Here is a 98308-nt window from a genome sequence, read left to right on the forward strand (position 1 = left end):
AAGAAAAAGGTCTATCAGGAAAACAAAAAGCAGCACTCCTATTAATTTCTTTAGGACCAGAGGTATCAGCTGCTGTATATAAACATTTAAATGAAGAGGAAATAGAAAAACTAACATTAGAAATTTCTAGTGTAAAAAAAGTTGAACCAGAGATTAAAGAAGAAATAATAGAAGAATTTCATAATATAGCACTTGCTCAAGATTATATTTCTCAAGGCGGAATTGGCTATGCTAAAACGGTATTAGAAAAGGCGCTCGGAAATGATCAGGCACAAGCAATTATTAATCGTTTAACGTCATCTTTACAAGTAAGACCTTTTGATTTTGCACGTAGAACAGATCCTGCTCAAATATTTAATTTTATACAAAATGAGCATCCACAAACAATTGCTTTAATCTTGTCTTATCTTGAACCGCAGCAGGCGGGAGTTATTTTATCATCTCTTCCTCAAGAAGTTCAAGCAGATATTGCTAAACGTATAGCTACTATGGATTCAACTTCACCAGAAGTAATTAGTGAAATTGAATCTGTATTAGAGAGAAAATTGTCATCAACGGTTACGCAAGACTATACAGAGACTGGTGGCGTAGATGCTGTCGTAGAAGTACTGAATGGTGTAGATCGTCAAACTGAAAAAACAATTCTCGATGCACTCGAAATACAAGATCCAGAACTTGCGGAAGAAATCAAAAAGCGCATGTTTGTTTTCGAAGATATTGTTACACTCGACAACCGTTCTATCCAACGTGTTATTCGGGATTGCGAAAACGAGGATTTACTTTTAGCGATGAAAGTTTCAAGCGAAGAAGTAAAAGAAATCATTTTCAAGAATATGTCACAACGTATGGCCGAGTCATTTAAAGAAGAAATGGAAGTAATCGGACCTGTTCGTTTGAGAGATGTAGAGGAAGCCCAATCACGTATTGTAGGAATTACACGCCGATTAGAAGACGCTGGTGAAATTATTATTGCTCGTGGTGGAGGGGATGACGTAATTGTCTAAGATTTTCCGTTTTGAAGATTCGAAGGCTTATAAAGAAAATTTCCGCACCATTGAAATACAAGAATTATTCAGTACACATGAAAATGTAGAGGAAGATATAACTTTAGAACATGTTTTTGAAGAGCGTAATAAACTTTTGAGTGAGGCGCATCAAGAAATACAAAGCCAAAAAGAGGCATTTGTACAACAATGCTTTCAAAAAAATCAAGCGTTAGATGAAGAAAAACAAAAATGGCAGCAAGAAAAATTAGAATTGCAACAGCAAGCGTATGATGAAGGGTTTCAGCAAGGTCTTGAAGAAGGCCGTTTGAAGGCAGAAGCTAATATGGCTGAAGATATTAAATTGGCCAATAATACAATTATTCAATCTAAACTAAACGCAGAGCAATATTTGCAAGAACAAGAAGAAGTCATTCTTGAAATTGCTATTCGCTCTGCTGAAAAAATATTAGGAATAGCCTTGCAAGAAAATCCTGAACGTTTTATCGATATAGTTCGAAAAGGATTAAAAGAAGCAAGAGAGATGAAAGAGATTAAATTATATGTCTCTCCACTATATTACAGGCTCGTTTCAGAGCATCGTGAAGAGTTAAGTGAAATGTTTCCTATAGGTGTTCCTTTTATGATCTTTGTCAATGAAGAAATTGGTGATACAGATTGTTATATTGAAACAAATCATGGAAGAATCATCGTTAGCATAGACCAACAGCTAAATGAGTTAAGACTAAAACTTGGAGAAATTTTAGAAAGCGTGGATTGAGGACAATGAAAGCAGCAGAGTTATTAGAGCACATATCTTCAGTTCAAACGTTCAAAAAGTTTGGACGAGTAACAAGAGTAGTTGGTTTAATGATTGAATCCCAAGGACCAGATAGCTCTATAGGAGATGTATGCAAAATTCATGTCAATACGGTCAAACATGGTCACCAGGAAATTCTTGCTGAAGTAGTTGGGTTTAAAGATGAGATTGTTGTGCTAATGCCTTATACATCTCTTCGTGAAATTTCAATAGGGTGCTTAGTAGAAGGAACAGGCGTACCGTTAGAAGTAAAGGTAGGTACTGAACTAATTGGAAAAGTACTTGATTCAATGGGATATCCGATAGATGGTAGTAGTTTACCAAAAGGATTAACTACAGTTCAAACAGAGGAAGATCCGCCTAATCCTCTTACAAGACCACCGATAGATGAAATACTTGAGGTTGGGGTAAAAGCAATTGATGGAATGCTAACAGTTGGAAAGGGTCAGCGTGTAGGGATTTTCGCAGGTTCTGGTGTAGGAAAATCAACGCTACTAGGTATGATTGCAAGAAATACAGTTGCAGACTTAAATGTTATCGCTCTTATTGGTGAACGTGGACGGGAAGTTCGTGAATTTATCGAGAGAGATTTAGGAGAAGAAGGGTTAAAAAGGTCCATTGTTGTAGCTGCTACATCAGACCAACCAGCATTAATGCGCATTAAAGGGGCATTTACTGCAACAGCAATTGCTGAGTACTTCCGAAATCGGGGACTAAACGTTATGTTAATGATGGATTCTGTCACCCGTGTTGCTATGGCTCAACGTGAAATTGGCCTTGCAACTGGTGAACCACCAGCTCAAAAAGGGTATACACCATCGGTATTTGGTATATTGCCAAAGCTTCTAGAAAGAACGGGTACAAATGAAAAAGGCTCGATTACTGCTTTTTATACTGTACTTGTCGACGGTGATGATATGAACGAACCGATTGCAGATACCGTACGTGGAATTTTAGATGGACATATTGTTTTAGATAGAACATTAGCAAATAAGGGACAGTACCCAGCGATCAATATCTTAAAAAGTGTGAGCCGATTGATGAATCATATCGCAACACCTGAACATGTAAAGGCTGCTGAGTATTTAAGAGAACTCTATTTTACATATGAGAAATCAGAGGATTTGATTAATATAGGGGCTTATAAGAAGGGGACATCAAAAGAAATCGATGAAGCCATATATTATGAGCCACTCATTACATCTTATTTAAAACAAGGATATATGGATAAAGTTAGCATGGAAGATAGCGTTGCAGAATTAGTGAAATTATCGACTGGCGGTGTTAAATAGATGCAGGCTTATCAATATCGTTTTGATAAAGTAATGACAGTAAAACAACAAGAAAAAGACCAAAATGAAATGGCCTATAAGGATGCAACAAAGTCATTTGAGGATATAGCTACTAAACTGTATAAACTTCTAAAAAAAAAGGAAGATTTAATCGATTTCCAAGAGAAGAAACTAGCAAAAGGATCAACAATCAATGAAATCCATCATTATTCAAATTTTTTAAGCAGTGTCGAAAAATCAATAGATGAAACACAGCAAAAAGTAATTCAAGCCCGTTCAAAAATGGAATGGCATAAAGAGAAGCTAATAGAAAAATCATTAGAATGTCGTAAATATGAAAAGATGAAAGAAAAAGATTATCAATCATATCGCAAAGAACAAGATCGATTAGAAATGATTGAATTAGACGAACTTTCATCTATAGCATATTACAACAAAGAAATTAGGTGAGAACATGGCAACAACAAAACCTAGAAAAAAGGGAAGAAAGCCAAAATTACAAGTTGAAGAAGTAGTTGAAGAAAAGAAACCGAGTTTAATCCAGAAAATTTTCTTTTGGGTAATAATACCATTGCTTTTCATATCTGCTGTTCTCCTGATTGCTGCAGAAGTTACTGGTACGAATGTTTTTGAAAAAGCTAAACAAATTACTGGTGCTTCAACGTCAACTGAAAAAACAAACGATATAAAAAAAGTAAACTCTAATAACGAAAAGCAAATAGCTGATTTAAAAGCACAACTTCAAGAAAAAGAAGCTGAAATAGCTAAATTGCAAGGGGAAGTAGAGGATTCCAAGAGTGCAAATGCTAAAACAAAAATTGAAAAGCATCGATTAGAAGTACAAATCAAAAAGCTTGAAAAAGGCAAAGATGATACAAAAAAAGAATTTAGTGATATTGTCAAAACATATGAAAATATGGCACCAAAAGCTTCCGCACCAGTCATAACAAATATGAAAGATGCAGAAGCTATGAAAATTTTATCAAGTTTAAAACCAGCAACATTAGCGGCAATTCTTGAAAAAATGCCTTCAGACAAAGCGGCACATTATACAGAATTACTTTCTAAAAATAATTAATCAATAATTAATACTTTAAATTGAAAGGGGGTGAAAATGTGAATATAGAATCGTTAAAAGTATCAAAAACTATGGATAGTCATTCTACTTCCTATAAAGCAGCCTCTCATGATAAAAATTTTTCAAAAATACTATCAAAGGCTAATAATTCAATTGCTAAACAAGAACAAAATGCCTCTCAAAATAATATTTCTGATAAGATGACTGCAAAAAAACAAAATGTAGAAAAAGTTGAACCACAAGAAATACAAACGGACAAAAGCGTAGAAGATACTGAAGACAGTAAGGAATCAAAAGAAACATCAAGTAGATTTAGATTTAATTATTCAAATGGTTTAGAAGGTTTACTCGGTTCCGTTTCAAAACTTGTTGACAATTCTGAGCAAGAACAAACGACTCCTATCGATGATTTATCTTCCATATTAAATGCATCATCATTAGAGCAACTAGGCGATGCTTTAGGATTAGATTTAAAAGAAGCGGATTATTTGGAAGGAACATCATTAGACAATATTCTCCAAGCTTTAGGAATTGACCAGAATGACCTGCAACAAGCGATTCAACAGCTAACAGGAGACAATCATTCAACTGCTGAAGATATTTGGAGTATGTTAGCGAATATTGATCAAAATAATCTAACTTTTAAGCAAAATCTGCTATCTACTATTAATGGAGATTCAAATGCTAAGATTTCTAAGCAACAAGCGACACAAGTTTTACAAGTCTTAAAGCTTATAGAACTTACAGCACCTAAAACAGACTTAATGTTGAAGCAAGAATATCAAATCTTCCAACTTAAAGAGATGCTATCACAGCTATCAACTAAGGTAGAACAATCTCTATCTAACGAAGAGACGAATCTAGTAAAATACGATAAAGTTCAACAACTAAATGTTAATCTACTAGATACCGATTCAAAAGTAGTAGATACCAATACAAAAGAAAGTATTAGCGCAATTCAAACAATAAATAAAGAAAACACAACAACTGTTGCAATAACTCCTACGAATAAAGCAACTACAACAAGTATTACAATAAGTCTACCGACAAATAAAGCTTCACAAGCTGAGGCTTTTGTAAAAGAATTTCAAGCAATCATGAATCGTAGTCAATTTTCAAATAATGCTGCAGGTACGAAGTTATTAATTAAACTTTATCCAGAGAATTTGGGATCTGTCCGGGTTGAACTCATCCAAAAAGATGGAGTAATGAGCGCACGTTTCTTAGCATCGACGAATATTGGAAAACAAATGCTTGAAAGTCAACTTCAACAGTTAAAACAAGGATTAGTTAACCAAAATATTCAATTAGATCGAATTGATGTTGCACAAGCATTAACTGAAACAAACAGAGCTGATAAAGAACATCAGCACCAATTCCAACAAGCTTTTAAGCAGCATTCAGAAGAACAAGAAAAAAAACAAAAAGATAATGATGATGATGACTCAAGTTTCAACGATATCTTAATGGATTTGGAGGTTTAAATAATGGCTGAAACAACTGCAACAAATTCGGCGACTTCTAATACAATATCGTCGGATTATTATTTAGCAAATAAAACCACTGACAAAAAAACAGGCAAAAGCTCTTTGGATAAGGATGCGTTCTTACAATTACTTGTAACTCAATTGCAAAACCAAGATCCAACTAGTCCAATGGATGATAAAGAATTTATTTCTCAAATGGCACAATTCTCTTCACTCGAGCAAATGCAAAATGTTGCTAAATCTATAGATTCATTATCCCAAATAGCTAAGCAATCACAACTTATGCAATATAATAGCTTTATCGGAAAAAATATCACTTGGCATGAAGCAAGCGATAAAAAAGATGAAAAAGGTAATGCAATTATCAATACAGGTAATGGTATTGTAAGTAAAATAGCTTTTTCTGGAGATAGTGTGAAAATCACACTTGAAGATGGAAAAACACTGGATCCAGCAAATATCTCTGAAGTAGTTGGTTCTAACGAAAATTTAAATAATTATCCGAATTTTGTAAACTCGAGTAGTTCTTCAAACTCACTAGTTGAAGCAAGCTTATTAATTGGAAAAAATGTGTCTTACAAATCTGACACTGAAACATCAGAAACGACTGCTAGTGTAAAATCTGCTAAAAAGTCGTCAGATGGTAACATTCTTTTTGTACTGTCAAATGGTAAGGAAGTAAAAGCAAATCAATTATCCTCTATTTCTGAATAATAGGGAGGATGACCGGGATGTCAACAGTTAACTATATTCAACACCAGTTTCCGTTTCATGCAAAAAATAACCCAAAGACTTTGAATTTAAAACAAATAACAACTCCAACGTTTAGTGAGTTATTAGCAGAGCAACGGGAAAAACAATTGAGAGTTAGTAAACATGCAACTAATCGACTTCAAGAGCGCAATATACATATCGATGATGGACAATGGGAAAAAATCACCAACAAAGTATTTGAAGCAAAAGCCAAAGGCGTCAACGATTCACTTGTATTGACAGGGAATGCAGCTCTTATAATTAGTGCAAAAAACGCAACAGTTATTACAGCAATGGATCGTCAAGAAGCTCAAGATCAATTATTTACAAATATTGATGGAACAATCGTATTAGCATAGGCAGGACCTTTTAAGGGTGCCTAGTACTACTGAATGATTGATGTAGTACACTCTATAATTGAAGGGAGAATAATCATTTTATGTTACGTTCTATGTATTCTGGAATTAGTGGACTTCGCAATTTCCAAACAAAATTAGATGTAATTGGTAATAATATTTCAAACGTTAACACTTTTGGCTTCAAAAAAGGTCGCGTAGTCTTCAAAGATTTAATCTCACAAACAACACAAGGTGCAACAGCCCCTAGTGGTACTATTGGTGGTGTAAACCCAAAACAGATTGGACTTGGTTCACAACTTGCAGCTATTGACACCATTCATGATGCTGGTTCAACACAAACAACAAACCGGACACTAGACTGTGCGATTACCGGAGATGGTTATTTTATTGTAACAAATGGGACAGAGAATTTTTATACAAGAGCTGGAAATTTCTATTTAGATAGTAATGGAACTCTTGTTACATCTGATGGCATGAAAGTTGCAATTGGAGAAGGAGAAGGAGAAGCAAATGAAGTTACAATACCGGATACAGCTACACAGTTAACGATTGGGCAAGATGGTACAGTTTCTTATTTAGAAGGAACCCAGTTAACTCCAGTTGGTAAAATTCAAATTGCTCGTTTTTCTAATCCCGGCGGTTTGACAAAAGTAGGTGGCAACTATTATCAACCATCCAATAACTCTGGTCAACCTGTACCAGGCAATCCTGGTGATACAGAGAAAGGATTAGGAAAAGTTCAATCCGGCTTCCTAGAAATGTCCAATGTTGACTTATCCGAAGAATTTACAGAAATGATTGTTGCACAACGCGGGTTCCAAGCAAACTCTCGTATTATTACAACTTCTGATGAAATTCTTCAAGAATTAGTTAATCTAAAACGTTAAATAAAATAATTTATTGATATGGAAGGGGGCTGGGCCGGCTCTTGATACCCGGCCCTTATATCCTATGATTGCTCTAACGAAACTAAACAAAAAACCGTTCTCATTAAATGCTTTATACATAGAATCGGTCGAGGAGTTTCCTGATACGACAATCACGTTAACGACCGGGCGAAAGTATGTTGTGTTAGAAACGAAAGATGAAGTTCAAAAAAAAATAATTGAATTTTATCGCAGTGTGCAACTCCTATCAAACCCGTACTTAAGAGGTGAAGAAGATGAAGAATAACAAGTTATTAACTATTATGTTAATCATTTTGGTTTCTATTACACTCATTGGTGTTGTAGCAGTAGTTGTTGTAACCCAGTTAAATAAAGGTACAGCAGCTGAAGTTCAGAATATAGATGACATTGTTGAGTCTTCAGTTGACATTGAAGAAATAACAACGAATATAGCTGGCGACAACTATATTAAGATTGCACTTAAAATCCAAACAACAAGTAAAGACTCAGCAGAAGAGTTGAAAAAACGGGATTTCCAAGTTAAAAGTATCTTAATAGAACAATTGTCAGAGATGTCAAAGAAAGATCTTGATGGCACTAAAGGTAAGGAAATGCTTGCGAATACATTAAAAACAAAAATTAATGAGCTAATGCAACAGGGTGAAGTTCAGCAAGTATACTTCACTTCGTACATTATTCAATAATATGTATTTAAAATCATAAATGGAGGTGGGCAAATGGCAGGAGATGTGTTATCACAATCCGAAATTGATGCGCTTTTATCGGCGTTATCAACCGGGGAAATGACAGCAGATGACATCAAGAAAGAAGAGGAGTCAAAAAAAGTTAAGGTCTATGACTTCAAACGTGCCCTCCGCTTCTCGAAAGATCAGATTCGAAGTTTAACCCGAATACACGAAAACTTTGCACGCTTATTAACGACTTTTTTCTCTGCCCAGCTAAGAACATATGTGCAAATTACAGTCGCATCAGTCGATCAAATACCATTTGAAGAGTTCATACGGTCAATCCCCAATATGACTTTAATCAATGTATTTGAGGTTCCACCTTTAGATGGAAACATTTTAATGGAAATCAACCCTAACATTGCGTATTCAATGTTAGATAGATTAATGGGAGGTACAGGGGCTAGTCATAGTAACGTTGATAATCTTACAGAAATAGAAACAAAGATTATGACTAATCTATTTGAGCGTTCATTTGATAATTTAAGAGAGGCCTGGGCGAACATTGCGGACATAGATCCAATATTAACGGAACTTGAAGTTAATCCGCAATTTTTACAAATGATTTCACCCAATGAAACAGTAGTTGTTATATCTTTTAATTCAATCATTGGTGAAACAAGTGGTATGATTAATATTTGTATTCCTCATGTTGTATTAGAACCAATCGTACCAAATCTCTCTGTTCGCTATTGGATGCAATCCAACAAAAAAGAAGTATCACCAGAGCAAGCAGCAATTATTGAAAGACGAGTGAAACAGTCTGATTTGGAAGTTATTGCTGAACTAGGAAATACTGAAATTAGTATTGAAGATTTCCTTTTGATGCAAGTTGGTGATGTTGTACAACTCAATCAAAAAATTAGTCAACCGTTAATTTTGAATGTAGGCGGTATCCCTAAATTTACTGTTCAACCGGGTAAGTTGAAAAAAAGTATGGCTGTACAAGTATTAGAGTCTTTGAAAGGAGGAGACGATGATGAGTGATGATATGTTATCACAAGAAGAAATTGAAGCCCTGTTAAGAGGCGAATCTATCGATACAGATGATGAAACGTCTTCTCAGGAAAATAGTTTTAATGTGAGTGATTATTTAGATTCAATGTCTCAAGATGCATTAGGTGAGATTGGAAATATCTCTTTCGGAAGTTCTGCAACTGCACTATCTTCCCTACTAGGACAAAAAGTTGAAATTACAACACCAACAATTAGTATGATTAATCGAAATAAATTGGAAGAAGAATTTCCACATCCATATGTAGCGATTCAAGTTGAATATACAACTGGTTTGATGGGCACCAATTTACTTGTCATCAAACAAGCTGATGCAGCAATTATCGCTGATTTAATGCTAGGTGGAGATGGTCAAACACCTTCAGAAGATTTAGGAGAAATTCATTTAAGCGCTGTTCAAGAAGCTATGAACCAAATGATGGGTTCAGCAGCCACATCCATGTCAACGATCTTTAACAAGAAAGTGGATATTTCTCCACCAACAATCGATCTAATGAATATTTCTCAAAATGAAGGAACAGAAAATATTCCATCAGATGAATTACTTGTAAAAGTTTCATTCCGATTAAAGATTGGTAATTTAATCGATTCAAATATTATGCAATTGTTGCCATTAGAATTTAGTAAGACTTTGGTTCATCAATTAATGAATCCTGAACAAGAAGAAGTAGCCGTAACAGCAACTGCTGTTCAAGAAGAACCATCAGTTCAACAACAGGTTATGCCTAATGCACCACAAATGCAAAAGCCAGTTCAAGCTGAACAAGTATCAACTCAACCAGTTTATGAACAACCAGTCGTCAATATGCAACAACGTGCACCTCAACAACCTGTAAATGTTCAACAAGCACAATTTACAAGCTTCGAAAATACAAGTTTAAAACAATCAGAAGCTAGAAATTTAGATATGCTACTTGACATACCCTTACAAGTTACTGTTGAATTAGGACGTACGAAGCGTTCCGTTAAAGAAATTTTAGAGTTAGCAAGTGGTTCGATTATTGAACTAGATAAATTAGCTGGAGAGCCAGTAGATATACTAGTTAATAGTAGACTAATAGCTAAGGGCGAAGTTGTTGTAATTGATGAGAACTTCGGTGTTCGCATTACAGACATCTTAAGTAAGGCGGATCGACTTAATAATCTTAAATAGTAATTCATTTTGGAGGAGTTAATCATGGCAAAACGTATTTTAATAGTAGACGATGCAGCATTCATGCGCATGATGATCAAAGATATTTTGACTAAAAACGGATTTGAAGTAGTAGGTGAAGCTAGTGACGGTGCACAAGCAGTTGAAAAGTATGGGGAATTAAAACCTGATCTTGTAACGATGGATATTACCATGCCAGAAATGGATGGTATTGCAGCCTTAAAAGAAATTAAACAAAAAGATCCAGGTGCCATTATTATTATGTGTTCAGCAATGGGACAACAAGCAATGGTTATTGATGCAATTCAAGCTGGTGCGAAGGACTTTATCGTAAAACCGTTCCAAGCTGATAGAGTTATTGAAGCTATTCAAAAAGCGTTAGGTTAATAGAATGTTTTATAGAACAATATTGAAGTTGATGTTGTTTGCATCATTTTTTACTATTTATTCATACCAACCAATTCAACAGGATAATGTTGTTTATGCGGAGTCCAATAATTCTGTTAATGATTGTTATAAGAATCCTAAAGAATGTAAGGATGATACGTCAGCTGTCGATCCAAAAGATCAATCGACAGCTGTCGGTTTGTCTGCCTGGGATTACATCAAAATGGTATTGGCACTAATTTTTGTAATCGCATTACTTTATGGCGTTCTTAAATTTGTAAATAGTCGCAACAACAAATATCAACAAAGTCAGTTAATGCAAAATTTAGGCGGAATTTCGCTTGGCCAACAAAAGTCAGTCCAACTACTAAAAATAGGAGATTCATTGTACCTTGTTGGCGTAGGTGATGATGTGAATATTTTAAAAGAAGTTACTGATCAAGAAGAGAAAGCTCAGTTGTTAAATTTATACAATGAAAAGCAAGAGCTTACAGCACAAGTACCATACATTGCAGAAATGGTGTCAAAATTTAAAAGAAAACAAACTGAATCAGAAATTGATTCATCAAACAAAGATTTTAATGAAGAGTTTCAACAAAGATTAACAGAAATTCAACAGGATCGTCGAAAGGAATTAGAAGAATGGAAGCAGAAGGAGAGGGAAAATAAATGAGTGATTTTGTTAATTACTTCTCCAATAGCAATCCAGCAAATGTCTCCACAACTGTTAAATTGATGTTGATGCTAACTGTCTTATCGTTAGCACCAAGTATTTTAATCTTGATGACATGTTTTACTAGAATTGTCATTGTCTTGTCCTTTGTACGTACGGCATTGGCAACACAACAAATGCCGCCAAACCAAGTAATCGTCGGTTTAGCTTTGTTTTTGACATTTTTCATCATGGCACCTACATTTCAAGATGTAAATAAAAATGCATTACAACCATTATTCGACGAAAAAATAACACTGGATGAAGCCTACTCAAAAGCTAGTAAACCATTTAAAAAATATATGAGTAAGCATACAAGACAAAAAGATTTAGATTTATTTCTAAAGTATTCTGGGGCAAAAGAACGTCCAAAGACAATTGAGAAAATCCCTCTTACAACAATGGTACCTGCATTTACGATTAGTGAATTGAAAACGGCGTTCCAAATGGGCTTTATGATTTTTATACCGTTTTTAGTAATTGATATGATTGTTGCAAGTGTCCTTATGTCGATGGGGATGATGATGTTACCACCAGTAATGGTTTCTTTACCATTCAAAATATTATTATTTATATTAGTAGATGGTTGGTATCTTGTTGTGAAATCACTATTAGAAAGCTTTTAGGGGATGAAAAGTTATGACAGCAGAAACAGTCATTAAAGTTGCAGAAGAAGCGATTAAAGTAATACTACTAACATCAGGTCCATTATTACTTGTTGCATTAGTAACTGGTCTTTTAGTTAGTATTTTTCAAGCGACTACACAAATTCAAGAACAAACGCTTGCTTTTGTACCTAAAATTATTGCAGTACTAATTGCTATTATCTTTTTTGGCCCTTGGATGCTTACGAAAATGACTTCATATACAAAAGATATATTTGAAAATTTAGGACGTTTTATAGGGTGAGCAAATGGAAGAATTAGTCCCGAAATTAACCATCTTTCTTCTTATTCTTGTTAGAATCTCTGCGTTTTTTGTTACTGTTCCTTTTTTCTCTTATAAAACGATTCCAACGAAAGTTAGAATTACATTGGCAGTGGTTTTATCGTGGATGATGTATTATACGTTGGATGTAAAACCATTTGATATTGATGGAGAATACATATTGTTAATCTTGAAAGAGGCAGTTGTAGGTATTTCTATAGGTCTTATTGGATATTTGATAATGTCTGCTATTCAAATTGCAGGTGGTTTTATCGATTTCCAAATGGGTTTCGCAATCGCGAATGTAATTGATCCGCAAACAGGAGCACAAAGTCCATTAATGGGTCAATTCTTTAACACATTAGCTCTTCTTGTTTTAATCGGCACAGATGGACATCATTTACTATTAGATGGAATTTTTTATAGTTATCAATATATTCCAATGGATCATGTATGGCCTGCTTTTGGTTCTAGTGATTTACCTAGATTTATCCTTAAAACTTTTGGAACTCTTTTTGGAATTGCATTTCAAATGTCTGTTCCAATTGTAGCTACACTTTTTTTAGTAGATATAGCATTGGGTATAACAGCACGTACAGTTCCACAATTGAATATATTTGTCGTTGGTTTTCCTGTGAAAATAGGCGTAAGCTTTATCGTGCTAATTGTAATGATGGGCGTTATGGTTGCGGTAATGCAAAAGCTTTTCAATTTTATGATGATTAGTATGCGAGATTTTATGGTGCTTTTAGGTGGTGGATAAGATGCAATTGCTCGAACTAGACTTGCAATTTTTTGCAGGAGAAAAGACAGAAAAAGCAACACCTAAAAAAAGACAAGATGCACGTAAAAAAGGGCAAGTATTAAAAAGTCAGGATGTAACAAGTGCGTTAGTTTTGCTTTCAGTTTTTTTATTTTTAATGATAGCAGGAACTTCTATGCGAGATGGGATAATGTCCTTTTTTAATGAGACCTTTTCAAAATATATGCTAATCGATACTTTATCAATCAAGCTAGTTGTGAAAATATACAAAGACGTTTTATCTGAAATGTCAGTAATTATATTACCAATCATGGCAATTGCAATGATTGCAGGAATTGCAGGGAACTTTCTACAATTCGGTTTTTTGTTTTCTACAGAACCTTTAAAATTCGATTTAACTAAACTTGATCCGATTAAAGGGATTAAGAGAATGTTTTCTGTAAAATCGTTAATTGAACTATTAAAGTCTATTTTGAAGATTACGTTAATAGGTTCTGTCACAACAGCTATATTGTGGAAGAATATTGATGATGTTTTAAGTTTGTCATTTAAAACACCAGGGGCAACCCTTATAACTGTATCGAAGCTAACAGTTTTTATGGGAATAGCTGCATCTGTTGTCTTATTAATAATAGCGGTACTCGATTATTTTTATCAAAAATTTGAGTACGAAAAAAACTTGAAAATGTCAAAGCAGGATATTAAAGATGAATATAAGAATTCCGAAGGGGATCCGCTTATTAAATCTAAGATTAAACAACGACAACGTGAAATGGCTATGCGTCGTATGATGCAAGAAGTTCCTCAAGCGGATGTTGTTATTACAAACCCAACTCATTATGCGATTGCATTAAAATATGATGAAGAAACGATGGATGCGCCTAAAGTTGTTGCAAAAGGTACAGATTTCGTCGCTCAGAAAATTAAATTTATTGCAAAAGAAAATGAAGTGGTGATGGTAGAAAATAGACCATTAGCCCGGGCGATGTACGATCAGGTTGAGATTGGACAACATATTCCTGATGAATTTTTTAAAGCTGTAGCTGAAGTCTTAGCATATGTATATCGTGTTAAAAGAAAAATATAAAGATCTAATTCGGGGGGACAAACATGAAGTTTCGCGACATAGGAGTATTAGCTGCAGTAATTATGGTTGTTGCAATGCTTATCATCCCTTTACCACCATGGTTGATAAGCTTTTTAATCATTATCAATATTACGCTAGCACTACTTGTATTGTTAACAGCGATGAATATGAAAGAAGCACTAGAATTTTCAATTTTCCCATCCCTCTTATTATTATTAACCTTGTTCCGTTTAGGTTTAAACGTATCGACTACTCGAGCAATCTTAAGTGATGGAGATGCGGGTAATGTCGTTGAAACATTTGGTACCTTCGTAGTAGGGGGTAACGTAATTGTAGGTTTAGTGGTATTCGTAATATTAATCATTATTCAATTTATTGTTATCACAAAAGGTGCTGAACGTGTATCAGAAGTTGCTGCACGTTTTACATTAGATGCAATGCCAGGGAAACAAATGGCAATTGATGCCGACTTAAACGCGGGTCTTATATCTGAGACGGAAGCTAGGCATCGACGAGAAAAAGTAGGTAATGAGGCTGATTTCTACGGTTCAATGGATGGTGCCACAAAATTTGTAAAAGGTGATGCCATTGCTGCAATTATTATTGTACTAATCAATTTAATCGTAGGACTAATCATAGGAATTGTGCAAAAAGGTATGGATTTTTCTGATGCTGTTCATTTGTTTACGACATTGACTATCGGTGACGGTCTTGTATCGCAGGTTCCTGCATTACTTATTTCGACTGCAACAGGTATTGTCGTAACTCGAGCTGCTTCAGAAGGTAATTTAAGTACAGATATTACAGGTCAGTTATTTGCTAATCCAACATTAATATACATAGCGGCTGGAACTATATTTATCCTTGGAATTGTAACCCCTATTAAGATTATCTATACGATTCCTGTTGCAGCAGTATTAGCAATTGTGGCGTATCGTATCAGTCATGCCGCAAAAGAAGATATAGAAGAACTTGAACAAATAGAAGAGGTTGAAACAACGGATAATCTAAAAAGTCCAGAAAATGTTGTTAACTTATTGAACGTAGATCCAATAGAATTTGAATTTGGATATGGTTTAATTCCATTAGTCGATGCAACTCAAGGTGGGGACTTACTTGACAGGGTTGTGATGATTCGCCGTCAATTAGCACTTGAACTAGGAATCGTGATTCCAGTTGTTCGAATTCGAGATAATATTCAACTTCAACCAAATGAATATCGTATTAAGATTAAGGGAAACGAATTAGCTCATGGAGAATTATTACTTGATCATTATTTAGCAATGAGTCCTGGCGATGACGACTCTATAGAAGGTATTGATACAGTAGAACCATCGTTCGGTTTACCAGCTAAATGGATTACAGAACAAGTTAAAGAAGAAGCTGAAATGTTGGGCTATACAGTAGTTGATCCGCCTAGTGTTGTGTCAACTCATTTAACCGAAGTTATTCGGGCAAATGCGTCTGAACTATTGGGTCGTCAAGAAACAAAACAACTGATCGATCACTTAAGAGAAACAGCACCAATATTAGTGGATGAATTAACACCAACACCGCTATCAATTGGTGAAATTCAAAAAGTTTTGGCAAAATTATTGAAAGAAAATGTTTCAGTGAAAAATTTATCGGTTATTTTTGAAACATTAGCAGATTATTCTAAACTAACGTCTGATGTGGATGTATTAACAGAATATGTTCGTCAATCACTTGCACGTCAAATTACTGCACAATATGCTGGTGGACAAACAGAACTAAAAGTACTAACTGTTTCAGCAAAAGTGGAGAAAATTATTGCTGATAGTATTCAACAAACTGATCATGGTAATTATTTAGCAATGGAACCAAATGATTCTCAAACTATTTTAGAGTCAATCGCACAAGAGGTTGAACGTATTGCACTATTTGAACAATCACCTGTTATCTTATGCTCACCAGCAGTTCGAATGTATTTACGACAATTGACGGAAAGATACTTCCCTCAAATTCCAATTCTTTCGTATAATGAACTTGAATCGTCTATTGAAATTCAAAGTGTTGGAGTGGTGAACGTTTAATGAAAATGAAAAAATATATAGCATCTTCAATGGCTACTGCGATGAAAAAGGTACAAGCCGATTTAGGTGATGATGCGATTATCGCAAGTTCAAAAGTTGTATACTCTAAAGGTTTTTTAGGAATGTTTAAAAAGAAAAGTTTTGAGGTAATAGCAGGTGTTGAACGTGCGGATAGAAACGAAATGTTATACCCTTCTAAACCGATTCAAAAACCTATAATGTTAGATTCAAAAGTTCCAGAAGACAAAACAAATGAGATTAAACAAGAACTAGCAGATTTAAAGAAAATGATGCAATCTATGAAACATCAATCAGCAAGTGTACAATATCCGGATGAATTATCAACTGTTATAGAGAAATTAGAGTATCAGGAGATAGATCCCGAGCTCATCACTAAGATAAGTGATGAGCTCTTTACGGTTGTGAAAAATAGTAAACACAATTTAACTGAACAAGAAGTGCAAGAGTTGGCAAAAAAACAAATTTCGTATTTGTTAAAGGACTTACCATTTGGAGGAATCTCTTATCAAAAGAAATATATAAATATATTAGGTCCCACTGGTGTTGGTAAAACTACGACAATTGCAAAAATGGCAGCACATGCTGTATTGAAAGAGAAAAAGAAAATAGGCTTTATCACTACAGATACATATCGTATTGCTGCAATTGAGCAACTCAAAACATATGCGAACTTACTACAAGCTCCAGTAGAAATTGTTTATAGCAGAGCAGATTACGAAATGGCCTTACTGAAATTTAAAAATCTAGATTTAGTATTTATTGATACAGCCGGCAGAAATTATAAAGAAGTGAAATATATAAGAGATTTGGAACAAATAATTGATATTGAAAAAAATGTCGAAAATTATTTAGTTTTATCTACAACAGCAAAAGAACGTGATATGGCAACAATAATTGAACAATTCTTAGCATTTTCAGTTGAAAAATTAATATTTACAAAGTTAGATGAAACAAATACTATTGGCTCAATAGTCAATTTAATGGTTAAATATAAGAAGGGACTTGCTTACTATACAAATGGTCAAGAAGTACCGGAAGATATTGAAGAAGGGTCTGTGAAAAATGTTATAGATTTACTTTTTCAAGGAGATAACAAATGAGAGACCAAGCTGAATCGTTACGTATGAAAATGCAACAAAGTAAAAGTGTAGGAAAGTCGATAGCCGTAGTAAGTGGAAAAGGTGGTGTAGGAAAAAGTAATTTCACTACTAATTTCGCTATTACTTTAGTTAACTGTGGTAAAAAGGTCATTATAGTTGATATGGATATAGGAATGGGAAATATCCATATTCTATTAGGTAAAGGAACACGTAGTAGTTTAAAAGATTATTTGCAAGGAGACGTCACATTAGAGCAAGTTATCTATGAAGGAACTAATGATTTACATTATATATCTGGAGGGACTGGTCTTGCAGGATTGTTAGATTGGTCCGAATTAATGTTTGATCGATTGTTGACAGCATTTGAAAATTTACAAGCTAGTTATGATTATATTTTGTTTGATATGGGAGCAGGGGCTACGAATTGGTCACTTGATTTATTAGTTGCTGTAGAAGATATTATTGTTGTTTCTACAACTGAACCAACATCAATTACAGATGCTTATTCTATGATGAAATATATCCATTACAAAGATAGAGAAAAAAATTTCTATTTATTATGTAATAGGGTTTTAACAAGTGAAGAAGGTACCGATACATTGAATAGATTAAAAAAAACAATGTTTCGATTCTTATCAAAAGATGTCTTTGTGTTAGGCTCATTGCCTGAGGATAAGTTAGTTCGTCAAGCTGTTAAAAAACAAGTTCCTTTTTCTATCTTATATCCAAATGCCCAAATTACAAAGATGTTGAAAAAGATAACATTTAGATATATGCAAGGTAACATTAGTGAAGTTGTAATCGGAAATTCATCCAATAAGTTTATTTCAAAATTAAAGAGTATTTTTTCGAAAGGAAGTGATTAGTTGTCAGTCGACCAACAAAAGAGACTTTTAATAGTTGATGATTCAGCGTTTATGAGGAAAATGATTTCAGAGTTTTTTGTAGACCATCCCTATATTCGAGTTGTCGGTACAGCACGAAATGGAAAAGATGCTATTAAAAAAATTCAATTGTTGCAACCAGATGTTGTTACGATGGATGTAGAAATGCCAGAGATGAATGGTCTTGAGGCATTAAAAGTCATTATGAAGGAATGTCCAGTTCCTGTTGTCATGCTATCAAGTACAACAAAGAGTGGAGCTCAAATAACCTTAGAAGCAATGGCAAGTGGTGCAGTCGATTTTATTGCAAAGCCAAGTGGTCCGATTTCTTTAGACATCGAAACGATTCAAGATGAAATTACTCGAATTGTGGAAAACGCAGTAACTGTACACGTCTCAAAACTAAGACATGCAGAACATAGTGTTGAGTTAAAGACAACTAAATCTAAGAGTCTAGTAGAAAAAATACCAACTCATACAACTACGGAAATATTTCATAAAGAGCACCATTCAAAAGTAGTTAATAAAAAATCTGAAGTAAGTTGGAACTCACACTCAAAGAAAATGGTTCTGATTGGAACTTCTACTGGTGGACCTAGAGCATTACAAGAAGTGATTACTCGATTGCCAGAAGATATATCAGCACCTATATTGATCGTTCAGCATATGCCGGCAGGTTTTACTAAATCTTTAGCGAATCGTTTAGATCATTTGTCCAAGATTACCGTTAAAGAGGCTGAGCAAGGTGATTTATTGCAAGATGGTGTGGCGTATATCGCACCAGGTGGCTACCATTTGCGCATCCGCAAAATAGGTATGTCATATGGCATAGAACTGGATAATCTTGAACCACCACGTGGAGGTCATAGGCCGTCTGTAGATGTTATGTTTGAAGATAATAGTAATTATAATGATTTTGATAAAATTGCTGTTATTATGACAGGCATGGGATCTGATGGGACAAAAGGATTACAAGCTTTAAAAAATAAAGGTAATGTCATTGCTGTTGCAGAATCAGCCAATACAAGTGTTGTTTATGGTATGCCTAAATCTGCTGTTGCAACAGGATTAGTTGATGAAGTAGTAGATGTTGATGATATTGCGACTATTATAATGAGATATTTGCCTTAGGGGGGATCATTAAATGGATACAAACCAATATTTAGATATTTTTTTAGATGAAAGTAAAGAACATCTTCAATCTTGTAACGAAAATTTACTAGCATTGGAACAAAGCCCGCAAGACTTAGCAATTGTCAATGAAATATTCCGTAATGCGCATACCTTAAAAGGTATGTCAGCAACAATGGGGTTCGAAGATTTAGCAGATTTAACACATAAGATGGAAAACGTTTTGGATGCTATTCGAAATGAAAAAATTACGGTAGACTCAAATATTTTAGATGTTGTCTTCGAATCAGTCGATCATTTAGAAGCGATGATTGATGATATTGCAAACGGTGGAGACGGTAAACGAGATGTATCAGCAACTGTAGCTAAGTTAAAACGAATTGAAAATGGTGAAGCAATTGGGTCTGATACTGATAAAAATGAATCAGAAAAAGTTCCAACAGTTGAAGAGGTATTAACAACCGACTCCATGAAGTTTGATGAGTTTGAGTTAACCGTTATTCAACAATCCCATGAACAAGGCTTTAATACTTATGAAATTGCTATACAACTTCGTGATGATTGCTTATTAAAAGCTGCACGCGTATACATGGTATTTGATATTTTAGAAAAATTAGGGGATGTTATAAAATCATCGCCAACCGTTGAACAGTTAGAAGAAGAACAATTTGATAGTGAATTTTCCGTAGCGGTAGTTACTAAAGAAACTTCTGAAGATATACAAAAAAAATTGTTGAAAGTATCTGAAGTTGAGGATGTAAAAATTCAAGCTTTAGATTATCAATCACTTGTCCATCAAGAATTAGCTTCAACTGCTACTGAAGAAAAAGTTACTCAACCCGTAGAACCTAAAAATACAAAACCAGTAGCGACAAAGGCAAAACCAAAGAAAACTCCTGAAAAGAGAGCTACTCATGCAAGTAGTAAAACAATTCGTGTCAATATTGAACGATTAGATATTTTGATGAATCTATTTGAAGAGCTTGTTATAGATCGCGGACGTCTACAATCAATTGCTTCAGAATTGAATCATAGTGAATTAAATGAAACAGTGGAAAGAATGTCTCGAGTATCAGGTGATTTACAAAATATTATTTTGACAATGAGGATGGTTCCAGTAGAAACGGTATTTAATCGTTTCCCTAAAATGGTTCGTCAGTTAACTCGTGATTTACATAAAAAAGTCAATTTACAGATAATTGGTGCAGAAACAGAATTAGATCGTACTGTAATTGATGAATTAGGAGATCCACTTGTACACCTTATTCGTAATGCTTTAGATCATGGTATTGAAAGTCCTGAAGTACGTAAGGCTGCTGGAAAACCAGAAGAAGGTAAAGTAGAATTACGTGCTTACCATAGTGGTAATCATGTGTTTATCGAACTAGAAGATGATGGTGCAGGAGTTAATCGTGAAAAAGTATTAGAAAAAGCCCTTTCTAAAGGGATTGTCACACCAGAAGTAGCCGAAACAATGACAGATAAACAAGTAAATGAGTTAATCATGGCATCTGGTTTCTCAACAGCAGACGTAATTTCGGATATATCTGGACGAGGTGTAGGCCTTGATGTTGTAAAATCTACTATTGAATCTTTAGGTGGTAACATCACAATTGAATCTACAGAAGGAAAAGGATCATTGTTCTCTGTTCAATTACCGCTAACATTATCTATTATTTCTGTTATGTTGGTTGAAATTGAAAAAGAAATCTATGCAATCCCACTATCTTCAATTATCGAAACATCTATCATCCGTAATTCAGATATTATGAATGCACATAACCAAAAAGTAATTGATTTCCGTGGTAAAGTGGTTCCACTTGTCTTCTTAGAAGAAATATTTGAAGTAACACGTACTGAACCTGCTGATGATGAATTCCATTCTGTAGTTTTGGTTCGAAAAGGAGAAAAAATGGCCGGCTTAGTAGTCGATTCATTTATTGGACAACAAGAAATTGTTTTGAAATCTCTAGGAAACTATTTGACAAATGTATTTGCTATTTCAGGTGCAACTATCCTTGGAAATGGCGAAGTTGCATTGATCATAGACTGTAATTCACTTATTAAATAATATATCTTTTTAGAAAGAGGTGTTACTAATGGAAACTACACTTGATGTGGAAAGTGTAAAAGTAATTATATTTCAATTAGGGGATAAAGAATATGCGATTCCTGTTAGTCAAGTTCAAGGAATCGAAAAAACGATGCATATTACGCGAGTACCGAAGACACCAAGATATGTTAAGGGCGTTATCAACTTACGAGGAGTCGTTACGCCAATTATTGACCTTCGGGATCGTTTTAATGTGAAATCATCAGTGGAAGATGACAATACACGCATTATCATTATTACACTGGATGATATGGAAGTAGGATTTATCGTAGATGCTGCGAACGATGTAATGGATATTCCGACATCTTCTATTGAACCTCAACCTGAAGTAGTGGGATCTTATGAAGAAGAATTTATATCAGGTGTTGCGAAAGTAGAAAAAAGACTGCTCATTTTATTAAATTTAGAAAAAGTTCTAAATACCTTAAAATAAGGATTGGTAAAGCAAATGCCATTTTATAATAGGATTACGTCTTTACATTTAGATGTTTTAAAGGAAATCGGCAATATAGGGGCTGCACATGCTGCTACAGCCCTTTCTGGATTGCTAAATACGAAAATTGACATGCGAGTTCCAAAAGTACAAATGGTGTCATTTGATGAGATGATGGAATTTGCTGGAGGGGCAGAAAGTGTAGTAGCAGGAATTTATCTACGAATTGAAGGAGATGCCAAGGGGGGAATGTTTTTTATTCTTCCTGTAGAGCAAGCAAATCATTTTATTCGTAAATTGACCCATGATGATTTATTTGATTTTAAAAAGGAAAATGTTTCAGAATTGGGTTTATCAGCTATGCAGGAGCTTGGAAACATATTATCAGGTTCTTATTTATCTGCATTATCAGATTTTACGGGACTAAAAATTTATCCGACTCCACCTGCTTTAGCTGTTGATATGTTTGGAGCAATTATTAGTTTTGGACTTGTTGAAGTTTCGCAAATTGGTGATCATGTAATAGTAATTGATACGACAATCTATGAAGAACATATGGGCGACTTAGAAACGGTAAGAGGGCATTTTTTCTTACTCCCAGATCCAGATTCATTTGAAACCATTTTTAAAGCTTTAGGTGTCTCTTAAAATGCTAATAAGTGATACTCAAGTAGTAAAAGTAGGAATTGCCCAAATGGCTATTGCAATATCACCAAATTCAATTAGAACTTCAGGTTTAGGATCATGTGTAGGTGTCGTTATTTATGATGAATCAAAGAAAATGGCTGGTTTAGTTCATGTTATGCTTCCAGAGTCAAAATTAGGTCGTGGAGATTCGATAAATGAAGCAAAGTTTGCCGATACAGGAATACCTGCTATGGTGAATCAACTGAAACAAAAAGGGGCCCAATTATATAAATTGAAAGCAAAAATTGCTGGAGGGGCCCAAATGTTCCAATTTGCCTCTAATAGTGACTCTATGCGAATTGGGCCTAGAAATGTGGAAGCAGTTAAACAACAATTAAAAAGTCTATCAATACCAATCGTTTCAGAGGATGTTGGTGGAAGTAGTGGTAGAACAATAGAGTTTGACACTACGACTTCTATTTTACATATACGTACAGTAAACCAAGGAGTGAAAGAAATCTAATGGTAGGCTCATATTTATACAATTGTTGGGCAGCAGTTATTGCTTTTACAATCTATTTTTTTATGACGTTCCAATCATTAAATACACCAACAAGTATTATTGTTAAATCGTTTGTTGTTGCGATTGTTGTATTTTTTGTAACATATTTGGTTCGATTTATCATTGCATTTGTTATGAAGAATCCTTCAGAAGAATTGGAGCAAGAACAAGGAACCGATGAAAATGAGAATGCGCAATCTAAAAGTGATACTGCTGAGGAAATAGAGAAAGAAAAAACTGCTGAGAAAATTACTGAAGATCAAGCGGAAAAATTAGCGAAATCTGTCAAAACAATGTTGGGAAATGACGAATAATTTCGAAAGGGAGCTGAATTTAGCTCCCTTTATTAATAGTGATTTGATATAATTAATTTGAATTAGAAAATACAACGAGGAGGTCTCGATGATGCAACCAACTTCAAAAGAAGAACAACAGCTTTGGCAAAGATGGGTAGCTGAACGTGATCCTCGTGCGGGAGATTTGTTAATAAAAAAATATACGCCACTCGTCTCTTATCACGTTCAACGCATTAGTACAGGTTTACCCAAAAATGTATCTAGAGATGAATTGACAAGCCTTGGCATGATGGGATTATTTGATGCACTTAACAAATTTGATCTATCGAGAGATCTAAAGTTTGATACATATGCTTCTTTTCGTGTTCGAGGCGCAATAATCGATGGACTTCGAAAGGAAGATTGGCTACCTCGCTCTGCTAGAGAAAAAGCCAAAAAATTAGAATCGCAAATTGAAATGTTAGAACAACAATTACAACGTCATGTTACACCAGAAGAAGTTGCAAAGGCATTAGACGTAGATACAGATGATATTTATCAAACTATGCAAGAACATTTTATGTCTAACGTTCTATCAATGGATGAATATTCTTCGGAACAAGATGATTCAGAGGGAAAATCTTTTGTCATCAGAGACGATCAAATTCGGACGCCAGAACAGGAAGTTGTACAAGCTGAATTATTAGAAGATTTAGTTGAATGTATAAAAGATTTAAACGAAAAAGAACAGCAGGTGCTAAGTTTATTTTATACAGAGGAGTTAACGTTAACTGAAATTGGAGAACTATTAAATTTGTCTACATCTCGAATTTCTCAAATCCATTCAAAGGCACTTTTTAAATTAAGAAATCTATTGTCAGCAGAAATGGAGAATGTATAGTTTTAACGTGAGCATCCATATAACCGTGTAAGCTAGTAAAGCACTTTGAAAGCAGTAAAGTCCGAAGTCGATTTCACAGGAGGCAAATTTATGAGCTTAAAAGGTGTGGAATTGCAAATAGCCTTACCAAAAACTTTTGAGGCAGGAAAATTAGCAGAACAACAACAACAAAATGTGAATGCCGGTCAGGAATTCGCTAATAATGCGTTACAAAAACAACTAGAGAAAAACAGAACAACTGTTTTGAAATCTGATAAATCTGCTCAAATAAGCGAAGAAGATCCCTCAAATAAAAAAGAAAATGACAATCAGCATGAACATAAGAAAGAACAGAAATCTTCTCCGCTTGAGCAGGCACAACACCCTTTTAAAGGACATTTTGTCGATTTTAGCGGATAGGAGTTATCATGGTAGCAACGATATTATTATTTTTATTTATAGGACAAGTATTAAGCTTTTATTTCATCATTTTATTGTATACTAAACTATCTAAATTGAAGGATGTAGAAAAAAGTCAATCTAGATTGAAAGACGAAATGGACAATGCTATAGGGGTTTATTTAGCAGAAATGCGTGATGAAAATGACCGCTTAATTAAAGAACTAACAATGATGAATAAAAAATACGAAAAAGAAGAAAATGTAAACGATGGTAAAGAACATAAAGACTATATAAAAACAACTTTTAATATGCCTCGAAATATGGTAGCTAAAGCTTATCAAAATAGTCCTAATTCAACGGTAGCAGCTACTACTACAGAAAATGAACCTGCTGCTGATAAAGAGAAAACAAATTCCACTACAGCATCATTGACAGTAGAACAGCAAATTCAAGAATTATATCGTAATGGTAAAGATATTGAAGAAATTGCTAAATTAATGCAAAAAGGAAAGACTGAAATTGAATTATTATTAAAATTTCAGCATTAAAGTAGTTGCAGAGGACAAGGCGTTGTGATATATTATCAAATGGTGTTACATTACACACGTATTCTGATGCAAGGAGAAGGTGCTCTTAGTTGAGTTGCTCCTACAGATGACGAATGCGGAGGACAAAAAACCATATCAGGAGGAAATACAAATGTCAGTAATTTCAATGAAACAATTACTAGAAGCTGGTGTACATTTCGGTCACCAAACTCGCCGTTGGAACCCAAAAATGAAAAAATACATTTTTGTTGAACGTAACGGTATCTACATTATCGATTTACAAAAAACAGTTAAAAAATTAGAAGAAGCTTACGACTTCATGCGTCAAGTTGGCGAAGATGGTGGTAAAGTTCTTTTCGTTGGTACTAAAAAACAAGCTCAAGAAGCTATTCAAGAAGAAGCAGAACGCTCAGGTAACTACTTCATCAACCAACGTTGGTTAGGTGGTACTCTTACAAACTTCGGTACAATTCAAAAACGTGTTGCACGTATGAAAGAAATCGAAAAAATGGAAGAAGACGGAACTTTTGAAGTTCTACCTAAAAAAGAAGTTGTTCAACTTAAAAAACAACACGAACGTCTTGTTAAATTCTTAGGCGGTATCCGTGACATGCATGATCTACCAGACGTAATGTTTGTTGTAGACCCTCGCAAAGAACGTATTGCAGTAGCAGAAGCTCGCAAACTTAACATTCCATTAGTAGCAATGGTTGATACAAACTGTGACCCAGATGAAATCGACTACGTTATTCCATCAAATGACGATGCTATTCGTGCTGTAAAATTAATAACTTCTAAAATGGCAGATGCTTTAATCGAATCTAAACAAGGTGAAGAAGAAGCAACAGTTCCAGCTGAAGAGGTTGCAGCTGAGTAATTTCTGATTAGAAACAGGTGATAAGCGGCTAAACCCTCTTATCACCTTTTTTTGAGAATAATTAATTTCATATAGTATTTAAAGGAGGAACTATCAATGGCAGTAACTGCAAAAATGGTTAAAGAATTACGTGAAAAAACTGGTGCTGGTATGATGGATTGTAAAAAAGCATTAGTAAAAACTGATGGAGATATGGAAGCAGCAGTAGATTTCCTACGTGAAAAAGGTTTAGCTGCAGCTGGTAAAAAAGCTGACCGTATCGCAGCAGAAGGTACAACATTCATCGAAGTGAAAGGTAATGACGCAGTACTTTTAGAAGTAAATGCTGAAACTGACTTCGTTGCTAAAAACGAAGGTTTCCAAACTTTAGTTAAAGAATTAGCAGATCACCTATTAGCTTCAAAACCAGCTACATTAGAAGAAGCTTTAGAATCTAAAATGGACAATGGTGCGAAGGTTTCTGAACATATTTCTTCAGCAATCGCAACAATTGGTGAAAAAATCACTCTTCGTCGTTTTACTGTAGCTTCAAAAACTGATGCTGATGCATTTGGTTCTTACCTTCACATGGGTGGACGTATTGGTGTACTAGCTGTAGTTGAAGGTACTACTGATGAAGAAGTTGCTAAAGATGTTGCAATGCACATCGCAGCTTTAAACCCTAAATATATCGCTCACGATCAAGTTTCTGAAGAAGAAGTTGCTCACGAACGTAAAGTTTTAACTGAACAAGCATTAAACGAAGGCAAACCAGAAAACATTGTTGCTAAAATGGTTGAAGGTCGTCTACGTAAATACTTCGAAGAAATTTGTGTTCTTGACCAAGCATTTGTTAAAAACCCAGATCAAAAAGTTGGCGACTATGTTAAAGCAGCAGGCGCTAAACTTACTTCATTCGTACGTTATGAAGTAGGCGAAGGTATTGAAAAACGTGAAGATAACTTTGCTGAAGAAGTTATGAGCCAAGTTAAAGGTAAATAATAGAGATTTATTGAATATTTATATATAAAATGTAGGGAGCACAACTTTTCGTGTTCCCTCTTTTTAAAGAAAAAAGCATGATGGAGGTTCCAATGAGTATGCCACAGTACAAAAGAGTAGTCATTAAGCTGAGTGGAGAAGCACTTGCTGGAGAAGAAGGCTTTGGCTTATCACCTAAAATTGTAAAATCAGTAGCAGAACAAGTTAAAGAAGTTGTTGACCTAGGAGTTGAAGTAGCGCTAGTTGTCGGCGGTGGTAACATTTGGAGAGGTAAAATTGGTGCTGAAATGGGTATGGAACGCGCTAACGCGGACTATATGGGCATGTTAGCAACAGTGATGAATGCATTAGCTCTTCAAGATTCACTTGAAAATTTAGGTGTACCAACTCGTGTTCAATCATCAATCGTTATGACACAAGTTGCTGAACCTTATATTCGAAGAAAAGCAGTACGTCATCTTGAGAAAAAACGTGTTGTAATCTTCGCAGCTGGTACAGGTAACCCATACTTCTCTACAGATACAACAGCAGCTTTACGTGCAGCTGAAATCAATGCAGATGTCATATTAATGGCTAAAAATAACGTAGATGGCGTATACTCTGCAGATCCTAAAACTAATGCAGATGCAGTAAAATATGATAATCTAACATACTTAGAAGTAATTCAACAAGGATTACAGGTTATGGATTCAACAGCATCCACATTATGTATGGATAATGATATTCCATTAATCGTATTCTCAATTACAGAAAACGGTAATATTAAACGCGCCGTATTAGGCGAAACTATCGGAACAGTAGTTAGGAGGAATTCATAATGTCACAAGAAATTATGAAAAAAGCTGAAGAAAAAATGACGAAAGCAATTCAAGCATTTACTCGCGCATTAGCATCTATTCGTGCTGGCCGAGCAAATGCATCATTACTAGATCATGTTAGTGTCGATTACTATGGCGCACCAACACCAATCAATCAATTGGCTGGTATCTCTATTCCAGAAGCTCGTCTTTTAGTAATCCAACCATACGACAAAACAATTTTAGGCGATATTGAAAAAGCATTACTTAAATCAGATATCGGTATTACACCAACAAATGATGGTAATGTTATTCGCTTAACTATTCCTGCACTAACTGAAGAACGTCGTAAAGAACTTGTTAAGCAAGTGAAAAAAGAAGCAGAAGAAGCAAAAGTTGTTGTACGTAATGTACGTCGCGATACTAATGATGAATATAAAAAATTAGAAAAAGCTGGCGAAATTACAGAAGACGATTTACGTGGATTTTCAGATGATATCCAAAAACTAACTGACGCTAATATTGTTAAACTTGATCAAATTGCAAAAGAAAAAGAAAACGAAATTATGTCTGTTTAATTTTTAGATAGTACATTGAAAAGACTTTCTGTATAGAAAGTTGTCCGATTATTCGACTACTAAAGGTAAAATGTCTTGGTGAAAGAGTTGATTGGACCATACTATTTAAAGCCTGAAATTAATTGCGATTAGTCGTAATTATTTTTTAGAACCTTGTGTTTTGTAAGACGTCCTATAACTACAGGGACGTCTTTTTTATTAAGAATAAGGAAAAAAGTTCTTCTTTTTGATATGATATTAGGGAGTATATGTTCCGATTTGTTAGTTAGTGGAGGATTCTAAATGTTAGATAAACTCGGATGGAGAAAATCAGATAAACTAGACCAATCAGTGCAAAAACAAATTGAAAAAATTGGTAAACAACAAGTGCCCAACCATATTGCAATTATTATGGATGGTAACGGACGTTGGGCAAAGCAACGTGCCCTTCCGCGATTTGTCGGTCATAGGGAAGGTATGCATAATATCCGCCGAATTACAATTGCTGCAAATGCAATTGGGATAAAGGCCATTACACTTTATGCTTTTTCGACAGAGAATTGGAAGCGACCATCTACTGAGGTAGAATTTTTGATGCGTTTACCGGAAGAGTTTTTGGCAGACTTTTTACCAGAGCTGATGGAATTGAATATTCGTGTCGAAATGATTGGTGAAATGGATGGCTTACCTCAAAGTACAAGCCGTGCAGTTCAAAATGCAATTGAAAAGACCAAAGATAATTCAGGAATGGTGTTGAATTTTGCCTTTAATTACGGAAGTCGCCGAGAGATGGTACTTGCTGTGCAACAGATTGCTGAAATGGTTCAAGATGGATTGCTAGAACCGACTGCAATAACAGAAGAAACAATTTCAGAAAAACTAATGACTTCAAAAATTGGAGACCCAGATTTGCTTATCCGCACAAGTGGCGAATTTCGATTAAGTAATTTCTTATTATGGCAGCTTGCTTATACAGAGTTTTGGTTTACGAATGTACACTGGCCAGAGTTTAAAGCTGAACAATTATATGAGGCAGTAATCGATTATCAAAAGCGCAATCGCCGATTTGGGGGATTGAAAGGAGAATAAGAAAGAGTGAAACAGCGTATCATTACGGCAGTTATTGCCGCTGCACTGTTTATTCCATTCGTTATCTATGGACAATTACCATTTACCATTTTGATATATGCAATGGCAGCAGTAGGGTTATTTGAAGTGTTGAAAATGAGAGGGATTTCGTTATTTTCGGTGCCAGGAATCATTTCATTATTATCATTATTTATAATATTAATGCCGAATAGTTGGTCAGAACAGATTCAGGATATTACGAAATATTCTAGAATTGAGTATCTATTTATATGTGCAATATTATTGCTTATATATACTGTTTTAGTGAAAAATAAATTTACATTTGATGATGTAGGTTTCTTATTAGCAAGTGCTCTATATGTAGGGATTGGTTTTCACTTCTTTATCGCTACAAGAGAGGAAGGCTTAGCGTATGTTGTATACGCTTTAGTGATAGTATGGACAACCGATTCAGGAGCATATTTCATTGGTCGAAAACTAGGGAGAAATAAATTGTGGCCCGAAATTTCACCTAAAAAGACGATTGAAGGATTTGTTGGAGGAATTGTAGTTGCATTAATCTCAGCAATTATATTCCAATGGATTGCTAATTTGGATATATCATGGATTGCTTTAATTGTAGTATCAATTGTGGCTTCAATATTTGGACAATTAGGCGATTTAGTAGAATCAGCTATTAAACGTCATTATGGTGTAAAAGATTCTGGAAAAATACTTCCAGGTCATGGTGGGATATTAGATCGTTTTGATAGTCTATTATTTGTATTACCATTACTTTACTTTTTGCACTTTATTGGATAAGGGAGATCTTTTAAATGAAATTAATTAGCTTACTTGGAGCAACAGGCTCTATTGGCTTACAAACATTAGATATTGTTAGAGACCACTCAGATGAGTTTGCAATCGTAGCATTTGCAGCTGGTAAAAATATCGAAAGAACAAAGGAAATTATTCGAGAATTGAAACCTAAGTTAGTATCTGTGCAATTAGAAGAAGATGCACATAATCTATCTAAAGAGTTCCCACAAATCGATTTTACTTTTGGTTCTAAGGGATTAGTGGATGTAGCTACTTTTAGCGAGTCAAATGTTTTGTTAAATGCAGTTCTAGGAAGTATTGGTCTTGAAGCAACATTAGCAGCGATTCGTAAAAAGAAAGCTATTGCCATTGCAAATAAAGAAACTCTTGTGACTGCTGGACATTTAGTCATGAGTGAAGCAAAAAAATACGGAGCACCGATTTTACCAGTTGATAGTGAACATTCAGCTCTTTGGCAATCAATGCAAGGTGAAAATCGTAAATCCATATCTCGTTTAATCTTAACTGCTTCAGGTGGTAGTTTCCGCGACAAAACACGTGAAGATTTAAAAAATGTCACCATTAAAGAAGCATTAAATCATCCAAACTGGTCTATGGGTGCTAAAATTACCATTGACTCTGCAACTTTGATGAATAAAGGGTTAGAAGTCATTGAGGCAGCAGTATTATATGATATGCCTTATGATAAAATAGATGTTTTAATCCATAGAGAAAGCATTATTCACTCTATGGTTGAATATCATGATACAAGTATAATGGCTCAACTAGGAACGCCGGATATGCGTACACCTATTCAATATGCACTTAGCTATCCTGAAAGATTACCACGATCTACTGCGGAAAGATTAGATTTAGCAAAAATAGGCCAATTACATTTTGAACATGTAGATTTAAAACGTTTCCGTTGTTTAGATTTTGCTTATCATGCAGGAAGAATGGGTGGTACAATTTTAACGGTGATGAATGCAGCAAATGAAGCTGCAGTCGGTGCTTTTTTGCAAGAAAAAATTAAATTCCTTGAAATTGAGGACATTATCGAAAAAATGATGAACGATCACGTCAATATTCAGCACCCAGATTTAGAAACTATTTTGCATGTTGATAAAGAAACGAGAAAAACAGTCCAAAGCATGCTAAAATAGCAGTAGTGTCATTTTATAATGCTTGAGAAGGTGGGGTTACATGCAATCTATCATTGCATTTATCGTAGTATTCGGTTCCATCGTATTTTTCCATGAACTAGGTCACTTCATCTTTGCAAAACGTTCAGGTATATTAGTGAGAGAATTTGCTATTGGTATGGGTCCTAAAATATTAGGGATTAACAAAGGCGAAACACTATATACGATACGTTTATTGCCATTGGGAGGCTATGTTCGCATGGCAGGAGACGATGCTGATGTGGTTGAGCTTCAACCCGGGTATCGAATCGGAATGTTGTTAAACAATCAAAACGAAGTTACAAAAATTGTTTTAAATCAAAATAAGCAATTACCTGATATGCTTTTTTTAGAAGTAGAAAAGGCAGACCTTCAGAAAGATTTATGGATTGAAGGATATGACGAGGATGAAAAACTTGTCCGTTACAGCATAGCTCGCAATGCAGTTATTGAAGAGAATGGTAGTGAATTAATAATTGCGCCATATGACAGACAGTTTAATTCGAAATCTGTTGGAAAACGCGCAATGACTATTTTTGCAGGTCCATTATTTAACTTTATCCTTTCAATCATTGTGTTTATCGTCATAGCTTTCATGACTGGAGTACCAACATATGAACCGGTTATTGCGGGAGTTGTAAAAGATAGTCCTGCATCAACTGCTGGATTAGCAAAAGGCGATTTAGTAACTGCAATCAATGGTAAATCGATTGAAACATGGCAGGAACTATCAGATGCTATTCAAAAAAATCCTGAAAAAGAGTTAACACTGAACATTAACCGAGATGGTGATAGTGATACTGTAAAAGTAACGCCAACAAAGAAGAAAATTGATGGACAAACTATAGGACAAATTGGTGTTCAATATCAAAGTCCCGTTGAAAAAAGTCCATTGAAGGCTATCTCATTTGGTTTTACCGAAACATATAATTGGATTATTAAAATCTTTACAATTCTTGGTGCTTTAATCACTGGCGGATTTACAATTGATGCATTATCTGGTCCTGTTGGTATTTATAAGGCAACTGAAGAAGTTGCAAAATACGGTGTGATCAATATTATGAATTGGGCGGCAGTATTAAGTATTAACTTAGGAATAATGAATCTATTACCATTACCAGCATTGGATGGTGGTCGATTATTATTCTTTGGATTCGAGGCTGTTCGTGGTAAACCAGTTGATCGCCAAAAAGAAGGAATGGTTCATTTTGTTGGAATTGTCCTTTTAATGCTTCTCATGATTGCAGTAACATGGAATGATATCCAACGTTTCTTCTTTTAATCTAAAAAATTTAATATAGCTCAAAGTGAGGTTTTTATAATGAAACAAAGCAAAACATTTATCCCTACTTTGCGCGAAGTACCTGCTGATGCAGACGTTAAGTCTCATCAGCTCTTATTACGTGCAGGTTTTATCCGTCAAAATACAAGTGGTGTATATTCATACTTACCTCTAGGTATAAAAGTGTTACAAAAAATAGAACAAATTGTTCGTGAAGAAATGGATGCAGCTGGAGCTGTTGAATTACTAATGCCATCATTGCAACAAGCAGAATTATGGCAAGAATCCGGACGTTGGGAAGCCTATGGTCCAGAGTTAATGCGATTATCTGATCGCCATGACCGTCAATTTGCGCTTGGTCCAACACACGAAGAAGTTATTACATCATTAGTACGTGATGAGATTAAATCTTATAAAAAATTACCATTAACTTTATATCAAATTCAAACTAAATTCCGAGATGAAAAACGTCCTCGTTTTGGCTTATTACGTGGTCGTGAATTTGTGATGAAAGATGCTTATTCTTTCCATGCGAGTGTAGAAAGCTTAGATGAAACATACCAAGCTATGGTAAAAGCATATAATAACATCTTTACTCGTCTTGGCTTAAAATTCCGTGCAGTTATTGCAGATTCTGGTTCAATTGGTGGTACTGATACACATGAATTTATGGTGTTATCAGAAATTGGTGAAGATACAATTGCGTATTCTGATGAAACAGACTATGCAGCTAATATCGAAATGGCTGAAGTAAACGTAGATTATACTCATTCAGGTGAAGAAATGAAAGCACTTGAAAAGGTAGCTACACCAGATCAAAAATCAATTGACGAAATTACTGATTTCCTAAATGTGAAAGCTGAACAATGCATTAAAACATTAGTATTTAATGTTGATGATGAATTAGTTGTTGTGCTTGCACGTGGTGATCATGAAATCAATGATATTAAACTAAAACATGCACTAAATGCAGAATCTGTTGAATTAGCTGAAGATGATGCTATTTTCAAATTACTAAATAGCCATGTAGGCTCACTTGGTCCAGTGAAACTACCAGTTAATGTGAAAGTAATAGCTGACAATGCTATTAAATCAATTCGCAATGGTGTATGCGGTGCAAACGAAGATGGTTATCATTATGTAAATGTTAACCCTGGAAGAGACTTTGCTATTGACCGATATGAAGATTTAAGATTTGTACAAGTTGGTGATCCAACTCCAGACGGCAAAGGAACGATTAAATTTGCAGAAGGTATTGAAGTTGGACATGTCTTCAAATTAGGCACTAAATATAGTGAATCTATGAAAGCAACTTACTTAGATGAAAATGGTCGTGCAAAACCATTTATCATGGGATGTTATGGAATTGGTGTTTCTCGTGTAATGGCAGCAGTTGCAGAGCAATTCCAAGATAGCTACGGATTTGCTTGGCCAAAACAAATAGCACCATATGATATTCATTTAATCTCTGTCAATGAAAAAGACGAAGCTCAAAAAGGCTTAACAGAAGATTTATACAAACTACTACAATCATATCGCTATGAAGTTTTATATGATGATCGTAAAGAACGTGCAGGCGTTAAATTTGCAGATGCCGATTTAATCGGTTTACCAGTTCGAGTAACAGTTGGTAAAAAAGCTTCTGAAGGAATTGTTGAAGTGAAATTCCGACAAACAGGAGAAACTTTTGAATGGGCGAAAGAAGAACTAGTTGATCGTTTAAATAACTTTTTTCACGCTGAATAATATTTGCGATTAAAACAAGTTCTTTTAGAGGAGAAAGTACATTTGTGCTTTCTTTTCTTTATTTAAAAAAGTAAAAGAAGAAGCTTGTTAAAATAGAAAATTTAAGAAAGTAGGTGGAAAGATGGCAAACGAACAAGATTCAAAACTAAAATTTCAGCTTTTATTACAACAAATCAACATGACTGAAGATGTATATATGCCCTTTTTTACAGATGCTGAAATGACACGCATGACTGTACACAAAAAGGATCGTGTTTGGCGCTTTTCATTGAAATTACAAAATATATTACCTTTTAGAGTATTTCAAGATTTTCAAATGAGGTTAGATGCGGCATTTTCACGAATTGCAAGTGTATTTGTTGATATAGAAACTATTCAACAAGACATATCTGAACAGCTAATCTCTGATTATTGGCTCAAGATTGTTGAGGATATTGAAGAAATGTCCCCACCATTAAGAGAAGAGTTAGCAAAACAATTCCCACAATGGAACGGTCAAAAACTAATGCTGAATTGTCAACAAGATTTTCAAATGAGGACATTGAAGACGAAATATGCTGAAGTTATTTCAAATGCTTATAAACAATTTGGTTTTCCGTATATGGCTGTTGACTTTCAATTAAAAGAAATAACAGAAGACTTAGCTGCCCAACAACAAGCATTCCTCGAACAACGCCGAAAAGAAGAAGCTGAATTTGCACAGCAAGCAGTAATGGATATGCAAAAACGAGAACAGGAAAAACAAGAGCATACAGATTTAGATGAAATAGCAAATCGCCCATTCCAATTGGGGATTCCTATCAAACCAGATGAAGCCTTGATGGAAATTCATCAAATCCAAGATGAAGAACGTCGTGTTGTCATTGAAGGGTTTGTATTTGATGCTGAAGTGAAAGAGTTAAGAAGTGGACGTTCATTATTAACGCTCAAATTAACTGACTACACGGACTCTATTTTAGTCAAAATGTTTTCTCGAGATAAAGAAGATGCAGCACTTATGCAAATGGCTAAAAAGGGTATGTGGGTAAAAGTACGTGGTTCTGTTCAAAATGATACTTTTGTACGCGATCTTATCGTAATGGCACAAGATATAATGGAGATTAAACCAACAGTCAAACTGGACAAAGCTCCTGATGATGAAAAACGTGTGGAGCTACATCTACATTCACCAATGAGTCAAATGGATGCTGTATCATCTGTCGATTCTCTTGTAGGTCAAGCGGCTAAATGGGGACACCCAGCAATAGCCATTACCGATCATGCTGCCGTCCAATCCTTCCCAGATGCATATAATGCAGGCAAAAAACATGGGATAAAAATTATTTATGGTGTAGAAGCAAACTTGGTTAACGATGGAGTGCCAATTGCTTATGATGATCAACATCGATTACTAGAAGAAGATACATTTGTCGTATTCGACGTGGAAACAACAGGATTATCAGCAGCATATGATACGATTATTGAACTTGCAGCAGTAAAGATTAAGAACGGAGAAGTTATTGATACATTTGAAAGTTTTGCTAATCCGCATCATCCACTCTCTGCAACTACAATAGAATTAACGAGCATAACGGATGATATGGTCAAAGATGCTCCAGAAGTAGTCGATATGATTGCGAAATTCCATGATTTTATTGGCGATAGTATTGTTGTAGCGCATAACGCAACGTTTGATATTGGTTTCTTATATGAGGCATATAAAAAAGCAGGAATAGATAGTTTTCATCATCCTGTTATTGATACACTTGAACTTGCCCGTTTTTTACATCCGGAGATGAAAAATCACCGTTTAAATACTTTATGTAAAAAGTTCAATATTGATTTAACTCAACATCACCGTGCCATTTATGATACTGAAGCGACAGGTTATCTATTATTGCATTTATTAAAAGAAGCCGATGAACACGATATAAAATATCATGATGATTTTAATAAGCATATAGGTGGAGGAGATGCTTATAAAAGAGCTCGTCCAACACACTGTACTATTTTAGCTATTGATAATGATGGTTTAAAGAACTTGTTTAAGTTAGTAAGTGAATCACATGTATCAACTTTTTACAGAGTACCTCGGATTAAACGTTCCTCTTTACAAAAATATCGACAAGGATTATTAGTGGGAACAGCTTGTGATAAAGGTGAGTTTTTCACGGCAGTTATGCAAAAGTCGATGGATGAAGCAATGGAAGTTGCTAAATTCTATGATTATTTAGAAGTACATCCAAAAGACGTTTATGCACCATTAATTGAGGCTGAGTTGATCAGAGATGAATGGAATTTAGAAGATATCATTCGAAAAATCGTGAAAATCGGAAAGAAATTGGACAAACCAGTTGTTGCAACAGGAAATGTACACTATTTAAGTGAAAATGATGCGATATTCCGCAAGATCCTACTACGTTCACAAGGTGGGGCTAATCCATTAAATCGCTACGAACTACCAAAAGTTCACTTAAGAACAACAGACGAAATGCTCCAAGATTTTGCGTTTTTAGGTGATGATATAGCGAAAGAAATCGTTGTTACTAATACACAAAAAATAGCCAACATGATTGGTGACGTGGTACCAGTAAAAGACAAATTATATACACCTCGTATTCAAGGGGCAGAAGAAACTGTTCGTGAAATGAGTTATAATATGGCTCATCAAATTTACGGACCTAATCTTCCAGAAATTGTAGAAGCGCGTCTTGAAAAAGAACTAGGATCAATTATTGGACATGGTTTCTCAGTTATTTATTTAATCGCACATAAGCTTGTAAAAAAATCGTTAAGTGATGGTTATTTGGTAGGTTCGCGTGGTTCTGTAGGTTCGTCGCTTGTTGCCACAATGATGGAAATCACAGAAGTAAACGCATTACCGCCACATTATATTTGTCCAAATTGCCAACATGTTGAATTCTTTAATGATGGTTCTGTAGGTTCAGGATTTGACTTACCTAACAAAGATTGTCCTGAATGTGGTGCACATTACAAAAAAGATGGACATGATATTCCGTTCGAAACATTCCTAGGGTTCAAAGGGGATAAAGTTCCTGATATCGACTTAAACTTTAGTGGTAGTTATCAACCTCGTGCACATAACTACACGAAAGTTTTGTTCGGAGAGGATTATGCATATCGTGCCGGAACTATAGGTACAGTTGCAGAGAAAACCGCCTATGGCTATGTAAAAGGATATGCTGCAGATCATAATATGAATCTTCGTGGTGCAGAGGTGGATCGACTTGTACAAGGTTGTACAGGCGTAAAACGAACTACTGGTCAGCATCCAGGTGGTATTATCGTTGTACCAGATTATATGGATATTTACGATTTTTCACCATTCCAATACCCAGCAGATGCACAAGATGCCGAGTGGCGAACAACACACTTCGATTTCCACTCTATTCATGATAATGTTTTAAAACTTGATATTCTTGGACATGATGACCCGACAGTAATTCGTATGCTTCTAGATTTAACAGGTATTGATCCTAAAACAATTCCAACAGACGATCCAGAAGTGATGAAAATTTTCACTGGTCCTGAATCTCTAGGAGTTACAGCTGAACAAATTAATTGTAAAACAGGTACTCTTGGAATACCTGAGTTTGGTACAAGATTTGTACGTCAAATGTTAGAAGAAACTAAACCATCCACTTTCTCAGAATTAGTTCAAATTTCAGGCTTATCACATGGTACGGATGTTTGGTTAGGAAATGCAAGTGAGTTAATCGAAAATGGAACTTGTGTTTTATCTGAAGTTATCGGTTGTCGTGATGATATTATGGTTTATTTAATCTATCAAGGACTTGAACCATCTTTAGCGTTTAAAATTATGGAACATGTTCGTAAAGGGAAAGGGCTAACAGAAGAAATGGAAGCAGCCATGAGAAAAGAAAGCGTTCCAGAATGGTATATTGAGTCATGTAAAAAGATAAAATATATGTTCCCGAAAGCCCATGCTGCTGCCTATGTATTAATGGCTGTTCGTATCGCATACTTTAAAGTACATTTCCCGATTGTATATTATTGTGCTTATTTTACTGTACGTGCTGATGATTTTGATTTAATAGCTATGGTCAATGGTCCACAAATGATTCGTGCGCATATTGAAGAAATTGAAGCGAAAGGTTTAGAAGCATCAACAAAAGAAAAAAGTTTGTTGACTGTTTTAGAGTTAGCGCTTGAAATGTGCGAACGTGGAATGTCATTCCAAAAGGTAGATTTGTATCGTTCTAAAGCAACTGAATTTGTAATTGATGGTCAGAGCTTAATACCACCATTTAACTCAATACCAGGTTTAGGAAATAACGTAGCATATTCGATTGTAAAAGCTAGAGAAGAAGGAGAATTCCTTTCTAAAGAAGATTTACAAATTCGAGGCCGCGTTTCAAAATCATTGATAGAGTATATGGATAAATTAGGTTGTTTAGAAGGAATGCCAGATGCTAACCAGCTATCCCTTTTCTAGGGTTAGTTGCATTTGCTACTCGATTGTGTTATTATTTAGTCAATTATTTGTTGATAGTACGACAGCAAAAGAGTGGGATTTCCCGCTCTTTTCTGTTGTTATGACAACTTAGTAAGGCAGGAGGATTGTATGAGCAAAGTTACAACTGAAGTAGAACAACTCGTAACACCAATTGTAGAAAGCTTGAATCTTGAGTTAGTTGAAGTAGAATTTGTCAAAGAAGGTCGTGATTGGTTTCTACGCGTTTATGTGGATACTCCTGAAGGAAGCATTGACATTGAACAATGCGCACAAGTAAGTGAATTATTAAGTGTTAAATTGGATGAAGTTGATCCAATTGAACAAAATTATTTTCTTGAAGTCTCCTCTCCAGGAGCAGAACGTCCACTTAAAAAAGATGCAGATTTTGAAAAGTCAATCGGTCAATTTGTGCATATTAAATCATATGAAGCCATTAATGGCATGAAAGAATTTGAAGGGTATTTAAAATCGTATACAGACCAAGGCGCTGAGCTAGCTGTACAGATTAAAACAAGAAAAATTACAGTTCTAATACCGAAAGATAAAATTGCAAAAGCTCGCTTAGCAATCGATTTTTCAGCAGAACGTTAACTTTAGGAGTGAAATAGTCAATGAGTAAGGAATTAGTCGGTGCTCTTAATGCACTTGAAGCGAAAGGTATCTCAAAAGAGGTTATCGTCGAAGCAATTGAGGCAGCACTTATTAATGCATATAAAAAGAATTATAACCAAGCAGCAAATGTCCGCGTAGACTTAAATTTAGAACGAGGTACAATGCATTTATACTCTCGTAAAGATGTTGTTGATGAAGTGGATGATGAACGTCTACAAATTTCTTTAGAAGAAGCGAAAAAAATCAACCCTAATTATGAAATAGGCGATATCGTGGAAGAAGAAGAAACACCTCGTAACTTTGGTCGTATTGCTGCTACAACTGCAAAACAAATTGTTACACAACGCTTCCGTGAAGCTGAACGTGGTATTGTGTACGAAGAATATGTAGACCGTGCAGATGACATTATTAATGGTGTTGTAGAACGCTTAGATCCTCGTAACATTTATGTAGGAATTGGTAAAATTGAAGCGGTTCTTCCTCAAAACGAACAAATTCCTGGTGAAGTATATAAACCACATGATCGTATCAAAGTTTATATTACGAAAGTTGAACGAACTTCACGTGGACCACAAGTATTTGTTTCAAGAACTCATCCAGGCTTACTACGTCGTCTATTTGAACTTGAAGTACCAGAAATCTTCGAAGGTGTTGTAGAAATCAAATCTATCGCTCGTGAAGCTGGAGATCGCTCTAAAATTTCTGTATTAGCTCATAATGAAGAAGTAGATCCAGTTGGATCATGTGTAGGTGCAAAAGGTGCACGTGTTCAAGCAATTGTCAATGAATTACACGATGAAAAAATTGATATCGTGGAATGGTCAGAAGACCCTGTTGTATTTGTAGCCAATGCGTTAAGCCCTTCTCAAGTACTAGATGTACAAGTGAACGAAGAAGAAAAGTCAACAACAGTTGTTGTACCAGATTATCAATTATCACTTGCAATTGGTAAACGCGGTCAAAATGCAAGACTTGCTGCAAAACTTACTGGTTGGAAAATCGATATTAAAAGTGAAACAGATGCTACAGAGTTAGGAATTTATCCTCGCCAAGAAGCACAAACTGATGTTTATAAAGATATCGATGAAGAAAATGATAATAACGAAGATGTAATAGTGGACTTATATAAAGACGACGAAGAATAAGAAGAGTGAAAATAATTAGTAGGATTTTATATCCTATTCATTAACTCTTAACGCCAGAAGAAAGGTGAGTTCTGATGCCGATCAATCGTAAAGTACCTTTAAGAAAATGTATCGCAACAGGCGAAATGCTTCCCAAAAAAGAAATGATTCGTGTTGTCCGTTCGAAAGAGGGAGAAGTAACAGTTGATTTAACAGGTAAAAAATCTGGCCGTGGTGCATACGTTTCAAAATCTGAAAATGCAATTAAAATGGCAAAAGAAAGAAATATCTTTGAACGTCAACTTGAAGTGAAAATTCCTGATGAAGTATTTGATGATTTATTGGCAATCGTTCGTAAGGAACAAAAGGCATGAATCAACAACAAGCAATTTTTAATTTATTGGGTTTAGCAGCTCGTGCACGAAAAATCGTTACCGGAGAAGAACAAGTTATTAAAGAAGTCCGAGGACAAAACGCAAAACTTGTTATTTTATCTACGGATGCTTCGAAAAATACACGAAAAAAAATGCAAGATAAATGTAATTCTTTTAACGTTGAGCTACATGAGTTTGCAACAAGAGATTTTCTCGGACACGCTATTGGTAGGGAGGCGAGAGTTTCCGTAGCTATTATGGACAGTGGATTTGCTAAAAAGCTGTCTGAGCTACTCAACGAAATCTAACCGGGGGTGAATGCATGACAAAATTACGAGTTCATGAATATGCGAAACAAGTAAATAAGTCAAGTAAAGAAGTTATAGAACAATTATCAAAGCTCCATATTGACGTAAAGAATCATATGTCAATGTTAGAAAAAGACGCAATAGGCAAATTGGATGGTATATTTTCAAAGAAAAAGAGTAATCATACCACTCAACAAAAAAGTGAACAAAAGGGACAGCCAGGAACTCGTCCTGTAGCAAGAAAAAATAGTCCTGCTCAAACAAAACAAATAAATACCCAAGGAAGTACCATGAATAATAATTCGACCTCAAAAGATCATTCAAAACCAAAAAATAATTCTAATAATAATAATAATCAAAGTCATTCGAAAAATAGTAACAATAACCAAAATCGCGGTGGACGAAACGGAAATGCTCAAGGTGGCAATCGTAACTTCAACCAAAGAAGAAAACCGGGCATTCATGGCGGACAACGTCGTAAAAACCGTCCGCAACCAGCTCCACAACCTGCAGTTAAAAAAGAATTACCAGAAAAAATTACTTTCTTTGAATCTTTATCAGTTGGCGAATTAGCAAAAAAATTAGGTCGTGAACCTTCTGAAATTATTAAAAAATTATTTATGCTTGGTGTAATGGCAACGATTAACCAAGAATTGGATCAAGATGCCATCGAACTAATTTGTGCTGATTACGGTGTTGAAGTAGAAGAAGAAGTACGTATAGATATTACAGATTTAGATACTTATTTTGAAGAAGACGAAAATGAAGACCAAGATAATCTTCAAGAACGTCCACCAGTTGTAACAATTATGGGACACGTTGACCATGGTAAAACAACATTACTTGATTCTATTCGTAATACAAAAGTAACTGAAGGAGAAGCCGGTGGTATTACACAACATATCGGTGCTTATCAAGTTGTTGTAAAAGGTAAGAAAATCACTTTCCTAGATACACCAGGACACGCAGCATTTACAACAATGCGTGCACGTGGAGCCAAAATTACAGATTTAACAATTTTAGTTGTTGCTGCTGATGATGGTGTTATGCCTCAAACAATTGAAGCGATTAACCATGCAAAAGCTGCTGAAGTTCCAATTATTGTAGCGGTAAACAAAATGGATAAACCTACTGCAAACCCTGACCGTGTTATGCAAGAATTAACTGAACATGGACTAATTCCTGAGGATTGGGGTGGCGATACAATCTTTGTACCAATTTCAGCACTTACAGGTGATGGAATCGATCAATTACTTGAAATGATTTTGCTAGTTTCTGAAGTAGGAGAACTAAAAGCAAATCCTAAACGTCGTGCATTAGGTTCAGTTATTGAGGCACAATTAGATAAAGGACGCGGTTCCGTTGCTACATTATTAGTACAAAACGGTACATTAAACGTTGGTGATCCTATTGTAGTAGGTCATACATACGGTCGTGTCCGCGCGATGGTCAATGACTTGGGTCGACGTGTAAAATCTGCTGGTCCATCAACACCAGTTGAAATTACTGGTTTAAATGAAGTGCCTCAAGCAGGCGATCGATTCGTTGTTTTTGAAGATGAAAAAACAGCTCGTCAAGTTGGTGAAGCTCGTGAATCTACTGCAATTCAAGCTCAACGTTCAGAAAAACAACGTGTAACATTAGATAACTTGTTTGAACAAATGAAACAAGGCGATATGAAAGAGTTAAATCTAATCGTAAAAGCTGATGTACAAGGTACTGTTGAAGCAATGGCAGCTTCATTGATGAAAATTGATGTAGAAGGCGTAAATGTAAAAATCATTCACACGGGTGCTGGTGCAATTACTGAATCAGATATCGCACTTGCAGCAGCTTCAAATGCAATTGTAATTGGATTCAATGTACGACCTGATATTAATGCAAAACGCGTTGCTGAAGCAGAAGGTGTAGATATTCGCCTTCACAAAATCATTTATAAAGTAATCGAAGAAATTGAATCTGCGATGAAAGGTCTACTTGATCCTGAATTCGAAGAAAAAGTAATTGGTTCTGCAGAAATTCGTGAAACATTTAAAGTTTCAAAAGTGGGTACAATTGCTGGTGGTTATGTCACTGAAGGTAAGTTAACACGTGATAGTGGCGTTCGTGTCATCCGTGATGGTATTGTTGTCTTTGAAGGGGAATTAGATTCCTTAAAACGTTTCAAGGACGATGCCAAAGAAGTGGCAAAAGGATACGAATGTGGCTTTACCGTTAAAGACTACAACGATATTAAAGTTGGAGACGAAATTGAAGCATTTATTATGGAAGAGATTAAACGCTAATGATCGTTTATGCAGAGTGTGAATTTATCGTCCCTTCTGCGCATTCGCTAAAAGAGAAAAGAGCTGTATTACAACGTATGATTACTCGTACAAAACAAAAATACAATGTCTCTATAGCGGAAATTGATCATCAAGATGTTTGGCAAAGAACGCTCTTAGCACTTGTTTCTGTTGCTTCTACCCAACAAGCGGCTGAAAAAGAACTGAAACGCGCAATTGCCTTTTTAGAATCTTATCCCGAATGGCAATGTCTCAATATACATCAAGAGTTTTTATAGAAATTGAGGTGAAACGATTATGTCAATGCGCTCTAACCGTGTTGCAGAACAAATGAAAAAAGAACTTGCGGATATCATTAGCCGAAAGTTAAAAGATCCAAGAGTAGGATTTGTTACTGTAACAGACGTAGATGTGACTGGTGACTTACAACAAGCAACTGTATATATTACTTGCTTAGGTACTGAAAGAGAACGTCAAGATACTATGAAAGGTCTTGAAAAAGCAAAAGGCTTTATTCGTTCTGAAATTAGCCATCGTATTCGTTTACGAATTACACCCGAAATTTCATTTGAGTTTGACTCATCTGTTGAGTACGGTAATCGAATTGACACATTGTTACGTCAACTTAACGATTCACAAGAGCAATAATCGAAAAAGCCTGCAGATTCATTTTTTGCAGGCTTTTTCTAATATAATTATCGAAGACAACATCTCTTAAATTAGAGTGTTTAACTTTAAAGTATTTTATAAGTAAAGGTGTGAACATTCATGCAGCACGGTATTCTTCCATTATGGAAAGAACGAGGTATGACTTCTCATGATTGCGTATTTAAAATACGTAAAATCTTACATACCAAAAAAGTAGGCCATACAGGAACATTAGATCCTGGTGTTGAAGGCATATTGCCTATTTGTATAGGTAATGCTACAAGACTAGCTGAATATCTAACTGATGCTGGAAAAGAGTATGAAGCAATCATCGAGATTGGGACAACTACCACAACAGAAGATGCGGAAGGTGAAGTTGTAGAGGAAGATTCAACAGAGAAGCATATTACTCGTGAGCAACTATTAAATGCGCTAAACTCATTAACAGGGGTAATTTCTCAGACGCCGCCTATGTTTTCGGCAGTTAAAGTAAATGGACGCAAATTATATGAATATGCTCGACAAGGAGAGACAGTTGAACGTCCTACACGTCAAATAACAATCTATTCTTTACAATTACTAGATGATCGTCAAGATTATTTTGGAAAGACAATTACTTTCCCTGTTCGCATTGCTTGTAGTAAAGGAACCTATATTCGAACATTAGCTGTTCAAATAGGTGAGGCTCTAGGCTATCCTGCGCATATGGCCTCTTTAGTACGCACAAAATCTGGTACATTTACAAAAGAGGATTGTGTCACATTAGCTCAATTGCAGGAATTAATGGAAAATGGTCAGTTAAACGAATGTATTAAGCCATTAGAATATGCATTAATAGATTACCCTCAGTTTGAAATTACAGCGGAAAATCATAAGAAAATTATAAATGGTCAAGTATTACCAATGCATCCTTCTCTTGAAGAACATGATAAAATAGTTTATATGGAAAATGACAAAGCGGTTGCTGTCTATGTAAAGCATCCGGAGAAAAAGGGACTTATGAAACCAGAAAAAATGTTCCCTAAAGTTGATTAGGAGGCAGTCGCATGAAAGTTATTCAACTGATGTACCCTTATCAAATCAGTTCAGATAAAATCGAGGGCCCATATTCTTTAGCAATTGGATTCTTCGATGGGGTTCATCGTGGGCACCAAGCTGTTATTAAACAAGCAAAGAAACAAGCAGAGCAAAAAAATTTAAAATTAGCCGTTATGACGTTTGATCCACATCCATCGATTGTGTTAGGACAACGTAAGGAACAGGTATTTTATATTACGCCTTTAAAACAAAAATTAGAGATACTAGAAGAACTTGAAGTAGATACTGTATTTGTTGTTCGATTTACTTCTGACTTTGCTAAGTTAAGTCCACAACAATTTGTTGATATATTTATTCGCAATTTAACGATTAAACATGTTACAGCAGGATTCGACTTTACATTTGGTGCAATGGGACGTGGTACGATGAAGGATTTACATGAAATGAGTAATGGAGATTACGAAGTATCTATAGTTGAAAAACAGCAACAGGATTCTGATAAGATTAGTTCAACACGTATCCGACATGCCTTAAAAGAAGGAGATATGGAGTTAGTACGTGAACTTCTTGGAAGACCTTATCAAATTCCTGGTATCGTAGTACACGGAGATAAACGTGGCCGTCAAATTGGCTTTCCAACTGCGAATGTACAAGAAGCTGAAGGAACATTCATCCCTGCTATTGGCGTATACGCTGTAAGATTACAAGTGCAAAATGAATGGCATGATGGCGTATGTAATGTAGGGTATAAACCAACATTTAAAAATCCTGATGAAAAGAATTTAACTATTGAAGTATTTATTAATAATTTTGATAAGAATATCTACGGTGAAGAAGTTAAAGTGGATTGGTATAAATATCTTCGTGGCGAGAAAAAATTTGATGGGATAGATTCATTAAAGGCACAAATTGAATTAGATAAAGAAAGTGCAATGGAATATTTAAGTCATTGCTAATTCACTTAACCAATTAAATATAGTTGCATGAGCATCATCTTTATGTTAATATTTTTAAAGTGATTTGTTTGCGCATATCACTAAACCTTTACTTGGCACATCGAATCACCAACGTGTTGCTCAGTAATTGGGGATATTTCAATTTTTAGGAGGTGAATAGGATGGCACTAACAAAAGAACGTAAAAACGAAATCATTGCTGAATTCCGTACACACGAAAGTGATACTGGTTCACCAGAAGTTCAAATCGCTGTCCTTACGGAAGAGATTAACAACTTAAACGAACATTTACGTGTTCACAAAAAAGACCACCACTCTCGTCGCGGTTTATTCAAAATGGTTGGACGTCGTCGTAACTTATTAAAATATTTACGTGAAAATGACGTACCACGTTACCGTGAAATCATTACAAAACTCGGCTTACGTCGATAAAATGCACTTTTGTGAAAGCGGGCTTGTCCCGCTTTTTCTTTATGCTTCTATAATTCCATCTATAAATACAACCTCCTAGATCCTAATAGAAGTTGAATTTAGAGAAATGTTTCGCAATGCATAATAATTTTTGATAAACTACAAGTAACTACATAACATAAATATATATGTCATTAGGTTTTCTTTTTAAGAGAGGAGTTCAATACATGGACGAAAAAAAGGTTTTTACCTATGAATGGGCAGGACGACCTTTACAAATTGAAGTTGGTCAGCTCGCAAAACAAGCTAATGGGGCGGTTATGGTTCGTTATGGAGAATCGGCTGTATTATGTAATGCAACGATGTCTAAACAACCTAAACAAGCAGATTTCTTCCCATTAACAGTTAACTATGAAGAAAAATTATATGCTGCTGGTAAAATTCCAGGAGGCTTTATCAAACGTGAAGGACGTCCTTCTGAGAAAGCAATATTAACATCTCGATTAATTGACCGTCCAATTCGTCCTCTTTTCCCGGACGGATTCCGTAACGAAGTACAAGTAATCTCTATGGTAATGTCAGCAGATGCTGATTGTAGTACTGAAATGGCAGCAATGCTTGGATCATCATTAGCGCTTATGGTATCTGATATTCCATTTGATGGACCAATTGCTGGCGTTCAAGTAGGTATGATTAATGACGAATTCATTGTGAACCCTACAGTTGAACAATGGAAAGACTCTGTCATCAATTTGACAGTTGCAGGTACAAAAGATGCGATTAATATGGTTGAAGCCGGTGCGTTAGAAGTACCAGAAGAAACTATGCTTGAAGCAATCATGTTCGGTCATGAAGAAATCAAAAAATTGATCGCATTCCAAGAAAAAGTAACTGCTGAAGCTGGTAAAGAAAAAATCGAAGTAGTTCTTCATGAATTAGATCCAGAACTAACTGCATCTATTACTTCTGAATATGAAGAAAAAATGAATGCAGCTATCCAAACTCACGAAAAACATGCTCGTGATGAAGCAATTGAAGCTGTTAAAGCAGAAGTTGTAGCGAAATTTGAAGAACAAGAAGCAGACGAAGATACTTTAAAACAAGTAAATCAAATTTTAGATAAAATGGTAAAAGAAGAAGTTCGTCGTTTAATCACAGAAGAAAAAATCCGCCCTGATGGCCGTAAATTGGATGAAATTCGTCCATTATCTTCTGAAGTAGGCTTACTACCACGTGCTCATGGTTCAGGCTTATTCACTCGTGGACAAACTCAAGCGTTATCTATTTGTACTTTAGGCGCATTAAGCGACGTACAAATTATTGATGGTCTTGGAGTTGAAGAGTCTAAACGATTCATGCACCATTATAACTTCCCACAATTCTCTGTAGGTGAAACTGGTCCAATTCGTGCACCAGGTCGTCGTGAAATTGGTCATGGTGCTCTAGGTGAACGTGCATTATCAGCAATTATTCCAGATGAAAAAGACTTCCCTTACACTATTCGTTGTGTATCTGAAGTGTTGGAATCTAATGGATCTACTTCACAAGCAAGTATTTGTGGCTCATGTCTTGCACTTATGGATGCAGGTGTTCCAATTAAAGCGCCTGTAGCTGGTATTGCAATGGGACTTGTCAAAAAAGGCGATTATTATTCAATCTTAACTGATATCCAAGGTATGGAAGATCACCTTGGTGATATGGACTTTAAAGTAGCAGGTACTGCTAAAGGTGTAACTGCACTTCAAATGGATATTAAAATTGATGGACTTTCTCGTGAAATCCTCCATGAAGCTTTAGTTCAAGCAAAACGTGGTCGTATGATTATTCTCGATTCAATGCTTGCAACACTTTCTGGCCCAAGAGAACATCTTTCAAAATATGCACCAAAAATCAAAAGTATTCATATTAATCCAGATAAAATCCGCGATGTTATCGGACCTGGTGGTAAACAAATCAATAAAATTATCGAAGAAACTGGCGTGAAGATTGATACTGAACAAGATGGTACTATATTCATCTCATCTTCAGATGAAGAAATGATTACACGTGCAAAAGGCATCATTGAAAATATTGTTCGCGAAGCAAAAGTTGGCGAATACTATATGGGTAAAGTAAAACGTATTGAAAAATTCGGCGCATTCCTTGAAATTTTCCCAGGAAAAGACGGTTTACTTCACATTTCTGAAATTCAAGAAGAACGTACAAAAGCTGTGGAAGATGTATTGAAAATTGACGATGAATTATTAGTAAAAGTCATCGAAATCGATCGCCAAGGTCGCGTTAATTTATCTCGTAAAGCAGTGCTTAAAGAAGAAAAAGAACGTCAAGAAAAATAATAGCGGAAATATTATAGCTATCGCATCATCATTACAAAATAAAATCACGAGGTTGCCAGTAATAGAACTCTACTACTGCAGCCTCGTTTTTACATTAAGGAGGATATTACATGGTAAAAAAATATACATGTCCAAACGGTGTACGTATTTTAGTGGAAAAGTTACCCTATGTGCGTTCTGTATCAATGGGGATTTGGGTCAATGTTGGATCTGGAAACGAAAGCCCAGAAGAAAATGGGCTTACCCATTTTATCGAACATATGCTATTTAAAGGTACATATAGTAGAACAGCTAAAGAAATTGCAGAATCCTTTGATCGAATTGGAGGACAATTAAATGCTTTTACATCTAAAGAAAATACTTGCTATTATGCAGTAACGCTTGATCATCATGCTGAGAAAGCTATTACAATATTAGCAGATATGTTCTTCCATTCGAAATTTACTGATGCGGATATTGAAAAAGAACGACAAGTTATTTTTGAAGAGATGGCAATGGTGGAAGATACACCTGATGATGATGTAGATGAACGCCTCTGGAATACTATGTATCCTACTCATCCAATAGGCGCACCAATACTTGGAACAGAAGAAACGTTAGAAACATTTACGAAAGAAAAGATTGAATCTTATATGTACGAAAATTACACGCCAGATAAAGTTGTAATTTCTGTTGCGGGAAATGTATCAGATGATCTAGTCAATAAAATCATCTCTTTATTTGACCAATTTCAAAACAAAAGCCATCATTCGAAAATTCTTAAAGCGCCACCTGTATTTAGAGCAGGGAATATAGAAAAAGAAAGTAATACAGAGCAATCACATATAGCGATTGGATTTGAAGGTTTAACAGTAAAAGATCCGGATTTAGTAAGCTTACTAGTCGTAAATAATATTTTAGGTGATACAACATCTTCTAGATTATTTCAGCAAATTCGAGAGGAGCAAGCATTAGCATACTCCATTTTCTCTTATTATTCTGCATATGAACATGCAGGTGCTTTTATGATTTATGGGGGGACTTCACCAGAAAAACTTACGGTGCTTGAGGAAACAATACTAAAAATTACAGAGAAGATGGTAAAAGACGGAGTATCACCAATCGAAATACAGTATGCTAAAGAACAGTTAGAAAGTAATTTATTATTAGGGCTCGAAACATCAAATGACTTTATGAATCGCAACGCTAAAAACGAGCTGCTTTATGGTGAAGAAAAAACTGTAGAGCAAACGTTAAAAGAGTTATATGCAGTAGATGAAGAAAGTGTAAATCGTGTGATACAAAGGCTTTTAACAAAACCATTTGCTCGATCAGTTATTCAACCAGCTAAGGGGATATAAGAATTATCTCCTTAGCTTTTTTTATGCACGGGAAAAGCTTCGACTTCATACACTGTTAATACGGGAAAAAGGAGGGATTGAATGCTCTTATCAGAGCTTGCAGAGAAAGAGTTGATTCAGATTAAAGATGGTGTACGATGTGGGTTGCTCTCAGAGACCGAATGTTTACTAAATGCGAAAACAGGGCAAATCTATGGTTTTGAATTAGTAAATAAAGGTGTTAAACTACCTTTTAAACAAAAAGAACCTAAGGCGCAATCGTTTATTCCATGGACGGAAATTTCGTTGATTGGTGAAGACCGTATCTTATTTAATAAGACGCAACCTTTAACATCGGGGTATACAAAATGAGTACAGAATCATGGCTGATATTAGGAAAGGATTTACGTTTTAAAGAGTTAGCGTTACAACTTTCGCTGGATTTCAATAATGTTATTTATAAATATACAGATCAATGGAATGATGAGATACAGCAAATAATAATGACGGAAAGGCCAGAGAGAATTGTATTGCCGATCCATGCAGTTGATTTACCTAAATTTGCTTTTGAATCATTACCAAAAGAGACAGCGATATTCGTTGGAAAAAGCAATCAAAGTTTACAGCAAGAACTTCGATATTTAGATGAGAAACATATTATCCATTATTTACAAGATGAATCTTATATATGGCTAAATGCAAGACTAACATCAGAAGGGATGCTTTGTGCTTTTTATGAACTTGAATCCGCTTCTGTTTATGGAAAATCCTTTTATATTACGGGATTTGGAAGAGTCGCTAAAATGCTCGCATTCATGTTACACAGATTAGGCGCAAATGTGCATATTTTAGCACGTTCAAATAGTCAAATTCAAGAAGCAATTGCTTATGGTTATGTTGCTTCCCAACTAATCCCTGAAAATATTAAAGAACATTATTATTTAATCAATACAATACCAAATAAATGGTTAAATGAAGATTTCCATCAACAATTAGATGAAGAAACTAAGATTTTTGATTTAGCTTCAGCACCAGGATGTTTAAATATAGAAAGTGATATCAATTATACATTATTACCAGGACTACCAGGAAAGTATTTTCCACAGGATGCAGCGGATTTATTGGCACAAGTAATCATACGAAAAAACAACGAATTAAGGGAGGGATGATATGTTAGATGGAAAACGCGTAGGACTAGGAATTACTGCATCACACTGTACTTATGCTGATGTTATACCTAAAATCACCTCGCTAACTGATTTAGGAGCAACGGTTGTACCGATTATTACGCATTCGGTACTAACGGCAGCAACACGTTTTGGAACAGGTGACGAGTGGATTGAGAAAATCGAAACGCTAGCAGGGCATAAAGTCATTAAAAGTATAGTAGAAGCAGAACCTTTTGGACCTTCAAATCCATTAGATTGTATGGTCATAGCACCTATGACTGGGAATTCTATTAGTAAATTTGCAAATGCATCAACAGATTCGCCAGTATTGATGGCAGCAAAAGCAACATTAAGAAATGGGAGTCCTGTAGTATTAGGAATTTCGACAAATGATGCTCTTGGTTTAAATGGAGTAAATGTTATGAAATTGTTAAATACAAAAAATATCTTTTTTATTCCTTTTGGTCAAGATGATCCTATTAACAAGCCGAATTCGTTGATTTCGGATTTTACACAGTTAGCTGACACAGTAAAGGCATCTTTAGAAAAGAAACAATTACAGCCTTTAATAATTCAATATACTAAATAATTTAAAAATTATATAAATATTCTATAAATTGTGATACAATAGCGCCATTATCGAAAGATTAGTTGAGGAGAGATGTATGATGACTAAAGAATATACAGTAGCAGTAGTTGGAGCTACAGGTGCAGTAGGAACAAAAATGATGGAACAACTTGCTAAGCGTAATTTTCCAGTAGGTAAGTTAAAACTATTAGCATCTAAGCGTTCTGCTGGTAAGGAACTAACATTTAATGGTCAAACATACACTATTGAAGAAGCTACTCCAGAAGCATTTGAAGGAGTAGATATTGCTTTATTTAGTGCAGGGGGAGCAGTTTCAAAGGCATTAGCACCAGCTGCAGCAGAACGTGGAGCAGTTGTTATAGATAACACAAGTGCGTTCCGTATGGATCCGGAAGTTCCTTTAGTAGTTCCAGAAGTAAACCCACAAGATATTGCAGAACATAAAGGAATTATTGCAAATCCAAACTGTTCAACAATTCAAATGGTTGCAGCCTTAGAGCCGATTCGTCAAGCGTATGGTCTAAAAAATTTAATCGTCTCTACATATCAAGCCGTATCAGGATCAGGTATAAGTGCAATAGAAGAACTAAAAGAACAAAGCTTGAAATTTGATCATCCAAAAGATGTTGAAGCACATATTCTACCTGTAAAAGGTGATAAAAAACATTATCCAATCGCTCGTAATGTTATCCCTCAAATTGACGTATTCACGGAAAACGGGTTCACCTATGAAGAGATGAAAATGATAAATGAAACAAAAAAAATTATGCACGCACAAGATCTTCCAGTTGCAGCAACTTGTGTACGTGTCCCTGTAGTAGCTGGACATTCAGAGTCTGTTTATATTGAAATCGAACAATCAGGTGTTACTGCTGAAGATATTAAAAATGTTCTTCAAGGAGCGCCTGGTATCATTGTACAAGATGATATAACAGCTCAAGTATATCCAATGCCTATTTTTACGGAAGGCGAAGATGAAGTATTTGTAGGACGTATCCGAAAAGATTTAGCAAAAGATAATGCGTTCCATCTTTGGGTTGTCTCAGATAACTTGTTAAAAGGAGCAGCATTAAACTCTATTCAAATTGCCGAAAAAATGATTGAAGATGGATTAATCTAAGGAGGCAAAATAAGTGGATATTGGTAATATCGCTACTGCTATGATTACACCGTTTCGTGAAGATGGCACTATCAGCTTTGAAATGCTTTCAGATGTTATTGAACATTTAATAGCTAATGGAACGGATTGCATAGTAGTCTGTGGTACGACAGGTGAATCACCGACATTATCACATGATGAAAAGGTAGCTATATTTGATTTTACTGTTAAGAAAGTCAATAATAGAGCCACTATTATTGCAGGTACTGGAAGTAATCATACACAAGCTTCAATAGATTTAACAAAAGAGGCTGAAATTGCTGGTGTTGACGGCATTATGTTAGTTGCACCATATTACAACAAACCTAGTCAACGGGGCATGTATGAGCATTTTGCAGCTATTGCCAACTCAACAAAACTTCCTGTCATGTTATACAATATTCCCGGCCGATCGGTTGTCAATATACAAACACAGACAATTATACAGTTAAGTAAAATTCCAAATATCCAAGTTGTTAAAGAAGCGAGCGGAAGTTTAGATCAGATGACTGAAATTATATCTAATACACCAAAAAACTTCCAAGTGTATTCAGGTGATGATGGTTTGACATTACCATTACTCTCCATAGGTGGAGACGGTGTTGTTTCGGTTGCATCACATATAGTTGGAAATGATATGCAAAAAATGATCAAAGCTTTTCATGAAGGTCAACTTGAAAAAGCAGCTACAATTCACCAAGCATTATTACCATTAATCCGTGCGCTATTTGCAACACCGAGTCCATCCACTCTTAAATATGCATTAACGAAATTAGGAATTGGCTCAGAATATGTCAGATTACCAATTGCTAAGTTAACTGATGAGGAAAAAGCAGCCTACGATTTTGCATGGCATGAATACCTGGAAAGACAAAAACAATTTTAGAAAAATTATTTTGGAATGGGCAACTTAGCCCATTCTTTTTTTTTGTTTGTGAAAACTCACAACTATCTATATAATGGGAGTAAGTGGTTTGTGTTCGGGATTATTTTAGGAGGAAATCAAGTGGCAAAAACAAAAAATGAAGTTATTCGCGTCATTCCACTAGGTGGCGTTAGTGAAATCGGCAAAGCTATGTATGTCGTTGAAATCGATGAAGAGCTATTTGTCGTTGATAGTGGACTTATGTTTCCTGAGGATGAAATGTTAGGAATAGATTACGTTATTCCTGATATGACATACTTAGAGGAAAACAAATCTCGTGTAAAAGGTATTTTCCTTACTCATGGGCATGAAGATGCGATTGGTTCAATAGCATATCTTTTACAAAAAGTTAGTGCACCTGTATACGGTTCTAAGTTAACAATCGCATTAGCTAAAGAACATTTAAAAGATTTACCTGCACCATATCCTGTAAAATTCTTTGAAGTGACAAGTAAGAGTCGTATGAATTTCCAATCTACCTATGTGACATTCTTCCATACAACTCATAGTATTCCAGACTCATTAGGTATTGCTTTCCATACTTCAGAAGGTGCGATTGTACACACTGGAGAATTCAAATTTGACCAATCAGCACAAGGTAAATATAAACCGGATATAGCTAAAATGGCTAATTTGGGTGAAGAAGGTGTATTTATCTTAATGTCTGATTCTACTGAAGCTGAACGACCAGGATATACAATTCCTGAAATTGTCATTCGAGAAAAGTTAGCAAAAACTTTCCATAAAGCTGAAGGAAGAATTTTAGTTGCACTTTATGCATCAAACTTCATAAGAATTCAACAAGTATTTGACCAGGCTACAGCAGCTGATCGTAAAATAGCTGTTGTCGGTCGTAGTTTAGAACATGCCTTTGAAATAGGAATGCGTTTAGGATATCTTTCTGTAGATCAGGATCGAATTATTTCTGTCAACAAAATGAATGATTATCCAGATGATGAAATTGTAGCAATAATTACTGGTAACCAAGGTGAACCACTAGAAGGATTAGAAAAAATTATCCGTAAACACCACCGTGATATCCGTATTAAATCTACAGACACCGTTTTAATAACATTTACACCTTCGCCAGGTATGGAAGTTCAAATTGCAGATACGATGAATAGTCTTGCAAAGCTAGGCGCTAAAGTATTATCTGCAGATAAAAAAGTACATGTATCAGGACATGGAGCCCAAGAAGATTTGAAATTGATGTTAAATCTTATGAAGCCAAAATATTTTATCCCGATTCAAGGCGAATATCGCATGCTAATCGCTCACTCTAAATTAGCACAACAAACAGGTTTATCTAAGTCACAAATCTTTATTGCTGATAAGGGAGACATCGTCGAATATAAAGGCGGTAAAATGCGTATGAGTGGACGAGTTACTGCTGGCAATGTACTTATAGATGGAATTGGCGTTGGAGATGTTGGTAACATTGTATTACGTGATCGAAAGTTACTTAGTCAAGACGGTATATTTATCGTCGTTGTTACGATTAACCGCCAACTTAAGAAAATTGCATCAGGCCCAGAAATTTTATCACGTGGATTTGTCTATGTAAGAGAATCTGAAGAGTTATTAAGTGAATCTTCTAATTTAGTTAAAGAAGTTGTCGAAAAATATGTGAATAAAGGATCATATGAATGGACAAATATAAAACAAGAAATCCGTGACACGCTTAACTCTTATTTATTCCAAAAAACAAAGCGCCGCCCAATGATTATCCCTATTATTATGGAATATTAAAATTAAGCGGACGAAAAGGATTTCCTTACCTCTCTTTGGTAGGAAATCCTTTTTTCCTTTCAATATATAAAATATTTGATGAAAGGGATTCAATAGATTCTTTGAAGTTCTACAGAGCTATTTGATAGAACGAAAGAAAGTAGGTGGAGTCATGACAATAGCAAAAAAGGGGACAGCTAAAACAAAAAAAGCGTCGACATCAAAAGCAAAAAAGGAGACTCATCCTTTAAAATACGAAATTATTGGTTTAATACTAATTGGTTTTGCTATCATTATATTTTTTGAATACGGAATTGTCGGGAAGTTATTACAATGGTTATCCTTATTCCTCTTTGGAAACTGGGCAGTCATTGTTCCATTCTTATTGGTGGTAAGCGCTCTATTATTAATGGTCAAAAGAACAGTACCAAGTCTGAAAAATCGGTTAATTATAGGAAGCTTATTAATAACTGGTGGTTTAACTTTGTTTAGCCATATTGCATTGTTTGAACAGTTGTATAAAGGAAATGCAATTCAAAGTAATTCTGTGTTAAAGGAAACTTGGCGGATTTTAATCACAAGTGATGGAATAGTAAAGCATAGCCATGCGTTAGGTGGTGGGATAATAGGCGCTTTATTATTTGCTTGTTTTTATGCTTTATTTGATTCTGCAGGAGCTAATATAGCAGGTTGGTTAATGGTGTTAATAGGTATTGTATTGATCACCGGAAAAGCGCTTCTTCCATATATAGCTAGTAAATGGCCAACAATCAAAAAAGTAATCCTACAAATGAGGGAAGATTCAAATACTACGGTAAGTCGACGCAAAGAAGCTAAGAAGAAAAAGAATGAGAAAAAAGAAAATACACGTAATAATAGGAAAAAGGCAAAATCTGAAACTTCGATTCCTGATGAAGAGCACCAAGCTGCAACTGCAGTCGAATCAGTAATAGAGGAGCGAAGAGAACCTATCATCTCAGCATTCTCACAAAGAATTCAACAAGAAGATGTAAAACCTGAATCTACAATCACAAATGAACAAGAGGAGATTGCCCAACAAGTAGAATCGTCATCGATTATGACATCAGATGTAATCGAAAACGAATCATACCAATTACCATCCATGAACAATTTAAAACTTCCACCACACACTGACCAAAGTGGGGAGTTTGAGTTAATACAAGGAAATGCGCGTAAATTGGAACAAACTTTTCAATCCTTTGGCGTCAAAGCTACCGTCACACAAGTTCATCTTGGCCCAGCGGTTACTGAATATGAAGTTTTACCTGATCGAGGTGTGAAAGTTAGTAAGATCGTTGGCTTACAAGATGATTTAGCTTTAGCACTTGCAGCAAAAGATATTCGTATTGAAGCGCCAATTCCAGGCAAGTCTGCAGTAGGAATAGAAGTGCCAAATAAAGAAGTCGCTATTGTCAGTCTGAGGGAAGTATTAGAATCTAAACAAAATAATAGACCAGATGAAAAGCTATTAATCGGTCTAGGTAGAGATATTACTGGTGACGCGAAATTGGCAAAACTGAACAAAATGCCGCACTTACTAGTCGCTGGTTCGACTGGTAGTGGTAAATCCGTTTGTATCAATGCAATTATTATAAGCATTTTGATGAGAGCAAAGCCACATGAAGTTAAAATGATGATGATTGACCCTAAAATGGTCGAATTAAACGTCTATAATGGCATTCCTCATTTACTAGCTCCAGTTGTAACAGATGCTCGCAAAGCATCACAAGCTTTGAAAAAGGTCGTTGCAGAAATGGAAAGACGGTATGATCTTTTCTCACATACAGGAACACGTAATATAGAGGGATATAACGAGCATATTGATAGATTTAATGAAGCAAATGGAGAAAAACACCCGAAGATGCCATTTATCGTAGTAATTGTAGATGAATTGGCTGATTTGATGATGGTTGCTTCAAGTGATGTAGAAGACTCGATTACAAGACTTGCACAAATGGCTCGTGCTGCAGGTATTCATTTGATCATTGCTACACAAAGACCAAGTGTTGATGTTATTACAGGTATTATTAAAGCGAATATCCCATCAAGAATCGCTTTCGCTGTTTCTTCTGCTATTGATTCTCGTACCATATTAGATATGGGTGGCGCAGAACGTTTGTTGGGTAGAGGGGACATGCTATTTTTACCTGCTGGTGAGTCGAAACCAGTACGTGTACAGGGGGCATTTGTCTCTGATCATGAAGTTGAACAAATAGTAGATTTTGTTATTGCACAACAAAAAGCACAGTATCAAGAAGAAATGATTCCTTCTGATGAAGAGGAAGTTCCAGATTTAGATGATACAGATGAATTATATGAAGATGCAGTACAATTAGTGGCTGCACAAGATACGGCTTCCGTTTCTTTCTTACAAAGAAAGCTCAAAATAGGTTACGCTAGAGCTGCCCGCATTATGGATCAAATGGAGGAAAGAGGTATTGTTGGACCTGCTGAAAAGAGTAAGCCGAGGGAAGTATTGATTGGTAAATAATTACTATATCGTTCGCTAACAAAGTATTTTATGGATAAAGAAAACACAAGGTTAAAAGGAAATTAAAGAAGACGATAAAAATTCCATTATGTGAGACTTAAGTATAATTTATCATTTATTTATTAAACTGTTATCAAAAATTACTACAAGCAATGAAAAAAATTATCTGTTTTAACACAGTTTTCGCAAAAGTTATTTATTTAAAGAAAAAAAATGGTATAGTAGTTTCTGATTAGTAGGAATGTTTTACGTCTGATGTCTGATCTTTAATTTCTGGTGGTGGTTTGTATGACAATAAAGTCTGATCATCGTCATCTCTATCTTCAAGTGATTGATCATTTAAAAGCAGATATAGAACAAGGTGTATATAAAGAAAATGAAAAACTGCCTTCAGAATTTGAATTATCCAAATCACTTGGAGTAAGCCGTGCAACACTTCGTGAAGCACTTAGATTGTTGGAAGAAGAAAATATCATTGTTCGAAGACATGGTGTAGGTACATTTGTAAATCCAAAACCATTATTTACGTCTGGAATTGAACAACTATCAAGTATCTCCTCTATGATTGAGGAGGCGGGAATGCAGCCTGGTACAAACTATATTAGTACGACTGAGTTGCTTCCAAAAGAAGAGGATATTAAACGTTTCCAATGTGATGAAGATGAACCTTTAATATCGATTGAACGTGTACGTACAGCAAATGGAGAACCTGTTGTGTATTGTGTGGACCAAGTACCGGCAAAATATTTGCCTAAAAACTTCTCGTCTCGACATAATTCTTCTATTTTTTCAGCATTAGAAGAGTCAGGAGATATACATGTAGCATACGCTGTTACATTTATAGATCCAATTGGCTATCACAATCAAGTATCTCCAATATTACAATGTGGGCGTGAAACAGCGCTTTTAGTTTTAAAACAGCTCCATTATGATGATAACGATCGTGTGGTGCTGTATTCACGTAACTACTTCAGAGCTGATAAATTCAGTTTCCATGTGGTTCGAAAACGTGTGTGAAAAAACACGTACTCATTCCTGCTATCGAATCTACAAATTAACTTTACTTTTTAGGGGGATTTCAAGTGAAAAAGCGTAAAATTGGTTTAGCTCTTTCTGCACTTCTAGCTTCTGGTACTTTATTAGCAGCATGTGGTAATGACGACAATGCAAGCGATACTAAAAAGGATGATAAAAAGTCATTCTCAGTAGCAATGGTAACTGATACTGGCGGTATTGATGACCGTTCATTTAACCAATCTACTTGGGAAGGAATCGAAAAATTCGGTAAAGATAATGGATTATCTAAAGGTAATAATGGTTATGATTACTTACAATCTGCATCTGAAAGTGATTACAACACTAACCTAAATAGCTTAATTCGTCGTAATTTTGATTTAGTATTCGCTGTAGGTTTCAATTTACATGATTCAGTAGTTGAAGTAGCTAAACAACAAAAAGATGCTAAAATCGCTATTATCGACTCAGTAGTTGAAGGACAAGATAATGTTGCTTCTATTATGTTCAAAGCAAATGAAGCTTCTTATTTAGCAGGTGCTGCTGCAGCATTACAATCTAAAACTGGCAAAATCGGTTTCATCGGTGGTATGGAAAGTGACATTATTGATGGATTCGAAGCTGGTTTCGTAGCAGGTGCTAAAGCTGCAAATCCAAAAGTAAAAGTTGATGTTCAATATGCAGGTTCATTTGGCGACGCTGCAAAAGGTCAAGCAATTGCAAAACGTATGTATGATTCAGGTTCTGACATTATCTTCCATGCAGCAGGTGGTACAGGTAATGGCTTATTCACTGAAGCAAAAGAACGTAAGAAAAAAGATCCAAAAGCTGATGTTTGGGTAATCGGTGTTGACCGTGATCAATACGATGAAGGTAAAGTAGATGACAAAACAAATGTTACTTTCACTTCTGTATTAAAACGTGTTGATATTGCTGCAGAAGATGTTGCAAAACAATCAAAAGATGGTAAATTCCCAGGCGGTAAAACTATTACTTTGGGCTTAAAAGATAATGGTGTTGATTTAGCAGATTCTCACGGTGTAATTACTAGTGATACACAAAAGAAAATCGATGAGTACAAAGAAAAAATTATTAAAGGTGAAATTACAGTTCCTGAAAAACCAGAAAAATAAGGTTTAACCATCAGGTTTAACATCATCATAAAGACTAGCTCATGCTAGTCTTTATGATGTATTTTAGTTTCTAATTAGCAGACGAAGGAATTTAAATTTATAGTAAATTTTTAGAATATACCATCTTATTCATGATTATATATAGTTGTTCTAAAATATAGTTTTGGATTAATATTCTGAAAAATTATTTGTGTATTTAAGTCCTTCTTGTGTTAATTTTTTTAACCTTTGTTAATTTATTAATGACAACCATAAATTTATAGTGTCCAAGGGAGTGAACACATTGGAATATGTGATAGAAATGCTTGGAATTCGAAAACAATTCGGGGATTTCGTAGCAAATGATAACATCACCCTTCAGCTTAAAAAAGGAGAGATTCATGCACTATTAGGAGAAAATGGTGCAGGGAAATCGACGTTGATGAATGTGCTCTTTGGTTTATATCAACCAGAAGCGGGCTCCATTAAAGTTCATGGCAAGGAAGTTAAGATTACTGACCCTAACAAAGCCAATGATCTTGGAATCGGAATGGTCCATCAACATTTTATGTTAGTTGAGAATTTTACGGTGACAGAAAATATCATTTTAGGTAGTGAACCTACGAAGATGGGTTCCATCAATATTCGAGATGCGGCAAAAAAAGTACAAGAACTATCTGAAAAATATGGTTTAAATGTAGATGCAAATGCTAAAATTGAAGACATTTCAGTCGGTATGCAACAACGTGTGGAAATTTTAAAAACATTATACCGAGGCGCTGAAATTTTAATCTTCGACGAACCTACAGCATCACTAACACCTCAAGAAATTACAGAATTGATGCAGATTATGAAACGTCTTATTGATGAAGGCAAATCTATCATTTTAATTACTCACAAATTAAAAGAAATTATGGAAGTTTCAGATCGCGTTACAATAATACGCAAAGGTAAAGGGATTGGTACAGTTGTAACTGCTGATACAAATCCAGATCAGCTTGCCGAAATGATGGTTGGAAGACAAGTTGTATTTAAGACTGAAAAAGTGGAAGCAAAACCGACTGATATTGTATTAAATATCCAAAATTTAACTGTTGCAGACAATCGTGGTGTCGACAAAGTTAAAAATTTAAATCTTACCGTTCGAGCTGGAGAAATTGTTGGGATTGCTGGGATAGACGGAAATGGTCAGTCAGAGCTAATCGAAGCAATTACCGGTCTTCGCAAGGTGAAAAAAGGAACAATCACTTTAAAAGGTAAGAATATAACTGGTTTCAAACCTCGTAAAATTACAGAGGCAGGAATCGGTCATATTCCTCAGGATCGACATAAGCATGGACTTGTACTCGATTTTCCTATTAGCCATAATATAGTTTTACAAACGTACTATCAAAAACCTATTTCTAAGGCAGGTATTATAGATTATAAGAAAGTAAATGATTTTGCAAAAAAAATTATTCATGAATATGATGTGCGTACACCAGGCGAGATGACACTTGCACGTGCATTGTCAGGTGGTAATCAACAAAAAGCAATTATCGGTCGTGAAATTGAGCGAGACCCAGAATTATTAATAGCAGCATTGCCAACTCGTGGTTTAGATGTAGGGGCGATTGAATTTATTCATAAACGTCTTATTGAACAACGAGATAAAGGCAAAGCAGTGTTATTAATATCATTTGAATTAGATGAAGTGATGAATGTATCGGACAGTATTGCTGTCATCCATGATGGATCAATTATTGATAGAGTGCTACCGCACGAAACATCAGAACAAGATCTTGGTTTATTAATGGCTGGACAAAAATTACACCAAGATTCAAAAAAGGTAGGTGACGAATAGTGTCCAAACGATTGACAAATATTCTAGTCCCTCTTATCTCAATTTTATTGGGTATTATTGTTGGAGCAATTGTAATGGCTATTAGTGGATTTAGCCCAGTAGATGGTTATATTGCATTATGGAATGGTGTATTTGGTAACACCTATAATATTGGTGAAACAATTCGTCAAATCACACCATATGTATTTGCTGGTTTGGCAGTAGCTTTTGCATTCCGCACAGGTTTATTTAATATCGGTGTGGAAGGACAGTTAATCGTAGGTTGGTTAGCAGCTGCATATGTTGGTTATGCATTTGATCTTCCTAAGATCGTTCATATCCCACTAGCGTTATTAGCGGCAGCAGTTGCAGGGGGATTATGGGCATTTATCCCAGGCTTATTGAAAGCAAAATTACAAGTTCATGAAGTAATCGTGACAATCATGATGAACTATATTGCATTACATGTTGTAAATGCAACTATTGCAACGTTATCTGATGGCGAAAAAACAGAGAAAATCCATGAGACTGCTTCATTACGCTCGCCATTTTTAGAATCTATTACAGACTACTCCCGTTTGCATTGGGGTTTTATCATTGCAATTTTAGCAGTTATTATCATGTGGTTCATATTAGAAAAGACAACTCGCGGTTACGAACTAAAATCTGTTGGATTTAACCAACATGCATCAGAGTATGCGGGTATGAATGTTAGCAAAAATATTATTCTAGCAATGGTGATTTCAGGTATTTTCGCTGGTCTTGGCGGCGCGATGGAAGCGTTAGGTACTTTCGGTAATATCTCGAAGATGACGGCGTTTACTGGTATCGGTTTTGATGGAATCGCAGTAGCTTTACTTGGTGCTAACCAACCATTTGGTGTATTGCTTGGAGCAATGCTTTTTGGTTCATTAAAAAATGGTGGTCTAAATATGCCAAACGAAGCAGGGATTCCAGTAGAAATTGTATCAATCGTTATCGCATTGATAATTTTCTTTGTTGCTTCAGGTTATATCATTCGAGTAGCACTTGAACGTATAAGTAAGAAAAAAAAGGAGGAAAAATAACATGAGTTTTTTAGAAGTGTTATATTTCATTATTCCTTCTGCTATCTTCTATGCGGCTCCATTAATTATGACTGCAATAGGCGGGGTATTCACGGAACGATCAGGTGTAGTTAATATCGGGCTAGAAGGCGTAATGATTATAGGAGCCTTCAGTAGTATCGTTTTTAACTTAACATTTGCAGATACTTTTGGTGGACTTACACCTTGGATTGGTTTAGTTATAGCAATGGTAATCGGAATTGTATTTTCTTTAATTCTAGCTGTTGCAGCTGTGTCATTCCGAGCAGATCAAACGGTTGCTGGGGTTGCTCTAAACATGTTGGGACTAGCTGTAGCAGTGTTTAGTGTGAAAATGATCTATGACAAAGGTCAAACAGATTCTATAGCAGAACGTTTTTCACGATTTGATATCCCAGTCTTGAAAGACATTCCAATTTTAGGGAAAATGTTCTTCACAGATGTTTATGGTACGTCTATTTTGGCGATTGTTGTTGCGTTTATAGCTTGGTACATTATTTACAAAACACCATTTGGTTTGCGTTTACGAGCTGTAGGGGAACATCCAATGGCTGCAGATACAATGGGTGTTAACGTTACGAAAATGCGTTATGTAGCTGTTATGATTTCTGGTGCACTTGGTGGTATTGGCGGTGCAATTTATGCACAAGCAATTGCAGGTAACTTTAGTCAGAGTACTATTAGCGGACAAGGTTTCATTGCCATTGCAGCAATGATTTTTGGAAAATGGCATCCACTTGGTGCTCTAGGTGCAGCATTATTCTTTGGATTAGCACAATCATTGAGTATTGCTGGTGCTTCTATTCCTGTGATCAAAGATGTTCCTGAAGTGATATTGTTAATCTTACCTTATCTTTTAACAATCTTTGCTTTAGCTGGATTTATCGGTAAAGCAAGAGCACCAAAAGCATCAGGTGAACCTTATATTAAAGGTAAACGATAATCTTTCAATTCATGTGCAATCACTAATTATTATGAAAAGGCCGAGCCAACTTCTCGGCCTTTTTTGTTATGTCTAAAGGGCCATGCATTGACTTGCTTTTACTTTAGTTGCAATTTTATTCAATTGACATGTATAGTTGGGGTAATGGTTTGTTATATTAAGTAGATAGGAGGGGTTTGAATGTTTAACACTATAGAAGTAGCTAAAGACGTTCATATTCATACAAGAGTAACTGATCAATTTAAAACAGTGAATTTTTCACTGAAATTTAGAAGACCTTTAGAGGTAGAGGAGGCAGCGGAAAGAACTGTTTTAACAAATGTATTGCAACACAGTAATGCCAAATTCCCATCTACTGCTAGTATGCGTATGTATTTAGATGATTTATATGGAACAGTTTTGTATTTAGATACAAGTAAAAAAGGAAACGAACATGTTGTCATTTTAAATGTTGAAACGGTAAATGACCAATACCTAAAACAAGGTGATGTACTAGGTAAAGTATTAGATTTAATGCATACAGTACTATTTGAGCCGAATTTAGAAGGTGGAACTTTTAAAGAGAATATCGTTTCTCGTGAGAAAGAAATGGTCAAGGAACGTATTCAATCTATATTTGATGATAAATCACGCTATGCACAAAATCGCTTAACAAAAATTTTAGCGCCAAATCACCCAGCATCTATTTCTGCTAATGGTACAATTCCAGCTATTGAAGCGATTACACCTCAATCACTTACTGATACATATCACCGTATGCTTACAGAAGATGCGATTGATATTTACGTAGTGGGAGATATAGATGAAGATAAAATGGTAGAGGATCTAAAAAAAGTACTACCATTTGGAAAGCGAGAAACAACATTTAAACTAAAAGATTTACCAAAAATTGAACCAACTGATGATTATGTGAAAGAAAAGCAAGATATGCGACAAGGAAAACTGCATATTGGCTATTCAATACCGGTATTTTTCAAAGATGCAGATTTTCCAAAAATGCAAATCTTTAATGGTATTTTTGGAGGATATCCACATTCTAAATTGTTTATGAATGTTCGTGAAAAAGAAAGTATGGCGTATTATTGTTCAAGTTCATATTCTGCACAATATGGTTTAGTTTATGTAACGTCTGGAATTGATGCTATAAATGAGCAGAAAGTGATTCAATTGATTGATGACCAATTAGCCTCTATGCAAAATGGCGAAATAACAGATTTGGAACTGACACAAACAAAAGCAATGCTTCAAAACCAATTAAAAGAAGCATTAGATTCTGCACGTGGTCAAATTGAAATATATGACCAATATAAAGATTTGGATGAAGATTTCAATGTAGAAGATTGGCAAAAGAAATGGCAGGCTGTAACGAAAGAAGACGTTGTGGCTATGGCTAAACAAATGCACAAAGAAACCGTCTATTTCTTGAGTGGAATGGAGGACGAAAAATAATGGAAACAATTCGCTTTGATCAACTAGATGAAACATTATATTATGAAAAGCTTGAAAATGGGTTAGACGTCTACATTTTGCCGAAAAAAGGATTCTCAAAAACATTTGTCACATTTACAACTAAGTATGGATCTGTAGACCGTTCTTTTGTTCCGCTTGGTGAACAACAAGCAATTACAGTTCCAGATGGCATAGCACACTTTTTAGAACATAAAATGTTTGAAAAAGAGGATGGAGATGTATTCCAAAAGTTTAGTGAGTATGGTGCATCAGCAAATGCCTTTACTTCATTTACAAGAACTGCTTATCTATTTTCTTCAACGAATCATATTTATGAAAGTACTGAGACATTATTAAATTTTGTACAGGAACCTTATTTTACAGAAAAAACCGTCAACAAAGAAAAAGGGATTATTGGTCAAGAAATTACGATGTATGACGATCAACCTGATTGGCGTTTATATTTTGGCACTATCGAAAATATGTTTAAAGAACATCCTGTAAAAATTGATATTGCAGGAACTGTCGAATCGATAGATAAAATTACGGCAGAACATTTATATACTTGCTATCATACTTTCTATCATCCTTCAAACATGTTGCTATTTGCAATTGGCTCATTAGAACCTGAAAAAATGATGCAAGTTATTCGTGAAAACCAAGATAAGAAAGAATTTGCAAAGCCTACTCCGATTAAGCGGATTGAAGTAGATGAACCATCTGAAGTTGCTATACCTGAACGTACATTGAATATGGATGTTTCGAAAGCAAAAGTTTCTGTAGGACTTAAAGCAAAGGAAACAAATCTATCAGGACGAGAAATGTTAAAACATGAGCTTGCAATTAGTTTGACATTGGATATCTTATTTGGAAGATCCTCAGATTTTTATACAAAAGTGTATGAAGAAGGTTTAATCGATGAATCTTACTCTTACGATTTTTCTTTAGAACATGGATTTGGCTTTGCAATGATAGGTTCAGATACACATCAACCTGACAAATTGATACAAGCTATAAAAGAGCAATTGAAGAAAACAGAAGAGAAATGGCCATTTGGTGAAGAGGAATTGGAACGTGTAAAACGCCGTAGAATAGGCTTTAATTTAAGAGCTCTTAACTCCATTGAATATATAGCAAATCAATTTACACGTTATAAATTCAATGATATGAACCTGTTTGACTCTGTTTCGGCAATTGAAGAACTAACTTTAGCTGACGTCCAACAAGCTTTTAAATCTCTGCAAGGAGAATCTCAACAAACAGTCTTTAAAATTTTACCACTAGCCAATAATACTAAAAACAATTCAAAGGCAGAAGGTAAAAAAGCATAATGAAAAAATTTGCATTAGTATTAGGCGCTTCCGGAGCAATCGGAAGTGCCATTTGTCGTGAACTAGCGGAAAATGGTTGGTCACTCTATTTGCAGTACAATCACCATAGTGAAGTTGTGCAAAGTCTACTTGAAGAAATGATGCAGTCTTATCCGGAACAAGAATTCATGATTATTCAGGCAGATTTAACATCCGAATCAGCAGCAACTACGATTGTACAGTCTGTGTTTTCATTAGAAGCAATTGTCATAGCTAGTGGTCAAGCGCTTTATAAACTAGTGGAAGATACAACTGTTAAAGAAATGACTGAACTTTGGAAAGTACATGTTCAGACACCTATACAAATTATTGGTATGTTGTCAGCAAAATTAAGACAACATCAAGTAAGTTATATTACAATGATTGGTTCTATATGGGGTGAAGCAGGTGGAGCGGGAGAAACACTATATTCTACCGTTAAAGGAGCCATTCACTCTTTTGTGAAAGCTTATGCAAAAGAGGTATCTTTTAATGGAATCCGTGTAAATGCAATTGCTCCGGGATTAATCGATACAAAAATGAATGGACATTTAAATGACGAAGAAATGCGTGAACTTTTGGCTGAAATTCCATTAGAACGTGCTGGATCTCCTGAAGAAGTAGCACACCTAGTAGCCTTTTTACAATCTGGAAAGGCTGATTATATAACAGGACAAATCTTGAGAATTAACGGCGGCTGGTACATATAACAACTGATTTTACACATACTTATTGTGTAAAGGAGGGGTTAATTGGCAACAATGGACATCGTTTTTAGGGCAAAATGTGGCTCAAGCTGAACAATCTGGTATGACAAATCAAGTAATTCAAAAAGCAGCGGTACAAATTGGTGAATACTTAGCCAACAATGTTGATCCGAAAAATGAACAAGAACGTGTACTTTCTGATTTATGGGGCGTTGCTTCTGAAAATGAGAAAGAAGCATTGGCGAATTGTGTCGTTAAATTAGTTCAAAATAAAAATTTGCAGTAAAAACTTATTTAATATAAGAGTTAAAAAAAATTGTCTTTATAAAAGTCTCGGGAATGATTAAAAGTGTTTTTTAAACTTTTAATGCATCCCGTTTCTTTTTCCCTTTTCATCTATAGAAAAATCAGCTATTATGGAACATATATATGTTTTATGCGTTTTATAATAGAAGGGATCGTTGTATGTGAGAGAATGGTATTTTGAATATGAAATACAAATCAATCGCCCCGGATTATTAGGTGATATCGCATCATTATTAGGTATGCTTAGGGTTAATATAGTTACGATAAATGGTGTCGACCAAGTTCGAAGAGGTATGCTTCTACGAGCTGAAAAAGAGGAACAAATTGAACGATTTAGAAGTATTGTTTCGACAATGGAAATGATTAAAGTCACCAAATTTCGACAACCTACTACAAGAGATCGTTTAGCTATTCGACACGGCAGATATATTCAACGAGAAGCAGATGAAAAAAAGACATTTCGCTTTGTGCGAGATGAACTAGGGATTCTTGTCGATTTTATGGCTGAAATTTATAAAAAAGAAGGTCGTAAGTTAATAGGAATTCGTGGAATGCCTCGAGTTGGAAAAACGGAATCAATTGTTGCTGCAAGTGTTTGTGCAAATAAGCGCTGGTTATTTTTATCATCAACTATGATTAAACAAACAGTGCGCAATAGACTACTTGGAGATGAATTTAATAGTAATAACGTATTTATATTAGATGGTGTTGTTACTAGACGTTCATCGGACGAGCGACATCAACAATTAGTTCGTGAAATTATGCAATTGCCAGCGATTATCGTGATTGAGCACCCTGATATGTTTGTGCAGCATTCCGAATATACAATAGATGACTTTGATTATATTATCGAATTAAGACATCATCCAGATGAAGAAATTACATACGAAGTATTAGAGCGAAATAATAGCTTTTTACAAGATTCGGATGGTTTCGGTGGTTTTGGAGGATTTAATTTTTAACAGGTAGGTGTTTACAATTGACAGAATTAGGAGCTCGTTTAAAGGAAGCGAGAGTGTCAAAAGGCTATAGTCTGGATGATTTACAAGAAATTACCAAAATTCAAAAGCGCTATTTATCAGCTATTGAAGAAGGTAATTATAGTATTATGCCAGGAACATTTTATGTTCGTGCATTTATTAAGCAATATGCGGAAGCAGTAGGACTAGATAGTAATGAATTATTAGAAACGTTTAAATCGGAAATTCCGGCCAATAATACAGTGCAAAATGTAACTGCAACAACTAACATTCAACAGCCACAACAACGTAGAACTTTAGCAAAAAAGACAGCTAAGAAAAGTTCTGATTGGATGCCAAAAATCATTGTTGCCTTATTTATCATCATTATTATTGCTGCAATTTGGTTTTTAAAACAACATAATTCAAGCAGTGAAGTTGTGGATGAGCCTAAACAAGAAGATGTTAAGGTAGAATCAACAAACGTCAAGACAAATAGTAATAAGGATAAAGAAGCTACTAAAACGGAAACTAGCGCAAAAGAAAAAACAACCGATAAAACTGATTCACCAGAAGAAAAAACTAAACAAAAAATTTCGAAAGGTGTTTTAGAAAATGATAGTGTAACAACTACTTATACTCTTACAGGCGCGAAAGACTTTAAGGTGAAAGTAAAAGTTATGGGTAGTACATGGGTTGGTATTCAAGATGAAACAGGTAAAGAGATCTCAAGTGAATCTGACTCATTTAAGGCTGATCAAATGTATAGTGATGGTGACGAGATTGACGTAGATGCAACAGGTAAGAAAAGCGTTCGTGTTAGACTTGGAGCTTCAGCTAATGGTACAGTATATGTAAATGATGAAAAGATAAAATTTGCAGCAACTCCTGCAGAACGTTATACTCAAAATATCGTTATTAAATTTGAGGAAGAAAAGTAGTCATCTGAACAGGATGACTTTTTCCTTTGTTAAGAAAGGTGAAACAAATGAATATTCCTAATAGAATCACAGTCTCTCGAATTTGTTTAATACCTATTTTCGTATTGATGATGGTGTTAGACTTTGGCTGGGGTAATATGTCTATATTAGGTGCTACATTACCAGTTGAACATTTTGTAGGTGCTTTGATATTTATCATCGCTTCTGTAACAGACTGGATTGATGGACATTATGCACGAAAGTACAATTTAGTTACAAACCTAGGGAAGTTTTTAGATCCATTAGCAGATAAATTGCTAGTTTCATCTGCTTTCATTTTATTAGTAGAAATGGGCGCTTCACCAGCATGGGTCATTATCATTATTATTAGCCGTGAATTTGCTGTAACAGGCTTACGTTTAATTTGTGCGGAACAAGGTGAAGTTGTAGCCGCTAACCAACTCGGCAAAATTAAGACATGGACACAAATCATTGCAATTGCATCCTTATTAATGGATAACATTATCTTTGCAATGTGGGGTATTCCATTCGGAACAATTATGCTATATGTAGCATTATTCTTTACAGTTTGGTCAGGTGTTGATTACTTCTGGTTAAACCGCAAAATTTTATTAGAATCAAAATAAAGTAATATTGGCTCATTTTGCATGACGAAAGATAATATTTTCGTTTCGCAACCACTTTTGTGGCGTTTGATTTATTCAAACGAATGAGCCATTTTTTTCTACACAAAAGGGGGAATAATTGATGAATGCGGAAATTGTTGCTGTAGGATCAGAATTGTTGTTGGGGCAAATTGTCAATACAAACGCGCGCTTTATTTCGAGTCAATTATCAGAATTGGGTATTAATGTTTATTATCATACGGTTGTGGGGGATAATGCAGCACGTTTAAAAGAAGTGATTCAAATTGCGGAATCCCGTTCAGACCTACTTATCTTTTCTGGTGGCTTAGGACCTACTAAGGATGATTTAACGAAAGAAACAATTGCAAAACACTTGAATGTAGATCTCGTAGAAGACGAAGAGGCGATGAAATCTATTGAAGATTTCTTTGCAAAACAAAATCGAATTATGACTGATAATAACCGCAAACAAGCTTTAGTTTTAAAGGGAAGCCAAGTATTGACTAACAAGAACGGAATGGCTCCGGGTATGATTTATGACGTTCATAACAAAATATATATGTTGTTACCAGGACCACCAAAAGAGATTGAGCCAATGTTTCAATTCGAAGCAAAACCAAAGCTTGCAGAGCGCCTACATGAAGATAACAAAATAGTATCACATGTACTGCGTTTTTATGGCATTGGTGAAGCAGAATTGGAAGTGCGTATACAAGATTTGTTAGATGAACAATCAAATCCAACAATTGCGCCTCTTGCATCTGATGGTGAAGTAACATTGCGTATTACTGCAAAGACTGAAAATGAAGAACAAGCTTGGTTATTGATCAAAAAAACTAAAAATGAAATCATAGAGCGAGTTGGAGATTATCTGTACGGGGAAGATGATGATTCTTTATCAAGCAAAGCAGCAGAAATGCTCATTGCGAATAATTTAACAATTTCAGCAGCAGAAAGTTTAACAGCTGGATTATTCCAATCAGAGCTTGCTGCAAATCCGGGAATTAGCCAATCATTATTAGGTGGGATGGTAACCTATACAGAACAGGTTAAACAAGAGCAATTAGGAATGCCAAAAGAAATTTTAGAAAACTATGGTGTTGTAAGTGCTGAATGTGCTGGAGAAATGGCACGACTTGTTAAAGGAAAATTTAGCACGGATATCGGTGTAGGTTTAACAGGTGCTGCAGGACCTGAAGCTCATGGCGATCAACCTGCAGGAACAGTGTGGATTGGTATTGCGATTGACCAAGACCCACCTCTTACTTACAAATTACAATTGACGGGTATGCGTAATACAAATCGCCTACGTGCTGTTAAATTTGCATTCCATTATTTAATCCATCTGTTAGCAGAAAAAGGATATGTCAAAAAATAAATTCGATATTAAAAAGACTATTAAAATATGTATTTCGTGAATTTTTAAGTAATCATTTTTAAATAGTAATTTAATTTTGACGAATAAACGTTCGCTTTTTTCTTGTGTTTTTCTCAAAAAAGAAGTATAGTAGAAACAGAAATATAAGACAACTCATTTTAAAGGAGGAACTAGATTGGACGAACGTAAAGCGGCATTGGATATGGCCCTTAAGCAAATTGAAAAGCAATTTGGTAAAGGGTCTGTTATGAAATTAGGAGAACAGGCAGACCGTAGAGTTTCTACATCTTCAAGTGGTTCTTTAGCGCTTGATACAGCACTTGGAGTTGGTGGTTACCCTCGTGGTCGTGTCATTGAAATATATGGACCTGAAAGTTCAGGTAAAACTACTGTAGCATTACATGCAATTGCAGAAGTACAAGCAAATGGAGGACAAGCAGCATTCATAGATGCTGAACATGCCCTTGATCCTGTTTATGCTTCTAAACTTGGCGTCAATATTGATGAATTATTATTATCTCAACCAGATACTGGTGAACAAGCTTTAGAAATTGCAGAAGCATTAGTACGAAGTGGTGCGATTGATATTATTATTATCGACTCAGTTGCTGCACTCGTTCCAAAGGCAGAAATAGAAGGCGAAATGGGTGATTCCCATATGGGTCTTCAAGCACGCTTAATGTCACAAGCTTTACGAAAACTATCAGGGATTATTAATAAGTCAAATACGATTGCAATCTTTATCAACCAAGTCCGTGAGAAAATTGGTGTTATGTTTGGTAACCCTGAAACTACTCCTGGTGGACGTGCACTAAAATTCTATGCATCTGTACGTTTAGAAGTTCGTCGTGCAGAAACCATTAAACAAGGTAACGAAATGGTTGGTAACCGTACAAAGATTAAAGTTGTGAAAAACAAAGTAGCACCGCCATTTAAAACTGCAGAAGTGGATATCATGTATGGTGAAGGGATTTCAAAAGAAGGCGAAATTCTTGATATCGGTGTAGAAAAGGATATTGTACAAAAAAGCGGATCTTGGTATGGCTATGATGATGAACGCCTAGGTCAAGGACGTGAAAATGCAAAACAATTCTTAAAAGAAAATCCTGAAATTAGAGAAGAAATAGCTCAGAAAATCCGTGTTGCATCAGGTATTGCTGAAAATGGAGAGATTACAGACGCTAACTTAGAAGATTCTGAAGTTGATCCAACATTATTTGATGAAGAATAGATTTTTCTAAAGGTCCTTCAAATTTGAAGGACCTTTTTTAGAAAGAAAATCTTTATGCACTCCTTTAAGTTTGATAATTTAAAATTTTCCGTTACATTTTTAATTGATTTAAATAACAACTTTATGCTACATAAAGATTCAAAAGTTGATACAGATAGATTAGAATACATCCAAAAACTGTGAATCCTTGACAGGTCAATATATCAACTATACAATTAAATTGTATTATTTCTAAAATTGAAATGAAATTGGCACTATATTGAATGATCAATGTAAAGCCGACTGAAACAGAGTATGAAAACAGCAAGAGGAGGTATTTGTATGATGGAAATCATCTTCTCCGCTTTGCTAGGAATTATCGTCGGTGCCGCTGTTATCTATTTCGTCATGAAAAAAGTGAATGAATCAAAAGTGAACGGTGCAAAGAGTGCTGCAGAACTTATTATTGAAGAAGGTAAGAGAGAAGCAGAAGCTCTTAAGAAAGAAGCACTACTTGAAGCAAAAGATGAAACTCACAAACTTCGAACTGAAGCAGAAAATGACATCCGTGAACGCCGGTCTGAAATTATTAAACAAGAGAATCGGTTATTGCAAAGAGAAGAAAATCTTGATCGCAAGGATGACGCTCTGAATAAGAGAGAAACAGGATTAGAGCGTAAGGAAGAAGCTCTAACTGAAAGACAACAGCATATTGTACAGATGGAAAGCAAAGTGGAAGAACTTGTTGCTAAACAACAATCCGAAATTGAACGCATTTCAGCATTATCTCGTGATGAAGCAAAAGCAATTATTCTTAAACAAGTAGAAAGCGAGTTATCAACTGATATTGCCGTAATGACAAAAGAAGCTGAAACACGTGCAAAAGAGGGTGCTGATAAAAAAGCAAGGGAAGTTTTATCACTTGCCATTCAACGCTTTGCAGCAGACCACGTTGCAGAAACGACTGTATCTATCGTTAACTTACCAAACGATGAGATGAAAGGTCGAATTATAGGACGTGAAGGACGTAATATCCGCACACTTGAAACATTAACTGGTATCGATTTAATAATCGATGATACGCCAGAAGCAGTTATCCTATCAGGATTTGACCCTATTAGACGCGAAACTGCTCGTCTTACATTAGAAAAACTTGTACAAGATGGTCGTATCCACCCAGCTCGTATTGAAGAAATGGTGGAAAAATCTCGTCGAGAAATAGACGAACAAATCCGCGAAACTGGGGAACAAACTACATTTGAAGTTGGAATTCATAATTTACACCCAGACTTAATGAAAATTCTTGGTAGAATGAAGTATCGGACAAGTTATGGTCAAAATGTCTTAAAACACTCTATAGAAGTTGCTCATTTAGCAGGACTATTGGCAGCTGAATTAGGTGAAGATGTAACTTTAGCAAAACGCGCAGGCTTACTCCATGATATAGGTAAAGCCATCGATCATGAAGTAGAAGGTAGTCATGTTGAGATTGGTGTAGAATTAGCAACAAAATACCATGAGCATCCTGTAGTTATTAACAGTATTGCTTCGCATCATGGTGATACAGAACCAACATCTGTTATAGCAGTTTTAGTAGCTGCTGCCGATGCGTTATCAGCAGCAAGACCGGGTGCACGTAGTGAAACATTAGAAAATTATATTCGTCGATTGGAAAAATTGGAAGAAATTTCAGAATCTTATGAAGGCGTAGAAAAGTCATATGCTATTCAAGCAGGACGTGAGATTCGTATTATAGTACGTCCAGATCAAATTGACGACTTAGCTTCACATCGCTTAGCCCGTGATATTCGTAAACAAATTGAAGATGAGCTAGATTATCCAGGGCATATTAAAGTTACAGTTATTCGAGAGACTCGTGCTGTTGAATATGCTAAGTAGAATTTAGTACTTCAAGTTTTGTATATTTAAAAGCCAAAATCAATGATTTTGTATATTTATATAATTTAATGGACAAAAGGCTTCTTAGTACTACGGTCGAGAAGCCTTTTGTTATGGAAATGAGTGGATGAAATGAAAGTACTATTTATTGGAGACATCGTAGGGGATATTGGCTTAGATGCAGTTGAATCATACTTACCTCGCCTAAAAAGAAAATATAATGTAGATGTTGTTATAGCAAATGGTGAAAATGCAGCTGCAGGTAGAGGTATAACTAAAGGAATTTATCAAGATTTACTTATGATGGGCGTAGATGTAATAACAATGGGAAACCATACATGGGACCAAAAAGAAATTTTCGACTTTATTGATGATGCAGATTATTTAATTCGACCAGCTAATTTTTCGGATGAAGCACCAGGTAAAGGAATGGTATCTGTCACAAAAAATAACGAAACGATAACAGTCATTAATTTGCATGGTCGAACATTTTTACCGCCTCATGGAGATCCATTCGCTAAAGCAGAAGAATTAGTAGAGGAAGCAAAAAAAATATCTCCGCTTGTTTTCATAGACTTTCATGCAGAAACAACTAGTGAAAAAATTGCATTAGGATGGAATTTAGACGGAAAAGCTTCAGCAGTAGTTGGTACACATACTCATGTTCAAACAGCTGATGCTCGTATTTTCCCAGGGGGAACTGCATTTATTTCTGATGTAGGTATGACAGGACCGTACGATGAAGTACTGGGCATGAACAAAGATAAAGTTATATATCGTTTTAAAACAAATATGCCAACACGATTTGAAGTACCAAAACAAGGCAGAGAAGTATTTAGTGGCTTTTATGTTGAACTTGATAACAAATCTGGTAAAGCTAAATACTTTGAACGTATTTATATAAATGCTGATTATCCTTTCGTTCCTTAAACTAGTCTATTTTATGCAGGGTGAGCATACAATGCTTCATGGACAATCAAAATGTCCCCGATTTTTCAAACTAAGGGAGGAATAGTTGTGGATTCATTGAAAGTATCGTCTCGCTCCAACCCAAATTCCGTAGCAGGTGCATTAGTGGCAGTGATTAGAGAGCAAGGATATGCAGAGATGCAAGCAGTTGGGGCAGGTGCCCTCAATCAGGCTGTGAAAGCAATCGCAATTGCGAGAGGCTTTGTAGCTCCGAGTGGTACTGATTTAACATGTTCACCAGCATTTACGGATATTTTAATAGCTGGTGAAGATCGTACAGCATTAAAATTGCTCGTCGAAAAAAAAGGACGATAGTAAATAATAAAAGAGAAGGCGGCTTGCTCTGATTTGAAGAGCACTGGATTGCCTGAGTCGAAAGCTCCTTTATTCTTTCGAATGAGGGAGCAAATTGACACGAGGTGCAAGCCGCTAAATTGTGAAAAATTTTATAGTAAGAATGATCATTACTTAAAAAGCGCATTCATAAATACACTTAATGTGAATTCTCATTGGTTCAAAATGATGAAAAATATTACATGATAAAATTGAATTAAATAATAAATAAAAATACCGGATAATTACTTCGGTATTTTTTTCTGTTTTTGATTAAAAATAATACATAAAAAGAAAGTAGTTTATTGAAAATTTATGAACGAACTTTTCCGTCAAAGGTCTGATTTTAGGAGAAATCATTTAATAACAATAGTTTCATCTGCATGTTCGTGATAAACTTATGAAGGATAAAAAGCTTATACGTGATATATTAAGGAGATGTTGATCGATGTTACATCAGCTTTCTTGGAAAGTCGGTGGGCAACAAGGGGAAGGTATTGAAAGTACTGGAGAAATTTTCTCTACAGCGATGAACCGTTTAGGTTACCACTTATATGGTTATCGTCACTTTTCTTCCCGCATTAAAGGTGGCCATACGAATAATAAAATTAACGTACGTACGTCAACTGTACATACGATTCCAGATGACTTAGATATTTTGGTAGCATTTGACCAAGAAACAATCGAGGTTAACTATAAAGAACTAACAAAAGATGGTGTTATTTTAGCAGATGCTAAATTTAAACCTGTAAAACCTGAAGATTGCCTAGCAGAACTATATATTGTTCCATTTACTGAAATTGCAACTGAACTAGGAACTTCACTTATGAAAAACATGGTTGCAATAGGTGCAACAGCAGCCCTTATGAACCTTAAAGATGAAGTTTTCCAAAGTGTTGTTAACGAAATCTTTGGCCGTAAAGGTGAAGCAGTAGTTCAAAAGAATATGGAAGCAATTGCAAAAGGTCATCAAATGATGAATGAGTTATTAAAGGAACAAGTTGGTAAATTTGAACTTGAACCTGGCGATGGTAAACACAGATTATTTATGATTGGTAACGAAGCAATTGCTCTAGGTGCATTAGCTGCAGGCTCTCGTATAATGAGTGCATACCCTATTACACCAGCTTCTGAAATTATGGAATACCTAATTAAAAAGTTACCTAAATTTGGTGGTACTGTGATTCAAACAGAAGATGAAATTGCAGCTGCTACTATGGCCATTGGTGCTAGCTACGGTGGTGTACGTGCATTTACAGCATCTGCAGGTCCTGGTTTATCATTAATGATGGAAGCGCTTGGCTTAGCAGGAATGACAGAAACACCACTTGTTGTTGTAGATACACAACGTGGTGGTCCATCAACTGGTCTTCCAACAAAACAAGAACAATCTGACTTAATGGCTATGTTGTATGGTACACATGGTGAAATTCCAAAAGTCGTTATTGCACCGTCAACTGGTGAAGAAGCGTTTTACGATATGATTCAAGCATTCAATATTGCAGACGAATTACAACTACCAGTAATTGTTCTTTCAGATTTACAACTTTCACTTGGTAAACAAACAGTAGAACCGTTCGATTACTCTAAAATCAAGATTAACCGTGGTAAATTAAACTTGGATGAACTTCCAGAATTAGAAGATAAACAATACTTCAAACGATATGAAGTAACGGAAGATGGTATTTCTACACGTGTAGTTCCTGGTCAAAAATATGGTATTCACCATGTTACAGGGGTAGAACATAACGAAGAAGGAAAACCTTCTGAAGCAGCTGGAAATCGTAAGAAACAAATGGACAAACGTTTCCGTAAATTACAATATGTTCATTTTGATACACCGGTATTTACTGATGCACCAAACGAAGAGGCTGATGTTCTTTTAGTAGGTTTTGGTTCTACCAAAGGTGCAATTGAAGAAATTCGCCCAATGCTAGATGCTGAAGGTATTAAAACAAATCATGCACATATTCGATTGATCCATCCATTCCCTGTTGAAGAAATGAAACCATTAATCGATCATGCTAAAAAAGTTATTGTTGTTGAAAATAATGCAACTGGCCAATTAGCTAATATTATGAAATTGAACATGGGACACCACGATAAAATTATAAACTTAACAAAATATGACGGTACACCATTCCTACCATTGGAATTACTTGGCCGCGTAAAGGAGTTGCTAACTGATGGTAACATTTAAGGATTTTCGTAATACAGTTAAACCTAACTGGTGCCCAGGATGTGGTGACTTTTCAGTGCAAGCAGCAATTCAACGTGCTGCAGCAAATCTTGACATTCAACCACATGAACTAGCAGTAGTTTCAGGCATAGGTTGTTCAGGTCGTTTATCAGGCTATATCAATTCATATGGCTTACACGGTATCCACGGTCGTGCATTACCAATCGCACAAGGATTAAAAATGGCAAATCGTGATTTAAACGTTATTGCTACAGGTGGTGACGGAGATGGCTTTGCAATCGGTATGGGACATACAATCCATTCAATCCGACGCAACATCGATATCACTTATGTCGTGATGGATAACCAAATCTACGGATTAACAAAAGGTCAAACATCACCTCGTTCAGCTGCTGGCTTTGTCACAAAATCAACACCAGGTGGTGCAATTGAACCATCATTAAAACCATTAGAAGTAGCACTTTCTTCTGGAGCTACATTTGTTGCACAAAGTTTCTCAACAGACTTGAAAGAACTAACAGCAATTATTGAAGCAGGTATGAAGCATAAGGGATTCTCATTTATCAATGTATTTAGCCCGTGCGTAACTTACAATAAAGTGAACACATATGATTGGTTCAAAGAACATATTACAAAACTTTCAAGTATTGAAGGCTACGATTCATCAAATCGTGCAGAAGCGATGAAAACAGTAATGGAACACGAAGGTCTTGTTACTGGAATCATTTATCAAAATGATGATGAACTTTCTTACCAAGAAAAAGTAATTGGATATCATGAAGAACCATTAAATAAAGCTGATATCATGATTAAAGAAGAAGAACTAAATGAACTAATGAAAGAATTTATCTAGTTTAAATTTCGTTAGCAAAAAAATCACTCATTCATGAAAATGATTGAGTGATTTTTTCTTTTTAAGAATTATTTTGAACGAAAGAAAACGTTAATTCCTAAATTTAATTTATATATGTAAATAGATATGCCTTCTTTTATGAATTTACCATTAATATGTACATTCCTTAACAATTCATGCTAATTCTTGTGAGAATAGTATATCTTTCAGTATAATATAGTAATGGGTACTCGAACGAAAGGGGTTTACCGATGAATGAAGAACAACGACTTGCCAGTCAGCAAGTAAATACAAAATCTACGTCAACAGCAGAGAAAGACTATAGTAAGTACTTTCAATCTGTTTATGCTGCGCCATCTTTAAAAGATGCAAAGAGACGTGGGAAAGAAGAAGTGCAATACCATAAGGATTTTAAAATCGATGAAAAGTTCCGTGGAATGGGAACAGGACGCAAATTTTTAATTCGCACATATGGTTGCCAAATGAATGAACATGATACGGAAGTGATGGCAGGTATTTTCATCCAGCTTGGATATGAGCCAACAGAAGATGTAAAGGAAGCCAACGTAATCTTAATGAATACATGTGCCATTCGTGAAAATGCTGAAAATAGAGTTTTCGGTGAACTAGGACATTTAAAACCTTTAAAACGTGAAAATCCCGATTTATTAATTGGTGTTTGTGGTTGTATGTCACAAGAAGAAGCAGTTGTAAAGAAAATATTAAAAACATATGACCAAGTAGATATGATTTTCGGAACACATAATATTCACCGTTTGCCAGAAATTTTAAATGAAGCATACTTATCTAAAGAAATGGTAGTTGAAGTATGGTCTAAAGAAGGAGACATCATTGAAAACCTTCCTAAAGTACGAAAAGGTCATACAAAAGCATGGGTTAACATTATGTATGGATGCGACAAATTTTGTACGTATTGTATCGTGCCATATACACGCGGAAAAGAACGAAGTCGTTTACCAGAAGATATTATCCAGGAAGTTCGTAGTCTAGCAGCTCAAGGTTACAAAGAAATTACTTTACTAGGTCAAAATGTTAATGCTTATGGTAAAGACTTTGAAAATCGTAATTATCGACTTGGTGATTTAATGGATGAATTACGTCTAATAGATATTCCACGTATTCGTTTTACAACAAGTCATCCGAGAGACTTTGATGATCATTTAATCGAAGTACTAGCGAAAAAAGGTAATCTAGTAGAGCATATACACTTACCAGTACAATCTGGATCTAGTGATATGTTGAAAATTATGGCACGTAAATATACACGTGAAAGTTATTTAGAACTTGTCAAAAAAATTCGAAAAGTTATGCCAGATGTAGCACTTACAACGGATATTATTGTAGGCTTCCCAAATGAAACAGAAGAACAGTTTGAGGAAACACTTTCTTTATATAAAGAAGTGGGATTTGAAATGGCTTATACCTATGTATATTCTCCACGTGAAGGTACACCGGCTGCCAAGATGAAAGATAATGTACCACTTGAAGTGAAAAAGGATAGGCTTCAACGATTAAACAAAGTAGTAAATGAATATTGTGCCGAAGCTTTAAAGAAATATGATGGTCAAATTGTTGAAGTATTAGTTGAGGGTGAAAGTAAAAAGAACCCAGAAGTATTAGCTGGATATACAAGAAAAAATAAACTCGTTAACTTTGTAGCACCGAAAGAAGTCATTGGAGAACTTGTAAAAGTTAAAATAACTGATGCAAAAACATGGTCTTTACAAGGTGAATTTATCGAAGTAGTATCGAGTCAAGAGGTGAAAGCATAATGACAGGAAAACTATACACAAAAGATGATATTATTGAAAAAGCTCATGAAATTGCACATATGATTGCAAATACTGAAGAAGTTGAATTTTTTAAACGTGCAGAAGCACAAATAAACGAAAATCAATTTGTTCGAGAAAAAATCGCAAGTTTAAAAAGTTTACAAAAGCAAGCGGTGAATTTCCAACATTACGGAAAAGAAAAAGCGCTAAAATTGATCGAAGAGAAAATTGAAAAAATCGAAAAAGAAATCGATGCTCTTCCAATAGTGGTTGAATTTAAACAATCTCAAGGTGACGTTAATGATTTATTGCAACTAGTAGCAAATTCTATTGCTAACAATGTGACAGATGAAATTGTCGAATCAACTGGTGGCGATGTTTTACGTGGTGAAACAGGCTCTAAAGTTCGCAATTCTGAGCCTGGAAGTTGTTCATAAAAATAAATTTTTATAGATTTATAAATACAAGAAAAGGATGCCGATACAATAGGCATCCTTTTTTTCGCCAAAGCCATATTCATGTCTCAAAATAAATTGATTTTTTATAGCTTTCGACATTTTCTTAACGAATTAGGCACCCACTAGGCTAATAGCGCATATGATGTGGTGAACGGGAGATAAAGGAGGAATCATGCTGAGACAGTTACGTCATATTGTGACCAAAGCAGTGATTGCAAAGGGAAAAAAGAGAACAGAATCTTGTGAAACATTACGTCCACCAAATAGTCCATCAAGTATTTTAGGTTGCTGGGTGATCAATCATACTTACTCCGCTAAGAAGAATGGAAAATTTGTAGAAGTATCAGGCAAGTGTGAGATCAATGTATGGTATGCATATAATAACCATTGTAAAACAGCGGTATTTTCTGAAACGATTCCTTATCGTGATCGTATCAAGCTCCATTATCGCGATGACGAGTCTTCAGGAAAAGAAGAAGTTCATATTCGCGTATTACAACAACCAAATTGTATTGAAGCAGTAATTGGACCAGATGCTGAAACTTTTGTGGTTACTATTGAAAGAGAGTTATTAGCGGAAGTGGTTGGGGAAACAACAATTTGTATCAGTATTCACCCAATGGAGTATGAAGAAGATTGGAACTTTGAAGATGAAAGTTCATCATCCAGTTCTTCAAAATCGCCAAAATCTCACAAATCATCCAGCTCATCTAGTTCGAGCTCATCCAGTTCATCATCAGATTTATCTGATTTAGAGTCATCATCATTTCATAGATAAACAACTTTAGGGGCTATCCGTAAAATAGGATTGCCCCTATATTTTATGGAGAATGTTTTATTTCAGTACATTTTTTTAAAAGAAAAATTTTTCAAGAAAGAATTAGATAATGAAAAAACAACTCAAAATTACGTTCAAAAGTAAACGCCAAAAAGTAAGAGTAAATCAAATGTATTATAACAGTATCTATAAATAAAATTTTTTTCTTAAAAAATATTGATTTAGAAAAAATTTTTTCGTATAATTGAATCTATGAAAATGCTTACATAAATTGTAGAGTACAGGGGAGGATAAAATGGACGCATATTTATTAATTATCACATTATTAGCGATAGTTATTGTTATAGTGGGTGTATCAGTTTTTAAATGGCACGCATTTATTAGTCTACTTATTGCTAGTCTTTTCCTAGCGATTTTTAGCGGCATGAAACTTGATGAAATTGTTCAAGCATATGAAACAGGTGTGGGCGGAACTCTTGGACACCTAATTGGAATCATTGCCTTAGGTGCGATTTTAGGTAAGATGCTAGCAGAATCTGGAGCTGGTTTGAAAATTGCCAATTTCTTTATTAAAGTATTCGGTGAAAAGAAACTACCATGGGCAATGTTCTTCTCAGGATTTGTTATTGGTATTCCTGTATTTTTCGAAGTCGGAATATTAATCTTACTGCCACTTGTTATCTCTATTCAAAAAGCTTCAAAGAAAAATATATTATTAATTGGATTACCAGCTATCGCTGGATTATCAATTGTTCATGGTTTAGTACCTCCACATCCAGGTGCTGTGGCTGCAATTGGTATCTACGGTGCTAATTTAGGTAAAGTATTGCTTTATTCATTAATTATTGCAATTCCTGCAGGTATTATCGGAGGACCTCTTTATGCAAAATATATTAGTAAACGAGTAGCCCCCGAAGAAGAACCAGAATTTGTGCATGTAGAAGAAAAAAACGATGATCAAATGCCTGGTACTTTTATTTCATTCTTCTCCATTTTACTTCCTGTACTTTTAATGGTTTTGGGAACAATGGCTCCATATATGCATGTTGGCAAAACTATTAAAGATGCATTTACATTTATCGGTAGTCCGATTATAGCACTACTTATTTCAGTCTTTTCAGCTTATTATTTCCTAGGTTATAGACTTGGACAAGATAAAAAAGCTATTAAGAAGTTTACAGAGGATTGTTTAGTACCGGTAGGCTCCATTGTATTAATCATTGGTGCTGGTAGTGGATTTAAACAAGTTCTTATTGACAGTGGTGTTGGCGAAACAATTGGACACTTAGCAGAAAATTTATCGGTTTCTCCGCTAGTATTAGCATTTGTAATTGCAGGAATGATAAGAATTGCTACAGGATCAGCAACAGTGGCATTAACAACTGCTGCTGGCATCGTTTCACCAATTATTGCGAATATGACAAATGTTAATTTAGAATTATTAGTAATTGTTACAGGAGCTGGCTCATTAATGTTCTCACATGTTAATGATGCTGGATTCTGGATGGTGAAAGAGTATTTAGGATTATCTATTAAAGAAACTTTTAAAACTTGGACAGCTTTAGAAACAATTCTTTCATTTGTAGCATTTGCTTGTGCGTTAATTATTAATGCAGTCATTTAAGTTATTAGAAAAATAGAATGGAAGAAAGATAAAGGAGAAGATATTGTGTATAACACAATATCTTCTCCTTTTTTTCTTAAATACGGGTTTGTGAAATAGCCTGGCGCATTTTTTTTAGTGCAGGGTTGGCGATGTCTTTTCGTCGGACCATCGTGTTAACATATAGAGCATCAATGATACTTAGTTGTCCAATTCTTGAAGATAAGGCTTCTGATCGATATTCAGTCTCTTCTGAACTTGTATAAAGTGCAACTTGCGCTAATTGACTAATCGGTGATTTTGGAAATCCTGTAATGGCGATTACAGAAGCGCCGTTTTCTTTTGCAGTTTTTGCAATCTGAAGTGTATCTCGATTACGGCCGGAATGTGAGATTACAATAGCTAAATCGTCTTTTGATAATTGAGATGCGGACATTAGTTGGAAATGTGAATCTATAAAAGCAAAACATTTAACACCAGTTCTTATAAATTTATGGTAAGCATCCATAGCGATTACGGAAGAACCACCTGTACCATAAAAATAAATATGTTTTGCTTGATTCATTAACTTTACAGCTTTATTAATAGAAGTTTCATCTAAAATATGCATTGTATTTTCAAGTGTTTGTATATTTGATTTGAAAATTTTTTCGAAGATTGTTTTTTCATTATCTTGATCTGATATTTCCTCATGAATTTGTTGGATTGGGGTAATTACTTCAGAGGCTAATGCAATTTTCATTGCTTGGTAGCCTTTAAAACCTAAGCGCTTACAAAAGCGGAAAACCGTTGCATCTGCAATATTTAAATCAGCAGAAACTTCATTAATAGTCTTATTAATGATACGTGAGGGATCTTCTTGAATATAATCTGCAATTTTCTTTTCCTTTTCGCTTAAGCGAGGATAAAGAGAATTGATTTTTTTTATAGTATTTTGAGTCATAAAGGAAGTCCTTTCAAATAATGATAGTACCTGTAGTATAGCATATTCAAAAATAAGAAAAAATTTTTCTTCATTTGTTTTAACAAGTGAAATTATTTTTAGTATAATTAGATTAAGACTTGTTAAAAAGAGGAGCGTTTAAGATGAATATTGGTTTAGTTGGATTAGGGAAAATGGGATATAATCTTGGATTAAATTTAATGAAACATCAACATACAGTATCAGCTTTTGATGTTAATGAGGAGGCAGCAAAAAACTTTACAGCTGAAGGTGGAAATACTTTTTCATCGTTACAAGAATTAGTTAATGCTCTTCCAAAACCTCGTGTCATATGGTTAATGGTACCAGCTGGTGAGATTACAATTAGTACAATTGAACAATTAAAGGGAATGCTTGAAGCGGGAGATATTTTAATTGATGGAGGAAATTCGCATTACAAAGAAGCTATTAGTTTTGCAGAAGATTTAAAGCAAAAAGGCATCTTTTTCATGGATATCGGTACTAGTGGAGGCACTTCAGGAGCTTTAAATGGAGCTTGTATGATGATTGGTGGAGAAGAACAAGCATTTAAGGTAATCGAACCATTTATCAAAGACATTTGTGTAGATAAAGGATACTTATATGCGGGCAAAACAGGAAGTGGTCATTTCTTAAAAATGATTCATAATGGAATTGAATATGGTATGATGCAAGCAATTGCAGAAGGATTCGAAGTGCTTGAAAAAAGTCCATTTGACTATGACTATGAAAAAGTAGCTGAAATGTGGAACCATGGATCTGTTATTCGTTCTTGGTTAATGGAACTAACACAAAATGCTTTTTCTAAAGATCCAAAACTTGATGAAATTAAAGGGGTTATGCATTCTTCTGGTGAAGGAAAGTGGACAGTTGAAACAGCTCTAGAGTTAAAAGCACCTGTACCTGTGACAACACTTGCTTTAATGATGCGTTATCGCTCTTTAGAAGAAGACACATTTACTGGGAAAGTAGTGGCAGCACTCCGTAACGAATTTGGTGGTCATGCTGTTGAAAAGAAATAATTAAATTAAGATTTATAAGGGTTAGGAAAAAACTAACTTGGAAAAATGAAAAGCATCGAAAATTTTACGATCAGTGAAATTTTCGGTGCTTTGTTTTTAGTCTGAGTTTTAGCATGAAAAATCCGAACTAGAACTTTTAATATATATCCACATAAGTGTGGTATTAAGATTCAATTAAAAAGGATATCGCTAATTCCAATTTGGATATCTTTAAATTAATCCTTATTTTACCCATTTTTCTTGGAATTTCGTAATATCCTGATACTCTTGCTCAAGTAAACGTGAAATTCGAATAAAGATAGGGATTAGTTCAATATATATATTAACATTTTCTTCAATAGGATTGTGTATATGAGTAGAACCGACCCATTCAGATATGATTGAGAAGTCATCAATTTCACCTAATGCATACATACCAAGTACAATTGCACCAAGACATGAACTTTCAAAGCTTTCTGGAACTGAAACTTCTTGATTGAATATATCAGCCATCATTTGACGCCAAAGTTCAGAACGTGCAAATCCACCTGTAGCTTGAATTTTGTTCGGTATCCCAATAACTTCTTGTAAGGCGATAAAAACAGTATAGAGATTGAAAATAACCCCTTCCAATACTGCACGAATCATATGTTCTTTCTTATGATGTAAACCTAATCCAAAAAACGATCCACGAGCATTGGCATTCCATAATGGAGCGCGTTCTCCTGCTAAATAAGGATGGAATAATAAGCCATCTGATCCCGGTTTTACATTTGATGCAATGCGAGTTAAAACATCATAAGCATCGATACCTAAGCGTTTAGCAGTTTCCACTTCGGAAGCGGCCAATTCATCTCGTACCCATCTAAAAGTCATACCACCATTATTTACCGGGCCACCAACTACCCAATGTTTGTCGGTAAGCACATAGCAGAATATGCGTCCTTTTGGATCTGTTACAGGGTGATCGGTTACAGTACGAATGGCACCACTTGTGCCAATTGTTACGGCGACCACACCAGGATCTATCGCATTGACCCCTAGGTTTGATAGGACTCCATCATTTGCACCAATCACAAAAGGAATGTTTGAAGGAATTCCAATTTCCTCTACGATTTCTTCCTTTAATCCATCTAAAAAATACGTAGTTGGAACAAGCTCAGACAATTGGTCGGACGAAATCCCGGCTACTTCTAAAGCGGTTTCATCCCAATCGTTATTCTTAAGGTTGAACATTCCAGTAGCAGAAGCTATAGAGTGATCTACAAGATATCGACCGAAAAAGTCATGGAATACATATTCCTTCATACTAATAAATTTAAATGTTTTTTGGAAAATCTCTGGTTTTTCATGTTGTAACCAAGTAATTTTACAAAGTGGAGACATTGGATGAATAGGGGTTCCAGTACGTCTATAAATTTCATGACCATTCATTTCATTTTTGATTTTTTCTGACCAATCTGTCGCACGAGTATCTGCCCAAGTGATGCAATTTGTCAAAGGTTTACCGTTTTTATCAATAGCAATAACACTATGCATGGCTGCACTAAACGAAACAAGTCTTAATGTATTTACATCAATCTTACTTTTTTGAATAGCTACGCGAATAGCTTCTTTGACGGCAACTAAAATTTCATCAGGGTCTTGTTCTGCAACATTTGGGGTAGGACTGTACAATGGATAGCCAGCATGATGCATGCTGATAACTTGCCCTTTGTTACCAAAAAGTACTGCCTTCGTGCAAGTAGTACCTATATCAACGCCTAAATAATAAGCCATTTTTCCCATTGCTAGATTAATCTCCTTTATATAAAACATGAATATCGAAAATATTTTCTTTTGGATATTATATTTCAGAAAAAATATTTCCTACTATACTATATTACTGGACTTAAAGAATTAATAAAAGGAATTCGGATGAAATAATATAATAGTCATCTATTTGACAAAGTTTCATAAATAATTTGTATTTATTTATTTTTTTCTACAAAAGAGACTTCTCAAAATACAATCTATCATACATTATAAAACGATTTTTCGACATTGATTTGTTATAATAAAGATATGATATAGGAACATAAGAGAGGGAATATAATGGCTTACACTCCAATGATGCAACAATATTTACAAGTAAAAGCAGATTATCAAGATGCTTTTTTATTTTTCCGTTTAGGAGATTTTTATGAAATGTTCTTTGATGATGCTTTAAAGGCATCACAACTTTTAGAAATAACATTGACAAGTAGAGATGCAGGAATGAAAGAACGCATCCCAATGTGTGGGGTACCTTACCATTCAGCACAAAATTATATCGAAACACTTGTTCAAAAGGGCTATAAAGTAGCAATTTGTGAACAAACAGAAGACCCGAAATTGGCGAAAGGTGTTGTAAAACGAGAAGTTATTCAACTAATTACACCTGGGACAATAATGGAAGGTAAAGCGATTGAAGGAAAATCTAATCACTTTATCGCCTCTGCTACAAAACTAAAAGAAAGTGAGTTTGCATTTTGTTATCTGGATTTGTCAACAGGAGAATCGACGACTACATTTGTAGAAGGAGATAAAAAAGATTTAATCCAACAACTGCAGGCGTTTAATATTCGTGAATTAGTAGTTAAAAATGATCTATATGAAGAAATACAAGAATTAGCTGAAACTTATTCAATTGTACTTTCTCTTGAAAATGAAGGAATGACAGAAGAAAATAGCTTTGTCTATTTGAAACAAGCTCCACAAGAATTACATGAAGCTTGTCGAATTTTACTTCACTATATTGAACGTACACAAATGCGCTCACTCTCACATATTCAACCTTTTTCCTATCATGAAGTGAAAAATTACTTGAATATTGATACAAACTCTAAACGTAATTTAGAACTGATTCAATCATTACGTGGAGAACAAAAAGGGACTTTACTATGGCTGCTTGATGAAACTGCAACAGCAATGGGCGGAAGAAAATTAAAACAATGGCTACATCAACCATTAGCGAATCGCAATGCAATTGAAAAACGTTTAAATATTGTAACAGATTTGTTAGAAGAATATTTTATACGCACTGAACTACAAGAATTACTTAAAAACGTCTACGACTTAGAACGCTTAGCAGGACGGGTAGCTTTTGGTAGTGTTGGTGGTCGTGATTTAGCTCAATTACGTGAATCATTACGACAAGTTCCAGCTATAAAAGAGCTACTATTAAATTCAAAAAAAGACTATTTAGTACCACTCGGTCAAGCTTTAGATTTATGTGATGATGTAGAAAGCTATTTAAGTAACGCAATTACGGATCATCCGCCTATTTCTATAAAAGAGGGGGATGTGATTCGTGAAGGTTTCAATGAAAAACTTGATGAATTACGCTATGCTTCACGAAACGGAAAAGACTGGATTGCACAACTAGAGCGAAAAGAACGAGAAGTAACAGGCATCAAAAACTTGAAAATAGGTTATAACCGAATATTTGGATACTATATCGAAGTAACGAAGTCTAACATTGGCTTAGTTGACCTTACGAGATATGAACGCAAACAAACTTTAGCAAATGCTGAACGTTATATTACAGGAGAGCTAAAAGAAAAAGAAGCTATTATTTTAAATGCAGAGGAAGAAAGTCTACAACTAGAATATCAATTGTTTACAGAAATTCGTGAGTACTTAAAACAATTCATTCCTCGTCTACAAGCATTAGCATCTGATATTAGTGAGCTAGATGTATTTACTAGTTTTGCAGTCGTTACTGAGAAGTATCATTTTACAAAACCAACATTCCATGAAGGTCGTGCGCTAAAAATTATCAATGGTCGTCACCCTGTTGTGGAAAAAATGATTAATAAGAACTTATATGTACCGAATGATTGTGTGCTAGATACAGCTCAAAACATGATGCTGATTACAGGCCCGAATATGTCTGGTAAAAGTACGTATATGCGTCAAGTGGCATTAATAACAGTAATGGCGCAAATGGGCTGTTATGTACCAGCAGACGAAGCAGAGCTTCCAATCACCGATCAAATTTTCACACGAATAGGGGCTGCAGATGACTTAGCAGGTGGACAAAGTACTTTTATGGTAGAAATGTTAGAATCACAACATGCCATTACAAATGCGACAGCTAATAGCCTATTACTATTCGATGAAATCGGTCGTGGTACATCTACTTATGATGGTATGGCATTGGCACAATCTATGATGGAATATATTCATAACGAAATAGGGGCAAACACATTATTCTCAACACATTACCATGAGTTAACAGCATTAGAAAATGAGTTAGAGCGACTTCAAAATGTACATGTATCAGCAGCAGAACAAGACGGTAAAGTAGTGTTCTTGCACAAAGTTAAAAAAGGTCCTGCAGATAAAAGTTATGGTATCCATGTTGCAGAATTAGCACAATTACCAAAACCTATTATTAACCGTGCGCGAGTCTTATTGGCTGAATTTGAATCTTCAGATGTAGAACCAATTATTCGTCATAAAGAGGTTGCGGCTACAGTTTCTATCCAAAAAGAGATACCGAAAGAAGAAACTCCAAAATCTCACGAGTCAACTGTCCGTGAAGAAAATGCCACACAACTCTCTCTTTTTGAAGAGGCGGATCCGGTTAAAAAAGAAAAATTGGCGACTGAACTATCAACTGTCGAAAAAGAAGTTCTTGATCAGTTAAAACGATTAAATATATCAGGAACAACACCTATGGATGCATTACAACTTGTTTATGCGTTACAGCAATCGTTATTACAAAAATAGGAGATGCTTAATATGGGACATATTCATATAATGGATGAATTTTTGTCCAATAAAATTGCAGCAGGTGAAGTGGTTGAGCGCCCTTCCTCTGTTGTGAAAGAATTAGTCGAAAATGCAATTGATGCAGGAAGTACATCTATTGAAGTAGTATTAGAAGAAGCTGGAATGACTTCTATTCAAGTCATAGATAACGGCTGTGGTATGGACGAAGATGATGCTTTAGTATCTTTCCAACGTCATGCCACTAGTAAGATAAATAATGAACATGATTTATTTCGTATTCGAACTCTTGGCTTCCGCGGCGAAGCATTAGCGAGTATTGCCTCTGTATCGAAAGTAGATTTAATCACATCGAATGGAGAAGATGGCATAGAAGTTCATCTTGAAGGCGGTCATGTAATTGAAAAGAAACCAGGTTCTCTTCGAAAGGGTACGGATATAACAGTTTCTCAACTCTTCTTTAATACACCTGCACGTTTAAAATATATGAAAACAATTCAGACCGAACTTGGGCATACTATTGACTTGATGAATCGTTTAGCGCTTTGTTATCCGAATATCGCATTTAAACTGACACATCATGCTCATGAACTTTTACAAACAAACGGGCGTGGAGATTTACGTCATGTTCTTGCAGCCATTTATGGGGTTGCAAATGCCAAAAAAATGGTTCATTTTGAAGGAGAGTCTAAAGATTATAAGATTTCTGGCTATGCAACTATACCGGAAATCACACGTGCATCCAAAAATTATATGTCCATATTTGTCAATGGACGTTGGGTTCGTCATTACACTATACAAAAGGCAATTATCGATGCTTACCATACGTTTTTACCTATTGGTAGATTCCCAATTTCAGTTATTCATATTGAAGGGGATCCATTTTTGACAGACGTCAATGTACATCCTGCAAAGCAGCAAATTCGCTTGAGTAAGGAAGCGGATTTAATGCAGCTAATTGAGCAGTCTTTGCATAAAGCTATTCGTAATTCAATGCAAGCACCTGAAATTGCCCAAAAAAAGAAAAAAGCTGCACCATCTACAGAGCAGATTAATTTCTGGAAAACGATTAATTATAATACGACGAATATGCCACAGTTCAACGAAAAACCTAAACAAGCCGAAAATTTAAGTGAACCCATTTCTTCTAATCTTCAAGATGAAATAATAAATCACCCAGAATCAGAAAAAGGTTTTACAGTAGAAGAAAGCTGGGAAGAAATTAAAGAGTCGCAAGGGATCAATAAAATAAGCGAAGAAACGCAAGATATTTGGTCAACAAATTCAAAGGATGAAGAAATTGAAGAAATCGTCCCAACTGAAACACCTAAAGATCCATTTCCAGAACTTGAAATTGTAGGGCAAATTCATGGGACTTATATTGTTGCACAAAGTGAAGATGGCTTTTATTTAATTGATCAGCATGCTGCACAAGAACGTATAAAATATGAATATTTTAAAGAGAAGGTCGGAGAGGTAAATGCTGATGAGCGTCAAACACTTTTATTGCCATTAACTTTCCACTATTCTGCTGACGAAGCATTAACATTAAAGGAAAACAAAAAAGCTTTAGAAGAAGTAGGCGTTTATCTTGAAGAATTCGGTCAAAACTCATTTGTAGTACGTGAATATCCAACATGGTTTCCAAAAGACTTTGAATCAGAAATTATTGAAGAATTAATCGAACAGGTCTTAAAAGAACGTAAAACGGATATAAAAAAACTTCGAGAAGCAGCTGCTATAATGATGAGTTGTAAACGTTCGATAAAAGCAAATCACTATTTAGATAAGACTCAAATGGAAAGATTATTACAAGATTTAAAAACAAGGGTAAATCCATTTACTTGTCCACATGGTAGACCAGTAATTGTTCATTTTAGAACGTATGAAATTGAAAAAATGTTTAAACGTGTAATGTAATGAGTAAAGGTCAGAGGAGGATTCAAAATGTTTTCAGCTGCAAAGAGAGATCAAGTTATTCAAACTTTAAATGATTATTCATTTGATGTTTTAGTTGTTGGTGGAGGTATTACCGGTGCTGGTATAGCGCTAGATGCAGTATCTCGAGGGTTATCAGTAGCATTAGTAGATATGCAAGATTTTGCTGCAGGTACATCTAGTCGATCTACAAAACTAGTGCATGGAGGTTTACGTTATTTAAAACAATTGCAAGTTGATGTTGTAAAAGAAACAGGTAGAGAAAGAGAAATTGTTTATGAGAATGGTGTGCATATTACTACACCACAATGGATGTTATTACCTTTTTATAAAGGTGGCACATTTGGACCTTTGTCAACATCAATTGGATTGAAAATGTATGATAATTTAGCTGGGGTCAAAAAAACTGAAAGACGTAAAATGTTAAATTCTAAGGAAACATTGCTAAAAGAGCCGTTATTAAAACAGCAAGACCTTAAAGGTGGCGGCTATTATGTTGAATACCGCACAGATGATGCCCGATTAACAATTGAAGTATTGAAAAAAGCGGTCGAACTTGGTGCAATATGCTTAAACTATGCTAAAGTCGAAGAATTTGAATATGAAGATCAAAAAGTAGTCGGTGCAGTTGTACGTGATCAAATTTCTCAAAAAACTTGGACCATTCAAGCGAATGCAGTCGTCAATGCGACTGGGCCGTGGGTTGATACAATTCGTCAAAAAGATACGATTAATAACAACAAAAAATTACGCTTAACAAAAGGCGTTCATATTGTAATAGATCAATCAATATTCCCATTACAACAATCCGTCTATTTTGATACACCTGATAAACGAATGGTTTTTGCGATTCCTCGTGATGGAAAAGCGTATGTCGGAACAACGGATACTTTTTATGAAGATAACCCGCTTAAACCTATTGCCACAGATGAAGATATTGAATATTTAGTTGATACAATCCACTACATGTTCCCTGACGTTCAAGTTTCTAAACAAGATATTGAATCATGTTGGGCTGGTGTGCGCCCTCTTATTTATGAAGAAGGGAAAGACCCATCCGAAATATCAAGAAAGGATGAGGTATGGGAATCGCCATCAGGACTACTAACAATTGCTGGAGGTAAGTTAACTGGTTATCGTAAAATGGCTGAAAAAATTGTTAATCAGATTGTAAAACGCAAGCTATTTAAAAAAGCGGGACCTTGTATAACCGCAGAATTGGCCCTTTCAGGAGCTAAAGGTATTAATTCTCAAAATTTTGATGCGTATGTACAATATAAGGCTCAAGAAGGTACTCGCTATGGATTATCTTTGGAAGAAGGATATCAATTAGTACGTAAATATGGCACAAATATTGACCATTTATATCGAATTATCCATACACTAAACGTTCATGAAAAAACAACTCAATTACCATTAGATTTACATGCACAGCTAATTTATGCAATGCAATACGAAATGGCTTATACACCAGCAGATTTCTTTGTACGACGTTCTTCAAGAATGTTCTTTGATATAGACAGTGTAAAAAAATATAAAGACGCTGTTATTCAACTAATGAGCAAATATTTACACTATGTACCAGGGGAAGAACAACAATATCGCAAAGAATTAGAAGAATTATTATTCGATGCAACACATTTTGCAAATGAATAATCCTATGCATACAAACGATATTAAAATGGTTGGAGAAAAAATAATGTTACAACAAGAGTTAGATGTGATTGCAATAGTAGGACCGACAGCTGTTGGGAAAACTGCACTAAGTATTGAACTTGCTAAGGTCATTAACGGGGAAATTATCAATGGTGATTCAATGCAGGTTTATAAAGATTTGAATATTGGTACAGCGAAAATTACAAATGAAGAAATGGAAGGAATTCCTCACCATTTATTAGATATAAAGGAACCAACAGAATCTTTTTCAGTTGCAGACTATCAAAAGTTAGTCCGCGCAAAAATTGACGAGATAAAGGCAAAGGGTAAATTTCCAATCATTATTGGTGGAACGGGACTTTATATTCAATCTGTTTTATTTGATTATCGTTTTACAGAGGAAAAAGTTGATCAAACAATTCGAGATAATTATTACAAAGAATTAGCAGAAATAGGACCAGAGGCGATGCACCAAAAACTTGCTGCAATTGATCCTAAAACAGCAGCTACTATTCACCCAAATAATACTCGGCGTGTTATTCGTGCGTTAGAAATGGCAGAACATAGTGGAATTCAAAAATCAGATGAAAATCAACATCTAGGAGATCGACCACTATATAAACATCGAATCATTGGTCTAAATATGGACCGCGAACGCTTATATGAGCGTATTAACAAAAGAGTTGATCTAATGATGGAAAAGGGATTATTAGAAGAAGTTAAAGGATTATATAATAGAGGAATAAGAGATGTTCAATCTATAAAAGCAATTGGATATAAAGAGATTTATGCTTATTTAGAAGGCAACGTATCATTGCAAGAAGCTATTGAACAACTAAAACAAAATTCACGTCGATATGCGAAAAGACAACTCACATATTTCCGTAATAAGATGAATATTGAATGGTATGACGCACAATTGGGTACAATAAAAATAATTGATAATATTTTACAAAAATAAAGGGAATTCACTAAAAAAAGCGAATATACAATACTATTATTAGCTTAAGGGGGATCTTCATGAAGTCAATGAATTTGCAAGATATGTATTTAAACCAATTGCGTAAAAACGGTATATTTGTTACCGTCTTCTTATTAAATGGATTTCAGTTAAAAGGGACAATTCGTTCATACGACAATTTCACTGTATTACTCGAGGTAGACGGGAAACAACATTTGATTTACAAACATGCAATCTCAACGTTCGCACCATCTAAATCCGTTGATTTGCAACAACAAGAAGCTGAATAATCTGAATTATGGGTACGAAGGCGTCGTCTAGAATAGCACGCCATTCTATATGTAGAGGTTGGTAGACTTGATTCGACCATGCAAAGCAATATTTCATATTAGATATTTGTTATAGAAATGAGGGGAAGTCCCATGAGTTTTCTACTTATGGGGCTTCCCCTTTTCTAGTTGAAATAATTATTGTGAGTTTATTTGGCAAACATTGAAAGAGAAGTCACTAGCAAGATTAGAAAATCCCATATATACTTTATATATATTTAAATTGGAGGAATTCTTATGAAAACTATTACCCCTGAAGAAGTATTAGAAAAATTAGATGCCAATGAAGATTTACATATTGTAGATGTTCGTGAAGATGAGGAAGTAGCTAATGGTGTTATTCCAGGAGCGATTCATATTCCATTGGGACAAATACCCGAAAGAAAAGAAGAATTGGACAAAAATACCCCATACATCTTTGTATGTCATGCAGGGGGCCGTAGTTTTAGTGCTTGCTCGTATTTATCAGGTGAAGGCTATGACGTAACTAATATGGAAGGCGGCATGAGTGCTTGGCAAGGGGAATTAGAGTTCTAATTTTATGACTTTGCAACTTTTTGTTAAATTACCTTTTCACATATTATAGGGAAAAATGCTCTTCTCCATAAAATGGAGGAAGAGCATTTTTTCTTTCCAAATTTGTTGAGATATTTGTAAATCATAAGGGTAGGGTTAGCGAAGAGTACGTATAGTTGACGTTTAAGAAAGAATTGATAAGATTAAAGAGGACTTAATTTAGAAATGGAGTCGATAAAAATGGCATATATGTCCAACTTAACAGAAGAAACAATGGCCCTAGCCAAAAAAATAGAGGAGAAAGTGAAACCTTACTTTGATAAGGCAGATGAAATGGCGTTTTACAACCAACAAAAAGTACTCTCTGCTTTTCGAAATAATAATGTAAGTGAAAGTCACTTCTATCCATCAACTGGCTATGGTTATGATGATGAAGGACGTGATACATTAGAACGTGTATATGCCGAAACATTTGGGGCAGAGGCTGCTATTGTAAGACCACAAATTATTTCAGGTACACATGCGATTACGCTTAGTCTTTTCGGTGTTCTCCGTCCAGGGGATGAACTTATCTATATTACGGGGAAACCATATGATACATTACAATCCATAGTTGATGGTGGAGATAAAGACACAGGTTCGTTAAAAGACTTTAATATAAGTTACCAACATGTTGATTTAATTGACGACCGAGATGTTGATTGGGAAAAAGTTAAAAAAGTAGTATCAGCTAAAACAAAAGTGATTGCCATTCAACGTTCAAAAGGTTATGCAACACGCCCTTCATTTACCATTGATCAAATTGCAGATATGATCAAAAATATTCGTGCGATTAAAGAAGATGTCATCATATTCGTAGATAATTGTTATGGTGAGTTTGTCGATGCTGTAGAACCAACAGAACTTGGTGCCGATTTAATGGCAGGTTCCTTGATCAAAAATCCTGGCGGTGGCCTTGCAAAAGTTGGTGGCTACATCGCAGGTAAAGCAAAATATGTAGAACAATGCTCATATCGTATGACATCACCAGGGATTGGAGCAGAAGCCGGCCCTTCTTTAAATGCTCTACTTGACATGTATCAAGGATTCTTCTTATCACCTCATGTAGTGGCACAAGCATTAAAAGGAGCCATCTTTACTGCGGCTACATTAGAAGAGATTGGTATGAAACCATCACCACGTTATGATGCAAAACGTACAGATTTAATACAATCTGTCTCATTTAATACACCAGAACAAATGATTCAATTCTGTCAATCTATTCAAGCAAATTCACCAGTCAATGCTCAATTTGCTCCCCAACCAGCACCAATGCCTGGTTACGAAGATGATGTAATTATGGCAGCAGGTACATTCGTACAAGGTGCAAGCATTGAATTGTCAGCTGATGGTCCAATTCGTCCTCCATATACAGCATATGTACAAGGTGGACTAACATATGAACATGTAAAATATGCAATACTAAATGCAGTACAAAATTTACAAAAGTAATAAAAAACTAAATATTATAGGACATTATTTGATATTTGGAATTTAAAAGGACAACTGAAATTGGAGAAGCAATCCTCCAATTTCAGTTGTCCATAATTGTGTAATGAATTACTATTATTCAGAAAAATTCGAAAAATTTAGAAAGTCACATCACTTGTATTTAAAAAAGCTTGGAAAGG

At 35.2% G+C, this 98308-nt stretch carries 93 protein-coding genes (1 of these 93 only partly in view); 91 read left to right on the forward strand and 2 right to left on the reverse strand.

Translation table 11 applies throughout. The features are described from left to right. The 83 genes from fliG to D1606_RS02075 form a co-directional block, all read left to right on the forward strand. Positions 1–1004, forward strand: the 3' portion of a protein-coding gene (fliG, locus tag D1606_RS01665) for a flagellar motor switch protein FliG (protein WP_119414282.1). Its footprint begins 13 nt before the window's first position; 1004 of the gene's 1017 nt are visible here — the last part of the coding sequence; its start codon lies beyond the left edge, outside the window; it ends in the stop codon at positions 1002–1004. Next, positions 997–1764, forward strand: coding sequence for a flagellar assembly protein FliH (gene fliH / locus D1606_RS01670; RefSeq protein ID WP_119414283.1), 768 nt, complete (start codon positions 997–999; stop codon positions 1762–1764). The genes fliG and fliH overlap by 8 nt, the downstream gene beginning before the upstream one ends. A gap of 5 nt (positions 1765–1769) precedes the next feature. Further along, positions 1770–3095 carry a flagellar protein export ATPase FliI gene (gene fliI, locus D1606_RS01675; protein ID WP_119414284.1) on the forward strand — a complete coding sequence of 442 codons (1326 nt, stop codon included), beginning with the start codon at positions 1770–1772 and terminating at the stop codon, positions 3093–3095. Continuing rightward, positions 3096–3545, forward strand: a complete 450-nt coding sequence (gene fliJ, locus D1606_RS01680) for a flagellar export protein FliJ (RefSeq protein ID WP_119414285.1) — start codon at positions 3096–3098, stop codon at positions 3543–3545. Positions 3546–3549: 4 nt separating this feature from the next. Further along, positions 3550–4173 carry a MotE family protein gene (locus D1606_RS01685; protein ID WP_119414286.1) on the forward strand — a complete coding sequence of 208 codons (624 nt, stop codon included), beginning with the start codon at positions 3550–3552 and terminating at the stop codon, positions 4171–4173. 38 nt (positions 4174–4211) lie between these two features. Beyond that, positions 4212–5657 carry a flagellar hook-length control protein FliK gene (locus D1606_RS01690; protein WP_119414287.1) on the forward strand — a complete coding sequence of 482 codons (1446 nt, stop codon included), beginning with the start codon at positions 4212–4214 and terminating at the stop codon, positions 5655–5657. A 3-nt stretch (positions 5658–5660) separates the two neighbouring features. Continuing rightward, positions 5661–6374, forward strand: coding sequence for a flagellar hook assembly protein FlgD (flgD, locus tag D1606_RS01695; RefSeq protein WP_119414288.1), 714 nt, complete (start codon positions 5661–5663; stop codon positions 6372–6374). Positions 6375–6391: 17 nt separating this feature from the next. Further along, a complete protein-coding gene (locus tag D1606_RS01700) occupies positions 6392–6772 on the forward strand; it encodes a TIGR02530 family flagellar biosynthesis protein (protein ID WP_119414289.1) in 381 nt (126 codons plus the stop codon). 80 nt (positions 6773–6852) lie between these two features. Then, complete coding sequence (gene flgG / locus D1606_RS01705) at positions 6853–7659, forward strand: flagellar basal body rod protein FlgG (protein WP_119414290.1); 807 nt, start codon at positions 6853–6855, stop codon at positions 7657–7659. A 64-nt stretch (positions 7660–7723) separates the two neighbouring features. Beyond that, positions 7724–7945, forward strand: a complete 222-nt coding sequence (locus D1606_RS01710; RefSeq protein ID WP_119414291.1) for a flagellar FlbD family protein — start codon at positions 7724–7726, stop codon at positions 7943–7945. Next, the gene (gene fliL / locus D1606_RS01715) at positions 7935–8363 is read left to right on the forward strand and encodes a flagellar basal body-associated protein FliL (protein ID WP_119414292.1); all 429 of its coding nucleotides are present in this window, start codon (positions 7935–7937) and stop codon (positions 8361–8363) included. Before D1606_RS01710 ends, fliL begins: the two co-directional genes overlap by 11 nt. Before the next feature lie 33 nt (positions 8364–8396). After that, positions 8397–9392, forward strand: coding sequence for a flagellar motor switch protein FliM (gene fliM / locus D1606_RS01720; RefSeq protein ID WP_119414293.1), 996 nt, complete (start codon positions 8397–8399; stop codon positions 9390–9392). Continuing rightward, positions 9385–10572 carry a flagellar motor switch phosphatase FliY gene (gene fliY, locus D1606_RS01725; RefSeq protein ID WP_119414294.1) on the forward strand — a complete coding sequence of 396 codons (1188 nt, stop codon included), beginning with the start codon at positions 9385–9387 and terminating at the stop codon, positions 10570–10572. Before fliM ends, fliY begins: the two co-directional genes overlap by 8 nt. Positions 10573–10596: 24 nt before the next feature. Then, entirely contained in the window at positions 10597–10959 is a 363-nt protein-coding gene (locus D1606_RS01730; protein ID WP_119414295.1) for a chemotaxis protein CheY, read from the forward strand. Between the two features lie 4 nt (positions 10960–10963). Further along, positions 10964–11632, forward strand: a complete 669-nt coding sequence (locus D1606_RS01735; RefSeq protein ID WP_119414296.1) for a flagellar biosynthetic protein FliO — start codon at positions 10964–10966, stop codon at positions 11630–11632. Beyond that, positions 11629–12297 (forward strand): flagellar type III secretion system pore protein FliP, encoded by a 669-nt coding sequence (gene fliP / locus D1606_RS01740; protein WP_119414297.1) that lies wholly within the window; start codon positions 11629–11631, stop codon positions 12295–12297. Before D1606_RS01735 ends, fliP begins: the two co-directional genes overlap by 4 nt. A gap of 13 nt (positions 12298–12310) precedes the next feature. Further along, positions 12311–12580, forward strand: coding sequence for a flagellar biosynthesis protein FliQ (gene fliQ / locus D1606_RS01745; protein WP_119414298.1), 270 nt, complete (start codon positions 12311–12313; stop codon positions 12578–12580). A gap of 4 nt (positions 12581–12584) precedes the next feature. Further along, positions 12585–13361 carry a flagellar biosynthetic protein FliR gene (gene fliR, locus D1606_RS01750; RefSeq protein ID WP_119414299.1) on the forward strand — a complete coding sequence of 259 codons (777 nt, stop codon included), beginning with the start codon at positions 12585–12587 and terminating at the stop codon, positions 13359–13361. A 1-nt stretch (position 13362) separates the two neighbouring features. Continuing rightward, positions 13363–14448, forward strand: a complete 1086-nt coding sequence (gene flhB / locus D1606_RS01755) for a flagellar biosynthesis protein FlhB (protein ID WP_119414300.1) — start codon at positions 13363–13365, stop codon at positions 14446–14448. Between the two features lie 23 nt (positions 14449–14471). Beyond that, entirely contained in the window at positions 14472–16502 is a 2031-nt protein-coding gene (gene flhA / locus D1606_RS01760) for a flagellar biosynthesis protein FlhA (protein ID WP_119414301.1), read from the forward strand. Further along, on the forward strand, positions 16502–17623 hold the full coding sequence (gene flhF / locus D1606_RS01765; RefSeq protein ID WP_119414302.1) for a flagellar biosynthesis GTPase FlhF: 1122 nt from the start codon (positions 16502–16504) through the stop codon (positions 17621–17623). The genes flhA and flhF overlap by 1 nt, the downstream gene beginning before the upstream one ends. Then, entirely contained in the window at positions 17620–18489 is an 870-nt protein-coding gene (locus D1606_RS01770; protein WP_119414303.1) for a MinD/ParA family protein, read from the forward strand. Before flhF ends, D1606_RS01770 begins: the two co-directional genes overlap by 4 nt. A gap of 51 nt (positions 18490–18540) precedes the next feature. Next, the gene (locus D1606_RS01775) at positions 18541–19638 is read left to right on the forward strand and encodes a protein-glutamate methylesterase/protein-glutamine glutaminase (RefSeq protein WP_233547999.1); all 1098 of its coding nucleotides are present in this window, start codon (positions 18541–18543) and stop codon (positions 19636–19638) included. Positions 19639–19651: 13 nt separating this feature from the next. Next, entirely contained in the window at positions 19652–21709 is a 2058-nt protein-coding gene (locus tag D1606_RS01780; protein ID WP_119414305.1) for a chemotaxis protein CheA, read from the forward strand. Positions 21710–21737: 28 nt separating this feature from the next. Then, complete coding sequence (locus D1606_RS01785) at positions 21738–22184, forward strand: chemotaxis protein CheW (protein ID WP_119414306.1); 447 nt, start codon at positions 21738–21740, stop codon at positions 22182–22184. A 15-nt stretch (positions 22185–22199) separates the two neighbouring features. Then, a complete protein-coding gene (locus tag D1606_RS01790) occupies positions 22200–22832 on the forward strand; it encodes a chemotaxis protein CheC (RefSeq protein ID WP_119414307.1) in 633 nt (210 codons plus the stop codon). Position 22833: 1 nt separating this feature from the next. Continuing rightward, positions 22834–23334, forward strand: a complete 501-nt coding sequence (locus D1606_RS01795; protein ID WP_119414308.1) for a chemotaxis protein CheD — start codon at positions 22834–22836, stop codon at positions 23332–23334. Then, positions 23334–23687: a hypothetical protein gene (locus tag D1606_RS01800; protein WP_119414309.1), complete on the forward strand. Its 354-nt coding sequence runs from the start codon at positions 23334–23336 to the stop codon at positions 23685–23687. The genes D1606_RS01795 and D1606_RS01800 overlap by 1 nt, the downstream gene beginning before the upstream one ends. Before the next feature lie 88 nt (positions 23688–23775). Then, entirely contained in the window at positions 23776–24549 is a 774-nt protein-coding gene (locus D1606_RS01805) for a FliA/WhiG family RNA polymerase sigma factor (protein WP_299509659.1), read from the forward strand. Positions 24550–24639: 90 nt separating this feature from the next. Beyond that, positions 24640–24948 (forward strand): hypothetical protein, encoded by a 309-nt coding sequence (locus tag D1606_RS01810; protein WP_119414311.1) that lies wholly within the window; start codon positions 24640–24642, stop codon positions 24946–24948. Between the two features lie 8 nt (positions 24949–24956). Then, positions 24957–25478 carry a hypothetical protein gene (locus D1606_RS01815; protein ID WP_119414312.1) on the forward strand — a complete coding sequence of 174 codons (522 nt, stop codon included), beginning with the start codon at positions 24957–24959 and terminating at the stop codon, positions 25476–25478. A gap of 151 nt (positions 25479–25629) precedes the next feature. Continuing rightward, positions 25630–26355 carry a 30S ribosomal protein S2 gene (gene rpsB / locus D1606_RS01820; protein ID WP_119414313.1) on the forward strand — a complete coding sequence of 242 codons (726 nt, stop codon included), beginning with the start codon at positions 25630–25632 and terminating at the stop codon, positions 26353–26355. A 96-nt stretch (positions 26356–26451) separates the two neighbouring features. Further along, complete coding sequence (gene tsf, locus D1606_RS01825) at positions 26452–27336, forward strand: translation elongation factor Ts (protein WP_119414314.1); 885 nt, start codon at positions 26452–26454, stop codon at positions 27334–27336. 92 nt (positions 27337–27428) lie between these two features. Then, complete coding sequence (gene pyrH / locus D1606_RS01830) at positions 27429–28154, forward strand: UMP kinase (protein WP_119414315.1); 726 nt, start codon at positions 27429–27431, stop codon at positions 28152–28154. Further along, positions 28154–28711, forward strand: coding sequence for a ribosome recycling factor (frr, locus tag D1606_RS01835; protein WP_119414316.1), 558 nt, complete (start codon positions 28154–28156; stop codon positions 28709–28711). Before pyrH ends, frr begins: the two co-directional genes overlap by 1 nt. Positions 28712–28993: 282 nt before the next feature. Beyond that, positions 28994–29779, forward strand: a complete 786-nt coding sequence (locus D1606_RS01840) for an undecaprenyl pyrophosphate synthase (protein WP_119414317.1) — start codon at positions 28994–28996, stop codon at positions 29777–29779. Positions 29780–29785: 6 nt separating this feature from the next. Next, the gene (locus tag D1606_RS01845) at positions 29786–30580 is read left to right on the forward strand and encodes a phosphatidate cytidylyltransferase (protein WP_119414318.1); all 795 of its coding nucleotides are present in this window, start codon (positions 29786–29788) and stop codon (positions 30578–30580) included. Between the two features lie 14 nt (positions 30581–30594). Continuing rightward, positions 30595–31740 carry a 1-deoxy-D-xylulose-5-phosphate reductoisomerase gene (gene dxr / locus D1606_RS01850; protein ID WP_119414319.1) on the forward strand — a complete coding sequence of 382 codons (1146 nt, stop codon included), beginning with the start codon at positions 30595–30597 and terminating at the stop codon, positions 31738–31740. A gap of 40 nt (positions 31741–31780) precedes the next feature. Beyond that, the gene (gene rseP, locus D1606_RS01855; RefSeq protein WP_119414320.1) at positions 31781–33040 is read left to right on the forward strand and encodes an RIP metalloprotease RseP; all 1260 of its coding nucleotides are present in this window, start codon (positions 31781–31783) and stop codon (positions 33038–33040) included. Between the two features lie 39 nt (positions 33041–33079). After that, positions 33080–34786 (forward strand): proline--tRNA ligase, encoded by a 1707-nt coding sequence (locus tag D1606_RS01860; RefSeq protein ID WP_119414321.1) that lies wholly within the window; start codon positions 33080–33082, stop codon positions 34784–34786. A gap of 121 nt (positions 34787–34907) precedes the next feature. Further along, positions 34908–39242: a PolC-type DNA polymerase III gene (locus D1606_RS01865; RefSeq protein WP_119414322.1), complete on the forward strand. Its 4335-nt coding sequence runs from the start codon at positions 34908–34910 to the stop codon at positions 39240–39242. A 129-nt stretch (positions 39243–39371) separates the two neighbouring features. Next, positions 39372–39854: a ribosome maturation factor RimP gene (gene rimP, locus D1606_RS01870; protein ID WP_119414323.1), complete on the forward strand. Its 483-nt coding sequence runs from the start codon at positions 39372–39374 to the stop codon at positions 39852–39854. 20 nt (positions 39855–39874) lie between these two features. Further along, positions 39875–41020, forward strand: coding sequence for a transcription termination factor NusA (nusA, locus tag D1606_RS01875; protein ID WP_119414324.1), 1146 nt, complete (start codon positions 39875–39877; stop codon positions 41018–41020). 74 nt (positions 41021–41094) lie between these two features. Beyond that, on the forward strand, positions 41095–41373 hold the full coding sequence (gene rnpM, locus D1606_RS01880; RefSeq protein ID WP_119414325.1) for an RNase P modulator RnpM: 279 nt from the start codon (positions 41095–41097) through the stop codon (positions 41371–41373). Further along, on the forward strand, positions 41370–41681 hold the full coding sequence (locus D1606_RS01885) for a YlxQ family RNA-binding protein (protein ID WP_119414326.1): 312 nt from the start codon (positions 41370–41372) through the stop codon (positions 41679–41681). The genes rnpM and D1606_RS01885 overlap by 4 nt, the downstream gene beginning before the upstream one ends. Positions 41682–41695: 14 nt before the next feature. Further along, positions 41696–43966 carry a translation initiation factor IF-2 gene (gene infB, locus D1606_RS01890; RefSeq protein ID WP_119414327.1) on the forward strand — a complete coding sequence of 757 codons (2271 nt, stop codon included), beginning with the start codon at positions 41696–41698 and terminating at the stop codon, positions 43964–43966. Then, positions 43966–44244: a DUF503 domain-containing protein gene (locus tag D1606_RS01895; RefSeq protein ID WP_119414328.1), complete on the forward strand. Its 279-nt coding sequence runs from the start codon at positions 43966–43968 to the stop codon at positions 44242–44244. Before infB ends, D1606_RS01895 begins: the two co-directional genes overlap by 1 nt. Before the next feature lie 19 nt (positions 44245–44263). Further along, positions 44264–44614 (forward strand): 30S ribosome-binding factor RbfA, encoded by a 351-nt coding sequence (gene rbfA, locus D1606_RS01900; RefSeq protein ID WP_119414329.1) that lies wholly within the window; start codon positions 44264–44266, stop codon positions 44612–44614. A 120-nt stretch (positions 44615–44734) separates the two neighbouring features. Next, a complete protein-coding gene (gene truB, locus D1606_RS01905; protein WP_119414330.1) occupies positions 44735–45649 on the forward strand; it encodes a tRNA pseudouridine(55) synthase TruB in 915 nt (304 codons plus the stop codon). 11 nt (positions 45650–45660) lie between these two features. Beyond that, positions 45661–46608: a bifunctional riboflavin kinase/FAD synthetase gene (locus D1606_RS01910; protein ID WP_119414331.1), complete on the forward strand. Its 948-nt coding sequence runs from the start codon at positions 45661–45663 to the stop codon at positions 46606–46608. 161 nt (positions 46609–46769) lie between these two features. Then, complete coding sequence (gene rpsO / locus D1606_RS01915) at positions 46770–47039, forward strand: 30S ribosomal protein S15 (protein ID WP_119414332.1); 270 nt, start codon at positions 46770–46772, stop codon at positions 47037–47039. A 206-nt stretch (positions 47040–47245) separates the two neighbouring features. Further along, positions 47246–49354, forward strand: a complete 2109-nt coding sequence (gene pnp / locus D1606_RS01920; protein ID WP_119414333.1) for a polyribonucleotide nucleotidyltransferase — start codon at positions 47246–47248, stop codon at positions 49352–49354. 110 nt (positions 49355–49464) lie between these two features. Then, the gene (locus D1606_RS01925; RefSeq protein WP_119414334.1) at positions 49465–50694 is read left to right on the forward strand and encodes a M16 family metallopeptidase; all 1230 of its coding nucleotides are present in this window, start codon (positions 49465–49467) and stop codon (positions 50692–50694) included. 81 nt (positions 50695–50775) lie between these two features. After that, on the forward strand, positions 50776–51045 hold the full coding sequence (locus D1606_RS01930; protein WP_119414335.1) for a YlmC/YmxH family sporulation protein: 270 nt from the start codon (positions 50776–50778) through the stop codon (positions 51043–51045). Continuing rightward, complete coding sequence (locus tag D1606_RS01935; RefSeq protein WP_119414336.1) at positions 51042–51842, forward strand: dipicolinate synthase; 801 nt, start codon at positions 51042–51044, stop codon at positions 51840–51842. Before D1606_RS01930 ends, D1606_RS01935 begins: the two co-directional genes overlap by 4 nt. Position 51843: 1 nt before the next feature. Then, positions 51844–52431: a dipicolinate synthase subunit B gene (locus D1606_RS01940; RefSeq protein ID WP_119414337.1), complete on the forward strand. Its 588-nt coding sequence runs from the start codon at positions 51844–51846 to the stop codon at positions 52429–52431. 79 nt (positions 52432–52510) lie between these two features. Continuing rightward, complete coding sequence (locus D1606_RS01945) at positions 52511–53551, forward strand: aspartate-semialdehyde dehydrogenase (protein ID WP_119414338.1); 1041 nt, start codon at positions 52511–52513, stop codon at positions 53549–53551. A 13-nt stretch (positions 53552–53564) separates the two neighbouring features. After that, positions 53565–54455: a 4-hydroxy-tetrahydrodipicolinate synthase gene (gene dapA / locus D1606_RS01950; RefSeq protein ID WP_119414339.1), complete on the forward strand. Its 891-nt coding sequence runs from the start codon at positions 53565–53567 to the stop codon at positions 54453–54455. Positions 54456–54575: 120 nt separating this feature from the next. Then, entirely contained in the window at positions 54576–56243 is a 1668-nt protein-coding gene (locus D1606_RS01955) for a ribonuclease J (RefSeq protein WP_119414340.1), read from the forward strand. Positions 56244–56394: 151 nt separating this feature from the next. Beyond that, entirely contained in the window at positions 56395–58734 is a 2340-nt protein-coding gene (locus tag D1606_RS01960) for an FtsK/SpoIIIE family DNA translocase (RefSeq protein WP_119414341.1), read from the forward strand. Positions 58735–59022: 288 nt separating this feature from the next. Next, the gene (locus tag D1606_RS01965) at positions 59023–59751 is read left to right on the forward strand and encodes a GntR family transcriptional regulator (protein ID WP_119414342.1); all 729 of its coding nucleotides are present in this window, start codon (positions 59023–59025) and stop codon (positions 59749–59751) included. Between the two features lie 65 nt (positions 59752–59816). Then, positions 59817–60881, forward strand: coding sequence for a BMP family lipoprotein (locus D1606_RS01970; protein ID WP_119414343.1), 1065 nt, complete (start codon positions 59817–59819; stop codon positions 60879–60881). 283 nt (positions 60882–61164) lie between these two features. Next, the gene (locus tag D1606_RS01975; RefSeq protein ID WP_119414344.1) at positions 61165–62703 is read left to right on the forward strand and encodes an ABC transporter ATP-binding protein; all 1539 of its coding nucleotides are present in this window, start codon (positions 61165–61167) and stop codon (positions 62701–62703) included. Continuing rightward, positions 62703–63749: an ABC transporter permease gene (locus D1606_RS01980; RefSeq protein WP_119414345.1), complete on the forward strand. Its 1047-nt coding sequence runs from the start codon at positions 62703–62705 to the stop codon at positions 63747–63749. The genes D1606_RS01975 and D1606_RS01980 overlap by 1 nt, the downstream gene beginning before the upstream one ends. Position 63750: 1 nt before the next feature. Further along, positions 63751–64710, forward strand: coding sequence for an ABC transporter permease (locus tag D1606_RS01985; RefSeq protein ID WP_119414346.1), 960 nt, complete (start codon positions 63751–63753; stop codon positions 64708–64710). A 180-nt stretch (positions 64711–64890) separates the two neighbouring features. Beyond that, the gene (yfmF, locus tag D1606_RS01990; RefSeq protein WP_119414347.1) at positions 64891–66159 is read left to right on the forward strand and encodes an EF-P 5-aminopentanol modification-associated protein YfmF; all 1269 of its coding nucleotides are present in this window, start codon (positions 64891–64893) and stop codon (positions 66157–66159) included. Next, a complete protein-coding gene (gene yfmH / locus D1606_RS01995; RefSeq protein WP_119414348.1) occupies positions 66159–67490 on the forward strand; it encodes an EF-P 5-aminopentanol modification-associated protein YfmH in 1332 nt (443 codons plus the stop codon). Before yfmF ends, yfmH begins: the two co-directional genes overlap by 1 nt. After that, the gene (gene ymfI / locus D1606_RS02000; protein ID WP_119414349.1) at positions 67490–68218 is read left to right on the forward strand and encodes an elongation factor P 5-aminopentanone reductase; all 729 of its coding nucleotides are present in this window, start codon (positions 67490–67492) and stop codon (positions 68216–68218) included. The genes yfmH and ymfI overlap by 1 nt, the downstream gene beginning before the upstream one ends. Positions 68219–68240: 22 nt before the next feature. After that, positions 68241–68501 (forward strand): DUF3243 domain-containing protein, encoded by a 261-nt coding sequence (locus D1606_RS02005; protein WP_119414350.1) that lies wholly within the window; start codon positions 68241–68243, stop codon positions 68499–68501. 181 nt (positions 68502–68682) lie between these two features. Then, positions 68683–69483, forward strand: a complete 801-nt coding sequence (locus D1606_RS02010; protein ID WP_119414351.1) for a DUF3388 domain-containing protein — start codon at positions 68683–68685, stop codon at positions 69481–69483. A 17-nt stretch (positions 69484–69500) separates the two neighbouring features. Then, positions 69501–70421: a helix-turn-helix domain-containing protein gene (locus tag D1606_RS02015; RefSeq protein WP_119414352.1), complete on the forward strand. Its 921-nt coding sequence runs from the start codon at positions 69501–69503 to the stop codon at positions 70419–70421. A 47-nt stretch (positions 70422–70468) separates the two neighbouring features. Continuing rightward, the gene (gene pgsA, locus D1606_RS02020) at positions 70469–71047 is read left to right on the forward strand and encodes a CDP-diacylglycerol--glycerol-3-phosphate 3-phosphatidyltransferase (protein WP_119414353.1); all 579 of its coding nucleotides are present in this window, start codon (positions 70469–70471) and stop codon (positions 71045–71047) included. 121 nt (positions 71048–71168) lie between these two features. Continuing rightward, entirely contained in the window at positions 71169–72425 is a 1257-nt protein-coding gene (locus D1606_RS02025) for a competence/damage-inducible protein A (RefSeq protein ID WP_119414354.1), read from the forward strand. A 175-nt stretch (positions 72426–72600) separates the two neighbouring features. After that, entirely contained in the window at positions 72601–73656 is a 1056-nt protein-coding gene (gene recA / locus D1606_RS02030) for a recombinase RecA (protein ID WP_119414355.1), read from the forward strand. Positions 73657–73980: 324 nt separating this feature from the next. Beyond that, positions 73981–75534 (forward strand): ribonuclease Y, encoded by a 1554-nt coding sequence (gene rny / locus D1606_RS02035; protein ID WP_119414375.1) that lies wholly within the window; start codon positions 73981–73983, stop codon positions 75532–75534. Between the two features lie 132 nt (positions 75535–75666). After that, complete coding sequence (locus D1606_RS02040; RefSeq protein ID WP_119414356.1) at positions 75667–76464, forward strand: TIGR00282 family metallophosphoesterase; 798 nt, start codon at positions 75667–75669, stop codon at positions 76462–76464. Between the two features lie 87 nt (positions 76465–76551). Further along, positions 76552–76818: a stage V sporulation protein S gene (locus D1606_RS02045; RefSeq protein WP_119414357.1), complete on the forward strand. Its 267-nt coding sequence runs from the start codon at positions 76552–76554 to the stop codon at positions 76816–76818. 466 nt (positions 76819–77284) lie between these two features. Further along, the gene (locus tag D1606_RS02050; protein ID WP_119414358.1) at positions 77285–79036 is read left to right on the forward strand and encodes a 2-oxoacid:acceptor oxidoreductase subunit alpha; all 1752 of its coding nucleotides are present in this window, start codon (positions 77285–77287) and stop codon (positions 79034–79036) included. Then, complete coding sequence (locus D1606_RS02055) at positions 79023–79889, forward strand: 2-oxoacid:ferredoxin oxidoreductase subunit beta (protein ID WP_119414359.1); 867 nt, start codon at positions 79023–79025, stop codon at positions 79887–79889. The genes D1606_RS02050 and D1606_RS02055 overlap by 14 nt, the downstream gene beginning before the upstream one ends. A gap of 251 nt (positions 79890–80140) precedes the next feature. Continuing rightward, positions 80141–81682, forward strand: a complete 1542-nt coding sequence (miaB, locus tag D1606_RS02060; protein WP_119414360.1) for a tRNA (N6-isopentenyl adenosine(37)-C2)-methylthiotransferase MiaB — start codon at positions 80141–80143, stop codon at positions 81680–81682. Continuing rightward, complete coding sequence (locus D1606_RS02065; protein ID WP_119414361.1) at positions 81682–82119, forward strand: YlbF/YmcA family competence regulator; 438 nt, start codon at positions 81682–81684, stop codon at positions 82117–82119. The genes miaB and D1606_RS02065 overlap by 1 nt, the downstream gene beginning before the upstream one ends. 193 nt (positions 82120–82312) lie before the next feature. After that, complete coding sequence (cotE, locus tag D1606_RS02070; protein WP_369973724.1) at positions 82313–82918, forward strand: outer spore coat protein CotE; 606 nt, start codon at positions 82313–82315, stop codon at positions 82916–82918. A gap of 295 nt (positions 82919–83213) precedes the next feature. Next, the gene (locus D1606_RS02075; protein WP_119414362.1) at positions 83214–84542 is read left to right on the forward strand and encodes a GntP family permease; all 1329 of its coding nucleotides are present in this window, start codon (positions 83214–83216) and stop codon (positions 84540–84542) included. A 76-nt stretch (positions 84543–84618) separates the two neighbouring features. Here the strand turns inward: D1606_RS02075 and D1606_RS02080 are convergent, their stop codons facing one another. Next, positions 84619–85464, reverse strand: coding sequence for a MurR/RpiR family transcriptional regulator (locus D1606_RS02080; protein WP_119414363.1), 846 nt, complete (start codon positions 85462–85464; stop codon positions 84619–84621). A gap of 143 nt (positions 85465–85607) precedes the next feature. Here D1606_RS02080 and gnd point away from each other — a divergent pair, with 143 nt between their 5' ends. Further along, positions 85608–86504 carry a phosphogluconate dehydrogenase (NAD(+)-dependent, decarboxylating) gene (gnd, locus tag D1606_RS02085; protein ID WP_119414364.1) on the forward strand — a complete coding sequence of 299 codons (897 nt, stop codon included), beginning with the start codon at positions 85608–85610 and terminating at the stop codon, positions 86502–86504. A 222-nt stretch (positions 86505–86726) separates the two neighbouring features. On the opposite strand, the gene gntK is transcribed toward gnd, so the two are convergent. Then, on the reverse strand, positions 86727–88262 hold the full coding sequence (gene gntK, locus D1606_RS02090; RefSeq protein ID WP_119414377.1) for a gluconokinase: 1536 nt from the start codon (positions 88260–88262) through the stop codon (positions 86727–86729). A gap of 312 nt (positions 88263–88574) precedes the next feature. Between gntK and mutS the strand changes: the two genes are divergently transcribed. The 7 genes from mutS (at position 88575) to D1606_RS02125 (ending at position 98129) form a co-directional block, all read left to right on the forward strand. Then, on the forward strand, positions 88575–91238 hold the full coding sequence (gene mutS, locus D1606_RS02095) for a DNA mismatch repair protein MutS (protein WP_119414365.1): 2664 nt from the start codon (positions 88575–88577) through the stop codon (positions 91236–91238). A gap of 12 nt (positions 91239–91250) precedes the next feature. Beyond that, complete coding sequence (mutL, locus tag D1606_RS02100; RefSeq protein ID WP_119414366.1) at positions 91251–93158, forward strand: DNA mismatch repair endonuclease MutL; 1908 nt, start codon at positions 91251–91253, stop codon at positions 93156–93158. A 27-nt stretch (positions 93159–93185) separates the two neighbouring features. Further along, on the forward strand, positions 93186–94832 hold the full coding sequence (locus tag D1606_RS02105; protein WP_119414367.1) for a glycerol-3-phosphate dehydrogenase/oxidase: 1647 nt from the start codon (positions 93186–93188) through the stop codon (positions 94830–94832). A gap of 43 nt (positions 94833–94875) precedes the next feature. Beyond that, entirely contained in the window at positions 94876–95793 is a 918-nt protein-coding gene (gene miaA, locus D1606_RS02110) for a tRNA (adenosine(37)-N6)-dimethylallyltransferase MiaA (RefSeq protein ID WP_369973725.1), read from the forward strand. A gap of 59 nt (positions 95794–95852) precedes the next feature. After that, positions 95853–96083: an RNA chaperone Hfq gene (hfq, locus tag D1606_RS02115; RefSeq protein ID WP_119414368.1), complete on the forward strand. Its 231-nt coding sequence runs from the start codon at positions 95853–95855 to the stop codon at positions 96081–96083. Positions 96084–96359: 276 nt separating this feature from the next. Then, complete coding sequence (locus D1606_RS02120) at positions 96360–96659, forward strand: rhodanese-like domain-containing protein (protein WP_119414369.1); 300 nt, start codon at positions 96360–96362, stop codon at positions 96657–96659. A 219-nt stretch (positions 96660–96878) separates the two neighbouring features. After that, positions 96879–98129, forward strand: a complete 1251-nt coding sequence (locus tag D1606_RS02125) for a methionine gamma-lyase family protein (protein ID WP_119414370.1) — start codon at positions 96879–96881, stop codon at positions 98127–98129. Positions 98130–98308: the final 179 nt, after the last annotated feature.

The organism is Rummeliibacillus sp. POC4 (genome assembly GCF_003576525.1).
GTDB lineage: Bacteria > Bacillota > Bacilli > Bacillales_A > Planococcaceae > Rummeliibacillus.

Bases quoted from the DNA above. Each gene is read 5' to 3' on its own strand.
- pgsA (WP_119414353.1), top strand. From the start codon at position 70,469: ATGAATATTCCTAATAGAATCACAGTCTCTCGAATTTGTTTAATACCT.
- fliP (WP_119414297.1), top strand. From the start codon at position 11,629: ATGAGTGATTTTGTTAATTACTTCTCCAATAGCAATCCAGCAAATGTC.
- fliR (WP_119414299.1), top strand. From the start codon at position 12,585: ATGGAAGAATTAGTCCCGAAATTAACCATCTTTCTTCTTATTCTTGTT.
- D1606_RS02120 (WP_119414369.1), top strand. From the start codon at position 96,360: ATGAAAACTATTACCCCTGAAGAAGTATTAGAAAAATTAGATGCCAAT.
- yfmH (WP_119414348.1), top strand. From the start codon at position 66,159: ATGGAAACAATTCGCTTTGATCAACTAGATGAAACATTATATTATGAA.
- D1606_RS01685 (WP_119414286.1), top strand. From the start codon at position 3,550: ATGGCAACAACAAAACCTAGAAAAAAGGGAAGAAAGCCAAAATTACAA.
- fliL (WP_119414292.1), top strand. From the start codon at position 7,935: ATGAAGAATAACAAGTTATTAACTATTATGTTAATCATTTTGGTTTCT.
- gnd (WP_119414364.1), top strand. From the start codon at position 85,608: ATGAATATTGGTTTAGTTGGATTAGGGAAAATGGGATATAATCTTGGA.
- flgG (WP_119414290.1), top strand. From the start codon at position 6,853: ATGTTACGTTCTATGTATTCTGGAATTAGTGGACTTCGCAATTTCCAA.
- flgD (WP_119414288.1), top strand. From the start codon at position 5,661: ATGGCTGAAACAACTGCAACAAATTCGGCGACTTCTAATACAATATCG.
- D1606_RS01775 (WP_233547999.1), top strand. From the start codon at position 18,541: ATGAGGAAAATGATTTCAGAGTTTTTTGTAGACCATCCCTATATTCGA.
- D1606_RS01710 (WP_119414291.1), top strand. From the start codon at position 7,724: ATGATTGCTCTAACGAAACTAAACAAAAAACCGTTCTCATTAAATGCT.
- rpsB (WP_119414313.1), top strand. From the start codon at position 25,630: ATGTCAGTAATTTCAATGAAACAATTACTAGAAGCTGGTGTACATTTC.
- fliQ (WP_119414298.1), top strand. From the start codon at position 12,311: ATGACAGCAGAAACAGTCATTAAAGTTGCAGAAGAAGCGATTAAAGTA.
- D1606_RS01785 (WP_119414306.1), top strand. From the start codon at position 21,738: ATGGAAACTACACTTGATGTGGAAAGTGTAAAAGTAATTATATTTCAA.
- D1606_RS02050 (WP_119414358.1), top strand. From the start codon at position 77,285: ATGTTACATCAGCTTTCTTGGAAAGTCGGTGGGCAACAAGGGGAAGGT.
- nusA (WP_119414324.1), top strand. From the start codon at position 39,875: ATGAGTAAGGAATTAGTCGGTGCTCTTAATGCACTTGAAGCGAAAGGT.
- D1606_RS02105 (WP_119414367.1), top strand. From the start codon at position 93,186: ATGTTTTCAGCTGCAAAGAGAGATCAAGTTATTCAAACTTTAAATGAT.
- D1606_RS01960 (WP_119414341.1), top strand. From the start codon at position 56,395: ATGACAATAGCAAAAAAGGGGACAGCTAAAACAAAAAAAGCGTCGACA.
- frr (WP_119414316.1), top strand. From the start codon at position 28,154: ATGTCACAAGAAATTATGAAAAAAGCTGAAGAAAAAATGACGAAAGCA.
- yfmF (WP_119414347.1), top strand. From the start codon at position 64,891: ATGTTTAACACTATAGAAGTAGCTAAAGACGTTCATATTCATACAAGA.
- D1606_RS01790 (WP_119414307.1), top strand. From the start codon at position 22,200: ATGCCATTTTATAATAGGATTACGTCTTTACATTTAGATGTTTTAAAG.
- dxr (WP_119414319.1), top strand. From the start codon at position 30,595: ATGAAATTAATTAGCTTACTTGGAGCAACAGGCTCTATTGGCTTACAA.
- flhB (WP_119414300.1), top strand. From the start codon at position 13,363: ATGCAATTGCTCGAACTAGACTTGCAATTTTTTGCAGGAGAAAAGACA.
- D1606_RS01840 (WP_119414317.1), top strand. From the start codon at position 28,994: ATGTTAGATAAACTCGGATGGAGAAAATCAGATAAACTAGACCAATCA.
- rnpM (WP_119414325.1), top strand. From the start codon at position 41,095: ATGCCGATCAATCGTAAAGTACCTTTAAGAAAATGTATCGCAACAGGC.
- rpsO (WP_119414332.1), top strand. From the start codon at position 46,770: ATGGCACTAACAAAAGAACGTAAAAACGAAATCATTGCTGAATTCCGT.
- cotE (WP_369973724.1), top strand. From the start codon at position 82,313: ATGCTGAGACAGTTACGTCATATTGTGACCAAAGCAGTGATTGCAAAG.
- D1606_RS01985 (WP_119414346.1), top strand. From the start codon at position 63,751: ATGAGTTTTTTAGAAGTGTTATATTTCATTATTCCTTCTGCTATCTTC.
- D1606_RS01935 (WP_119414336.1), top strand. From the start codon at position 51,042: ATGAGTACAGAATCATGGCTGATATTAGGAAAGGATTTACGTTTTAAA.
- D1606_RS02055 (WP_119414359.1), top strand. From the start codon at position 79,023: ATGGTAACATTTAAGGATTTTCGTAATACAGTTAAACCTAACTGGTGC.
- rimP (WP_119414323.1), top strand. From the start codon at position 39,372: ATGAGCAAAGTTACAACTGAAGTAGAACAACTCGTAACACCAATTGTA.
- D1606_RS01805 (WP_299509659.1), top strand. From the start codon at position 23,776: ATGATGCAACCAACTTCAAAAGAAGAACAACAGCTTTGGCAAAGATGG.
- D1606_RS01815 (WP_119414312.1), top strand. From the start codon at position 24,957: ATGGTAGCAACGATATTATTATTTTTATTTATAGGACAAGTATTAAGC.
- D1606_RS02075 (WP_119414362.1), top strand. From the start codon at position 83,214: ATGGACGCATATTTATTAATTATCACATTATTAGCGATAGTTATTGTT.
- D1606_RS01895 (WP_119414328.1), top strand. From the start codon at position 43,966: ATGATCGTTTATGCAGAGTGTGAATTTATCGTCCCTTCTGCGCATTCG.
- D1606_RS01735 (WP_119414296.1), top strand. From the start codon at position 10,964: ATGTTTTATAGAACAATATTGAAGTTGATGTTGTTTGCATCATTTTTT.
- D1606_RS01930 (WP_119414335.1), top strand. From the start codon at position 50,776: ATGCTCTTATCAGAGCTTGCAGAGAAAGAGTTGATTCAGATTAAAGAT.
- D1606_RS01770 (WP_119414303.1), top strand. From the start codon at position 17,620: ATGAGAGACCAAGCTGAATCGTTACGTATGAAAATGCAACAAAGTAAA.
- D1606_RS01940 (WP_119414337.1), top strand. From the start codon at position 51,844: ATGTTAGATGGAAAACGCGTAGGACTAGGAATTACTGCATCACACTGT.
- D1606_RS01910 (WP_119414331.1), top strand. From the start codon at position 45,661: ATGAAAGTTATTCAACTGATGTACCCTTATCAAATCAGTTCAGATAAA.
- D1606_RS01865 (WP_119414322.1), top strand. From the start codon at position 34,908: ATGGCAAACGAACAAGATTCAAAACTAAAATTTCAGCTTTTATTACAA.
- flhA (WP_119414301.1), top strand. From the start codon at position 14,472: ATGAAGTTTCGCGACATAGGAGTATTAGCTGCAGTAATTATGGTTGTT.
- mutL (WP_119414366.1), top strand. From the start codon at position 91,251: ATGGGACATATTCATATAATGGATGAATTTTTGTCCAATAAAATTGCA.
- flhF (WP_119414302.1), top strand. From the start codon at position 16,502: ATGAAAATGAAAAAATATATAGCATCTTCAATGGCTACTGCGATGAAA.
- miaA (WP_369973725.1), top strand. From the start codon at position 94,876: ATGTTACAACAAGAGTTAGATGTGATTGCAATAGTAGGACCGACAGCT.
- pyrH (WP_119414315.1), top strand. From the start codon at position 27,429: ATGAGTATGCCACAGTACAAAAGAGTAGTCATTAAGCTGAGTGGAGAA.
- D1606_RS02080 (WP_119414363.1), bottom strand. From the start codon at position 85,464: ATGACTCAAAATACTATAAAAAAAATCAATTCTCTTTATCCTCGCTTA.
- D1606_RS02025 (WP_119414354.1), top strand. From the start codon at position 71,169: ATGAATGCGGAAATTGTTGCTGTAGGATCAGAATTGTTGTTGGGGCAA.
- D1606_RS02040 (WP_119414356.1), top strand. From the start codon at position 75,667: ATGAAAGTACTATTTATTGGAGACATCGTAGGGGATATTGGCTTAGAT.
- miaB (WP_119414360.1), top strand. From the start codon at position 80,141: ATGAATGAAGAACAACGACTTGCCAGTCAGCAAGTAAATACAAAATCT.
- D1606_RS01810 (WP_119414311.1), top strand. From the start codon at position 24,640: ATGAGCTTAAAAGGTGTGGAATTGCAAATAGCCTTACCAAAAACTTTT.
- gntK (WP_119414377.1), bottom strand. From the start codon at position 88,262: ATGGCTTATTATTTAGGCGTTGATATAGGTACTACTTGCACGAAGGCA.
- fliY (WP_119414294.1), top strand. From the start codon at position 9,385: ATGAGTGATGATATGTTATCACAAGAAGAAATTGAAGCCCTGTTAAGA.
- rseP (WP_119414320.1), top strand. From the start codon at position 31,781: ATGCAATCTATCATTGCATTTATCGTAGTATTCGGTTCCATCGTATTT.
- D1606_RS01945 (WP_119414338.1), top strand. From the start codon at position 52,511: ATGACTAAAGAATATACAGTAGCAGTAGTTGGAGCTACAGGTGCAGTA.
- D1606_RS01860 (WP_119414321.1), top strand. From the start codon at position 33,080: ATGAAACAAAGCAAAACATTTATCCCTACTTTGCGCGAAGTACCTGCT.
- D1606_RS01730 (WP_119414295.1), top strand. From the start codon at position 10,597: ATGGCAAAACGTATTTTAATAGTAGACGATGCAGCATTCATGCGCATG.
- rbfA (WP_119414329.1), top strand. From the start codon at position 44,264: ATGTCAATGCGCTCTAACCGTGTTGCAGAACAAATGAAAAAAGAACTT.
- D1606_RS01700 (WP_119414289.1), top strand. From the start codon at position 6,392: ATGTCAACAGTTAACTATATTCAACACCAGTTTCCGTTTCATGCAAAA.
- D1606_RS01800 (WP_119414309.1), top strand. From the start codon at position 23,334: ATGGTAGGCTCATATTTATACAATTGTTGGGCAGCAGTTATTGCTTTT.
- D1606_RS02125 (WP_119414370.1), top strand. From the start codon at position 96,879: ATGGCATATATGTCCAACTTAACAGAAGAAACAATGGCCCTAGCCAAA.
- fliI (WP_119414284.1), top strand. From the start codon at position 1,770: ATGAAAGCAGCAGAGTTATTAGAGCACATATCTTCAGTTCAAACGTTC.
- truB (WP_119414330.1), top strand. From the start codon at position 44,735: ATGCAGCACGGTATTCTTCCATTATGGAAAGAACGAGGTATGACTTCT.
- fliJ (WP_119414285.1), top strand. From the start codon at position 3,096: ATGCAGGCTTATCAATATCGTTTTGATAAAGTAATGACAGTAAAACAA.
- D1606_RS01965 (WP_119414342.1), top strand. From the start codon at position 59,023: ATGACAATAAAGTCTGATCATCGTCATCTCTATCTTCAAGTGATTGAT.
- D1606_RS01780 (WP_119414305.1), top strand. From the start codon at position 19,652: ATGGATACAAACCAATATTTAGATATTTTTTTAGATGAAAGTAAAGAA.
- hfq (WP_119414368.1), top strand. From the start codon at position 95,853: ATGAAGTCAATGAATTTGCAAGATATGTATTTAAACCAATTGCGTAAA.
- D1606_RS01925 (WP_119414334.1), top strand. From the start codon at position 49,465: ATGGTAAAAAAATATACATGTCCAAACGGTGTACGTATTTTAGTGGAA.
- D1606_RS02065 (WP_119414361.1), top strand. From the start codon at position 81,682: ATGACAGGAAAACTATACACAAAAGATGATATTATTGAAAAAGCTCAT.
- tsf (WP_119414314.1), top strand. From the start codon at position 26,452: ATGGCAGTAACTGCAAAAATGGTTAAAGAATTACGTGAAAAAACTGGT.
- pnp (WP_119414333.1), top strand. From the start codon at position 47,246: ATGGACGAAAAAAAGGTTTTTACCTATGAATGGGCAGGACGACCTTTA.
- fliM (WP_119414293.1), top strand. From the start codon at position 8,397: ATGGCAGGAGATGTGTTATCACAATCCGAAATTGATGCGCTTTTATCG.
- ymfI (WP_119414349.1), top strand. From the start codon at position 67,490: ATGAAAAAATTTGCATTAGTATTAGGCGCTTCCGGAGCAATCGGAAGT.
- D1606_RS01885 (WP_119414326.1), top strand. From the start codon at position 41,370: ATGAATCAACAACAAGCAATTTTTAATTTATTGGGTTTAGCAGCTCGT.
- infB (WP_119414327.1), top strand. From the start codon at position 41,696: ATGACAAAATTACGAGTTCATGAATATGCGAAACAAGTAAATAAGTCA.
- rny (WP_119414375.1), top strand. From the start codon at position 73,981: ATGGAAATCATCTTCTCCGCTTTGCTAGGAATTATCGTCGGTGCCGCT.
- D1606_RS01795 (WP_119414308.1), top strand. From the start codon at position 22,834: ATGCTAATAAGTGATACTCAAGTAGTAAAAGTAGGAATTGCCCAAATG.